103 protein-coding genes and 7 pseudogenes (1 of these 110 cut by a window edge) are annotated in these 114,562 nt (G+C 70.9%); 57 read left to right on the top strand and 53 right to left on the bottom strand.

The features are described from left to right. Positions 1-314: the 3' portion of a GNAT family N-acetyltransferase gene (locus ABVB68_RS24520; protein WP_353603268.1), read on the top strand. Its footprint begins 193 nt before the window's first position; only the last 314 of its 507 coding nucleotides appear in the window; its start codon lies off the left edge, out of view; it ends in the stop codon at positions 312-314. 128 nt (positions 315-442) lie between these two features. Here ABVB68_RS24520 and ABVB68_RS24515 read toward each other — a convergent pair whose 3' ends face one another. Continuing rightward, positions 443-1,378 carry a LysR family transcriptional regulator gene (locus ABVB68_RS24515; RefSeq protein WP_353603267.1) on the bottom strand — a complete coding sequence of 312 codons (936 nt, stop codon included), beginning with the start codon at positions 1,376-1,378 and terminating at the stop codon, positions 443-445. Positions 1,379-1,525: 147 nt separating this feature from the next. On the opposite strand from ABVB68_RS24515, the gene ABVB68_RS24510 reads away from it, so the two are divergent. Next, entirely contained in the window at positions 1,526-2,794 is a 1,269-nt protein-coding gene (locus tag ABVB68_RS24510; RefSeq protein ID WP_353603266.1) for an MFS transporter, read from the top strand. A 43-nt stretch (positions 2,795-2,837) separates the two neighbouring features. Here the strand turns inward: ABVB68_RS24510 and ABVB68_RS24505 are convergent, their stop codons facing one another. Both ABVB68_RS24505 and ABVB68_RS24500 read right to left on the bottom strand, forming a co-directional pair. Next, a complete protein-coding gene (locus tag ABVB68_RS24505) occupies positions 2,838-3,371 on the bottom strand; it encodes a GNAT family N-acetyltransferase (RefSeq protein ID WP_353603265.1) in 534 nt (177 codons plus the stop codon). A 417-nt stretch (positions 3,372-3,788) separates the two neighbouring features. Continuing rightward, a complete protein-coding gene (locus tag ABVB68_RS24500) occupies positions 3,789-6,422 on the bottom strand; it encodes a PA14 domain-containing protein (RefSeq protein WP_503006226.1) in 2,634 nt (877 codons plus the stop codon). Between the two features lie 148 nt (positions 6,423-6,570). Here ABVB68_RS24500 and ABVB68_RS24495 point away from each other — a divergent pair, with 148 nt between their 5' ends. The 9 genes from ABVB68_RS24495 to ABVB68_RS24455 all read left to right on the top strand — a co-directional run bounded on the left by ABVB68_RS24495 (position 6,571) and on the right by ABVB68_RS24455 (position 17,112). Beyond that, positions 6,571-7,629, top strand: coding sequence for a LacI family DNA-binding transcriptional regulator (locus ABVB68_RS24495; protein WP_353603264.1), 1,059 nt, complete (start codon positions 6,571-6,573; stop codon positions 7,627-7,629). A gap of 135 nt (positions 7,630-7,764) precedes the next feature. Beyond that, positions 7,765-8,856 (top strand): ABC transporter substrate-binding protein, encoded by a 1,092-nt coding sequence (locus ABVB68_RS24490; RefSeq protein WP_353603263.1) that lies wholly within the window; start codon positions 7,765-7,767, stop codon positions 8,854-8,856. An 81-nt stretch (positions 8,857-8,937) separates the two neighbouring features. Then, positions 8,938-10,500, top strand: a complete 1,563-nt coding sequence (locus tag ABVB68_RS24485; protein ID WP_503006225.1) for a sugar ABC transporter ATP-binding protein — start codon at positions 8,938-8,940, stop codon at positions 10,498-10,500. Continuing rightward, a complete protein-coding gene (locus ABVB68_RS24480; protein WP_353603261.1) occupies positions 10,497-11,462 on the top strand; it encodes an ABC transporter permease in 966 nt (321 codons plus the stop codon). Before ABVB68_RS24485 ends, ABVB68_RS24480 begins: the two co-directional genes overlap by 4 nt. A 20-nt stretch (positions 11,463-11,482) precedes the next feature. After that, entirely contained in the window at positions 11,483-12,484 is a 1,002-nt protein-coding gene (locus tag ABVB68_RS24475; RefSeq protein WP_353603260.1) for an ABC transporter permease, read from the top strand. 368 nt (positions 12,485-12,852) lie between these two features. Next, entirely contained in the window at positions 12,853-13,008 is a 156-nt protein-coding gene (locus ABVB68_RS24470) for a hypothetical protein (protein ID WP_353603259.1), read from the top strand. Positions 13,009-13,321: 313 nt separating this feature from the next. After that, positions 13,322-14,545, top strand: coding sequence for an MFS transporter (locus ABVB68_RS24465; protein WP_353603258.1), 1,224 nt, complete (start codon positions 13,322-13,324; stop codon positions 14,543-14,545). Positions 14,546-14,900: 355 nt separating this feature from the next. Beyond that, a complete protein-coding gene (locus tag ABVB68_RS24460; protein ID WP_353603257.1) occupies positions 14,901-16,136 on the top strand; it encodes an epoxide hydrolase family protein in 1,236 nt (411 codons plus the stop codon). A 148-nt stretch (positions 16,137-16,284) separates the two neighbouring features. Further along, complete coding sequence (locus tag ABVB68_RS24455) at positions 16,285-17,112, top strand: maleylpyruvate isomerase family mycothiol-dependent enzyme (protein WP_353603256.1); 828 nt, start codon at positions 16,285-16,287, stop codon at positions 17,110-17,112. Positions 17,113-17,160: 48 nt separating this feature from the next. On the opposite strand, the gene ABVB68_RS24450 is transcribed toward ABVB68_RS24455, so the two are convergent. Genes ABVB68_RS24450 through ABVB68_RS24440 form a run of 3 tightly spaced genes read right to left on the bottom strand, consistent with a single transcriptional unit; the run spans position 17,161 to position 19,248 of the window. Beyond that, entirely contained in the window at positions 17,161-18,069 is a 909-nt protein-coding gene (locus ABVB68_RS24450) for a glycosyltransferase family 2 protein (protein ID WP_353603255.1), read from the bottom strand. Continuing rightward, positions 18,066-19,004, bottom strand: coding sequence for a glycosyltransferase family 2 protein (locus tag ABVB68_RS24445; protein WP_353603254.1), 939 nt, complete (start codon positions 19,002-19,004; stop codon positions 18,066-18,068). Before ABVB68_RS24445 ends, ABVB68_RS24450 begins: the two co-directional genes overlap by 4 nt. Next, the gene (locus ABVB68_RS24440) at positions 18,994-19,248 is read right to left on the bottom strand and encodes a hypothetical protein (RefSeq protein ID WP_353603253.1); all 255 of its coding nucleotides are present in this window, start codon (positions 19,246-19,248) and stop codon (positions 18,994-18,996) included. The genes ABVB68_RS24445 and ABVB68_RS24440 overlap by 11 nt, the downstream gene beginning before the upstream one ends. A gap of 310 nt (positions 19,249-19,558) precedes the next feature. Here ABVB68_RS24440 and ABVB68_RS24435 point away from each other — a divergent pair, with 310 nt between their 5' ends. Then, positions 19,559-20,452 carry a polysaccharide pyruvyl transferase family protein gene (locus ABVB68_RS24435; protein ID WP_353603252.1) on the top strand — a complete coding sequence of 298 codons (894 nt, stop codon included), beginning with the start codon at positions 19,559-19,561 and terminating at the stop codon, positions 20,450-20,452. Between the two features lie 142 nt (positions 20,453-20,594). Here ABVB68_RS24435 and ABVB68_RS24430 read toward each other — a convergent pair whose 3' ends face one another. The 14 genes from ABVB68_RS24430 to ABVB68_RS24365 all read right to left on the bottom strand — a co-directional run bounded on the left by ABVB68_RS24430 (position 20,595) and on the right by ABVB68_RS24365 (position 40,727). Then, positions 20,595-21,914 (bottom strand): DUF2254 domain-containing protein, encoded by a 1,320-nt coding sequence (locus ABVB68_RS24430; protein ID WP_353603251.1) that lies wholly within the window; start codon positions 21,912-21,914, stop codon positions 20,595-20,597. Positions 21,915-22,045: 131 nt separating this feature from the next. Continuing rightward, positions 22,046-23,131, bottom strand: coding sequence for a glycosyltransferase family 4 protein (locus tag ABVB68_RS24425; RefSeq protein ID WP_353603250.1), 1,086 nt, complete (start codon positions 23,129-23,131; stop codon positions 22,046-22,048). Next, positions 23,128-25,335, bottom strand: coding sequence for an amylo-alpha-1,6-glucosidase (locus tag ABVB68_RS24420; RefSeq protein ID WP_353603249.1), 2,208 nt, complete (start codon positions 25,333-25,335; stop codon positions 23,128-23,130). The genes ABVB68_RS24425 and ABVB68_RS24420 overlap by 4 nt, the downstream gene beginning before the upstream one ends. Positions 25,336-25,344: 9 nt before the next feature. Continuing rightward, on the bottom strand, positions 25,345-25,722 hold the full coding sequence (locus tag ABVB68_RS24415; protein WP_353603248.1) for a DUF2267 domain-containing protein: 378 nt from the start codon (positions 25,720-25,722) through the stop codon (positions 25,345-25,347). Between the two features lie 118 nt (positions 25,723-25,840). Beyond that, positions 25,841-27,331 (bottom strand): glycosyltransferase, encoded by a 1,491-nt coding sequence (locus ABVB68_RS24410; RefSeq protein ID WP_353603247.1) that lies wholly within the window; start codon positions 27,329-27,331, stop codon positions 25,841-25,843. A 592-nt stretch (positions 27,332-27,923) separates the two neighbouring features. After that, positions 27,924-30,653, bottom strand: coding sequence for an acyl-CoA reductase (locus ABVB68_RS24405; RefSeq protein WP_353603246.1), 2,730 nt, complete (start codon positions 30,651-30,653; stop codon positions 27,924-27,926). Then, positions 30,650-31,816, bottom strand: a complete 1,167-nt coding sequence (locus tag ABVB68_RS24400) for a LuxE/PaaK family acyltransferase (RefSeq protein ID WP_353603245.1) — start codon at positions 31,814-31,816, stop codon at positions 30,650-30,652. Before ABVB68_RS24400 ends, ABVB68_RS24405 begins: the two co-directional genes overlap by 4 nt. After that, a complete protein-coding gene (locus ABVB68_RS24395; protein ID WP_353603244.1) occupies positions 31,813-33,348 on the bottom strand; it encodes a GNAT family N-acetyltransferase in 1,536 nt (511 codons plus the stop codon). The genes ABVB68_RS24400 and ABVB68_RS24395 overlap by 4 nt, the downstream gene beginning before the upstream one ends. 5 nt (positions 33,349-33,353) lie before the next feature. After that, on the bottom strand, positions 33,354-34,661 hold the full coding sequence (locus ABVB68_RS24390; RefSeq protein ID WP_353603243.1) for an MFS transporter: 1,308 nt from the start codon (positions 34,659-34,661) through the stop codon (positions 33,354-33,356). After that, entirely contained in the window at positions 34,658-35,920 is a 1,263-nt protein-coding gene (locus ABVB68_RS24385) for a phenylacetate--CoA ligase family protein (protein ID WP_353603279.1), read from the bottom strand. Before ABVB68_RS24385 ends, ABVB68_RS24390 begins: the two co-directional genes overlap by 4 nt. Positions 35,921-36,448: 528 nt before the next feature. Then, a complete protein-coding gene (locus ABVB68_RS24380) occupies positions 36,449-37,513 on the bottom strand; it encodes a carboxylate-amine ligase (RefSeq protein ID WP_503006224.1) in 1,065 nt (354 codons plus the stop codon). 259 nt (positions 37,514-37,772) lie between these two features. After that, positions 37,773-38,501 carry an SDR family oxidoreductase gene (locus ABVB68_RS24375; protein ID WP_353603242.1) on the bottom strand — a complete coding sequence of 243 codons (729 nt, stop codon included), beginning with the start codon at positions 38,499-38,501 and terminating at the stop codon, positions 37,773-37,775. 59 nt (positions 38,502-38,560) lie between these two features. After that, a complete protein-coding gene (locus ABVB68_RS24370) occupies positions 38,561-39,268 on the bottom strand; it encodes a nitroreductase (protein ID WP_353603241.1) in 708 nt (235 codons plus the stop codon). A 553-nt stretch (positions 39,269-39,821) separates the two neighbouring features. Next, positions 39,822-40,727, bottom strand: coding sequence for an oxidoreductase (locus ABVB68_RS24365; protein WP_353603240.1), 906 nt, complete (start codon positions 40,725-40,727; stop codon positions 39,822-39,824). 665 nt (positions 40,728-41,392) lie between these two features. Between ABVB68_RS24365 and ABVB68_RS24360 the strand changes: the two genes are divergently transcribed. Next, on the top strand, positions 41,393-42,745 hold the full coding sequence (locus tag ABVB68_RS24360) for an APC family permease (RefSeq protein WP_353603239.1): 1,353 nt from the start codon (positions 41,393-41,395) through the stop codon (positions 42,743-42,745). 499 nt (positions 42,746-43,244) lie between these two features. After that, the gene (locus tag ABVB68_RS24355) at positions 43,245-43,841 is read left to right on the top strand and encodes a DinB family protein (protein ID WP_353603238.1); all 597 of its coding nucleotides are present in this window, start codon (positions 43,245-43,247) and stop codon (positions 43,839-43,841) included. A 267-nt stretch (positions 43,842-44,108) separates the two neighbouring features. Here the strand turns inward: ABVB68_RS24355 and ABVB68_RS24350 are convergent, their stop codons facing one another. From ABVB68_RS24350 to ABVB68_RS24330, 5 genes are all read right to left on the bottom strand, one after another. Continuing rightward, on the bottom strand, positions 44,109-45,119 hold the full coding sequence (locus ABVB68_RS24350; RefSeq protein WP_353603237.1) for a hypothetical protein: 1,011 nt from the start codon (positions 45,117-45,119) through the stop codon (positions 44,109-44,111). A gap of 400 nt (positions 45,120-45,519) precedes the next feature. Next, positions 45,520-46,707, bottom strand: coding sequence for a flotillin family protein (locus tag ABVB68_RS24345; protein WP_353603236.1), 1,188 nt, complete (start codon positions 46,705-46,707; stop codon positions 45,520-45,522). Between the two features lie 11 nt (positions 46,708-46,718). Then, on the bottom strand, positions 46,719-46,970 hold the full coding sequence (locus ABVB68_RS24340) for an NfeD C-terminal domain-containing protein (protein ID WP_353603235.1): 252 nt from the start codon (positions 46,968-46,970) through the stop codon (positions 46,719-46,721). Between the two features lie 262 nt (positions 46,971-47,232). Further along, positions 47,233-47,928, bottom strand: a complete 696-nt coding sequence (locus ABVB68_RS24335) for a glycerophosphodiester phosphodiesterase (RefSeq protein ID WP_353603234.1) — start codon at positions 47,926-47,928, stop codon at positions 47,233-47,235. A 591-nt stretch (positions 47,929-48,519) separates the two neighbouring features. Continuing rightward, positions 48,520-48,693, bottom strand: a complete 174-nt coding sequence (locus ABVB68_RS24330; RefSeq protein WP_353603233.1) for a CsbD family protein — start codon at positions 48,691-48,693, stop codon at positions 48,520-48,522. A 59-nt stretch (positions 48,694-48,752) separates the two neighbouring features. On the opposite strand from ABVB68_RS24330, the gene ABVB68_RS24325 reads away from it, so the two are divergent. Beyond that, complete coding sequence (locus tag ABVB68_RS24325; RefSeq protein WP_353603232.1) at positions 48,753-49,379, top strand: hypothetical protein; 627 nt, start codon at positions 48,753-48,755, stop codon at positions 49,377-49,379. 93 nt (positions 49,380-49,472) lie between these two features. Here the strand turns inward: ABVB68_RS24325 and ABVB68_RS24320 are convergent, their stop codons facing one another. From ABVB68_RS24320 to ABVB68_RS24310, 3 genes are all read right to left on the bottom strand, one after another. Continuing rightward, positions 49,473-49,832: a hypothetical protein gene (locus ABVB68_RS24320; protein ID WP_353603231.1), complete on the bottom strand. Its 360-nt coding sequence runs from the start codon at positions 49,830-49,832 to the stop codon at positions 49,473-49,475. Positions 49,833-50,250: 418 nt separating this feature from the next. Continuing rightward, positions 50,251-50,652, bottom strand: a complete 402-nt coding sequence (locus tag ABVB68_RS24315; RefSeq protein ID WP_353603230.1) for a hypothetical protein — start codon at positions 50,650-50,652, stop codon at positions 50,251-50,253. A 161-nt stretch (positions 50,653-50,813) separates the two neighbouring features. Further along, entirely contained in the window at positions 50,814-51,794 is a 981-nt protein-coding gene (locus ABVB68_RS24310) for an AraC-like ligand-binding domain-containing protein (RefSeq protein WP_353603229.1), read from the bottom strand. Between the two features lie 413 nt (positions 51,795-52,207). Between ABVB68_RS24310 and ABVB68_RS24305 the strand changes: the two genes are divergently transcribed. Together ABVB68_RS24305 and ABVB68_RS24300 are read left to right on the top strand one after the other, a co-directional pair. Then, entirely contained in the window at positions 52,208-52,741 is a 534-nt protein-coding gene (locus ABVB68_RS24305) for a 2'-5' RNA ligase family protein (protein ID WP_353603228.1), read from the top strand. Positions 52,742-53,249: 508 nt separating this feature from the next. After that, a complete protein-coding gene (locus ABVB68_RS24300; RefSeq protein WP_353603227.1) occupies positions 53,250-54,698 on the top strand; it encodes a hydrolase in 1,449 nt (482 codons plus the stop codon). 333 nt (positions 54,699-55,031) lie between these two features. On the opposite strand, the gene ABVB68_RS24295 is transcribed toward ABVB68_RS24300, so the two are convergent. Continuing rightward, positions 55,032-55,259: a hypothetical protein gene (locus tag ABVB68_RS24295; RefSeq protein WP_353603226.1), complete on the bottom strand. Its 228-nt coding sequence runs from the start codon at positions 55,257-55,259 to the stop codon at positions 55,032-55,034. 220 nt (positions 55,260-55,479) lie between these two features. Next, positions 55,480-55,893 (bottom strand): hypothetical protein, encoded by a 414-nt coding sequence (locus tag ABVB68_RS24290; RefSeq protein WP_353603225.1) that lies wholly within the window; start codon positions 55,891-55,893, stop codon positions 55,480-55,482. A gap of 98 nt (positions 55,894-55,991) precedes the next feature. On the opposite strand from ABVB68_RS24290, the gene ABVB68_RS24285 reads away from it, so the two are divergent. The 3 genes from ABVB68_RS24285 (at position 55,992) to ABVB68_RS24275 (ending at position 57,024) form a co-directional block, all read left to right on the top strand. After that, positions 55,992-56,174: a hypothetical protein gene (locus ABVB68_RS24285; RefSeq protein WP_353603224.1), complete on the top strand. Its 183-nt coding sequence runs from the start codon at positions 55,992-55,994 to the stop codon at positions 56,172-56,174. Between the two features lie 127 nt (positions 56,175-56,301). Further along, entirely contained in the window at positions 56,302-56,619 is a 318-nt protein-coding gene (locus tag ABVB68_RS24280; RefSeq protein WP_353603223.1) for a DUF2795 domain-containing protein, read from the top strand. A 15-nt stretch (positions 56,620-56,634) separates the two neighbouring features. Further along, on the top strand, positions 56,635-57,024 hold the full coding sequence (locus ABVB68_RS24275) for a TraR/DksA family transcriptional regulator (RefSeq protein ID WP_353603222.1): 390 nt from the start codon (positions 56,635-56,637) through the stop codon (positions 57,022-57,024). A gap of 193 nt (positions 57,025-57,217) precedes the next feature. Here ABVB68_RS24275 and ABVB68_RS24270 read toward each other — a convergent pair whose 3' ends face one another. After that, a complete protein-coding gene (locus ABVB68_RS24270; protein ID WP_353603221.1) occupies positions 57,218-58,051 on the bottom strand; it encodes a PIG-L family deacetylase in 834 nt (277 codons plus the stop codon). 818 nt (positions 58,052-58,869) lie between these two features. Here ABVB68_RS24270 and ABVB68_RS24265 point away from each other — a divergent pair. Together ABVB68_RS24265 and ABVB68_RS24260 are read left to right on the top strand one after the other, a co-directional pair. Continuing rightward, positions 58,870-60,198 (top strand): phosphatase PAP2 family protein, encoded by a 1,329-nt coding sequence (locus tag ABVB68_RS24265; RefSeq protein ID WP_353603220.1) that lies wholly within the window; start codon positions 58,870-58,872, stop codon positions 60,196-60,198. A gap of 259 nt (positions 60,199-60,457) precedes the next feature. Further along, complete coding sequence (locus ABVB68_RS24260; RefSeq protein WP_353603219.1) at positions 60,458-60,727, top strand: hypothetical protein; 270 nt, start codon at positions 60,458-60,460, stop codon at positions 60,725-60,727. A 95-nt stretch (positions 60,728-60,822) separates the two neighbouring features. On the opposite strand, the gene ABVB68_RS24255 is transcribed toward ABVB68_RS24260, so the two are convergent. Together ABVB68_RS24255 and ABVB68_RS24250 are read right to left on the bottom strand one after the other, a co-directional pair. Beyond that, the gene (locus ABVB68_RS24255; RefSeq protein WP_353603277.1) at positions 60,823-61,212 is read right to left on the bottom strand and encodes a DUF5988 family protein; all 390 of its coding nucleotides are present in this window, start codon (positions 61,210-61,212) and stop codon (positions 60,823-60,825) included. Positions 61,213-61,605: 393 nt separating this feature from the next. Further along, positions 61,606-62,013 (bottom strand): hypothetical protein, encoded by a 408-nt coding sequence (locus tag ABVB68_RS24250; protein ID WP_353603218.1) that lies wholly within the window; start codon positions 62,011-62,013, stop codon positions 61,606-61,608. Positions 62,014-63,198: 1,185 nt separating this feature from the next. Here ABVB68_RS24250 and ABVB68_RS24245 point away from each other — a divergent pair. The 4 genes from ABVB68_RS24245 (at position 63,199) to ABVB68_RS24230 (ending at position 67,461) form a co-directional block, all read left to right on the top strand. Further along, positions 63,199-64,044: an ATP-binding protein gene (locus tag ABVB68_RS24245; RefSeq protein ID WP_353603276.1), complete on the top strand. Its 846-nt coding sequence runs from the start codon at positions 63,199-63,201 to the stop codon at positions 64,042-64,044. Positions 64,045-64,650: 606 nt separating this feature from the next. Further along, positions 64,651-65,397, top strand: coding sequence for an IPT/TIG domain-containing protein (locus tag ABVB68_RS24240; RefSeq protein ID WP_353603217.1), 747 nt, complete (start codon positions 64,651-64,653; stop codon positions 65,395-65,397). Between the two features lie 302 nt (positions 65,398-65,699). Then, positions 65,700-66,716 (top strand): IPT/TIG domain-containing protein, encoded by a 1,017-nt coding sequence (locus tag ABVB68_RS24235; protein WP_353603216.1) that lies wholly within the window; start codon positions 65,700-65,702, stop codon positions 66,714-66,716. Between the two features lie 211 nt (positions 66,717-66,927). Then, on the top strand, positions 66,928-67,461 hold the full coding sequence (locus ABVB68_RS24230) for an Ig-like domain repeat protein (RefSeq protein ID WP_353603215.1): 534 nt from the start codon (positions 66,928-66,930) through the stop codon (positions 67,459-67,461). A gap of 563 nt (positions 67,462-68,024) precedes the next feature. Here the strand turns inward: ABVB68_RS24230 and ABVB68_RS24225 are convergent. Then, positions 68,025-68,615, bottom strand: a complete 591-nt coding sequence (locus ABVB68_RS24225) for a TetR/AcrR family transcriptional regulator (protein WP_353603214.1) — start codon at positions 68,613-68,615, stop codon at positions 68,025-68,027. Positions 68,616-68,714: 99 nt separating this feature from the next. Between ABVB68_RS24225 and ABVB68_RS24220 the strand changes: the two genes are divergently transcribed. From ABVB68_RS24220 to ABVB68_RS24210, 3 genes are all read left to right on the top strand, one after another. Next, on the top strand, positions 68,715-69,629 hold the full coding sequence (locus tag ABVB68_RS24220; RefSeq protein ID WP_353603213.1) for an alpha/beta hydrolase family protein: 915 nt from the start codon (positions 68,715-68,717) through the stop codon (positions 69,627-69,629). 201 nt (positions 69,630-69,830) lie between these two features. Next, a complete protein-coding gene (locus ABVB68_RS24215) occupies positions 69,831-71,183 on the top strand; it encodes a DUF2255 family protein (RefSeq protein WP_353603212.1) in 1,353 nt (450 codons plus the stop codon). Between the two features lie 83 nt (positions 71,184-71,266). Continuing rightward, complete coding sequence (locus ABVB68_RS24210) at positions 71,267-72,037, top strand: transposase (RefSeq protein WP_353603211.1); 771 nt, start codon at positions 71,267-71,269, stop codon at positions 72,035-72,037. Positions 72,038-72,058: 21 nt separating this feature from the next. Here ABVB68_RS24210 and ABVB68_RS24205 read toward each other — a convergent pair whose 3' ends face one another. Then, complete coding sequence (locus ABVB68_RS24205) at positions 72,059-72,451, bottom strand: nuclear transport factor 2 family protein (RefSeq protein ID WP_353603210.1); 393 nt, start codon at positions 72,449-72,451, stop codon at positions 72,059-72,061. Between the two features lie 350 nt (positions 72,452-72,801). Between ABVB68_RS24205 and ABVB68_RS24200 the strand changes: the two genes are divergently transcribed. From ABVB68_RS24200 to ABVB68_RS24180, 5 genes and pseudogenes are all read left to right on the top strand, one after another. Beyond that, positions 72,802-73,113 (top strand): DUF6199 family natural product biosynthesis protein, encoded by a 312-nt coding sequence (locus tag ABVB68_RS24200; RefSeq protein WP_353603209.1) that lies wholly within the window; start codon positions 72,802-72,804, stop codon positions 73,111-73,113. A gap of 171 nt (positions 73,114-73,284) precedes the next feature. Next, positions 73,285-73,635 (top strand): zinc ribbon domain-containing protein, encoded by a 351-nt coding sequence (locus ABVB68_RS24195; protein ID WP_353603208.1) that lies wholly within the window; start codon positions 73,285-73,287, stop codon positions 73,633-73,635. A 63-nt stretch (positions 73,636-73,698) separates the two neighbouring features. After that, positions 73,699-73,992, top strand: coding sequence for a hypothetical protein (locus ABVB68_RS24190; protein WP_353603207.1), 294 nt, complete (start codon positions 73,699-73,701; stop codon positions 73,990-73,992). Positions 73,993-74,092: 100 nt separating this feature from the next. Next, entirely contained in the window at positions 74,093-74,260 is a 168-nt protein-coding gene (locus ABVB68_RS24185; protein WP_190201688.1) for a hypothetical protein, read from the top strand. A 325-nt stretch (positions 74,261-74,585) separates the two neighbouring features. Then, positions 74,586-74,946 (top strand): annotated as a pseudogene (locus ABVB68_RS24180) (hypothetical protein); the annotation flags it as partial. 243 nt (positions 74,947-75,189) lie between these two features. Here ABVB68_RS24180 and ABVB68_RS24175 read toward each other — a convergent pair. From ABVB68_RS24175 to ABVB68_RS24165, 3 genes and pseudogenes are all read right to left on the bottom strand, one after another. Further along, a complete protein-coding gene (locus ABVB68_RS24175; RefSeq protein ID WP_353603206.1) occupies positions 75,190-75,966 on the bottom strand; it encodes a hypothetical protein in 777 nt (258 codons plus the stop codon). 176 nt (positions 75,967-76,142) lie between these two features. Continuing rightward, positions 76,143-76,583, bottom strand: a complete 441-nt coding sequence (locus ABVB68_RS24170) for an ALF repeat-containing protein (protein ID WP_353603205.1) — start codon at positions 76,581-76,583, stop codon at positions 76,143-76,145. Positions 76,584-76,774: 191 nt separating this feature from the next. Further along, positions 76,775-77,107 (bottom strand): annotated as a pseudogene (locus ABVB68_RS24165) (saccharopine dehydrogenase NADP-binding domain-containing protein); the annotation flags it as partial. Between ABVB68_RS24165 and ABVB68_RS24160 the strand changes: the two are divergent. The 11 genes from ABVB68_RS24160 to ABVB68_RS24110 all read left to right on the top strand — a co-directional run bounded on the left by ABVB68_RS24160 (position 77,078) and on the right by ABVB68_RS24110 (position 88,433). Then, a complete protein-coding gene (locus ABVB68_RS24160) occupies positions 77,078-77,212 on the top strand; it encodes a hypothetical protein (protein ID WP_353603204.1) in 135 nt (44 codons plus the stop codon). The pseudogene ABVB68_RS24165 and the gene ABVB68_RS24160 sit on opposite strands and share 30 nt — an antisense overlap. A 667-nt stretch (positions 77,213-77,879) precedes the next feature. Next, the gene (locus ABVB68_RS24155; RefSeq protein ID WP_353603203.1) at positions 77,880-78,425 is read left to right on the top strand and encodes an ATP-binding protein; all 546 of its coding nucleotides are present in this window, start codon (positions 77,880-77,882) and stop codon (positions 78,423-78,425) included. Positions 78,426-78,631: 206 nt separating this feature from the next. Then, positions 78,632-79,807, top strand: coding sequence for a helix-turn-helix domain-containing protein (locus ABVB68_RS24150; RefSeq protein WP_353603202.1), 1,176 nt, complete (start codon positions 78,632-78,634; stop codon positions 79,805-79,807). After that, entirely contained in the window at positions 79,791-80,210 is a 420-nt protein-coding gene (locus ABVB68_RS36995) for a DUF397 domain-containing protein (RefSeq protein WP_503006222.1), read from the top strand. The genes ABVB68_RS24150 and ABVB68_RS36995 overlap by 17 nt, the downstream gene beginning before the upstream one ends. 244 nt (positions 80,211-80,454) lie before the next feature. Continuing rightward, positions 80,455-81,798: an FAD-dependent oxidoreductase gene (locus ABVB68_RS24140; protein WP_353603201.1), complete on the top strand. Its 1,344-nt coding sequence runs from the start codon at positions 80,455-80,457 to the stop codon at positions 81,796-81,798. A 286-nt stretch (positions 81,799-82,084) separates the two neighbouring features. Then, the gene (locus tag ABVB68_RS24135) at positions 82,085-84,865 is read left to right on the top strand and encodes an AfsR/SARP family transcriptional regulator (protein WP_353603200.1); all 2,781 of its coding nucleotides are present in this window, start codon (positions 82,085-82,087) and stop codon (positions 84,863-84,865) included. A 142-nt stretch (positions 84,866-85,007) separates the two neighbouring features. Further along, positions 85,008-85,352: an STAS domain-containing protein gene (locus ABVB68_RS24130; RefSeq protein WP_353603199.1), complete on the top strand. Its 345-nt coding sequence runs from the start codon at positions 85,008-85,010 to the stop codon at positions 85,350-85,352. Further along, on the top strand, positions 85,349-86,302 hold the full coding sequence (locus ABVB68_RS24125; protein WP_353603198.1) for an anti-sigma factor RsbA family regulatory protein: 954 nt from the start codon (positions 85,349-85,351) through the stop codon (positions 86,300-86,302). The genes ABVB68_RS24130 and ABVB68_RS24125 overlap by 4 nt, the downstream gene beginning before the upstream one ends. A 544-nt stretch (positions 86,303-86,846) precedes the next feature. Continuing rightward, entirely contained in the window at positions 86,847-87,290 is a 444-nt protein-coding gene (mscL, locus tag ABVB68_RS24120) for a large conductance mechanosensitive channel protein MscL (protein WP_353603197.1), read from the top strand. A gap of 488 nt (positions 87,291-87,778) precedes the next feature. After that, a complete protein-coding gene (locus tag ABVB68_RS24115; RefSeq protein ID WP_353603196.1) occupies positions 87,779-87,904 on the top strand; it encodes a hypothetical protein in 126 nt (41 codons plus the stop codon). A gap of 130 nt (positions 87,905-88,034) precedes the next feature. Next, positions 88,035-88,433: a site-specific integrase gene (locus ABVB68_RS24110; protein WP_353603195.1), complete on the top strand. Its 399-nt coding sequence runs from the start codon at positions 88,035-88,037 to the stop codon at positions 88,431-88,433. Between the two features lie 332 nt (positions 88,434-88,765). On the opposite strand, the gene ABVB68_RS24105 is transcribed toward ABVB68_RS24110, so the two are convergent. The 3 genes from ABVB68_RS24105 to ABVB68_RS24095 form a co-directional block, all read right to left on the bottom strand. After that, complete coding sequence (locus tag ABVB68_RS24105) at positions 88,766-89,791, bottom strand: alpha/beta hydrolase family protein (RefSeq protein ID WP_353603194.1); 1,026 nt, start codon at positions 89,789-89,791, stop codon at positions 88,766-88,768. Between the two features lie 284 nt (positions 89,792-90,075). Continuing rightward, complete coding sequence (locus ABVB68_RS24100; protein WP_319753895.1) at positions 90,076-90,414, bottom strand: winged helix-turn-helix domain-containing protein; 339 nt, start codon at positions 90,412-90,414, stop codon at positions 90,076-90,078. Next, the gene (locus ABVB68_RS24095) at positions 90,411-91,157 is read right to left on the bottom strand and encodes a hypothetical protein (RefSeq protein WP_353603193.1); all 747 of its coding nucleotides are present in this window, start codon (positions 91,155-91,157) and stop codon (positions 90,411-90,413) included. Before ABVB68_RS24095 ends, ABVB68_RS24100 begins: the two co-directional genes overlap by 4 nt. Before the next feature lie 983 nt (positions 91,158-92,140). Here ABVB68_RS24095 and ABVB68_RS24090 point away from each other — a divergent pair. Further along, complete coding sequence (locus tag ABVB68_RS24090; RefSeq protein ID WP_353603192.1) at positions 92,141-92,683, top strand: DUF5709 domain-containing protein; 543 nt, start codon at positions 92,141-92,143, stop codon at positions 92,681-92,683. A gap of 7 nt (positions 92,684-92,690) precedes the next feature. Here the strand turns inward: ABVB68_RS24090 and ABVB68_RS24085 are convergent. Continuing rightward, a pseudogene (locus ABVB68_RS24085) lies at positions 92,691-92,958 on the bottom strand (oxidoreductase dimerization domain-containing protein); the annotation flags it as partial. Here ABVB68_RS24085 and ABVB68_RS24080 point away from each other — a divergent pair. Then, entirely contained in the window at positions 92,920-93,135 is a 216-nt protein-coding gene (locus ABVB68_RS24080) for a hypothetical protein (protein ID WP_353603283.1), read from the top strand. The pseudogene ABVB68_RS24085 and the gene ABVB68_RS24080 sit on opposite strands and share 39 nt — an antisense overlap. A gap of 8 nt (positions 93,136-93,143) precedes the next feature. Here ABVB68_RS24080 and ABVB68_RS24075 read toward each other — a convergent pair whose 3' ends face one another. From ABVB68_RS24075 to ABVB68_RS24060, 4 genes are all read right to left on the bottom strand, one after another. Further along, positions 93,144-94,397, bottom strand: a complete 1,254-nt coding sequence (locus tag ABVB68_RS24075; protein WP_353603191.1) for an RNA polymerase sigma factor — start codon at positions 94,395-94,397, stop codon at positions 93,144-93,146. A 10-nt stretch (positions 94,398-94,407) separates the two neighbouring features. Further along, positions 94,408-94,809, bottom strand: a complete 402-nt coding sequence (locus ABVB68_RS24070) for a YciI family protein (RefSeq protein WP_353603190.1) — start codon at positions 94,807-94,809, stop codon at positions 94,408-94,410. A 168-nt stretch (positions 94,810-94,977) separates the two neighbouring features. After that, positions 94,978-95,475 (bottom strand): transposase family protein, encoded by a 498-nt coding sequence (locus ABVB68_RS24065; protein ID WP_353603189.1) that lies wholly within the window; start codon positions 95,473-95,475, stop codon positions 94,978-94,980. A 196-nt stretch (positions 95,476-95,671) separates the two neighbouring features. Next, complete coding sequence (locus tag ABVB68_RS24060) at positions 95,672-96,067, bottom strand: VOC family protein (protein WP_353603188.1); 396 nt, start codon at positions 96,065-96,067, stop codon at positions 95,672-95,674. A gap of 105 nt (positions 96,068-96,172) precedes the next feature. Here ABVB68_RS24060 and ABVB68_RS24055 point away from each other — a divergent pair, with 105 nt between their 5' ends. After that, on the top strand, positions 96,173-96,943 hold the full coding sequence (locus ABVB68_RS24055; RefSeq protein WP_353603187.1) for a TetR/AcrR family transcriptional regulator: 771 nt from the start codon (positions 96,173-96,175) through the stop codon (positions 96,941-96,943). A 400-nt stretch (positions 96,944-97,343) separates the two neighbouring features. Here the strand turns inward: ABVB68_RS24055 and ABVB68_RS24050 are convergent, their stop codons facing one another. Beyond that, complete coding sequence (locus ABVB68_RS24050) at positions 97,344-97,769, bottom strand: DUF2690 domain-containing protein (RefSeq protein WP_353603186.1); 426 nt, start codon at positions 97,767-97,769, stop codon at positions 97,344-97,346. Positions 97,770-98,273: 504 nt separating this feature from the next. Here ABVB68_RS24050 and ABVB68_RS24045 point away from each other — a divergent pair. The 4 genes and pseudogenes from ABVB68_RS24045 to ABVB68_RS24030 form a co-directional block, all read left to right on the top strand. Next, positions 98,274-98,574 (top strand): annotated as a pseudogene (locus ABVB68_RS24045) (SigE family RNA polymerase sigma factor); the annotation flags it as partial. A 322-nt stretch (positions 98,575-98,896) separates the two neighbouring features. Then, complete coding sequence (locus tag ABVB68_RS24040; protein ID WP_353603185.1) at positions 98,897-99,466, top strand: GNAT family N-acetyltransferase; 570 nt, start codon at positions 98,897-98,899, stop codon at positions 99,464-99,466. Positions 99,467-99,590: 124 nt separating this feature from the next. Next, positions 99,591-101,019: pseudogene (locus ABVB68_RS24035) on the top strand (IS1182 family transposase). 189 nt (positions 101,020-101,208) lie between these two features. Further along, positions 101,209-101,799: a dihydrofolate reductase family protein gene (locus ABVB68_RS24030; protein ID WP_353603184.1), complete on the top strand. Its 591-nt coding sequence runs from the start codon at positions 101,209-101,211 to the stop codon at positions 101,797-101,799. 94 nt (positions 101,800-101,893) lie between these two features. Here the strand turns inward: ABVB68_RS24030 and ABVB68_RS24025 are convergent, their stop codons facing one another. After that, on the bottom strand, positions 101,894-102,154 hold the full coding sequence (locus ABVB68_RS24025) for a hypothetical protein (RefSeq protein ID WP_353603282.1): 261 nt from the start codon (positions 102,152-102,154) through the stop codon (positions 101,894-101,896). 417 nt (positions 102,155-102,571) lie between these two features. On the opposite strand from ABVB68_RS24025, the gene ABVB68_RS24015 reads away from it, so the two are divergent. The 3 genes and pseudogenes from ABVB68_RS24015 to ABVB68_RS24005 all read left to right on the top strand — a co-directional run. After that, positions 102,572-102,925, top strand: coding sequence for an effector-associated constant component EACC1 (locus ABVB68_RS24015; protein WP_353603183.1), 354 nt, complete (start codon positions 102,572-102,574; stop codon positions 102,923-102,925). Continuing rightward, entirely contained in the window at positions 102,922-104,235 is a 1,314-nt protein-coding gene (locus tag ABVB68_RS24010) for a caspase family protein (RefSeq protein ID WP_353603182.1), read from the top strand. Before ABVB68_RS24015 ends, ABVB68_RS24010 begins: the two co-directional genes overlap by 4 nt. Before the next feature lie 38 nt (positions 104,236-104,273). Then, positions 104,274-104,408 (top strand): annotated as a pseudogene (locus tag ABVB68_RS24005) (IS5/IS1182 family transposase); the annotation flags it as partial. A gap of 576 nt (positions 104,409-104,984) precedes the next feature. Here the strand turns inward: ABVB68_RS24005 and pdxR are convergent. Continuing rightward, a complete protein-coding gene (gene pdxR, locus ABVB68_RS24000) occupies positions 104,985-106,496 on the bottom strand; it encodes a MocR-like pyridoxine biosynthesis transcription factor PdxR (protein ID WP_503006228.1) in 1,512 nt (503 codons plus the stop codon). A gap of 188 nt (positions 106,497-106,684) precedes the next feature. On the opposite strand from pdxR, the gene ABVB68_RS23995 reads away from it, so the two are divergent. Then, complete coding sequence (locus ABVB68_RS23995) at positions 106,685-107,629, top strand: EamA family transporter (RefSeq protein ID WP_353603180.1); 945 nt, start codon at positions 106,685-106,687, stop codon at positions 107,627-107,629. Between the two features lie 941 nt (positions 107,630-108,570). Here the strand turns inward: ABVB68_RS23995 and ABVB68_RS23990 are convergent. Next, entirely contained in the window at positions 108,571-110,028 is a 1,458-nt protein-coding gene (locus ABVB68_RS23990) for an aldehyde dehydrogenase family protein (RefSeq protein ID WP_353603179.1), read from the bottom strand. 102 nt (positions 110,029-110,130) lie between these two features. Between ABVB68_RS23990 and ABVB68_RS23985 the strand changes: the two genes are divergently transcribed. Beyond that, positions 110,131-110,955: a helix-turn-helix transcriptional regulator gene (locus ABVB68_RS23985; protein WP_353603178.1), complete on the top strand. Its 825-nt coding sequence runs from the start codon at positions 110,131-110,133 to the stop codon at positions 110,953-110,955. 269 nt (positions 110,956-111,224) lie between these two features. Here ABVB68_RS23985 and ABVB68_RS23980 read toward each other — a convergent pair whose 3' ends face one another. The 3 genes and pseudogenes from ABVB68_RS23980 to ABVB68_RS23970 all read right to left on the bottom strand — a co-directional run. Next, positions 111,225-112,211 carry an alpha/beta fold hydrolase gene (locus tag ABVB68_RS23980; protein WP_353603177.1) on the bottom strand — a complete coding sequence of 329 codons (987 nt, stop codon included), beginning with the start codon at positions 112,209-112,211 and terminating at the stop codon, positions 111,225-111,227. 203 nt (positions 112,212-112,414) lie between these two features. Beyond that, on the bottom strand, positions 112,415-113,128 hold the full coding sequence (locus tag ABVB68_RS23975) for a TylF/MycF/NovP-related O-methyltransferase (protein ID WP_353603176.1): 714 nt from the start codon (positions 113,126-113,128) through the stop codon (positions 112,415-112,417). A 76-nt stretch (positions 113,129-113,204) separates the two neighbouring features. Continuing rightward, a pseudogene (locus ABVB68_RS23970) lies at positions 113,205-113,645 on the bottom strand (MFS transporter); the annotation flags it as partial. Positions 113,646-114,562: the final 917 nt, after the last annotated feature.

The raw sequence follows: 114,562 nt of genomic DNA, 5'->3' as shown, positions 1-114,562 counted from the left end.
GGTGGAACTGGGTCGTCCAGCTCCGGGCGGACAAAAGCCTGGCCGGGACGGTACAGGCGACGATCACCGCAGGGGACCGCGGTCACACGGCCGACGTCGCCTGGGTGATCGGAACCCGGTGGCAGGGACGGGGGATCGCCACGGAGGCGGCACGAGGACTGGTCGTCCGGCTGCAGGCGCAAGGCGTGCGGGCGATCCGTGCCCATATCCATCCGGCTCATCACGCATCCGCCGCAGTCGCCGCGGCGGCCGGCCTGGCTCCCACCGCTCACTGGCACGAAGGCGAGATCAGGTGGGAGCTCCTGACGCTGTGACGCGCGGGGCGGGCTGTGACCGGTCGGGGAGCGGTGGCCTTCCGCACCGGTGTGCCGGTGGCCGGGGCCAGCCCCCCAGGCACCGCCCGTCGATCCGGTCACGCTGATCGCGGACACAGCGGCGGCGTTCAGCGCGGAAGCACCCAGTCCGGCGTCCAGGTCCCGGCGGCGTCGTGGCCGGGCACGGTGCCGGCGAGGTGGCTGCGAAGGGTGGCCAGGGCCGGGTGGGGGTTGCCGCGGTGCCAGAGGAGCGAGTGCGGGTAGACGGGTGTCGGGTCCGTCACCGGGATGCGGCGCAGCCCGTGGCCGGCGGGCCAGACGAGACGGGTGTGCGCGCCCATGAAGGTGGCGAGGGCCGGGGTGTCGGCGACGGTGTCGAGGAGCGCGTCGGAGCCGAAGTTGGGGCCCGTCGCCTCGATGGTGACGCCGAACTCGGCGACCAGGTCGTCGTAGTAGGAAGCCCACTCGGTACCGGGGACGATGCCCGGCATCCAGATCCGGTGTCCGGCGAGCTGGGCGACGGTCACCGACCGGGCGCCCGCCAGGGCGTGGGCGGGGCCGGTGAGGAGCTGGAGCGGCTCGTCGAGCACCCGCACGGCCTCGACGTCCTCGGGAAGAGGCCGGCCGGGCACGCCGACGGCGCGGAACGATGCGTCGATCTCACCGGACCGGATGGCGGCGACGGCCGTCTCGATGTCGAACAGCATGACCACGTCGAGGTCGATCTCGGGGTGCGCGCGGTGGAAGGCGCGCATCAGGCCCGAAGCGGCGCCGCGCGAGGCGATGATGTCGACGCGCAGCGGTCGGCGCCCGGTGCGCACGGAAGAGACCGCGCGCTCGCCGACGCGCAGCAGTTCGCGCGCGTGGGGCAGGAACGCCTGCCCGTCGATGGTGAGCTCGGCGCCGCGCGGAGTGCGGGTGAACAGCCGCACACCGAGGTCGCGCTCCAGCGCGGCGATGCGCTTGGAGACGGCCTGCTGGGTGACCGCCAGCTCGGCGGCGGCCTCCCGGAACTGCCCCGCGTCGGCGGCGGCGACGAAGGTCCGGACGGTGTCGAGGTCCATGCCGACACCCTACGGCCACAACCTCTGGTTGTGGCCCAGGGTCCCGCGGTTGTTTGACCCACGGGTACGGCACTCGCTTTGATGGTGCTCGCTCTGTGTCGGTGGTCGCGGATCGGTTGTACGCGTGAGAGGCGAGGGGTATCGGGAATGGGGAGTACGCACCGGCCGGGACGTCTGCTCGGACATCGGCTGGGGCGGCGGTTCGGGTGGCTCTGGGGCGCGTACGGGACCAGCGCGCTCGGCACGTGGCTCGCCTTCGGCGCGTTCCCGCTGATCGCCATCCGGGTCCTGCACGCCGGACCGGCCGAGGTCGCCGCGCTCTCCTCGGCGGGGGCCGCGGTGGGCGCGGCCGTGGCGGTGCCGCTCGGCCCGTGGACGGAGTTCCGCCGCAAGCGGCCCGTGCTGATCGCGATGGACCTGGTGCGGTTCGCGGCGCTGCTGACGATCCCCGCCGCGTTCGTGCTCGGCGTGCTCACCTTCCTTCAGCTGCTGCTGGTCTCGGTGGTCGTCGCGGCGGCCGACATCACCTTCCGCGCCGCCTCCGGCGCGTACCTGAAGACACTGCTTCCGGCCGGGGACCTGCTCGTCGCCAACGCCCGGTTCGAGTCCACGGCCTGGACGACCACGATCATCGGACCACCGCTGGGCGGCGCGGCGATCGGGCTGCTCGGTCCGGTGGCGACGGTGGTGGCCGACGCGGTCAGCTACCTGCTCTCGGCCCTGGGCATCCGCGCGATCGGCGGACCCGAGCCGCGGCCCGCGCGCCGGGAGACCGCGCGCGTGCGGGCCGGGGACCTGCTCGACGGGTGGCGGTACATCCTCGCCGACGTCACGCTGCGGCCGCTGTTCTTCCACACCGCCTTGTTCAACGGCCTGGTGATGGCCGCCGAGCCGCTGCTGGCCGTCCTGATGCTCGGCCGACTCGGGTTCGCACCGTGGCAGTACGGGCTCGCCTTCGCCGCGCCCTCGGTCGGCGGGCTGCTCGGTTCGCGGCTGGCCCGGCCACTCGCCACCCGGTTCGGGCAGCATCAGGTCCTGATCGCGGCCGGGACACTGCGCGCGCTCTGGCCCGTCGGCCTGGCCTTCCTCGGGCCGGGCACCGGAGGGCTGCTGACGGTGATGGGCGTCGAGCTCGGGCTCATCTTCTGCTGCGGGGTCTTCAACCCCGTGTACGCCACCTACCGCCTGGAACGCACCGCGACCGACCGGGTCGCCCGCACGCTGTCCGCCTGGACGGTGACGACCAAGGCGTCGGCCGCGCTGCTGACGGCTGCCTGGGGCCTTCTGGGCGTCCTGCTCGGCCCACGTACGGCTATCGGCCTGGCCGGCGTGCTCGTACTGGCCACCCCTCTGCTGCTTCCCCGCCGCGCGGCACCCCTTCCCTCCGAGCCGAGGCCGGCACCGAGCCACGGCTGACGGTCCACGACAGCGAACGGATCGGTTCACACACCCGCGACGGCTACGCCTCGTACTCCGTGAGATCGATCCCGTACACCCGCAGGTCGTATCCCCGGCTCGGGTCCTGCGTCGTGCCCGTCGCCCGCATGCCGAGTTTGTCCAGCACGTTCGCCGAGGCGGTGTCGCCGGTGCGGCAGGCGGCGACGACCCGGTCCAGGCCACGGTCCTGGAGGGCGAACTCGAGCGTTGCCTGGGCCGCCTCCGACGCGTAACCCTGCCCCCAGAACTGGCGCCCGAGACGCCACCCGATCGCCACCCCGTCCGCGATCGCGGGCGGTGAGTCCGCCCGGTACAGGCCCACGGCCCCGGCCAGCTCCCCGGATCCGAGGAGTTCGACGGCGAAGATCCCGAAGCCCTCCTCGTCCCACTCCTCCTCCCAGTCCTCGATGTCCTGGGCGGTCTCCTCCAACGAGCGCGGCGCGCCGTCGCCGATCCACCGCATCACATCGGGATCGGCGTGGATGTCGGACAGGGGGATCAGGTCGTCGTCCAGCCAGCGGCGCAGGAGAAGACGGGGGGTATGGATTTCGGTCATGGCCCCATCCTGCCTGCTGTGGTGCCGGGCCCGCACACTGCGTCCGGGTCGCCACCGGATCGCCGGTGACACCGCGGACACGCCACGGGTCAGGAGCCCCGGTCCCACCGCCGGCTTCGGGCTGCCCCCGGTCCCACCGCCGGCTTCGGGCTGCCCCGGAACATGGCCTGCCCCAATCCCACCGCCGGCTTCGGGCTGCCCCGGAATGCCCCGCACGCGTTTCGTCTGCCGGTGCGGGCTCGCAGCGATGCCGCCCCGGTGGGGATGGGTGTCCGATCCCCGGTCGGCGCCGATGACCGCGCCCGGACGGGAGCCGCAGGGCCGGCCCCGCGCTTCGGCGGTGCTCCGGTACCGGGTTGCGTGGCCTGCCCGTCCCCTTGGAGGGCAGGCCACGCGTCGGACGAGCCGGCTCCCGGCTCAGCTGGAGGTGCAGGTGAGCGTGCCGTTCTCGGCGCCCCTGATGAGGGCCTGATGGGCGGCGCGCAGGCGTTCGGCGTCGGGCTTGAGGACCTTGCGGTCGTAGGTCATCAGCCCGTTCAACTCACCTTCCACGTCGGTGATCTGCGTGTACACGGCGCCGTTGGAGCCGTCGCAGGCCGCCAGTCGACCGACCTCCTTCAGCCGGTCGAGGTAGACGTCGGTGTAGGTGTCCGGGGTGACGCCCACATAGGTCATCTGGACGGGGAAGGCGTGTCCGGGCACGCCCAGGCCGAGACCGCCGTACTCGCCGCTGACCAGCGCCCGTCTGCCGTCCGGCCGGGGGAGCTGCGGGCTCGGATAGCCGTGGGCGTCGGCGATGTCGCCGTTGCCGCCGTCCACCGCACCGCAGCAGTTGAGGCCGCTCATGTTGTTCACCAGCCGGGTCGGGTCCAGCGACTTGGCGTAGTCGGCGATCCGCGCCTGGTCGTACTGGCCCCAGCCCTCGTTGAAGGTCACCCACATGATCACCGAGGGATGGCTGTCGTGCTGGAGGACCATCTCCTTCAGCTCGTGCTCGTACTCGGTGCGGGCGGCGGCCGAGGGGGTGACGGTGTTCATGGCCGGCATGTCCTGCCAGACCAGCAGACCCAGCCGGTCCGCCCAGTAGTACCAGCGATCCGGCTCCACCTTGATGTGCTTGCGCACCGAGTTGTATCCCAGCTGCTTGTGCACGCGCAGGTCGTAGGCGAGGGCCTCGTCGGTCGGGGCCGTGTACAGGCCGTCGGGCCAGAATCCCTGGTCCAGGGTGGCCATCATGAAGACCGGTTTGCCGTTGAGCAGCGTGCGCTGCCTGCCGTCGACCGTCTTCACCTCGATGGACCGCATGCCGAAGTAGCTGCCGACGCGGTCGGCCCCCGCGCCCCTGCCCACCGTCACCTCGAGCCGGTACAGGTGGGGGTCGTCCGGCGTCCAGGCGTGCGGACGGGGCACCGGCACCGTCAGGCTGCTGCCGGAGGTGCCGTGGGCCCGGCCCACCACACGGCGACCGTCGTACGCGACGGCCGTGACCGGCAGGCCGTCACGCACCCCGCGCACGGTGACGTTCACCCGGTGGCCCGGCAGGTCGGGGGTCGTGCTGACGTCCTCGGCGTGGTCGCGGGCGACCGGCTCCATCCACACCGTCTGCCAGATGCCGGAGCTGGGGGTGTACCAGATACCGCTCGGGTCGAGCCGCTGCTTGCCGACGGGCGGGTTCTCGCCCCCGGGGGCGTCGGTCGGGTCGTGGACGCCGACGATCAGCTCCTGCGGCCCGGACTTCTTCAGCGCGTCGGTGACGTCCAGACTGAACCGGTCGTAACCGCCCTTGTGTTCGCCCACCTTGCGGCCGTTGACGTACACCACGGCCTGCCAGTCCACCGCGTCGAAGTTGAGCTGCAGACGACGCGGGCCGTGCACCTTCCAGTCGGCGGGGACGGTGAAGGTGCGCCGGTACCACATGCGGTCCTCGTGCCGCTCGATGCCGGACAGCTGGGACTCCACCGGATAGGGCACGAGGATCTTCTCGGGCAGATTCCGCCCCGTCGGCGGCTGCTCCCCGGCCGTGGCCGCGGCGAACTGCCAGCTGCCGTTGAGGTTGCGCCACTGTCCGCGGGTCAACTGCGGGCGCGGGTACTCGGGGTGGGCGTTGCCGGGGCCGACCTGGTCCGCCCACGAAGTGCGCAACTGGTACGCCGAGTTGTTGGCGCCGGTGGTCCAGAAGCCGGTCACGGCCGTGCCGTCGGCCTCCGTGAGACCGCCCGTGCCGTCGTAGCGGAGGTCGGCGTAGCCGCCGTGGCCGCCGACGACCGGCTCCTTGAGCGGGACGACGAGCCGGTGCGGGTCGGTGGCGTCGAGGTGGCTGGTGCCACGCGGCCACGCCGACCCGCCGACATCGATGTCAAGGTGGTCGTCGAAGCCGGCCGGCGGTACGGCGAGGGGCTCGGCGAAGGTGAGCGTGAGGGTCTTGCCGTCGGGCTGGATGGCCGCGTCCACCGGGCCGTTGTAGGAGAAGCCGTCGGGGAGGGTGAAGGCGGACTGGGGGACGGCCTGCTTGGTGCCGCCCGGCGGAGTCCACCGCACGTGCAGGTTGGAGCCGCCGAAGTGCTCGAAGTACTCCACCTTGAAGTCGTACGCCCGGCCGGCTTCGAGGGCGACCGGGGCGGACGTCTGCTCCCGGTCCCAGTCGTCGATCCAGTGGTCGATGACGAGACGGCCGTCGACCCAGAGCCGGAAGCCGTTGTCACCGATGACCGAGAAGGTGTGGGCGCCGGTGACGGTGGGTGTGATCCGGCCGGTCCAGCGCACGCTGACGTCGTCCTGCCGGCCGGTTCGGGCCTTCAGACGCGGTTCCAGATCGGCGAAGTCGAGCGAGGGGTCGAAGGTGGTCGCCTTGAGATCGCCGAAGTCGAAGGCTCCCGGGGCGGACTGGGTGTAGTACTCAGCCTTGAGGCCGTGGGCCGCCGCCGGCGGGGCCGCCGTGGCGGGCGCGGCGCCCGGTCCCAACGCGCCGGCCGCGACGAGCGCCACGGCGGTGAACGCCGAGGCCAGCCAGCGGCTCGCGCGTCGTCCGCGGCGAGGGGGTGGTCGATGCACGAGTACCTCCGGAAACGGAGTTGCGGGTGCGGGCTCTGCCCGTGCTTCCGATCCTCTTGTATAACGTTGGAAACAAGGGCAGTTGGCATGACAGCACGCCTCCTGCGCTCTGTCCAGGTGTCCGGCACGAGGCGCGGGAGGACTGCAGATGCGGGTGAGCCTGAAGGACGTGGCGGAGAGGGCGGGCGTGTCGGTGAAGACCGTCTCCAACGTGGTCAACGACTATCCGCACGTCACACCGGCCATGCGGGCCCGGGTGCAGCGGGCCATCGACGAGCTCGGCTACCGTCCCAACCTCACCGCCCGGCACCTGCGCAAGGGCCGCACCGGCATCATCGGCCTGGCCGTGCCCGAGCTCGGCAACTCCTACTTCGCGGAACTGGCCGGCGCCGTCATCGACGCCGCCGCCCAGCACGAGTTCACCGTCCTGCTCGACCACACCCAGGGCCTGCGCGAGCAGGAGATCCTGGTCTGCCAGGGCTTCCGGGCCAGGGTCATGGACGGGCTGATCCTCAGCCCGCTGGAACTGGAGACCGAGGACCTCGCCGCACGCCGCGACGACGTGCCGCTGGTGCTGCTCGGCGAGCGCCGCTACGACCTGCCCTACGACCACATCGCGATCGACAACATCGCCGCCGCGCGCGCCGCCGTCCGTCATCTGCTCGCCCTCGGCCGGCGGCGTATCGCCTTCCTGGGCGCCCGCCAGGACCGCTCTCACCCGCCTGCCCACCTGCGATTCATCGGCTGGCAGGCGGAGTTGGCGGCGTCCGGGCTGGCGGCCGACGAGCGGCTGGCGGTCACCACGCGGGGCTGGGGTCACGCGGAGGGGGCGCGGGCCATGGCCGAACTGCTCGACACCGGCCGGCAGGTGGACGGCGTCTTCGCCTACAACGACCTGATCGCCCTCGGCGCCATGCGCGTGATGTTCGAGCGTGGTCTGCGGATCCCCGAGGACATCGCCGTGGTCGGCTTCGACGACATCACCGAGTCGCGCTACGGAGCGGTCACGTTGACCACCGTGTCGCCCGACAAGGAGGCCATCGCACGGCTCGCCGTCGAGTCCGTGGTGGGACGGCTCAAAAGCGAGCACAACGACGAGGCGCCCCGCCCCTCACGCGAACTCCGGCCCGGATTCACGCTCGTGGAACGGGAAAGCACCCTGGGACGCCAGGCCCTCCCGGTGACCAGCCCAAACCGCCCTTGGTAAGGCCGGGTTGAGCCGCCGGGCGGTCTCGCGTCGTGCTGCGCGAGGTGTTTACACGCCCCTTCCAACGATGTAAAAAACTTGCTGATCTGGTCACCGCCGCACCGGCCTTCCGCCATCCCGAAGTGGGGCAATCGCATGAAGCCGTACTCCCGCAGCACCACCAGAAATCTCGTCGCCGTCGGGCTGGCCGCAAGCCTGGCGCTGGTCGCCGGCTGCACCAAGTCCGAAACGAGCGGCGCCCCGGACGCCTCGAGCGCCGCGAGCGCCGCGAGCGACGGCGCGGGCCAGCAGGTCGCCGCCGGCAGCGGCGGCAAGACCTGCGCGATCGGCGACTACGGTGCCGACAGGGCCGACCTGAAGAACGCGGTCGTCGGCTTCTCCCAGTCGGAGAAGGAGGCCAACCCCTTCCGCATCGCGGAGACCGCCTCCATCAAGGCGGAGGCGGCCAAGCGCGGCGTCAAACTGCTCACCGCCAACGCCCAGTCGCAGTTCTCGAAGCAGATCAGCGACGTCCAGGACCTCATCGCCCGGGGCGCCGACCTGCTCGTCATCGCCCCCCTGAACTCCGACGGCTGGGAGCCCGTGCTGCGGTCCGCCCGGGCCAAGAAGATCCCGATCGTCACCATCGACCGGCAGATCAACGCCACCGCGTGCAAGGACTACGTGAGCTTCATCGGCTCCGACTTCGTCCAGCAGGGACAGCGGGCCGCCGATCAGCTCATCCGGGCGACCGGCGGTACCGGCGAGATCGCCATCCTGCTCGGCGCGGCCGGCAACAACGTGACCACCCAGCGGACCAAGGGATTCGAGGACCGCATCAAGGCCAAGGCGCCCGGACTCAAGGTCGTCTTCAAGCAGACGGGCGAGTTCACCCGCGAGAAGGGCCAGTCCGTCACCGAGCAGCTCATCCAGTCCAAGCCCGGCATCAAGGCGATCTACGCCGAGAACGACGAGATGGGCCTCGGCGCCGTCAACGCCCTCAAGGGCGCGGGCAAGAAGCCCGGCGACATCAAGATCGTGACGATCGACGGCACCCGCAACGCCGTGCAGGGCATCGTCGACGGCTGGATCAGCGCCGTCATCGAGTCCAACCCCCGCTTCGGTCCGCTCGCCTTCTCGACCCTCGACTCCTTCACCCAGGGCAAGCCCGTGGACGAGGACATCGTCATCAAGGACAGCCAGTACTCCGGGGCCAACGCCCGGACGGACCTCGGCAAGGCCTACTGACACCCGTCGCCCACCGCTGCCGGCGCACCACGCCTCGGGAGCACCACGCCTCCGGAGCACCACCGGACCGGGCACGACGCCATGAACCCATGGAGAGCAGCCGTGACCGCACCCCCCGACGAAGTCCTCGCCGTACGCGGCCTGACCAAGCGTTTCCCCGGAGTGCTGGCCCTGGACGGGGTGACGTTCGGGCTCCGGGCCGGCGAGACGCACGCGCTCGTCGGCGAGAACGGCGCCGGCAAGTCCACCCTGATCAAGGTCCTCACCGGGGTGTACCGCCCCGACGAGGGCGAACTGCGCTACCAGGGCGAGCCGGCCGCCTTTCCCACCCCCCTCGCCGCACAGCACGCCGGCATCTCCACGATCTACCAGGAGGTCAACCTCATCCCCCTGATGAGTGTGGCCCGCAACCTCTTCCTGGGCCGCGAACCGCGCACCCGGCTCGGCCTGATCGACTTCTCCCGGATGCACCGGGAGGCCGAGCTGGCCATGGCCGAGTACGGCGTGCACGTCGACGTACGCCGTCCGCTGCGGGAACTCGGCGTCGGCGCGCAGCAGATGGTCGCCCTCGCCCGGGCGGTCTCTGTCGACGCCCGCGTGGTCGTCATGGACGAACCGACCTCCTCCCTCGAACCACGCGAGGTGGACACCCTCTTCGGCGTCATCCGGCGGCTGCGCGACCAGGGCATCGCCGTCCTGTACGTCAGCCACCGGCTGGACGAGCTGTACGCCGTCTGCGACACCGTCACGGTGCTGCGCGACGGCCGCCTGGTGCACACCGGCCCGCTCGCCGACACCGGCCGCCTCCAGCTCGTCTCCCTCATGCTGGGCCGGGAGACCGGCGAGGTCAGGGCCGAAGGAGTGACCAAATTCGCCGGAACGCACGATGCGGGTGCCGAGCCGGTGCTGCGTGCCGCCAACCTGACCAGACGCCACCAACTGCACGACGTCTCCCTGGACATCCGCCCCGGCGAGGTCGTCGGCCTCGGTGGGCTGCTGGGCTCCGGGCGTTCCGAGACGGCCAAGGCCATCGCCGGGGCCCTCCCGCTCGGCGCGGGCAGGGTGACCGTCGCCGGGCAGCCCGTCCGCACCGGCTCGACACCCGCCGCGATCCGGGCCGGGATCAGCCTGCTGCCCGAGGACCGCAAGGCCGAGGGAATCCTGCCGGGCCTGTCCGTGCGGGAGAACATCGCCCTGGCCGCGCTGCCCCGCATGTCCCGCTGCGGACTGGTCTCCGAGGCCCGCATCGACGCCGTCGTCGACACCTTCGTGAAACGGCTGCACATCAAGGCCGCGGGCCCCCACCAGAAGGTCGGCGAACTCTCCGGCGGCAACCAGCAGAAGGTGCTGCTGGCACGCTGGCTGGCCATGCACCCCAAGGTGCTGCTCCTCGACGAACCCACCCGCGGCATCGACGTAGGCGCCAAGGCCGAGGTGCAGAGACTCATCGACGAACTCGCCGAGGACGGCCTCGGCGTCCTGCTGATCTCCTCCGACGTGGAGGAACTCATCGAAGGGTCCGACCGCGTGGTGGTGCTCAGGGACGGCGCCGTCGTCGGCGAACTGACCGGCGACGACGTACGGGAGGACCGGCTGATGCGGGCCATCGCCGAAGCGGCCGCCGAGGAGGTGCCCCCGGCATGACCGATCTCACCCTGACCAAGCGGGACTTCGCCGACCGCGGCGCCCTGGTGGCCTGGCTGCAGACGTACGGCGTCTATCTGGGCCTCGTGGTCCTGCTGCTCTTCAACGTCCTGTTCACCGACCACTTCGTCTCCGGCGAGAACTTCCGCACCCAGGCAGTGCAGGTCTCCCCGGTCCTCGTCGTCGCCCTGGGCATGGCCCTGGCCATCGGCACCGAAGGCATCGACCTGTCGGTCGGCGCCGTGATGGCCCTGTCCACCTCCCTCGTCTCCCTCTACCTCGGCTACGGGCCCTGGCTCGCGCTCCTCGCCGCCATGGCCGGGGGAGCCGTCGTGGGCCTCGCCAACGGCTCGCTCATCGCGTTCGTCGGCGTCCAGCCCATCGTCGCCACCCTCGCGCTGATGGTCGGCGGACGCGGGGTCGCCCTGGTGATGCTGCCCCAGCTGAAGGACGTACGCGACCCGGCCATGGGCTCCCTGGGATCCGGTGATCTCGTCGGCGTCCCGTACCTGGCGCTCGTCGCCGCCGGCCTGGCCGTCGTCACCGGCTTCGTCGTGCGCCGCACCACCTTCGGCCGCCGGCTGCTCGCCATCGGCGACAGCCGCCCCGCCGCACAACTTGCCGGGCTGCCGGTCCGGCGGACCCTGATCGTCGTCTACATGTGCTCCGGTGTCCTAGCGGCGATCGCCGGCTTCCTGGCCACCGCCCGGCTGCAGGCCAGCGACCCGAGTTCGCTCGGCAACCTCATGGAGCTGTCCGCCATCACGGCCGTGGTGGTCGGCGGCACCCCGCTGACCGGCGGGCGGGTGCGGATCGGCGGCACGGTGGCCGGAGCCGTCCTCATCCAGCTGCTCACCGCCACCCTCATCAAGCACGATCTGCCGTCCTCGTGGACGCAGATCGCCCAGGCAGTGGTGATCGTGCTCGCGGTGTACGCGGCACGGGAAAGGGCCGGCCGGTGACCCGTACGGAAGAGCACACCATGACCAGCCCGCAGGCCGCACCGGCCGGCAACACCGACACCACCCGCAGAGGCGACCGGCTCACCGCTCTGGCGCAGCGGCACGGCGCCCTGGTGGCCCTGGTGGCCCTCGCAGTCGTCGCCTCCTTCTCCTTCGGTTCCTTCGCCACCGCCGACAACCTCGGCAACATCGCGGTCTCCTCCGCGTTCCTCGCCGCTGTCGCCCTCGGCATGACCTTCGTCATCGTCTCCGGCGGCATCGACCTGTCGGTGGGCTCCGTCTTCGCCCTGGGCGGCGTCCTCGCCGCCTGGGGATCGCAGTACGGCACAGCGGTCGCCCTGCTGCTGCCCCTCTCGGTCTGCGGGGCCATCGGCCTGGTCAACGGCCTGCTCGTGGCCCGCACCGGCCTCGCGCCGTTCATCGTCACCCTCGCCTCGATGCTCGCCGCCCGCGGCATCCTGCTGGCCGTCACCGACGAGGGCGCCGACACGTACCTCGTCGGCAAGGACTCCTTCCTCGCCACCCTCGGCCAGGCCCAACTCCTCGGCGTGGCGGTTCCCGTGTGGATCACAGCCGTTCTCTACGCCGTGGGCGCCGTCCTGCTGCGGCGCACCCCCTTCGGCCAGCAGGTGTACGCCGTCGGCGGCAACGAACAGGCGGCCGCGCTCATGGGCGCCCCTGTCGCCCGCACGAAGATCGGCGTCTACACCCTGTCCGGCCTCCTCGCCGGTCTCGCGGCTGCCCTCAACGCCGCCTACCTCGGCTCCGGTGTCACCATCCTCGGCTACGGCCTGGAACTCGACGCCATCGCCGCCGTCGTCATCGGCGGCACCCTCCTCACGGGCGGCCTCGGCTACGTCAGCGGCTCACTCGTCGGCGTGCTGCTGCTGAAGGTGATCCAGAACGTCATCAACCAGATCGGCTCCCTCGACTCCGCCTATCAGCAGGTCGTCAGCGGGGCGTTCCTGGTACTGGTCGTCGTCGCCCAGACCTGGCTGGCCAGGAGGCGGCGGGTGGCATGAGGCCGCGACGCCGACCGCGGGGCGCGAGGGAGCGGCGCGCGGTCGGTGCCCCCGGAACACTCCTCAAGCCACCAGGCCCCGCCGTCGCGGACCGCTTTGGCGTCGACGAACAGGGGCGCGGACCGCGGCCCCGCGACCCACTCCGCGACGGCCCCCGCGACGCGCACCCGGCCCGGGAGCGGCGCCGGAACGGACCGGCAGGGACGGGTGCCGCGGCCGGTCCGCCGGACCGGCCACGGCCCCTCGGGTGCGAAGTGCCGTGAAGGAGCCCGGTGTTGACGGCTTGTGTAGGGTGGGGACGGAACGCATCACCGCCTGCTCCGGACCTGACCGGGGCGGCCGAGCGGGGGAAGAAAGGTGCGTGCCCGATGACGGTCGGGCTCCTCTCCACGATTGCCGCTGTGCTCTACGGCGGCACCGTATCGGTCCTCGCGTTCACCGCGACCTTTGCCCGCCGCGGCACCCTGCGCCGCGAAGCGCGCAGCACGCTTGCCGTCCTGCTGCGGGGGAGGGCCGCGGAGTGATCCCGGGCAGGGCCGCCCGAGGGCGGGACAGCGTCGGCCGGCGCGGGTGAGTGCGTCAGGCGGGCGAGGCGGCCGGCCCGTCGGTGAGGAGGCGGCCGACCTCGGCGGAGCACTCTTGCCGCGGGCGGGGGCCCGCGCACCTCCCGCACGGTCGACGCCGTGGCGAGCGACCGCGGACGTCGGCGACCGTGGCCTGCACATGGCCGGTGCCGTGGGCCGGGGAACGCCGGCCCGCGGGCGGGACCGGGCCACCTGCTACAATGGACGCGTCGGCCTTCGGCGCCCCAACTGGTGCGCTCCGGAGGCTTTTTTCATGCCTTCTGACACCTCCCGCCCCATCACGCCGCCCACCATCAGCTACTACGGCCTGCTCCGCGACCGCGAGTTCGCCGGGTTGTACGCCGGTTTCACCCTGACCGTCGCCGCGAGCACCTTGTCGGGCTTCGCTCTCGGCACCCTGGTCGATCACCAGACGCGCTCCCCGTTCCTGACGGCCGTGAGCATGTACGGCGCCACGTTCACGACGGTACTCGGTGCCCTGACCCTGATGTCGGTCGCGGACGGCAACCGTCCTCGCCGGACTCTCGTCACGCTCCAGTGCGTCTCGCTGCTGGGCGTCGCCGCACAGGCGGTTCCCGGGCTGCCGTTGGCCGCCCGGTTCGGTCTGCTCCTGGTGCTGGGGTTCTTCCAGTCCCTGGGGACCGGAACCCGTATGGGACTGCTCGCCGAGGTGGTGCCGGCGTCCGCGTACGCCCCGGCACGTTCGCTGATGAACATCACGTCGGGTGGCATGGCGATCATCGGCTATGCCGTCGGGGCCGTACTACTGCGGTACCTGAGCCCGCAGGGGGTCTTCGCCGTCGCGACGGTGCTGACCGGAGTCGCGCTGGTCGTCGTGGCGGCGACCGTCAGGGAGCACTCGATCCGTCTGACCCGTCGTCCCGGACTGCGCCAGACCTGGACAGCCAACGTCGCGCTCTTCTCACACCCGGGCCGGCGCGCTCTGCTGCTCAACCTCTGGGTGCCCAACGGTCTGATCGTCGGCTGCGAGGCCCTGTTCATCTCCTACGCCCCGGATCACGCCGGTGCCCTCCTGGCGGCCGGATCGGCGGGCATGCTCCTCGGCGACCTGACCGTCGGGCGACTGCTCACCGCCGGCCGGCGACGTCGTTGCGCGTACGCCCTGCGACTGTCGCTCGCCGCCCCGTACCTGCTGTTCGCCCTGCATCCGCCGCTTGTGGTGGCGTCAGTCGCCGTGTTCGTCGCCAGTGCCGGTTTCGCCGCCACCCTGCCGCTGCAGGAGCAGCTTCTCGCGCTGACGCCCGACGCGGTTCGGGGCCAGGTCCAGGGCGTCGAGTCCGCCGGTCGAATGACCTGGCAGGGCCTCGGGGCCGCGATCGCCGGCGGTGTCGCCCAGTACGTCACCCCGGCCGCCACCATCACCGCGGTGGCCGCAACCTCCCTTGCCGTCACCATCGTCTCCCGGCCGTTCGTGGTCCGCGCGCATGCGGTCGGCGACGGGACGACCGGCGCGTGAGCCGTACCGAGTGGGAAGCCGCGTGGCCATTGCGACGAGCGACCACCCGGGCGACGCCCCACGAGGCGGATGTGGAAACGTCCTGACGTCGAAGCAGTCGAGTGGCCGCGCCGGCGCCAAGGCGGTCGAGTCGCGGCGGAAAGGAGGGCATCGGTCGCCTGGCCGCCCTGGCCGCCCTGGCCGCCCTGGCCGCCCTGGCCGCCCTGGCTGCCCTGGCCGCCCGGCTCGACCCGCACCACCGGCAGGCACTCGCCGCGTCAACGCCCGCACCCCTCGCAATTGCGCGGTGTCGTCGGTCCGACCACCCGACGGGCCGACGACACCGCTTCCCCGACCCGGTAAGGAACCACGCGCCATGAGCACCCCGCACGCCTTCCCCCTGGAGCCCACCCCGATCCATGTGCCCGACAAGGTCCTCGACGACCTGCGCGCCCGCCTCATGTCGACCCGGCCGCCGCTGGACGAGGGGAACGAGGACTGGTCCTACGGCGTCCCGGACAGCTGTCTCCGTGAGCTGGTCGCCTACTGGCGGGACGGCTACGACTGGCGCCGGGCGGAGGCCGCCATCAACGTCCACGAGCACTACCAGGTGAGCGTCGCCGGTGTCCCGGTGCACTTCATGCGCAAGCCCGGCCGCGGCCCCCGCCCGATCCCCCTGATCCTCACCCACGGCTGGCCGTGGACGTTCTGGCACTGGTCGAAGGTGATCGACCCGCTCGCCGACCCGGCCGCGTTCGGCGGAGACCCCGCCGACGCGTTCGACGTCATCGTGCCGTCCCTGCCCGGCTTCGGCTTCCCCGGACCCCTCACCGGCTTTCCGGACGTCAACTTCTGGAAGGTCGCCGACCTCTGGCACACCCTGATGACCGACACCCTGGGGTACGAGAAGTACGCCGCCGGGGGCTGCGACATCGGCGGGATCGTCTCCAGCCAGCTCGGCCACAAGTACGCCGACGAGCTGTACGGCATCCACATCGGCTCCGGGCTGCCGCTCGACTTCTTCACCGGCCCCCGGGCCTGGGACCTCGCCCGGAACCGGCCCCTCACCGACGACCAGCCCGCCGACGTCCGCGCCCGCATCGTCGAGCTGGACCACCGCTCGGCCTCCCACCTCGCCGTGCACATACTCGACGGCGCCACCCTGGCCCACGGGCTGAGCGACTCGCCCGCCGGACTGCTCGCCTGGCTGCTGGAGCGGTGGAACGCCTGGAGCGACAACGGCGGCGACGTCGAGTCCGTCTTCACCAGGGACGACCTGCTCACCCACGCCACGATCTACTGGGTGAACAACTCCATCGCCACGTCGATGCGTTACTACGCCAACGCCAACCGCTACCCCTGGACCCCCTCCCACGACCGCACCCCGGTCGTGCAGGCCCCGGTCGGTCTCACGTTCGTCACGTACGAGAACCCGCCCGGCATCCACACCGCCCACGAGCGCGTCCGGGCGTTCGAGACCGGCCCGCAAGCCGCCTGGTTCAACCACGTCAACGTCAACGCCCATGACCGGGGAGGCCACTTCATCCCCTGGGAGAACCCCGCCGCCTGGGTGAGCGACCTGCGCCGCACCTTCCGCGGCCGCAGGCCCTGAACGACGGGGGCCGGGCGGGTGCCGCGGTGCGGGCGGGCCGACCATGACGTCGCGGTCGGGCGCGGGGCTTGCCGTGCGCCCCCTGATCTGGTTGGGTACCCCGCGCCACCGGCATCCGGAGCCTGGCGGCGGGAGGAGCGCAGGCAGCGTGCACGAGACGGCGGAACAGGTCGGCGCGGAGCCGTTGCCCGAAGGGCTCGGACGGGCGATACGGGAAACGGCCGAGGACATCGCCGCGCTGCTGCGGAGCGCCTCCGGCACAGCCCTGCCCGTCCCGGGGTCGGAGTGGACCGTCGGCGAGGTGGCCGCCCATCTGGCCCTGGCCAACGAACTGATGGCCGACCTCGCCGCCGGGCGGGAGCGTCCCTACGGGGACGGCACGCCCCAGAGCCTGGCCGCCGCCAACGCCCGGTCGCTCACCACCTTCGCCGAACGCCGTGCCGAGCCCTTGGCGGCCGTCATCACCGGCCAGGCCGAGGCGTTCCTCGACGCCGTGACCCGCACCGGGTCCGACGGACCTGTACCGGCCACTCCACTGGGCCCCATGCGCCGGCCGGTCCTCGCGTCCTACCTGCTCACGCACATGCTGGGCCATGGCTACGACCTCGCCCGTGCGCTGCGGCGACCGCACATGATCGACGCCGCGCGGGTCGGACTGTGCATGCCTTTCATGCTGTCGGTCATGCCTCGCGTCGCCGACACCGAGGCGACCGCCGGTCTGACGGTCCGCTACCGGATCCGGCTGCGCGGGGGCGGCGTCTTCGGCGTGTCCGTGGCCGACGGCGCCGTGCGGGTGGACCCGGGCGTGCCCGCGCACCGTACGGACTGCACGATCCTCATCGAGCCGACCGCGTTCCTGCTGATCGCACTCGGCCGGCGCGACCCCTGGCGCGCCATCGCCCAGGGGCAGGTGCTCGCCTGGGGCCGCAAGCCGTGGCTGGCTCCCCGCTTCCCCGCCCTGTTCACCGCGCCCTGAGCCCTGTGGACCGGTCGTCGCGGGCCGGCCGGGTCACCATCGGGGCGCTCAGCCGACGTACCGCCGGGCGGTCGAGTCCCGGCGGGCGCGTTCCAGCGCGGCGAGCCGGCGTTCCAGGTCCGGCGGTACCGGGTCGCGCTGGCGCAGCACCCAGGGCAGGCCGGCGGCGGCGTGGGCGAACGCGCGGGCGGAGGCGGCGTCCCGGGGCACGGTCCGCATCAGATGGCCGGTGCGTCGCAGCGCCGGCAGCAGGGGGCGGCGCAGCCAGGTGAACCACAGGGTGTTGCGGATGCCGAGGACGCGTCGGGCGGTGCTGTCGCGCAGCGGGGAGGCCTGGTGGTGGATGGTGAGGTCCTCGGCGTAGGCGAGCCACCAGCCCTGCCGCAGCAGGTCGCAGGCGAGGAGCTCCTCCTCGCCGCCGAGCCACAGACCCGCGTGGAAGCCGCCGCCGGAGCGGAAGGCCTCGGTGCGCAGCACGGTGGCGGCGGCGAGGAAGGAGCCGAGGGCGGGTCCGGGGAGCCAGTCCGGGCCGGGCAGCGGGGACTCGCGCAGTTCGCGGACGACGGGGTCCTCCGTGCCGTCCGGTTCCACCACGATGCGCGCGGTGACGCCGGCGAGCCGGGGCCGGGCGTCGAGCAGGTCGGAGGCGCGGCGCAGGCTGCCCGGCTCCCACCAGGAGTCGTCGTCGCAGAACGCGATGTACGGGGTGGTCACGTGCCGGACGGCGAGGTTGCGGCCGACGGCCCCCAGGTTGCGGCCCGGGTGCAGCAGCGTCACCTCGGGGAAGTCGCGGGCCACCGCCTGAGCCGTGCCGTCGGTCGAGGCGTTGTCGGTGACGATCACCCGGGGGCGTTCGGGCAGCCGGCGCAACAGGCCCAGCGTGCGCAACAGCTCGTCGTGGCGGTTGCGGGTGATCACGACGACGGTCGTACGCGCGTCGGGGGCGGTCCGGGTCATCCTTCGAGCCCGCCGTCCGGGCGTGCCGCCGCCTGCCGGTCGAGCAGGCGGGCGGCGTGCTCGACGTGCCGGGGCAGGGTGCGGCGGCGGGCAAGGGCGGCGGGGAACCGCTGGAGGGTCTCCTTCAGGGCGCGACGGGCGCCGGAGTGGCCGGCCGCGGCCGCCACGGCGAGATCGGTGCCGGCCCGCAGGGCGACGGGCCACGGCCGGCGCAGGCAGGTGGTCAGCACGTGGTTGCGCCGGACCAGGAAGGGGCGTCCGGTGCGGCCGTGGTCCTCGGGGTGGTGGCGGGCGCACAGTGCGGGCTCGTAGGTGACGCCCCAGCCCCGGGCGGCCAGGTCGTAGGCGAGCAGGGTCTCCTCACCACCGAAGAAGAGGAGCGGATGGAAGCCGCCGACGTCCAGGAAGGCGTCCCGGCGGACCACGGCGGCGCAGCCGAGGAAGCCGAGCACCGGACGGCCGGGCAGGTCGGGCTCGGGGGGCAGCGGCGAGGCGGCGAGCACGGCGTTGAGCGGATCCTCGGCCGCCTCCCCGCCCACCAGGGTGCGGGCGGCGAGCAGCCCGAGCCGCGGATGGGCGTCGAACAGGTCGGCGGCCCGGCGCAGGCTGCCCGGCTCCCACCAGGAGTCGTCGTCGGTGAACGCGACGTAAGGGGTACGGGCGTGGCGGACGGCCAGATTCCGGCCGAGGGCACCGGTGTTCGCGGCCGGCCGCAGCAGGCGGCTGAGCGCCGGGTGGCCGTGCACGGCCCTGCGGGTCGCGTCGTGACGGGAGTTGTCCACGACGACGACCGGCGGCCGCTCGGGCAGCGCGGCCAGCGCGTCAAGGGTACGCAGCAGGCTGGGGGCCCGGTCGCGGGTGATGACGGCGACGGTGATCCGCGGGTCGGCGGCGACGGCGCCGAGGGGCGGGTCGGCGACGGGCTCAGCGGACATGCGCCACCTCCCGTCCGTCCCGCCGGGGTGGGCGGCCGGCCGGCCGGCAGCGGGCGTGCGGCACCGGACTCGGCTGGGCCTGCCGCCGGGCGCGGGCCACGTCTTCGCGGCGGCCGCGGGCGAGGCCGTCGGCGCGGTCGGCCCCGACGGCCGCGACCAGTTGCCGCCGGCACCGACCGGAGCCGGGGAAACCGGCGCCGGTCACGAGCGTGCGCGGCCAGGGAAAGGGTGTCTCACCGTTCATGGGTGGCTCTTTCCTTCGTCCACGTCGTCGCGGCCTCCGGGAGTGCCCCTGCCGGGCTTCGGCGCGCACCGTGACTCCGGGACCGCCATCGTCGGCCCGGTGGGGGAAGTGCTCGGGGAAACAGAACGGATACGGGTCCCGCCGGTACGCGGGACCGCCCTGTCCGGCCGCCACTGGCTGGACGGCGCCGGACCAGCCGAGTGCCCGGGGCCGGCCGGAACTCACACGCTGGATTCTTATTCTCCGGAACTTCGGGTACTCGCGCGACTCCGGCGGCCGCACAGCGCGTGGAGAGGGCTGGAGCGAGGCCATGTACGAAGACACGACCGCTGTCATGCTGCGCCTTCTGCGCGGGCCCGACGGGGACCCCGCGCGGGTCCTGGTGACCGGCTGGTTCAGCTTCCAGGACGGAGAGGCGACAGCGGGCGACGTACTCGCCGAGCGGCACGCGTCCGACGCCCTGACCGCGGCGGGCATCCGGCACGACACGGCGTGGAGCCGCGGGTTCCGCCCCGGCGCACTGTCCCTGGAGACGGTGCGGCCGGAGGCGTACGACACCCTGCTCTTCGTGTGCGGGCCGGTGCACGGCCCCCAGGTCGCCGCTCTGCACGCCAGATTCGGGGCCTGCCGGCGACTGGCGGCGGGCGTCTCGGTCGTCGATCCGGCAGACCCCGCGGCCACCGGCTTCCACGAGATCGTCGCCCGCGACGGCACCCCGGCACCGGCACGGCACGACCTCGCGGCCACGGCCACGATCGGCCCGCTGCCGCCCGTGGCCGGAGTGGTCCTCACCCACGGGCAGGGCGAGTACGGCGCCCGCCGCCGGCACGAGGAGGTCAACACGCGCATCACGGCCTGGCTGGCCGGCAAGGACTGCGCGCGCGTGCAGGCCGACACCCGCCTGGCGGTGGACGACTGGCGGCTGTGCACGACAGCCGAGCAGTTCCTGGCCCTGCTCCGCCGGTTCGACCTCGTCGTGACCACGCGCCTGCACGGTCTGGTACTGGCCCTGCGCACCGGTACCCCGGTCATCGCGGTGGACCCCGTCGCGGGCGGCGCCAAGGTCAGCGCCCAGGCCCGTGCGGTGCACTGGCCGGCGCTGGTGGACGCGGGCGAACTGAGCGAGCAGCTGCTCGACCGCTGGTGGCGGTGGGCGCTGTCCGAGCCGGGCCGCACCGCCGCTGCACGCCACGCGACGCGCTGACCCTCGTGCGGGCCGGACGGGTGCTCACCCCCGCTGTGCGGCAGGGCGTCCGTCGGCACGCAGGTCCGCGGGAGGCGGTGGAGACGCCACCGGAGACCAGGCTTCCGGGGACACGACGACACGTCGTCCCCGTCCGGCACGGTCAGCGGGCGACGTCGCTGCCGGAGCCGATCCCCTGGTAGTCGGCGGTAAGGGCCGTGTCGATGTCCTCCTCGTCGTCGTAGGCTCGGCGGACTCCCGCCTCCAGCAGGCGCAGCTGCCGGTCCAGCGGCGGTTGACGTTCGGGCGGTGCCAGCCGCTTGAGGTCGTCGATCAGAGCGCGCACGCGCCGGGTCACCTGCGGGGTGGAGCAGCCGGCGAGCCGGATCTCGTCCAGCGCCAGGCGGACGAATCCTGCCCAGGTGAGGCTGCGGGTGATCACCCGGACCGTGCCGTCCTCGTCGCGGTGACGGCCCGAGGGGAAGGGGCGGCAGGCGAGCTGGCGCAGGCAGTCGTGCAGCCGGTCGATCGACTGGACGGCGGTGGTGGGGTCGTTGAAGGGTACGGCGATGCTGCGCTCGGTGATGTCGACCAGTTTGCGGATGCCGTAGGCGCAGTCGTCCTCGTGGGTGCGTTCGTCGCCGAGGTCGACCGCGCGCCGGAGGGCGGCCTGATCGAGCCGGCCGATGTCGCCGCGCACGCGGAAGAGCGGACCGTCGCCGTGCACGAAGTCACCCATCATCGGGACGGCCTCCAGCACACAGTCGGCGCGAGCGGCCAGCTGCACCAGCCGGACGAGATCGAAGCGGACGAGGATCCCCGGGTCGCCGGTGTTCAACACCTCGTGCCCGGCGTCCCGTTCCGCCGTCGGCGGCTTCTCGGTGTCCGGCCCGGGCGGCTCCCGCGGCTCGACCGGGTACAGGCGGTCGATCTCACGATGGGTGTGGTCGCCGACCAGGTCGATGATGCCGGCCGCACGCAGCGAGCGGCTGGAGTGGTGGACGTACATGATGAGGCCGACGATGCTGGCCAGCACGAGTACGTACGCCGTCAGCACGGTCAGGCCCGGTACCCGGTCGGGGCTCACGTCGACGTTGCGCATCGCCACGATGGCGAAGGCGAAGGTGGCCGTGAACAGTCCCATGGCCCACTGGCTGACGCGGTCGTGCAGCAGGGCGCCCACGATGCGCGGCGAGAACTGCCCCATGGCCAGCTGCACGGCCACGGTGGTGATCGTGAGCACGAGGGGGATCAGGGTGGTCATCGTGGCGGCGACCGCGCTGAGGATCGTCTGCGCGTTCGAAGAGGTGCCCAGCAGGCCCGTGTTCAACAGGCGGTAGCCGGTGGCGCGGTCGATCGCCAGGGTGCCCAGGCACAGGCCCACACCCCCGACGAGACACAACACCGGGATGACCCACATGCGCGAGCCCAGGTACGCGGACGGCCCTCGTCCGTGCCCGACGGCCTGGTACGGGTCCGGCATGCCGACTCCTTCACGAGATCGGTGACCACGGCCTCGGCGACGTGGACACACGGTTCGATCCCCAGCCGACCCACGGGGTGGGACCGGGGGCGGGGCCGACCGTGACGTGGAGTGCCGGGCCCGGACCGCGCCTAGCGCAGCAGGGAGATCACGCGGCCGGCCGGTTCGCCGCGCGGGTGCCCCCGGCACAGCTGCTGGTAGACGGCGGCGTAGGCGGCCGCCATCTGATCGGTGTCGAAGTGACGGCGGACCCGCCCTCGGCAGGCGCGGGGATCCAGCCGGTCCACCGAGCCGATCGCCCGCGCCAGTTCGGCGGGATGATCACAGATGAAGCCGGTGACGCCCTCCTCGACGATCTCGGGCACCGATCCACGGCGGAGTGCGACGACCGGCGTGCCGCAGGCCATCGCCTCGATCATCACCATCCCGAAGGGTTCCTCCCACTGGATCGGAAACAGCAGGCAGCGGGCGCTCGCCAGGAGGTCCAGCTTGGTGCGCCGGTCGGCCTCCCCGACCCAGCGCACGTCATCGCCCGTCCGGGGCCGGAGTTCCGCCTCGATGTAGGGCTGCTCGGCGGGGTCGTTGCAGCAGCCGGCGACGGTGATCGGCAGCCCCGCCTCCCGGGCCGCGTCGATGGCCAGATGGACACCCTTGTCCGCGGCGATCCGGCCGAGGAACAGCGCGTGGTCCCCCTTCCGGTCACCGTACGGATAGCGGGCGGTGCGCAGCGCATTGTGCACGTGCCCGGACCAGGGGATGTCCGGGGCCTGTGCCTGCTGCGCGCGTGAGATCGCCACCATGTGCACGGTGTCACCGAGCGCCCGGTAGTAGCGGCCCGTCTCCCCGGTCACGGGGCCGTGCGCGGTGATGACGGTCGGCGCCCGGCGCTGCCCCGCCTGGAGCGGACCCACCATGCTGTGGTCGTGGATCACATCGGGATCGAGGGAACGCAGCACGCGCGCCGCACGCGCGGCGTGCAGGACCTCGGGGCCGGAGTTCCCCAGCCTCTGCGAACCCGCGGGACTGTCGTCGGTGGCGATGAAGCGGCCCTTGGTCCCGTTACGGCCCACTCCGATGACGGTCACCCGATGCCCCAGTTCGACCAGGCCGTCGACCAGCTCGGCACACATCGCCTCGATCCCGCCGTAGGCCACGGGCGGCAGGGCGAACCAGGGTGTGGCGATCATGGTGATGTCGAGTGGTGGCTTCGGTCTCATGGGTTCCGCCCTCCGGGTGGTCCCGGGTTCGCAGACGTGCCCGGGCCGGGGTGCCGGTCGTGGTGGTTGGGCGCGGGAGAAGGCGGACGGCGAGGCTGGTGCACGACCTCCACGTCGTCGGGCAGCCCGGTGATGCGGGTCGACTCGCCGTCCACGTCCACTTCCACGCGTCCACCGGCCAGCGGGATGTTGTGGATGGACAGGTGTCCGTAGCGGGCGGGCCACGCCGGCGCCACCCATACCTGGCCATGCGACATCCACGGATCGATGCGCAGCAGCGCTCGCAGCAACTGGACCGGAGTGGCGGCGGCCCAGGCCTGCGGGGAGCAGGAGGTGGGATACGGCACCGGCGCCTCGTAGTCGTCGCGATCGAAGCCGCAGAACAGCTCGGGCAGCCGGCCGCCGAAGGTCTCGGCGGCGTCGAGGATGCCGGTGGCCACCCGCTGGGCCTGCTCGACGAACCCGTACCGCATCAGCCCGGTGGCCAGGATCGCGTTGTCGTGCGGCCACACCGACCCGTTGTGGTAACTCATCGGGTTGTACGCACCCATCGTCGTGGCCAGGGTGCGCACCCCCCAGCCGGTGAACATCTCGGGGGACAGCAGCCGTTCGGCCACCTGCTCGGCCTTGTCGCGGTCCGCGATCCCCGTCCACAGGCAGTGGCCCATGTTGGAGGCCAGCGCGTTGATGGGGCGCTTGTCGCGGTCGAGACCGACGGCGTACCAGCCCCGCTCGGGCAGCCAGAACCTCTCGTTGAAGGCTTCCTTCAGTGCGACAGCCCGACCGCACCAGTGCTCGACGGCCTTGAGGTCACCGGCCTCGTGAGCGAAGTGCGACCGGACGACGTAGGCCGCGTAGACGTAGCTCTGCACCTCGCACAGGGCGATCGGCGCCTCGGCGAGCCTGCCGTCGGCGAAGTTGACCCCGTCGTAGGAGTCCTTCCAGCCCTGGTTCAGCAGACCGTTGGCGGTCATCCGCTGGTATTCGACGAACCCGTCACCGTCTCGGTCGCCGTACTTCTCGACCCACTCCAGCGCCCGGTCGGCGTGCGGCAGCAGGGCCTCGACGGCCTCGGGGGCGATGCCCCAGCGGCTCAGCTCACCGAGCACGATGACGAACAACGGTGTGGCGTCGGCAGTCCCGTAGTACACGCTGCCGCCGCCGCGGGCCAGCGGGAAGTCCAGGCCGAAGCGCGTCTCGTGCAGTATGCGTCCCGGCTGTTCCTCGGTGGCGGGGTCGACCTTCCGGCCCTGAGCCCGCGCCAGCGTCTGCAGGGTCCCCAGGGCCAGGGTCTGGTCCAGGGACAGAGCCATGTAGGAGGACAGCAGGGAGTCCCGGCCGAACAGGGCCATGAACCAGGGTGCGCCGGCGGCCACCGCCGTGTCCTCCGGGTGGGCCGGATCGAAGATGCGCAGCGCGCCCAGATCCTCCAGGCTGCGCCGCAGCGTCCGGTGCAGTTCCGGGTCCTCGATGTCCGTGATACGCGGAGTGTTCTCGCGCCAGGCACGCAGGCGGCGCGCCGGCGCGGACTCGGCCGGCTCCACACCCACCGGAAAGGCACCGCTGGCGTGCTCCTGGCCGACGCTGGGCCGCACCAGCAGCGTGGTGCACCACTGGCCGTGGGCCGGCACCTCGACCCGGAAGTCGAGGCCGTCCGGGCGGGCGCGGGCGCCCTCGCTCTCCACCCGTACGCCGCGCCATGCCGAACCGGAGCGGAGGTCGAATTCCAGGACCGAACCGTCCGGCCTGGCCGTCACCTCGCCCTGCGGGCTCACTCGGCTCTCCTTGACAGCGAAGACGTCGGCGAAGTCGGCGCCGATGTCCAGGGAGACCGCCACGGTCATCCCCCGTGGGCTCAGGTTGCGCACCTTGAGGTCCTCGCGCATCCCCTCACCCACATAGCGTGTGCGCTCCACCAGCACTTCGCTCTGCGAGCCGTGGGGCGGCACGCGGGCCAAAAACGTCGTGCGGTAGGGGTCGGGGGACAGGACGGTCAGATGGTGCGGGCGGACGCCGTCCACCCGCACCCGCCAGTCGGAGATGACCCGCATGTCCCGGAAGAACAGACCCTGCGGGACCTCGGCCTCCATGTCACCGGAGGCGCTCGACACGCAGAACGTCGGCCCCTCGACCAGGGTGACGGTGGCTGGGGTGAGTACGGCCGGTTCGTTCTCCTCGACGATCTCGCCGACCTCGTCGGTCATGTCGCCTCCCTAGCCGCCGGCGTCGACGAGCTCGCCGAACTGCGTGGGCAGCTGGGCCAGCACATGACGGAACTCGCCGTCGCTGACCGCGTCGTGCAGGGTGCTCAGTACCGCGCGCACTCCCTCGCGGGCCTCGTCCGGGCTCAGGCCGGAACGCCTGCTCACCCGGTCGACGAACTCCTCCAGCCCGAAACCCTCCGCCTCCGGTGTCGGGGAGATGAGGGGTGTCTGCAGCGGTTTGGGCAGCTCCGAGGCGAGATCGTCCGCCTCGCCCCTGGTGAGCCGCTCGGCCAGGGTTTCCAACGTCGCACGGGTCAGGCTCTCCGCCTTGTCCCGGGGGACGTGGGAGCGCCGGGACACCGTGTCGATGAAGGTCTCGTAATCCATGAGCTGTCTCCTGGTGTTCTTGTCGCCCGGTCCCGAAGGGGGTGAACGGCTCTCGTGCCGGGAGGGGGCCCCGCGGCACCGGACCCGGCGGGGAACGCCCGTGTGCGGCCCGGCCGGGTCACACGCGGGCCACGTTCCGGTAGAGCGAGGTCTGCTGCAGCAGTTGACGGTCGTCCAGGAAGTTCTCCCGGACCCGGCGCCGGGCACCGGCCCCCAGCGCACCCGCGAGGCAGTGATCACCCACCAGACTGCTGGTCTGCGCGGCGAAGGACACGCTGTCGCGGGGATCGTCGAGCAGAATGCCGTCGACTCCGTGCTCGATCTGGTCACGGATGCCACCGACGGCGCTGGCGACGACCGGGCGTCCCTTCCACATGGCCTCCGTGACGGTGAGGCCGAATCCCTCCGCCAGGCTCTTCTGTGTCACCACCGCCGCCGAGCACTGCAGGGCGTTGACGATCACCGCGTTCTCCTCCGTGTCGGCCATCGGCAGGCAGGCCAGGTGCGCCCGGGTGCGCACCCGATCCGGCAGCCGGTGCCACAGCGCCGCGCATTCCGCGAAGACCCGCCCGCCCTCGGGATCGTCGGTGACACCGGTGACGTCCGGGCCCACCAGGGCCAGGTGGGCCCCGTCCAGGCTGCCGCCGGCCTCGGCGAACGACGTCAGCACGCCGGCCATGTCCTTCAGCGGGTCCCAGCGGGAGACCTGCACGATGAGGGGCGCGTCGGCGGGTGGCGGCGAGGCGCTGTACAGGCAGGTCGGATCCCGCCGTACCCGGCCCACCGAACCGTCGCCGCGCCGGTAGATCGCCGGCCCGTCCCGGTCCGCGGGCGCGCGCAGACCGATCCGGCTCAGGATGGCCGCGGCCGCCGAGGGGGCCAGGGGCCGGTTCTTGGCCGACAGGGGATCGATCGACGGCCGGATCACGGCGACCGGCCGCCCGGCGAGCCAGCCGGGAACGTACTGCTCCCGGGAGAACACGTAGGCGTCCGCCGTCTCCAGCCAGGGCCGCAGAAACGCCCATGCCCGGTCGGTGTACAGATTGGGGTCGTCCGTGCCGACATGGCACCGCCAGACCACCCGCGCCCCGGCCCGCCGCAGGTGGGCGACGAGGCCGGCGGCCTGCGGATCGTGGAGGGTGACCACGTCTCCCGGCCGTACCGCGCCCAGCAGGGCGCGTGCATTGGCCTCGCAGACCGCCGCGTAATGCTCGGCTCCGGCCCGGTCGAGTGGTGGGCCGGAGGCGTCGGCCCCGTGCAGGAAGTGGTGCAACTGCTTGGTCAGGGCGAAGAACGCGGGATCTCCCCGCATGGTGAACCAACGGGCGTCGAGCCCCGCACCGCGGGAGTATCGCTGCAGCCGGTGCAGCATCTCGGCCACACCGCCACCGTTCATCGTCGAGTTCACGTCGATGATCCGGCGGCCGGCGAGCGCTTCCCTCACGTTGTGGAAGGCGGTGTCCAGCTCGCCGGCCCGGGCGGCCCCGACCGTGCCGCCGAGCAGGATCGGATCGGCGCCGGTGACGTGGGCTTCCGGGAGTGCGGGTGGCGCGGCATTCGGTCCCTGGGGGTGGACGGTCAGCGGTTGTGGGGTGCCGATGTATGCCATGGTGCCTCCGCCAGCACGTCGGCTGGAGCGTACGGGATCTCTGCCCGCTGTCCAGGTTCCGGTCACGGGCAGTGCGCTGCCTGCCCCCGGCGGTACGAAAGCCGTGGAACCCGTTAGACCCGTCAGCGCAAGGGGCGACGGGGCTCGGCAGAGGCGGTGGTCTGCGCCGGCGGACCGCGTCTGTCACACCGGGGCGTCCCGGACACGGCTCGGGGGAAGAGCGGATCCACGCCCTACGGTGCGGCCGGCGAGGCCCCGGTTGCCGGGTGCACGGGCCTCTGCGGCGCCGGCCCCCGGGGCGCGCCCCGCGCCGATCCGGATCGCGCTGCCGACGCTGAGGCCGGGCGCCGGCGTCGCTCAGAACAGGTTCGGTGGTGTGCGCCCCGATCAACGGCATCAGCCCGGCGAAGACCGAGGGCCGAACCTCTTGAAGGCGGTCACCCACGGGCAGGGGTTATCGAGCCATGCCCGCTCGGTCCTCGAGGCGACCCGGAAGGGCCTGTGTCCGGCAGGGAGGGGCAGGGTCCGCGGGCGGAACCGTGCGGCACCCCCGGGCCCTGGGATGGCCCAGCGGTGCCGCTCCGTGTCCCGGCTAGCGCAGGTCCATGACCGTGCGCAGTTTGCCGCTGGTCGGAGTGCGCTCGAACGCATCCCTGCGTACCGTTCGAACGGCGAGGGACAGCAGGCCCTCGGCCTCGGCCGCCGCCAGCTCCGCCACTTCGGTGACGAGTGCCGTCCGCGCCGTGTCCGGGTCGGGCGCGTACTCCTCGTCGAGCCGGACGGTCAGCGACTCCCGGCCGGCGCCGGGTGCGATCACCATCTGCACCTCCGCGTGATAGGCGAGCCGTTCCCGCAACGCCCCGACCACCCGCCGGTAGTTCACGAAGTAGGTGCCGACGCGCACGACGTCGCCGTAGCGGCCCAGCAGTTCCAGGCGGGGGACGTGACTGCCGCACGCGCACGGGCCCTCCACCGTCCGCCCCAGGTCACCGATCTCGTAACGCTCGAGACGCTGGCCGGCCCGGGCCCGGGAGGAGAACACCAGCCGTCCCGGTTCGCCCGGTGGCACCGGCCGGTCCTCGCGCGGATCGAGTACCTCCAGGGTGTGCAGGTCGGTCAGCACATGGTGCACGGAACCGCCGGAGGAGGCGCACTGGTAGCCGAGGGGCCCGAGGTCGGTACTGCCGTAGGCCGCCGAACGGATCACCTCCACTCCGAACTCCTCGGCCAGGATCCCGCGTTGTTCGGCAGTGAAGTGCTCGCCGCCGTAGAACACCTTTCGCACCCCGCCGTAGGCACGCAGCCGGTCGGCCTCGGCGTGGAACAACTGCCACAGGTAGGACGGCATGCCGAACAGGGTGTCCGCGCGGTGGGTCACCAGCGCCTCGGCGACCACGGCGTGGTCGGGTCCGGCGGCCATCGGGAGCTGGGTGGCGTCGAGCCGCTCCAGAATGGAGAAGAAGCTGATGAAACTGCCGTACATCCCACCGCAGTAGAACAGGTTGGCCGCCCGGTCGCGGGCCGGGTCGAACCCGGCGGCGAGCAGCCCGTCCGCCGCGGCGCGCATCTGGTTGTCGTAGTCGTCACAGGTGAACACCGACAGCGCGGGTGCGCCCGTGGAGCCTCCGCTGCGGAAGTACAGCTGCGCGTGGCGGGGGTCGAGGGTGGCGAGCGCGCGCTGCACGCCCTCCTTGCCCAGCAGCGGTCCGTCCGGCGCGGGAGGCAGCACCGGGGGAGCGGCGAGGTCGTCCAGACAGGCCGTCGTACGGAAGGCCGGGTCCGTCGCACGGACGCTCACCCGGCGGCTGTAGCGCTGCAACGCGTAGACGCCGTCGTGGGGTTCGCCCTCGTAGCTCTCCAGCATGGAGCCGACCGGGGTGACACGGGTGACACCCGCGGCGAACACGGCGCGGGACAGCGCGGCCACGTCGGCGCGGTCGCCGCCGATCGCCGCGGTCTGCAGGTAGCGGCGCATCGGCCGAAGGGTCGCGGTGACCGCGTGCCGGGGCAGCGGCTTCACCCAGATACTGCGGTGCAGCGGCGAGGCGCCGAGCGCGGGACGGGTGTCGGCCAGCACCCTCCAGGAGGCGTCCTCGGCGGCGAACACGCGGGTGAGACCGAGGTGTTGTTCGAGCCGGGCGAGCTGCTGCACGGTGCTGATCTCCGCCCGCTCGGCAGGTCCGGGCGGCGGTGCCGGCCGGGCGTCCGACACCTTCGACAGGTGCTCGGCGAACCGCCCGGCGAAGGCGAAGAGTTCGTCGGGGTCCTCGGTGTCGAGATAGACCACCTGGGGGCTGGAGCACGCCTGTTGTTCCAGACGGCACACGTCCTCGGCGAGCGCGTGCAGCACGGCCGCGTCCGACGCGGCCCGCCGGGTCAGATAGGCGAAGGAGATCCGGTGGCCCCACTCGACCACCCGGCAGCCGGCCGGCGCCAGTTCGGCCGCCGCGCGCACCGCCTCCTCGCCGCCCCACACGGCGATCGCGTCCGCGGCCCGGCACAGCGGCTGCAGCCACTCCCGGCGCGAGGAGGCGAACGGCAGGACGATGACACGCTCGGCGATCAGCCCGGAGGGGTCGGCCGCACCGAGGGCGGCGAGCAGCCCGACCGCGAGAGCGGCGTCGGAGCGGGGGGACTGCGGGGCATGGGAGCGGGCGGTCCGCGGGGCATCGGGGCGGGTGGTCTGCGGGGCATCGGGGCCGGCGGTCGGCGAGGTGCCGGAGGCGCCCGGCCGTGTGGTGCCGGAACCGGCCGTCCGCGAGGCGTCGGGGTGCCCCGCCGGCACGGTGTCGGAGCCGGCCGGTCCCGGGCGGTCGGAGCCGCCGCCGGTCAGCGGGGTGCCGGAGTCCGGGCTGCTGGTCTTCAGGACGTTGAGGTTGCCGGCGAGCAGGCCCTCGACGACGCTCAGCGGTGCCACGGCGGCGGCGTTGCCCGGTGCGATGTGCACCAGCAGGCCGACCGGTGCCCAGGCCTCGTACACCGTCGCGCGGGCGTCCGGCCGGGTCAGCCGCTCCGGACGCGGCCCGCCCAGCTCCCGGCGCAGCTTGCGCTCCAGCGCCTCCCGGGAGAGCGCGGCGGCCAGCTCGGCCAGGACCGGCGCGGCGTCGGCGGCGGGCAGGTGCCCGGCCAGGCGGCCGTACAGGGCGGAGGCGGGATCGGACAGGTCGCGGCCGACGGCTGCGCAGGCGCCGAGGACCACGTCCGTGGGCAGCGGGCGCGCCAGCACCCGGCCGGCCAGCTCCGCCAGCCCGGCGAGCCGGCGGCCCGCCTCGGCGTCCTCGATGAACTCGCCCTGCCACAGGTGCGGTACGGAGGTGGTCACGACATTCCCTTCATCAGTTCGGCGGCGGCGACCGCGCAGCTGCGGTTGCGGCTCACCCCGGCACGGCCGTGCACGGTGAACCAGTCGGTGGACAGCGGGCAGGGGCACTCCTCGCCCGGGTGCAGCGAGGCGAGGTCGCCCATCACGACGCTGTGCGCCGGTACGGACGTGATGTACGGGCTGACCAGGTGCAGGAAGCCCGGCTCGCCGTACGGCAGGGCGCGCAGCGTGCCGGTGTCACGGACGGCCGCGCGCGACCACACCGGGACGTGCAGGCGGTGGTGGGCGCACTCGACGTACGGGACGCAGTGCTCGACCGAGCCGAAGGTGTCGCGGACGCGGTCCCCCGGAACACCCAGGCGGTCGGTGACCTCGGCGTAGAAGGCGTCCTTGCCGATCTGCCGGTCGGCGTGCCCCTTCCAGCCGCCGCCCAGCACCACCAGCGATCCCTCGGGCAGCCGCAGCGGTGGCAGGCCCATCGCCCGCATCCGCTCCAGGGTGAAGTACAGGAAGGCGGGGAAACCGAGGATGCGGACGGGGATGTCCTCCTGCGCGTACCGCTGGAGCGCCGCGATACAGCCGTGCACGTCGAACTCGTGGCCGGTGCCGGTGTGCCGCAGCGCGTGCGCGGTGTGCCGGGCCGGGGCGAAGTCGCACAGGTAGTTGTCCGTGAACGACGTGCCCAGGCGCAGGGACGGCGCGGGCTCGTAGCTGTACAGCAGGTAGTTCACCGGGCTGCCGGGGGTGATCCAGCCGTAGTGGTCGAAGATCCGGGCGACCATGCGCTGCGCCGAGCGGATCGTCCACTCGTCGAAGAACATCTGCGACTTCTGGCCCGTGGTGCCGGAGGAGGTCAGATGGAGGAAGACCTCGTCGCGGGGGACCGAGAGCACCTCGTGCCGCTTGAAGAAGGCGGCGGGTATCAGCGGGGCGCGCACACCATCGCCGACGCTCGGCGCGGGGGACTCGGGCGGGTCCTGGAGCAGGTCCGCGTAGAACGGGGAGCGGGCCGCGTGCCAGGCGTTGGTCTCCGCCATCGCCGCGGCGAACAGGCCGTCCGTGTCGCCGCCTCGGGCATAGGGCTCGGCGAGGTCGCACAGCCGCTGCACATGGCCGAGCGCCGCCGGGTCCGGAACCGTGACGGGAGCGAGATGGGGTTTCATCGGGACACCTCGGGAAGGGGCAGGTAGGTGGCGGTCCAGGCGCTCAGGTAGGCACCGAGGTACGGCTGGAGCAACGGGCTGACGGCCGCCGAGCGGAAGTCGATCTGACGGCTGGTGCGCGAGAGCACCACGTAGTCGTGGAAACGGTCACGGCCTAGGTCCTCGGCCCGGGGACGGCCGGGTGCGCCGCCCCGGTCATGGCCGGGGGTCCGGCCCCGGGGACTGCCGGGTTCGTCGCACTGGTTCGGGTCGAGGTCCCCGCCCGGGAGACGGCCGGGTTCGCCGCACTGGTCACGGTCGAGGTCCCCGCCCGGAGGACGGCCGGGTGCGCCGCCCCGGTCATGGCAGGGGGCCCGGCCCCGGGGACTGCCGGGTTCGCCGCACTGGTCACGGTCGAGGTCCCCGACCGGGTCGTGGCCGGTTTCGGGCACGCGCCGCATCGCCGGGTAGAGCGCGCTCGGCACGAAGCCCGAGTCGAGGAAGACCCGCAGGGCCTCGGCGTCGGCCAGTGGCAGCAGCGCCTCGACGTAGTCCGCGCCGGCCCGGGTGACCGTGGCGATCAGCGTCTCCAGGGCCCCCGCGACCGCGGCCGGACACGGATGGACGGCGACGAGCGCGCAGCTTCCCGCCACCGGGTCGAGATCGGCGTACGCCTCGAAGCGTCCGTCGCCGGCGACCAGCACCGCGTTGGGCGTGTGCAGCGGGAAGAAGCGAGCGTCGGCCCGGGGGAACAGCTCCAGGAAGCGGCGGCGTACGAAGGCCGGGGCCGCGATCAGTTCGATCTGACCGCCGGCCCGGTCCGCCCCGACGGGGACGTCGGCCCGGTCCGCCCCGTCGGCCCCGACGGCCCGGTCCGCCCCGTCGGCCTCGACGGCGACGTCGGCCCCGCCCGCCCCGACGTCAGTGTGCACCTGGCGGTCCGGGAGCAGGCAGGGCGCGTCCGGCGCGTCGGTGTGGTCGACGCCGGAGTAGTCGATGCCGACACCCCGGCCGGCGGCGGACAGCAGTGCCGACAGCCGTTCGGGTACGTGCGCCACGGGTGCCCGGTGTGCCAGCACGCCGTCGGCGTAGCGGGCGAACAGGGCGAGGGTCTCGCACCCGTCGACCTCCACGGCGTTCGGCAGCAGGCCGAGCGGCCGGAAGCCATTGCGCACGACGACGTGCTGAGGGCCTTCGGTGACCACCCGTACGGTGGCGTACACCGAGTCGAGGCGGCCGGTGGCGAACGCCTCGTCGCAGACCGCGCCGGTCAGCCGGGAGGCCAGCCCGCCGCCGCGGTGGCCGGGGTGCACGGCGAGCCCGACGAGTTTGCCGATGCGGCTGCCCGGTTCGGTCAGCACGACGGCGGAGCCGACCAGCACGCCGCCGGTGCGTGCGGTGAGCCAGTGCGCGGTGCCGTCGGTGATCAGCCGTCGCATGACCGCCGGGTCGCTGCCCAGCGGCACCGGGTAGCCGTGCCCGTACACCTCGAAGTACAACTGCCGCAGTTCCGCGATGTCCTGGACGCGAGCGGGGTGCAGGACGGCGCTCACCGCGCTCACCGCGCTCGCCCCGCCGGTGCCGGGGGCCGCGCCGGCGTCGCGGGCGGCCGTGGGACGGCGCCGTCGGCCCGGCCGCCGAACCACCACAGCGCCAGCGCGACCGGTACGAGGCCCGCCCCCTGGGCCACGCACAGCGCGCGGGCCGGCAGGTGGTCGCCCAGGACGCCGAAGACGAGCGAGGAGACGGGGAAGGCGGCCCCCAGCACGGCCTGCATGACGGCGAAGAAACCCGGCTTGTCGACGGTGGGCACCAGCCGCTGGAACAGCGCGACGAACCGCACGCCGATCACCCCGACACACCAGCCGGCGACGGCCATCGAGCCGAGGGCCGTCGCCTGCCCGGCGTGCACGCCGGGCCCGGCGAGAGCCGCGGCCATCACCGCGAGGCAGCCGCTGCCGACGGCGATCGGACGGCCGGGCAGCCGTCCTGCGGTGAACGACCCGACGAGTGCGCCCGCACCGAGAGCCGCCTCCAGCGAGGCGACGGTGGAGCCGTCGGCGTGCAGCACCTGCCGGGTGTACAGGGGCATCACGACGTAGACGGCGGTGGTGAAGAGGTTGGCGGCGGCGAAGCAGAGGAGCACGCGCCGGACGACCGGGAGCCCGGACAGCACCTGCCGCAACGTCCGAGGCGCCGGTGCCACCGCTGCTTCCCCTGCCGTGCCCTCCACCGGCCCGGGGGCGGGTGCGGGGTGCGGGAAGCGGGCGGAGACGACCAGCAGGGCGGCGGCGAGGTACGCGGCACCGCCGGCGGCGACGACGCCGCTGACGGCGCCCGCGTCGACCACGAGCGGTCCGAGCAGGCCCCCGCAGAGTCCGGCGACGGACTGGGTGGACAACTCGAAACCGGTGGCCGACTCGATGTCGACGTCGTCGACGAGTTCGGGGACCGACGTGGTCAGGCACGGGTCGAACACGGCCTGACAGGCGGCCAGGACGAGCCCCACCGCGTAGGCGGCGGCGACGGGAAGCACCCCGGCGTACGCGGCACAGGCCGCCGTGGCGGCCACCGCGCCGGCCACGGCGGCCGCACCCGCCAGCACGGTGCGGTGCGGGTACCGGGCGACGACGCGGGCGACCACGGGCGCGAGCGCCACCGCCGGCAGGGTACTCACCGTGAGGAACAGGCCCGATGCGAGACCGCGGTGCGCGCCGCCCGCGAAGCCGACGAGCCACCAGACCACGCCGACCTGGAACATCCGGCTCGCCGCCTGGGTGAGGAGCTGGCCGGCCCAGACCCGGCCGAAGGACGGATTGCGCAGGACGAGGGGGAGACGCCGGGTGCGCGCGGATGCCGCGCTCACGCGTGCGGCCGTTCGTCGACGACACGGACGAGCTTGCCCGAGCGGCGGTTGACCGTCAGATCCTGGTGACGTACCCACTCGACGGCGAGAGGGCCGACATGACCGGCGGTGATCGCGTCGGCGTAGAACGGCCGCTGGGTCAGGACGCCCTGTACGACGGACTCCTCCAGGGCGCGGTGATCCTCGCCCGGTGCGGCGACGGCGAGCCGCAGCACGAGGCTGTCCCGGCCGTCCCGGCGCCGTACGACGAGCTGCACGCCGCTCACGGTGCTGGAGACGTCGGCGCCCGCGACGACTTCGTGGACGTCCTCGGTGTACAGGGAGACGGGGCCGACCCGCACGCCCTCCTCGGCGCGCCCGAGGATGCGGAAGACCCCGGCGTCCCGGTCCACCCACTCGGCCCGGTCGCCCGCCGGATAGCGCAGTACCGGCATCAGCCGCCTGCGCAGGTCGGTGACGACCAGCCGCCCGGGCGCACCGTTGTCGACGACGGGATCGTCACTGTCGTCGTCGAGGATCTCGACCACCGTGTAGGGGGTGAACGCACGGTGCACGCGCGGGTCACCCCCGGGCACCGCCTCGCCGAGCAGCCCGGCATCCACGCTGGCATACCCCAGCGAACGCGGCTCGGCGTTAGGGAACGCCGAGGCGAGCAGCGGGAGTTGGTCACCGAACAGGCACTCGCCGCCGAAGAACAGCAGTTCCACGTCGGGTAGCGTCCGGCCGGCCCGGGTGAGGCGCTCGGCGAGGGAGCACAGCGTGGTCGGTGTCCCGGCCACGGCCTGGACCCGGAACTCCTCCAGGGTGGCGGCGGCGGACTCCCAGGGGGTCGCACCGCCGATGGGCAGGCGGACGTTGGCCACGGGGGAGCGGTGCAGCGAGTCGAGGACGAAGCTGAAGCTGGCGTACAGGTCACCGGCGTAGAACAGGTCCGCCACCCGGTGGCCGGGCCGCAGCCCGGCACCGACGAGTCCGGCGCCGAACGCGGAGGTGAACTCCCGCCATTCCGTGCGCGTGTAGTAGGAGAACTTCGGCGCCCCCGTCGTGCCGCCGCTGCGGAACACGACCGCCTCTTCCAGAGGAGCGGTCAACAGCCGGTTGTCCCGCGGTGAATTGGCCCGCCAGAAATCGGCCTGGGGCACGACCGGGAGATCGGTGAGGCGATCCACGTGTTCGGGAAGGCGGGCGTACAGCTCACGATAGAAAGGCGAGCGGTGACGAACGAAGCGTATGAGCTCCGTAAATGATTGAACGGGCATCAATTCCTGCTCGAAGGCGTGGACCGTCGGCATGGGAAACGGGCCGACGGAGGCGACGGAACCGGTCCGACGTGCGTGAACCGGGTCGCCGAGGATGTGATGAAGTGGCGCGCCCACGGTGAGCGGGGCGTGCAGGGCATCAGCGTATCTCACTATTCAGGACGGGGATTGCGCCAACTTCACCTGTAGGCAAGGACATTACCGCAGCGAGCCCGGGCGGACGTGTGACGATCCCTCGCGGTTCCTTCGAAACAGGAGACGGCCATCACATTGAACGGGTCATCCATAAACGCGTGTTGAACGCGGCTAAAGGCCGCCTTATGGGAAGGCGGCTGAAACCGAATTTCGGTTGCCCGGTCAACTATCGCTGTGCGTGAAGTGGTCGCGCACTCTCTCGCCGCCCGGGGCGAACAGGTCGGCGGCCGGTCGCCACACCACTCCGGAGGAGGGCATCCGCCGACCGGCGTTCGTCGCCCTTCGCTCACTCGCGGTGGCGCCGCATGGCCGGCCGGGCATGCGCCGCCGGTTTCAGAGGACCAGATGGTCGACGACGTCGTGCAGGCTGGCGCGGCTGCGGTAGGCGGCGCGCTGATGGTCCGCGCCGCTGCCGCCGGCGCGCAGGCGTGACCATCCGGCGCGCACCAGGTCGAGGTCACCGTGCTGTTCCAACGCGGGGCGGATCCACGCGATGAGGCGCTCGACCTGCGGGGCCACGGGAGTGAGGCGGCTGCCGGGCAGCTCGGTGCCTGCCCCGTTCAGGCCGTCACGGGCGGCACGCCAGCAGGCCGCGCGCAGGATCTCCGGCCGCGGACGCGGTGCCGGCTCGCCTGCGTCGACGGCCTTGAGTGCAGTGGCGACCATGGCCCTCACGAGCGTCGCGAGCAGGAGCGTCTCGTCGGCGGCGGTGGCTGCGTCGGCCGTCCGGATCTCGAGTGTCGGCAGATGACTGGAGGGCCTGATGTCCCAGTACAGGCCGCCTCGGTCCATGACGGCGCCTGTTTCGATGACGGCGGCGACGAGATCCTCGAAGTGGCCGGGGGACTCGAAATAGGGTGGGGGACCGGCCACCGGCCAGCGCGCCAGGGTCATGGTGCGCCAACTGGCGTAGCCGGTGTCCCGTCCCGCCCAGTAAGGCGAGTTGGCCGACAGGGCGATGAGCACCGGGAGCCAGATCCGCAGGTGGTTGCTGACGCCGAGTGCCCTCGCCAGGTCGGGTACGCCCACGTGCACGTGGCAGGCGCAGACGGTCTGCTCGTCGTCCAGCGCCCGGAAGGTCGCGAGGCTGCGGGCGTACCGTGACCCCTGTGAGATGGCAGGGCGAGCCGGCTGGCCGAGAACGGGAGTCCCGCTGGACATGATGCGCAGGCCGTGCCGCCCGGCCGCGGCGGCGACGACGGCCCGCATCGACCGGATCTGCTCGCCGAGGTCCGTCATGACGGTGTGCGGATCGCTCCGGGCCTCGACCTGATAACAGGTCAGCTCGGGGCCGACGCGGTCACCCAGTCCCAGGGAAGAGGCCTGCGCCACCACCTTCTGCGCCTGCGGGCTCACCTCGCGGGTCAGTGGATCGACCAGAAGGTACTCCTCCTCCACCCCTACGGTCAGCAGCTCCGTCGCGGCAGCCCGGCGCGCACTTCGCCGGCTGCACCGGCTCTTCCGGATCGCTGTTCATGTGACCATGCTGTCACGGAACGTAGCGTGCATGGAGCGCCAGATGGAGACAGAGACGACTGCCGAGCCGAAGTGAGGAACGCCCGGATGTGCGAGACGACCAAGGTGCTGGTCGCCGGACGCGGCGAGCGGCCAGAGCCATGCTCTGCACGGCCCGCGTGCCCGGGAGGGCTCGAGCGAGTCAGGAGAGCCAGTCGGTGTAGCGGGTGGTGGCGAGGTGGGCGTCTGTGTCGGTGAGGACGTCGCCCTTGACGACGGCGAACATGCCGGCCGTGGGGTCGGTCACGACGGTGCGGCTGTCGCCCTTGTGGGACAGGGTGATGCGGCCCAGTTCGTCCAGGGGGAAGACCTCGGGGCCGGCGATGTTGCGGACGCCGTTCAACGGAGCCCCCGCGGCGACCTCCGCGACTGCTGAGGCCACGTCCTTGGAGGCGATCGGCTGGATCGGCGTGGCGGGCAGCCGGACGGTGTCGGTGTCGGCGGTCCAGGACATGACGGCGTCCATGAACTCCATGAACTGCGTCGCCCGGACGATCGAGTAGGGGATCGGACCCGCCGCGAGAATCCTCTCCTGGAGCGTCTTGGCCCGGTAGTAGTCCAGTTCCGGAACTTGGTCCGTGCCGACGATCGAGAGGATGACGAAGTGGCCGACGCCGCCCTTGCGGGCCGCGGCCAGAAGGTTGTCCATCGAGGTCTGGAAGAAGGCCGGAGAGGCCTCGTCGAAGGTCGGCGAGTTCGTCAGGTTGACGACGACGTCGGCTCCCGCCACCGCCTCGTCCAGTCCCTGGCCACTGACGACGTCGACTCCGCTGGACTTCGAGTGCGGTACCGCCTCGTGCCCGGCGGCGTTCAGATCCTTGACGACCTGCGATCCGATCAAGCCGGTACCACCGATGACTGCGATCTTCATGACGTGCCTTTCATTCGTGTTTCATGCGCAATATGGCATATGGGCGGCTCATGGGTGTGTCAAGGAACGGCGCGCCGGTCGGCCCGGCCCGGGTGCTGTCGGCCACCGTCGACGAACGTGACCGTCTCGCCGAACGGTGCCCGGCCCGTACGGGTGTCACCAGCCGTGACGTCCTCGAATCCGATCGACATGCCGCAGAAGAGGATCAGCTCGTCCGGGGGTGACAGGACCTCCGCGACGGTTCTGTGAAACTTCGCCCACGCCATCTGTGTGCAGCTGTGCAGTCCCTCGGCGCGCAGCAGCAGCATGACGGTCTGCAGATACATGCCGACGTCGGACCACTGGGGCCGCCCCAGGTCGCGGTCGATGTAGCAGAACAGTGCGGCGGCCGCGCCGAAGCAGTCCCAGTTCGCGGAAGCGGCGCGCTGGCGAGCCTCTGTGTCCTCGGGCGTGATACCCAGCGCCCCGTAGCGCTGCGCACCGAAAGCGGACCGGCGCTCACGGTAGGGGGACTTCAGTGTGGGCGGGTACATCTCGTACTCAGGCTCGTCCCAGGAGTCACCCGCGGCCAAGCGCTCGCCGGCGCGCTTCTTGATCTCGGCCAACGGCGCACCGGCCACCACATAGGTGTGCCACGGCTGAAGGTTCGAACCGGACGGCGCCCAGGCCGCGGCGTGCAGCACTCGCTCCAGCGTCCTCCGCGGCACGGTTCGGTCGGTGAATCGACGCACCGCTCGTCGGCTCGTCACCGCCTCATAGACGTCCATGATCACCGGCCTCCACTGGGCGACGGGTCCGTCCCGACTCCTCCAATAGTATCGTTCGCTACGGTATCGAATGCAACCGTTTCGGGAATCCTCAGCTGCTGGCTTCCCGTCGGGGCCACCGTTCTTTGGAGACCCCGTGGTCGCGAAGTGGCGCCCGGCACCGCCGCCGGCTGCGGATCCTTGTCTCCGAGAGGCCGACGGATGCGCCCGAAACGACGGCGTGGACGTGCCGTGATCGACGCTGTCCCCTCACTGGCGAATCTGGGCCAAGCCGGAATCACCCAGACCCGGCGCATCGGACAGGCACGTCTCACTGCCCTCCGTCGCGCCGATCGCGACAGGCAGGGGCGAGGTCGGGGGGAGGTCTTGGATGCGGTCGCCGAACGATTCGTTCGAGGCGATGACGACCCTGCTGCCTTCCTCGCGCCTGGCCGACACCTGGAGCACGCGGGGCCGTGGTGATGCGGTTGCGTGCACCCGAGTTCGTTGATGCAGGGGTGCGAACGGCGATCCGGCTACGGTACGAAGTCCACCGAGCATCCCGGGCGGAGGCTCAGGCGGTGTCCTCGTCCGGTTTGTCGAGGAGGGCCAGCTCCTCCTTCGTCAGGCGCAGGAGTCCGGCGGCGATGTTCTCTGCGAGGTGCGCCCGGTTCGTGGTACCGGGAATGGCCAGCACGTGTGGACCGCGGTGGAGGGTCCAGGCGAGCCGTACCTGGGCCGGCGTCGCGTTGTGGGCGCGGGCGACGGAGCGGACGCGCGCGTCGTACTCCGGGCCTGCGGCCGCCTCGCGCCGCAGGCCCGAGACCGCGAAGAACGGCACGAAGGCGATGCCCTGCTCCCGGCACAGGTCCACCAGCCCGTTCTCGTCAGCGCGGCGCCGGTCCAGTCCGTAGGAGTTCTGCACACAGACCACGGGCGTGATCGCCTGCGCCTCGGCCACGTGCCGGGGCACGACACCTGACAGCCCGAGATGCCGGATCAGGCCGGCCTCACGCAACTCGGCGAGCGCGCCGAAGTGTTCGGCGACCGAGGCCGTGCCGGGGCCGTTGACGCGCAGGTTCACCACGTCCAGGCAGTCCCGGCCGAGCTGCCGCAGGTTCTCCTCGACCTGGCCACGCAGCTGGTCGGGGCGCGCCATGGGGAGCCACTGACCGGAGGGATCGCGCGCCGGGCCGACCTTGGTCACCACGACCACATCGCCGTGCCAGGAGGAGAGGGCTCGGTTGACGAGCTCGTTCGCGGACCGCAGGGGCGAGAAGTAGAAGGCGGCTGTGTCGATGTGGTTGACGCCCTGCTCGAATGCGCTGTGCAGCAGGCCGACGGCGACATCGCGGTCGATCGGCGTGCCGTCGGAGTTCCCCAGCATGCCGTTGCCCGTCAGCCGCATCGCGCCGTAGCCGACGCGATTCACCTCCAGGTCTCCGAGCTTCCAGGTCCCCGCTGCCGCCGCTGTGCTCATCCTGCTCCTTCGTCTGCCGGTTCGTCAGGTCCTGGAGTATGGGGCCCCCACGGTGCGCTGCGACAGGTCGACGAGCTGGGCGAAACATCACACCCTCATCGGGAACCAACCATCGCCGCCCGGCCGTTGGAACGTGAGGCGGGTCCTCCTACTGACGCTGCCGGGCGTCACGGGTTGCACCACGGTGTCGGCGATATCCGGGACACGCAGCCGGCGGCCCGGCCTGTTCACGGTCGATCCGGGCGGAGCGACGATGGGTCGGATCACGCTCGCATGTGGTCCGGCGGTCACGCCGTCTGACGGGGTTCGCGCCCCAAACCGCGGAGCAACGCGGCCATCGATCGGTCGCAGGCATTGGCGCGGTGACGACCGCTGGGGCGTTGCGGCGCTCCGAATCCCACCGACGCCGGCTGCGCAGCGCACTCGGTCTCTCGCCGTTCACGGAGTACCGCGGCCTCATCGGCCCGTGCCCGATCCCACCGACGCCGGCTGCGCAGCGCACTCGGTCTCTCGCCGTCCACGGAGTACCGCACCCTCATCGGCCCGTGCCCCGGGCCGTCCCCTGGACCACCGGTGGCAGGACACCCTGGCCGCAGGGGTAGCCCGCCCGCGCGTACCGCACGCCGATTCAGTCTGCGGACGGGGCGCGGGGGTAAGGGGGAACGGTGACCACCTCCTCCGCGTCGGCGACCGGCGCCACGTCCCAGAGCGGGACCCCCACGCTCAAGAAGGCCCTGACGACCCCCCTGCTCTACTTCTTCATCCTCGGCGACGTGCTGGGCGCCGGCGTCTATGTCCTCGTGGGCCAGGTCGCCGCGAAGTCGGGCGGCGCCGTGTGGGTGCCCCTCCTCCTCGCCCTGCTGCTGTCGCTCCTCACGGCCGCCTCGTACGCCGAGCTCGCCACCAAGTACCCGCGTGCCGGTGGCGCGTCCCATTACGCCACCCTCGCCTACGGACCTTTCACCGGCTTCCTCGCCGGATTCTGCATGCTCGCGGCGGGCATCGTGTCCGTCGCCGCACTGGCGCGGGGTTTCGCCGGTGACTATCTGAGCAGCTTCGTCAGCCTGCCCGTCGTTCTCGTGGCCGCCGTCTTCCTGTGCGCCCTGGCTCTCCTCAACGCACGCGGCATCAGCGAGTCCACCCGCGCCAACGTGGCCGCCACGGCCGTCGAAGTGGGCGGTCTGCTCCTCGTCGTCGGTCTCGGAGCGTGGTTGCTCCTGCGCGGCGACGGCGACCCCGGCAGGCTCGTCCATCTCGGCACGGCCGAGACGGGGGCCGCCTCCGGGGTTCTGGGCGGTACGGTTCTCGCGTACTACTCCTTCGTCGGCTTCGAGACGTCCGTCAACGTGGCCGAGGAAACCCGTGACCCGCGTCGCTCGTATCCCCGCGCCCTCTTCGGAGCCCTGGTGACGGCGGGGGCCGTCTACGTCCTCGTCGGGATCGTCGCCTCGGCCGCCGTGCCCACGAGGACACTGGCCCACTCCAGCGGTCCGCTGCTCGAAGTGGTGAAGGAGGCCGGCGGGGTGCCGCCGAAGCTGTTCAGCGCCATCGCCCTCGTCGCCGTGGCCAACGGGGCGCTGCTCACCGGCATCATGAGTTCCCGGCTGGCCTACGGCATGGCGCGGGACGGCCTCCTTCCCCGCGTGCTGACCCGCGTGCTTCCCGGGCGCCGTACCCCCTGGGCGTCGATCGCGGTCACGACCGCCCTGTCCTTCCTGCTGGCGCTCACAGGAGACGTGGCGACCCTCGCCTCCACGCTCGTGCTGCTGCTCCTCGTGGTGTTCTTCCTCGTCAACACCGCCGTCCTCGTCCAGCGGCGTGACCACCCGGGCCGGCCCCACTTCCGGACCCCCACCCCCCTCCCGGTCCTGGGCGCGGCATCCTGTGTCATGCTCGCCACGCGGGTCGAGGGCGAGGTGTGGACCCGCGGGCTCATCGTCATCGCCGTCGGCGTGGCCCTGGGCGCCGTCGCCGCGGCACACCGGCGCCGGCACGAGCGGAGCGTCACCCGAGCGTGAAGGCGACTCGGCGGGATGCGGGTCCGGGCGGCGGGCACATCTCCGCAGGACACCCGGAGTCCAGTCGCCGAGCCGCCGAAGTTCGGTCACACGGACGCCGGTTGCAAGGAGCACCGGCGGTCGAATCACCGCGGGGCCGACCGGTGACCGGAAACGGGTTGTCGCCGCTCACGTGCGTGCCGCGCCCACTGGCGGCCGTGGCCTCCTTGACCCGATGTTCCGGCACCGACGGAGCTACCGGGCGCACGGCGCTGCGCCGGCCGAGAAGCCGTTGCTCACCGAGGCCGAGGCGGACAAGGCGGTGGACGCCTGTCAGGAGAACGACAACCGGGCCGGCGCCCAACGTTCCGCCCCACTCACGGCAAGGGCGGAAGGCGGCGCGGTCCTCCATGGACCAGGCCTACTTCACGCAGACCCCGGCCCTCAAGAACGACGTCGGGGACAACCTCGCTCCGTTCGTCCACGTCGACTGTCAGTGCCGGGTGGAAGACTGCCCGGCATGAGAGAACCGAACCCGAAAGCGGACCTTCTCCGGTATTTGCAAGAGGCGCGTGACGCCCTGGTGTGGAAGCTCGACGGGCTCTCGGAGTACGACATCCGACGTCCGCTGACTCCCACGGGAACGAACCTGCTGGGGCTGGTCAAGCATGTCGCCGGCGTGGAGCTGGGGTACTTCGGCGACACGTTCGGGCGGCGCTTCTTCGACGCGGAGCCGCCGTCCTGGTGGTACACCGAGGAGCCAGAGCCCAACTCCGACATGTGGGCCACCGCAGACGAATCACGGGAACAGATCGTCGGGCTGTATCGCCAGGTCTGGGAGCACTCCAACAGCACGATCGCGACGCTGCCGCTTGACGCGATCGGTCACGTGCCGTGGTGGCCGGAGGAACGTCGCGACGTGACGCTGCACCACGTCCTGGTGCGCGTGATCTCCGATACTCAGCGGCACGCCGGTCACGCCGACATCGTGCGAGAACTCATCGACGGGTCCGTCGGATATCTGCAAGGCAAGGACAGCATGCCGTCGGAGGACCAGGCATGGTGGGAGAGCCACCGGAGCCGACTGGAGCGCGTGGCGCGGGAGGCCGACGGCTGATCCCGCAGCTGTCGACCCCCTTGGCCGCGCGCCCGGCCGTGCGGGCGCCGTTCAACCGGCTGCGGTCCGCCCGGTCAGGGATTTGGTGGAGCACGGGGCACGTTCGGGAGGACGCCGGCCGCAGATCCGAACGCGTACAGGGGCGTCGGGTCCGCGTGTGCCGGGCCAACGGCCGTGGTTCCCGGGCGCACGGCGTCCTCCGAGGCGACCCACCCCCTGTGCACGGGGGCAGGGGGGAGGGCCGCTCGGTGGGTCACCCCCGCGTGATCAGGACTCGTCCTGCGGGACCTGATCGAGGCCGCTGAGGTCGCTCTTGCCGAGCTCCGCGTCGCTCATCGCCGGGTCGCCGAAGAAGAAGCCCTGCGCGAGGTCCTTCAGGTCCAGCTTCGTGGCGCCCGCCGGGACGGTGGGCTTGGTGCCGTGGCCCATCCGCAGCGTCAGGCCCAGCCTCTTCACCTTGGGGTTGTCCGCCAGCTTGGCGAGGTCCAGGTCCACCCTGGACAGCTCGCCGTTCTTGAGCGTGAAGTCCGCCTTCATCTTGGTGTCGGGGACCTCCTTGAGGTCCTTGCCGGTCGGCAGCTCCATGCCCGGCGGCAGGTCCTTCGCCAGCGGGCGGACCTCACCCAGCAACTCGGTGAGCAGCGTGCGGAAGGGCGCCGTGGCGATGATGTGCTCGGTGCCGTCCCCGCCGCCGGCCGTCCTGAAGCGCACCTCGCGGACTATCACGCCACGCAGGGCCTTCACGAGCTTCTTCTGCGTCGTGGAGTCGAGGGACGGGCCGGGCGCGGGGCGCTTCCCGGCGCCCCGGCCGTCGGCGGCGGCCTCCCCCATCTCCTTGGTGCTGAACTTCACCCACTTGCCCGCAAGGACGTCCTTGAGCGCCCCGGCCTGCGGGGGCAGGTCCTCGGCGGTCGGCACGGGACTGCCCGTCAGCTTGGTCAACGCGTCGCGGTCGGTGCGCAGGTAGGTGTAGTCGCCGATGACCCGGTACTCGACGACGTCACTGTCCGGACCGCTGATCTTGAGGGCCGTACCGACGAGGTCCTTCTCGCCGGACTCGGCGATCGGCTTCTTCGACTCCACGGTGACCTTGATCTTCGCCCCGCTGAGCATCTCGGCGGCCTCGTCCGGCATCTGCTCGCCGGGCTTCGACTTGCCGTCCAGCGCCTTCAAGGACGCGGGGTCGGTGTCCAGGTCGATCTCGAAGGAAAGGGTCTTGTTCTCGCCGAGCTTCTCGAAGGCCTTGTCGAGCTTCTTGCCGGCGGAGAGTTGCTCCACCGTCCCACAGGCGGCGCAACCCGCGAGGACGACACCGGTGACGGCAACGGTGGTAAGGGTCTTGTGTATGGCGCTGATGATGGTCTCCTTGTAAGCCGATCACACCGTGATCGATCAGGAGACTCACAGCTTGCCCACATGGTTGCCCCAGCCGGAGAAGTGACGCCCGCGGGGGACCGGCCCCAGTAGCGGGCGCCCCGCGTGTTCCTGCGGAAGCGCAGCCGATGCGTCGGGCACCCATGGCTGGAAGCGCCTCCGGTCCGCCAGGTCCCTGGGCCGGACCAGCCGCCGACCGGCTGTCCCGCTCCGGCCGCAGCGCCCCCGGGGAGCACGCACTCGGCGGGGGCGCTCGGGCCGCGCCGTCCGGGCGCGGCCCACGGCGGTCTGCGGGTGCCGGCGGCTAGTGGTCCACGCCGACGGGGCCGTCGTCCGACCTCCGGTCCTGGCCCGGGCGCAGCTGGACGAGGCCGTTCCCCTTGCCGTCCTCCGGGCGGTGGTCCCCGGAGTTCTGGACGCTCAGGTTCTGCCGGACGGAGTCGAGGATCGTCAGCCCCTGGGACACCAGGCCCGCGGCGATCTCGCCGAGCCCGTCCGCGCCGTTCAGGACGTTGACGTTCGCGCCGGACAGACCGCCGGCAGCCTCCTTCACGATCTGCGGAAGCTGGTCGATGATCATCCGGTCGAGCGCGACCCGGTCGTAGGACGCCGCGGCCTCCGCCTGGATCTTCATGCGCTGGGCCTCGGCGGCCGCGAGGACCCTGACCCGCTCGGCCTCGGCCTCGGCGGGCTTGACGACCTCGGCCACCAGCTGCTGCTGGCGCAACTTGGCCTGGCGCTGGGCCAGCTCCGTCTGGGCGGCGAGCACCTCCTGCTGGGCGTGGGCCTGGGCCAGCGGACCGGCCTGCGAGGCCTGCGCCTGGGCACGGTCCACCTCGGCGGAGTACTCGGCCTTGACGACGGCGGTCTGCCGGGCGTACTCGGCCTGCTTGCGGGCCGCCTCCTGCTGCGCCTCGGCCGCGGCCTGTGTGGCCTGGGCCTGGGCGATCTGCGCCTGCCGCTGGATGGCCGCCTTGTGCGGTGCCGACATCGCGTCGATGTAGCCGGTGTCGCCGTCGTCGATCGACTGGATCTGCAGCGAGTCGACGATCAGGCCGATCTTCGCCATCTCCGTCTTCGAGGTGTCCAGCACCTCGGCGGCGAGCTTCTGCCGCTCGGTGACGATCTCCTCGACCGTCATCGAGCCGATGATGGCCCGCAGGTGGCCGGCGAAGATCCGGCCGGTGAGCACCGACATCTGCTCCTGGTCGGAGAGGAACCGCTGACCGGCGTTGATGATGCTCTCGTGGTCGTTGCCGACCTTGAAGGCGATGACCGCACGGACGTGCAGCGAGATGCCCTGCCTGGTCACACAGGTCTCGGTCACCTCGGACTCGCACATCGACAGCGTGAGGAACCGAACCTTGCGGAAGACCGGCAGCACGAACTTGCCGTGCCCCGTCACCACTCGGAACGGGGCGCCCCCCAGTCCTCGCCGGCCCCCCGAGATCAACATCGCCTCGTCGGGAGCGGGAACGCGGTATCCGAACATGCTCGTACTCCTCAGCCTGCGCCGACGGCGTCGCCGTCGAGCGCGTCCAATGGATCCACCCACTCGATGACGCCGACCTCCCGGCATCCCCGTGATTCGATCACGAGGACCATGGCGCCTACGGGCAGGGGGTCGTCGGACCACGCCAGGAAGGTCTCGGAGCCGCCCCTGACCCGGACCAGGACCTCACCGGGACCGGCGGCCCCGCGCGTCCCTATGAGCACCCTGCCCATGCAGCCGACCACGGCGTCGTCCTGCGGCATCACCGGCTCTGTCCTCCTCGTCCTGACCTCAGAGTTCCGACGATAGACCCAGCACCGCCGAGACCCAACGGGAAGGACGGAAGCGCCCTGACGAACGGCAGCGGGCGGGGACTGCGAAGGTCCCGGTGACGACTGCGACGGTGCTGGACGCCGTCGGGCAGTACTCACAGCAAACCGCGCTGTTCGGCGCCGCGCCCCCCACTCCTGGCCCAGGCCCGGGTGCGCGCGACGGTCCTGGGCCCGACCTGCTGGGGGAGTGCGGTCAGGCCGTGGCCTCGACGAGCCGCTTCATGCCGGGCTGGTCGGTCACGCAGCCCACCAGCCCGAGCGTCCGCGCCAGCGTCAGGTCGCGCTCGTCGTTGACGGTCCAGGCCATCACGTCGATGCCGGCGCCGCCGCACTTCTCCACGATGGCCCGGTTCAGCTGGCGCAGTTCCACGCTGACCAGGGTGGAACCGACCTCCTGAGCGCGGCCCACGAAGGTGTCCCGGTGTGCGCTGGAGCCTGCCACGAGCACGGTGCGGGCCTGCGGCAGCAGGCTGCGGATCTCGAGCAGCGCCACGTCGTGGAACGACAGCACGGAGACACGGTCCAGCAGGTCGCGGTCGGTGAGCACCCTGGCCAGCGACCGGGCGGCGGCCACGTCCTTGATCTCCGCCTGGATCGGCAGCGTCGGCCCGACGGCGTCCAGCACCTCCCCGAACGTGGGGATGCGCTCACCCAGGCCGGCGTCGAGCTTCTTGAGCTGCCGCAACTCCTGGGCGGCGATCGGACCGGAGCCGTCCGTGGTGCGGTCGAGGGTCTCGTCGTGCATGACGACCAGTTCGCCGTCCTTGCTCAGGTGCAGGTCCAGTTCGATGCCGTCCAGCCCCTCCTTCTCGGCCCGCAGGAAGGAGCGCAGGGTGTTCTCCGGCTCGGCGGCCATGACACCGCGGTGGCCGATGGTGAAGAAAGACACTCGGTTGCCGTCCTTGGCTGTGGTGGTCCGGGCAGCCGCACGAGCGCCGTACCGCCGCCGGGCGGCGGGCGACCACCCGTCGGAGCGCCCTAGCCTAGTGGGCCCGACCAGCCGCGCCCGGCCCGCCTGGACCGCGCCCTCCCATGCGGCGCCTTCCCATGCGGCGCCCCTATGGCGTCCCCGGCCGCCGGAAGGTTCACTCTCCGCACGCGCACCGTCAGCACGTCTGACGCCACTGATGCCGCTCGCCGCGTCCACGGGTGCCGCTCGCCCTCTCCCCGGACCACTGCGACACAGGGCTCGACCCCGACTGTGACGATGCCGGGCATGTGCGCGATCTGCACCCCCAGCCCGCTAACGGCCGACCGCACGCTCGACCTGTCTCGCCAGCGGTCAACACCATTCGCGACACCGGACCACGACTGCCGCAGGAGCCTCGATGCGGCGACGGTGCCTGTCTGCTGCGCTCGATACCCCGGCGGCAGCGGGCGAGAGCCGGAAGGCCGGATCCGCGACGGCTTCGACAGCGGGAAGGGCCTTCGCCCCCTTCCGCGGGGGCGAAGGCCCAGTACTCATGAGCGCCGCCAGAGGTCAGCGCTTGAACATGTCCTTGATCTTCTCCTTGGCCTGGCGTGCGTCACCCTTGGACTTCTCCGCCTGGCCCTTGGCGACCATCGGGTCATCGAGGGCGGCTCGTCCCGTAGCCCTCTTGAGCTTCCCCTTGGCCTGCTCGACCTTGGCCTTGGCCTTCTCACCAGCCGACATGGCAGACACGCCTCCTGTCATACGCACCTATCCGTCCCGATTACCAGGATAAGTCCCATATGCTCGGGATCGCCCCGCGCAAACAGAGGGATACGGAAGTGGCACAGCGCGGTCGCGCCCAGCACGCAGTTCGGGTGCCGAGAGTCGACGCCCCCCGGCTGACCGGGCAGCCGGCCGATCACCGGCCCGGGCGCCGCCTGAAGGCACAGCAGGTCCAGGAGGCACGCCTCCAGTGCCTCGCTCGCAACGCCGGCACGACGTTCTCCCATGCCAAGGGGTTGTGGGCCGAATCGGCCCCGTTCGCGAGCCAACCCGGAACGCACGGCGGGCCATATGCCGCGATCAAGGACGACGCAGCGCGCTCAGTCACCGCAATCACGTGCCTGTGGGACGTAGTTGGCCACGCTGAGCGTCAGCGACAGCACCCGCGCCTGCGCAACACCGATCTCCGTGTGGCGGCCGGCTGCGTCGTCACGTCAGCCGGCGCGCGCCCGGAGCTCGGTGCTGCCGTCCGGCTGCCGGTGCCGTACCTCGACGCCGCGGAGACGCGCACCGTCGAGGAGCGGGAGGCCCGGCTGCGCGCACTGCGCCGCCGGACCTCGGGCGACACGTCGGCGCGGCAGTTGCGGGCGTTCGGCGTCGCCCCGTCGACGTCCAGGTCACCGACGAGGCCCTCGTATCCATGAGTTGAGACCGCGGACATCTCACTCGACAGTCCGAGGGCCTCGCCCCTCACGTGCCGCCGCCTGCCGCCCGTTCGGTGGCCGCTCGGAGGCAGCTCAGTAGGAGTAGATCGACGTCGCCTTGATCCGCCTGTAGGCGCCCCACGTCGTGCACAGAGTGGTGCTGGACTTGTTGTACTGGGTGCCGTGTGCCGCGATCCGCCAGCCCGGGTACGCGATGAAGCCGCCGCCCTTCTTGTACAGGCCGCCGTTGCCGCCCATCGTGTAGCCCTCCAGCAGGTAGTGGTATCCCGCTGCGGACCGCAGGTACACGCACCCGTCGGCGTGCTGGTAGGTGCCGTAGAACGTCCCCGTCCGGGATGCGGCCGCCGCCGGCGTGGCCGCTGCCGGCACCGCGGCGCCGACCGCGAGGCCCAGTGCGCACGCGGCCAGGGCAACCTTCTTCGTCTTTGCCATGCTTCCTGCTTTCTTCGGTGCTCGGAGCCGATCAGTGCTCCGTCGTTCCGATGGATGGAGTCCGGCTTGAAACTCTTCCCGGTCTCCGCGGGAATGTCCTTGGCGCTCAGCGCCCTGATGTTGGCTCATGACGCCCTGTCGCCCCGCACACGGACAGAGGCGTGATCCGGCGGCCGGAGATGCGTCCAGCCGGCACGGGGCGCAGATGCCGCGCTCGGACCACGCGGCGGTGGACCGGGGGCGCGGCGTGGTCGTCCATGGGCCGGCCGCAGGGCGGGCGTGCGGGCGGAGCCCGGTCGCCGGCGGCGGCGCGCGGGGTGTGTTCGCTCTGCCAGAGCGGGACCGAGCCCGTACCGCGACGAAAAGAGGGGCGCCCCTCTTCGCGGGGGCGCCCCTCAGAGCTCGGCGGCGGCGCCGATCAGCAGGCGTCGATGTAGCGGATGCCCTTCCAGTTGCCGTGGGGGTCGCCGTAGGGGGCGCCCGGAGTCGTGTAAACGAGCTTCTTGTGGGCGTCGTACATCCTGGCTTTGGTGCCTTTCGACTGGTTGTTGTACCAGGAACCGCCGGTCCTGGCCGAGATCGGCTGCAAATAGCAGTCCGTGAACTTGAAGACGAGGTTCGAGTAGTTCGCACCCGCGTAACCGCAGAAGTAGTACTTCGGGCAGCTGGCCGGCGCCGCCGTGATGCGGGCGCCCGAACCCTGCTGCCCGGCGGCCGAGGTGGTGGCCTGAGCCGTGCCGGCGGCCATGCTCATGGCGAGCAGGGCGCCCGCCACGAGGGCGGTGCGCCGGGTCCGTGTGCGGCTGATTGTGTGCCCCATCGGTTTCTCCCCTTGCAGAGGTTCATCCGGTGCGCTCCTGATGTGTCACCGGGCTCACCAATTCTCGGTGCGTGCACCACGCACCGCGTTAGCGAGAAGTGCCAGATCGTTAGCGCGGAGCGCCAGGAACAGGAGATCTCCGGAGGAGGGCGTGAGGGAGATTAAGTTCGCGCGGTCTTGTACGCGACTGGGTCCTGCAGGGCTTGTTGCCGATAGTCGACAGGTGCAACACCGTAGGCAGAGCGGAAGGCGCGAGTGAAATCAGCAGGGCGGAGATAGCCCCAGCGGGCGGCGATGGCCCTGATGGGCACGTGACGTTGCGCCGGATCGCCCAGGTCGCGGCGGCAGCCTTCCAGACGCTGCTCGCGTATCGAAGCGCGGACGCTCGCGCCGTGCGCTTGGAAGAGCCGGTGCAGTGAGCGGACGGAGAGATGATGGGCCGCCGCTATGTCGTCCACGCTGAGCGTGGGGTCGCCGAGATGATGCCGGATGAACGAGGTGACGCGGGTGTACAGGGCTCGTTGCCGGCTGTCGGCCGGAACCTCGTCTTCGCGCTCCAGATGGTGGGCGAGAACGGCAGCGGCCAGGTCGAGACCGATCGTGCCGAGCCGAGGCATGTCCGCGGGTGTGTAGTGCGTGTGGTCGTCCGTCACACGGACCAAGTAGTCGACAAGCAACTGGCCGATCCCTCTGTCGCCGGGCAGCCGGCGGGCGACCAGTCGGTCGGCATGCCGAGCACTCAGCGGTAGCAGGGCGAACGGGAACTGCATGAGCAGTGCTGTGCCGATGGCGTACGACTCGAATGGCCGGGAACTGCCGAAGAGAACCAGCTCCCCCGGCCGGACGAGAGTACTGTGCCCGTTCTGCTCGATGAAATGAGGGCCGGAGCGCGGAGCAACGACATGTAAACACTCCGGGTCGGAAACGCGGATCAACTTCGGCGTCCGCGATGTGGTTATCGGAGAGTAAGCCATCGACGAAACCTGCACCGGCCCCAACGACATCTCGTCGAACCAGCCGCAGAACACGTCGCTGTCCACAGCACGGAACGATTTCGGCATCAGCGACCGCTGGGTCACCTCTGTCCAGGCGTCCAGTGCCTCTTGCCCGGTGAAGTTCTCGCTGTCGAAAACCCGTTCCATGGTCCCTCCCTCCGGGTTCGATAACCGATGTGCACCGGCTTACCAGTCGACGTCTCGCATCGGCAGGGCGCAATCAGGCAACGTCCTGAATCACCCCTTCTTCTGACTTCCGGACAGGCTGCGGACAAGGGCTGCAACGAGAACCCGGCGGGCACGCTGAACTCCATGGCCCCTGGGGACTACGCCTACGTCGTCTACCTGGCCGACGCCCCCTCGGATCGTTGGTCGGCCTGGCGGCGTGGACCGAGACAAGGCCGATACCGGCACCCGCAGTCCCGGAAGCGTCGGCGTCCTGGCCCGGTCGATTGATCCGGTCCCCCCGGTAGGGAGCATGCGGGTGTCCTGATGTGCTCTGCCGAGATCCCATACGCGTGGTGATCAAACCGCCGGGGGGCGACCGGTAGGCTGCGGTGGTGCGCACGGTCGAACTCCTCTTGGACGAGGCGGCGGATCTAGTGGTCCGAGAGGCCTGGCGGCGGCTTGCGGACGTGGGGCTGCCCAGTCAGGCGCGACACCGCTCACCGACCAACAGCCCGCACCTCACCCTGGCCGCCTGCCCGGAGTTGACCGCCCCGATTCGCTGGGAGCTCGCCGAGGTTGCCGCCGCGTTGCCGCTGCCGGTGCGGTTCACCGGTGTGGTTCGTTTCGAGCGGCCGACGTCGGTGCTGGCCTGGGCGCTGGACCTCGACTCCGCGCTGGCCGACTTGCACCGCCGGGTGTGGGAGGCGGTGGTCTCGGACAGCCCACCCGAGACCCTGAACCCGTTCCACGAACCCGGGCGCTGGAGTCCACACGTCACCCTCGGCCGTACCCGGCGGGCTGGTGCCTTCGCCGGCCGGCGGGTTCCCGAACTGCTGCCGGCGCCGCCGCTGGCGGTCCGGCTCATCACGCTGCGCAGTTACGACACCGAGACGGGCGCCTTGGAGGTGCTGGAGCCTCGCCCCTGAGAGGCGCCCCCGCCGCAGACCGGTCAGCGCGCCCCGAAGTGGCAGCCCGCGCGGCCTGGTTGGTGGGTGGACGCGCGAGGACCGGTTCTCCGTCCGGGCGCCGCCGGACCGCCGCCGGGTTCCGCTTGCTGCGTCACATGAGGCGGTAACCGCTCTCCAGGAGGATCTCGGCGATCACCCAGGGGCCCCGTGGACCGCCGGCCCGAACAGCCCCGGCAGCCCGGAGTCGGCGCTGCCACGCGCCGGCTTCGCCCAGTCCCCCCACAACTCGCAATCTACGTCGGCGACGTGTTGATCGGCTACGGAGCCTTTGCGACGCGACGCACTCGGCATCTGCCCGATGTGACGCGGCCAGCGGGAACCGCATATTGCCGGGAGTTTCTGTTCACCCGCCCTTCAGGCCATGTACCTTTCAACCAATCAACACGTGTAGAACCCTCAACCAGGTTCTACGCGCGCAGACTTGGCCCCCGCACCGCCTCTCCCCACCCTCATGGAGGTTCGCCGGATGCTCGGATCCAGGAGATCCCCCCGCAGACTCACCACCGCCCTCGCCGGATTCGGGCTGCTCCTCACCGGAGCCGCCGTCCAGGTCGGCAGCGGCACCGCCGCCCACGCGGCGACCACACACCGCGTCCTGTTCGACAACGCCCATGCCGAGACGGCCGGCAACGCCGACTGGATCATCTCCACCAGCCAGCCCGACCCGCTCGGCCAGGACTCCTCCCCGTCCGCCGAGACCGACTGGACCGGCGCCCTGTCCTCCTGGGGCGTGGCGCTGCAGAAGACCGGTGGCTACAGCCTGAAAACGCTGCCGTCGGGCTCCAGCCTCAGCTACGGCGGCTCGTCCTCGACCGACCTGTCGAACTTCGACACGCTGGTCCTGCCGGAGCCCAACACGCTGTTCACGAGTGCCGAGAAGACGGCGATCATGAACTTCGTGAAGAACGGCGGCGGTCTGTTCATGATCTCCGACCACACCGGATCCGACCGCAACAACGACGGAGCCGACGCGGTCAAGATCCTCAACGATCTGATGACGAACAACAGCGTCGACTCCACCGACCCGTTCGGCTTCTCGATCGACTCGCTGAACATCACCTCCGGCTACCCGGCCGCGATCAGCGACGGCACCGACCCGGTACTGCACGGCTCCTTCGGCGCCGTCACCAAGAGCCTGATCGCGAACGGCACCACGGCCACCCTCAAGCCGTCGGACAATTCCAGCGTCAAGGGCCTCGTGTACCGCTCGGGCTACTCCGGCAACACCGGCGCCTTCTTCCTCACGAGCACCTTCGGCAGCGGCCGGATCGCCTTCTGGGGCGACAGCTCGCCGATCGACGACGGCACCGGCCAGTCCGGCAACACCCTGTACGACGGCTGGAACGACTCCGGCGCCACCAACGCACCCCTCGCCCTCAACGCCACCGCATGGCTGGCCGGCACGGGTACCGGCAGCGGCGGGGGAGGCGGCGGCACCGGCACCTGCACGGCCGCCCAGCTCCTGGGCAACAACGGCTTCGAGTCCGGCAACTCCACCTGGAGCGCCACGAGCGGTGTCGTCACCAGCTCCAGCGCCGAGTCGCCCCGCTCTGGCTCGTACTACGCCTGGCTCGACGGCAACGGCACCGCCACGACCGACACCCTCTCCCAGTCGGTGACCATCCCGTCCGGCTGCTCCGCGAGGCTCAGCTTCTTCCTGCACGTCGACACGGCCGAGACCTCGACCAGCACGGCTTACGACACGCTCAAGGTGCAGGTCCTGAACGGTTCGGGCACGGTCCTCGGCACCCTGGCGTCGTACTCGAACCTCAACGCCGCCTCCGGCTACACCCAGCGCAGCTTCGACCTCAGCGGCTACGCCGGGCAGACCGTCACCCTGAAGTTCACCGGCACCGAGGGCTCGAAGTACCAGACGTCGTTCGTCGTGGACGACACCGCGCTCGACGTGAGCTGAACCGGCCGGGGGCGGTCCGGGCGGGCCGCCCCCCTTCCGTCACGGCGCGGGAACAGTCCACTCCGGAGTGTTCCGGCAGGAGACGCGCCCCCGGGGCGCCATCCTGCGCAGGTCGTGCGGCCCGGGAGGTGGCCGGTCGGCGTGACCGACCCACCCGGCCGCGGGCTCACCTCGTTGTCCGACCAGCGCACCGGCGGCACCGGCTCGCCCCGGGAGGCGACGAGGTGCACGCCGGGCGGGGCACACGGTCAGGACAGGTGCATCGCCCGGCTGCGGGACGGAGGACGCCTCCCACCACAGGGAGGCGTCGTACACATCCCGCAGCCGGGCGTCTCAGCGCGGTCCCGGGTCGGGCTCGGCCACCGCGTCCGCGGCCGGTGCGCCCGGGGCGAGGTCAGGTCGCTGCCTGATGCGGCGCCTGACGCTGCGCGCCGCGGCCAGCGTGAGTGCTGCCGCCAGGCTCGCCACGTATTCGGCGGCAGCTGCGCCGAGGATGTTCACCGGCCGGCCGCCGGCAGAGGAGCGGACGGGCTTGCCGCAGCACGGTGGCACAGTCCTCACCGTTTGAGCTTGCGGCGCACCCGGACGCCGAACGTGTCCGGATCGTCGGCGCCGCTCCGTGCCGCGGCCTGGGCCCATGTCATGCGCTGCGTACTGTAGGCCATGGCCACGGCTCTCTCCGCGGGTGCCAGATCCGTGAGCACGGCAAGAACGCGGGAATCTTCCACCTCGCCGTGCAACGGGCCGTCCTCCGGGCGCCGGTCATCGGTGACCACATCCCTCAGTGACACTCCCGACGCGACAGGGTCCTCCAGCAGCCGAACCGTGCGGCCGCCGGTTTTTCGCTCCCACAGCGGCTGCAGGCAGCGATGTGACGCCGCGGGCGGCGGGCGACATCGTGTTCCCGTTGGGTATGGCGGTGGAGCAGCTCCATGATCTCGGCATCTCCGCTCAGGTGCCGGCCAAGAGCCTCGACCCAGTCACCCAGCAGAGCCATCTCTACGGCCGCGCGCCACGCCTGCGGCCGGCCGAGATGGAGCCAGGCCCGAGAAAACTCGTCCACGGCTGCCGTGTCACCCTCGATGCAGGCGTTACGTGCCACCAGCGCGGCCATGACTGCCTCACGGGTCGTGAATGCCTCTGCTCCGCCGAGCTGTCGGGCGAGTGTGTGCAACACGGCGGCGACGAAGTTCACGGGGTTTTTCCGGGGTCGGACATGGCCGGCGTCCGGCAGGGGTACTCACCGCCCAAAGGAAACCCGGACATCAGTGAAGGAACGTGCGGAATCCTGCCATGACTGTTGCCGAGGAGAACCGCCCGAAGACGGATGCCACCGACGATGTGCTCATGGAGTCGGCGCAGGACTGGGGCCCGGAATCCTCGGACGGCCGTCGTGACACCGGGTCGTCGGGCCGCACGCTGCGTGAGGCGATGGACGAGGCCGGGGTCGACAGGGACGACTTCGAAGACAGGTAGGGGGCGCCTTCGAAGACCATTGACGAGGAGCCGAAGACCACTGACGAGGAGTCGATGACGACTGACGCGAGGAGCCGAAGACTGCTGAGGCGGAGAGTCGAAGACCGGTAACACAAGGAGGTTTCCCATGGCACATACCAGCGTTCCGGAAGTGCTGGACGCCATCAAGGACGTCGACTTCCCGGCAGGCAAGGACGAACTGGTCGCGGCCGCCCGTTCGGCGGGTGCCTCGGAAGAGGTCGTGAAGGCGCTGCGGGGCATCCCGCCCGAAGAGTACGGCAGCCGCGAGGAGGTGGCCCGGTCGGTCCGCGTGGACCCGGATTCGGATCTGGACCACAACGCCACGCAGCGCGCCGAGCAGGCCCGCGACGGCGGCAAGCCCGGGCTCTCCCAGCACCTGCGGGAAGAGCCCAGGACGCCGATTCAAGAGGAACTCGATCGCTGATCTCCTGGACTGGCTGTGACTGAGCCCCACGGCGGTACCCCCGCCTCCCCGGACGAACGTGACACGCTGCGCAGGCTGCTGGCCGCCGAACGTGTCGGCACGGTCGGACAGATCGCCGCACTGAGCCGTGAATACGAGGGGATCGTCGAGGCCAACGCGCTGGTGGCGGTCGACGACGAGCACGACCCGGAGGGGTCGAGCACCGCTTTCGAGCGGGCCCACGTCGCCTCCCTGCTGGCGCAGGCCCGCCACCACCTGGACGAACTGGATCAGGCGCTGGAACGGCTGGAGGCGGGCGCATACGGACGGTGTGCGGTGTGCGGCGAGCCGATACCGTGGGAGCGCCTCGAAGTACGCCCGGCGACGACCACCTGCGTCCACTGCGCGGCGGCCGCCCGCGGCTGACCGCGAGTCCAGGTCGCCTCCGCCGCGATCATCTCCGCGCTGGTCACGCTCGACGACACGGGCCACCGGCCGGCCTTCGATGAGAACGCTCGACTTCGCGCCGACGCAACGGTGACCGAGCATCCCACCGCGGAGTCGAGCAGTCTCAGCGCCGAGGCGACTTCACCGGGCTTTCGTCGTGGCCGGTGGGGGGTCAGCGTAGTCCGGAGAAGAGGTCCTGTTCGGGTACGGCCGCGCCAGTGGCGTCCTGGACCCGTACGAAGGTCTCCATGCCCATCAACTCGCCGAACCTCTCCTTGCCCATCTTGAGGAAGAAGATGTTCTCACCTTGGCTGGCGTGTGCGGCGAGCGCGTCGAATTTCTGGTCGGCGAACGCGGTGCCGTCGACCCAGGTGGTGATCTCGTCGTCGGGGAGGCCGATCTCGGCCATGGCGGCGGCCTCGGCGGGGTCCGGTTCGGGCATGTCGGGATGGAACTCGCGCATGATCTCGCCGAACCGCTGCATGGCCGAGCGGGGCATCGTCGTCCAGTACACCTTCGGTGTCAGGTCGGTCATCTTCAGTGCGGCCATCGTGATGCGGTGGGCCTGGATGTGGTCGGGGTGGCCGTAGAAGCCGTTCTCGTCGTAGGTGACGACGACGTCGGGCCGGTAGTGCCGCATGAGGTCCGCGAGGCGGGCTGCGCCTTCCTCGACGGGGGTCTGCCAGAAGGATCCGGGCGTGTTGTTGCTCGGCCAGCCCATCATCCCGGAGTCGGCGTAGTTCAGTGTCTCCAGATCGCTGATCTTCAGGATGTCACAGCTGGCCTGGAGTTCCTGACGGCGCATCAGGGCGACGGCGGCCGGGTCATGCCCGGGATCGCCCGGTTTCGCACCTCCCGGTCCGTCACCACAAGCGCCGTCGGTACACGTCACGAGAACGGTGCGGATGCCTTCCGCCGCGTACCGGGCGAGGACTCCTCCGGTTCCGGTGGCCTCGTCGTCGGGGTGGGCGTGCACTGCCATGAGTGTCAAGGGCCGGTCGGTCATGAAGCAATCCTCCTGCAGGAACAAGTCTTGGTCCGGGTGCGCGGCGCGCGTACCGCGATCCCTGGGGCCGGTTCGGCCGGGCGACGACCTCGTGGTCTGCCTGCTCCCCGCCCGCGCGCCGCCGGTCCCTCGGTCGATGCAACAGCGCCGGGCGGACCGGCTGTTCCCGGCACGCACAAAACACTTGGACACCGCCGGGCGAGGCGGTCTCCTCGCCGGCCGCCCAGGCGGAGTGGTCGAGCCGTCGCCGCAGGCCTTGCCCAGCCGGCCCCTGGAGGTCCTCGACACGAAAAGGCGCAGCCCGCCCATCCTGTCGTCGGGGGACGGCGGAGGCGCCCATGCATGGCAGGACCGCAAGGCACCTGGGAGCGGCGCATCCCGGTCGGGGAGCCACTCCACGACGCGGGTGTCGTGCCCGTGAGAGCTTTCCGGCGGTTCGCCAGTGGGCCGGACGCCCCGGACGTAAGCAGGTTGTCCGCCCTCTCAACCGACCCCGGCGCAACCGGCACGACCAGGATGGCCACCTTCCCCTCACCGGGCCGCATCCGTGGCGCCCGGCGCAGGGCCTCCACCCGAGCGGGCATCGAGACGCGTACGCCGGGTCTCGCCCCGGCCGATCGTGGCGCCTCCTCACCGGAGGCTGCATGCGCCCTGACCACCCCGATAGCATGTTCGAACCAACGGGGTTCGCCCCTCCACTCCAACCAGGAACCATGTCATGAAGCACGAAAAGTGGCCCGGTTGCCCCACATGACAAATCGGCCAGTCAGTTGATACCTAGAGCATCGCGGAAGTTTTCGCGAACCAACGGAAGAACGATGCCCGAGGCCTGGCGTGAGCCACGCGCGAAACTGTGGGCCGCGGCTGGAGTGGCGACACTCGGCTTCCTCATCGTGCTGGAGATCGTCGCGCGTCGCTCCGCCGGCATACCGGGGCCGTTGACCGAACAGGCGAAAGAGACGGTATACGCCCCCAAGCCGGGGCCGCCGTACGCCGGTCTGGCCTTGATGATGGTGGTGCTCACCTGGCGGCAACGGTTCATCGCGGCTGGTTTCGCGATCGGCATCGACGTCGTCTTCGTACTGGTGCGATGGGCGATGCACGCCCAGGTGACCGACGGCCGTTTCTTCGGTAACGGCGCGTTGTGGGTGATGCTGGGCTATGCGGTCATCGCCGTCACGCGCCGCAGCGGCCGGGAACGCGTTCTGCTGCTGAAGGGCGTCGGGCTGGGCCTGCTGCTGGTGACCGGCCGCAAGACGGGCGACATCTGGCTGCTCATCACCTCGAAGACCCGCCCGGCCGTGCTCGACCAATACGTGGCAACCGCCGATCACGCGCTGGGCAGCCCCTCGTGGCTGGTGGGCCGGATCGTGGAGGCCACCGACCCGGTCGGCACTCATGTCCTCGGTCTGGTCTACGCCCAGCTGGCGGTCGCCGCGGTCGTCGTGGCGCTGTACCAGCTGCGCAACGTGGGGGCGGAAGGCCGCTTCCCGTCCCATCATCTGGTGCGCACCTTTTTGGTGATCGGGCTCCTGGGGCCGGGCATCTACATGCTCTTCCCGGTGGTCGGGCCGGTCTTCGCCTACGGCCCGGGAGCGTCCGGCACCGGCGGCGTGCAGTGGGCGGTTGCCAACCTGTGGCCGCACACACCGCCGCACATCGGTGCCCCGCACCCGATGCCCTACGACGAGATCACCCCCCGCAACTGCATGCCCAGCCTGCACACGGCATGGGCCACCGCGATCTTCATCCATACTCGCAAGGGTCCACGGATCCTGCGGTACGCCGGCACGTTCTGGCTGATCGCCACGCTCGGCGCGACACTGGGCTTCGGCTACCACTACGGCGCGGACCTCATCGCCGGCGTGGTGTTCTCGCTCACGATCGAGGCGGCTCTGCGGTCGCTCGACCGCGGCTGGGATCGCTCAGGGATCCAGTTCGTCGCTTACGGGGCAACGGTCTTCGCCGCACTCTTGGCCTCCTATCGCTATCTGCCGATGGAGATGGCCGCACACCCCTGGGTGTGCGGACCACTGCTCCTCCTGGCGATGGCCTCGGTCATCCACGGTTACGTACGGATCACCGGACTCTGGGAACCCAAGGCAGCACCGGCGCGACGATCGGAAGCGCAGCCCGAACTGGTCTGAGAAGTCCCAGCACGTGTCACCGGGGCGGCCCACCGCCTGCGCACCGAGAGAATGCGGATGATGCGCCTGTTACCGGATCCCGCCTCCCCGTGCATGAGGTGCTGCCCGATGACGGGCGGGTCGTGACCGAACTCTCCGGCGAGCCGTACCTGCGGGACGTACAGCGTGGACTGCTGCCCCACCTCAGTGCCTCGGGCGTCCTTCTGCTCGTCCTGCCGGTGGATCGCGTCTCGGCCGTCTTGCGCTGCCGGCGACGGCGATGGAAGCCGCCTTCTACGGCATCGGCGTCCTGGTGGCCGACGGCGAGAGCGTGGACCTGCTGCCGGAACCCCGGCCGTACACTCCGCGCCGCCATACCCCCGCGGCGTGGTGCTTCACCGAGGAGTTCCACCACCGCATCGGCTGGTCACGGCTCACCGCGATCCGAGCCCGCCCCCCGGCGTGCCGTGGAGGGGGCCTGCGGGCCGACGGGGGCCTGCGCCCACCGCGGCAACTGCGGGGGCCGGACGGCACAGTCCGATTCCGGTGACGACGGCGGCGTCCCGTGCCCGTGCGCCGCCTTACCAGGCACCTGCACGAGCCAGTGAGTCGATCACGACTACTCCCCTCGGGCCAGGTGGTGCGTTATTCGGCCACGTAGGTGCGACGGCACCAGCGGTAGACGGGCAACTGCTGCCCTTCATGGACGGAGAACAGCCCCGAAAACTCGAAGTGTTCGTAGGCGTTGCCGCACAGGAGCTTCACTTTGGGCTCGGACTCCAAGGACGCGACTTCCCATACGGCAGGGATCTCTGCCCAGTCGGGGCCTCCGGAAAGAATCACCCGACAGGAATTCGGCACTTCCTGCTTCAGCGTCCCTTGACTGCGGCGGGCTGGCCGCCCTTCGCTTTTCCGCTTCCGTTCTTCAGGTCCTGCAGTGCGCGGTGTCCGGTCATCACCGGTGTGCGGGGAAGCAGGCCGCTCAGAAGCGAGCAGAAGGGGGAAAAACGAGGGAAGGAAGCATCGGGATGCCATGAGGAAGAATCGGCTCAGAGAATGGAAGAAGGCAGAAACCGGCATGACGACCTGCCAGACGTGAGGTGTGTGATGGCTCTTCGCCGCAAAGGGGCCGGCGAAAACAGCCGGGCAACGCGGTCACAGAGAAAGGCGCAGGACAGATGGCGGACGCCGGCTCCACCGCTGTCATCGGTCCCGGCGTCTGGACACGGCACCGGATGCCTCCGCGGAACGGGGAATCTGCGTGCTGCCGGCCCGGGCAGGGCACTCGCGGCACTGACGGCGAGTGCCCTGCCCTCCTGCCGCGCGCCGGGCCGGGGGAGGGGGCCCGACGGGCGGCTGGTCCCGGCTCACTCCGGGACGGGCGGGGCAAGCGGGCGTTGTCGCGGAAGCCACCTGCCCGTGTACCGGTCAGGTCGCGTTGGCCAGCGCCTGGGTGATCGCCGAGGCAGTCGCCTGCTCGGCGCCCAGAGCCGCGCTCGCCGCTCCGAGCAGGTTGTACACGAGGGCGGTGGCGTTGGTCGCGTTGGCCGTGAGGACATTGGCCCCCACCACCTGTGGCTGCCCCTGGCAGTCACCGATCGCGGCCGCGAGGTAGGTCGCGGTGGCCACGTCGTGGCTGCGGGCGCCGGCGGGATCGCTGGCCTGGTCGGCCGCGATGGCGGCGTTGTTCGACGTCTGGGCGGCCTGCAGGTCGCTGACACAGGCTGAGGCGGCCGCGGCGGCGGGGGCCGCCATGGCCAAAGGAGCGATGCCCACCACAGCGCCCCCCGCCATGGTGGCGGTGACGGCGGCGGCGGCGAGACGAGAACGGAACATGTTGGCACTCCCTTGAAGGAGATGGCTGGTTCACTCATTGGCTGCGACGCCGGTGAGAGCGGTCGCCGTCGATGCCGGGGAGTGGCTGCATAGGGAGAGAACTCGACCTGATCGCCGCATAGACCGCGTGTCGGGAGTGACGACCGGAACGGGTAGCAGTCACGTCCCCGGAAAGGAATGGGCAACCCGCCGGTTCGTAATCCAGTAATCGGACACAGATGCCTGGCACCTCAAGAGGCCGGCGCACGCATCACCCGAAGGGAGTAAGACATTCGGCTTCTATCGCATCAAATCGGTCGGAAATGTAGACTGCCCCACCCGCTGCCGCCGTTGCCGCGGGCGGAGGCGGAACCCAACTTTGCGTTGCGGCCGACTTCCCGGAAGAAGTGCAGGGCGGGCAGGCCGCGCCGGTAAGCATGCGCGGCCGGCTGACGGTGCGTGGCGGTGTGTCGGGGACGCGCCGGCCAAGCGGCGCCTGCATGCCGGACAGGCACCGCTTCCGACGGTGTACCTGCGGCTGCGCAGCAGTGGACGCGCCGGCGCAACGAGCCGAAGAGGGCCGAACTCGGCGCCGGCCCTCATGTCGTGATCGGTGGCGTGGGTGAGCCCGGGCCGTCCGGCCTGATCGACGCCGTGGCCGGAAAGTGCCGCATCGGGCGGCGCCGCTATATGACACACATTGCGGGTGCGAAAAAATTTCCCGAGTGTAGTCGGACGTAAATCCGTGGAAGCCACACGGGTGCACGTACTACGAAAGCGAGAACATTAATCCGTCTGGGCATCATGCGCTTCATGGGTGAACCAATGGTTTCATCACATCAGATTAGGCCATCCGGGTGCTCACCTTCGGGCAAGTGTTGCCGCCATATGCCAATTGGGTGGACGATGATTGCATCCAATGGTGGGCCCCATCCTCTCCAGCGGAGTGGTCGGCCGCCTTCAACGCGCCGGCTTCGTGCCGGCCGCTGCACGGCGGCCTGCCACAATGGGCACCGCGCGAGAGGTATTGGATCCGTCAGCCGACGCCGGCCAGCGTCGGCTGACGTGTAACTTCCGCACCCGTGAGACGAAACGGGCCGCCGAGACAGGAAATCCTGAACGTTGTCTCCCCTGCACGTTCAGTGGGTGTTTCCACTCTTTCGTAGCAGATACGGCAGACCCGAGGGGAACGGCGCTACGCCTTCGATGCCGGGCGCACGATGTGGAACTCCGAAGACGTGTTCCCAGCGGCCGGCCCGTCCACGCCTTGCCGGCGCTGGAAGGAACATCAGGCTGTTCTCGAAGCACATGCACGTTCCTCTTGACCTGGCGAGCGGTGGGTGCCCCCACACAACCACGGCGCCGGCGGCCTCAGGTTCTGTGCACCTCTCGCCGCGGCCTGCATTCTCACAGGATCAGGAGCCACAAGACATGTCGACCACACGTGCGTGCTCGCGAGTCGTTCTCTCCCCTCCGGACATCGAGCGATGGCCCCACTCACCGGCGGTCCGGGCGATGGCCCCCGCCTGGTGCCGATCGCCTGTCCTCACCCTCCATCTCCCCGCACTCGACCGCGCCGTCCCCATCTGCCGGTATCTGACCCGCTCCTGGCTTGAGCAGCAGCATTTGACGGACCAAGACGTCCGTCATACGGCCCTGCTCGTCACCACGGAACTTGCGACGAACGCCATCGTCCACACCGACGGCACCGATATCTCCGTCGGCCTGACAAAGCACCGGACCCACCTGCGGATCCGGGTACGCGACCAAGGACGGGTCTCCACACGGAAGCACTGGCACAACGCCTCAGGTTTCGGCCGCGGTCTCGGAATCGTCGCCGGCTGCACCCGAGCGCTCGGCACACAGGTGGCCGACGACGGATCCCGCACGATCTGGGCCACCGTCTCCCTCACCCAAAGTGCACGACGGTGCCAGACGGAAAGGCCCGTACGTACCACACCCGCTGCCGCTCCGGCTGACGGCACTTCGTGGGCTATCGCGGAAGTGGGTCGGGGATCCAGTGCCATCCCCCGGCGTGACCCCTGTCGGTGAAGTGACTCGTAGCCCCATCGCAGGTACCCCCGCCAACACCCCACGCCGCTCTCTCCGTCAGATGCGCGGTTCGCTCCACAGAGCGAGCGCAGGCGCGCTCAACGCCGAACGCAGGCCCCGACCGTCCCCCTTGGCGCCCATGGCACGGGCAAAGCCCTGGTCCCCGCATCATGATGGCCTTCCTCGACGGGGGTGGGCTCGCCAGCCGGTACGAGCCCGCGCTGCCGGCCGGCTTGTCGTGTCGCCCAGGAGATGCCGTCGGCCGGCCTGTCGTGTCGCCCGGGACAAGCGGGCGGCGTGCGCCGGTGGTAGGCAGGCGCCCGCCGGGGCGCGTTCCATCAGCGGATTGCCGTGGTTGGAGCCTTGTCAGAAACACCTGCCTGTGGGCTACTTGAAGCAGCGAACCGGTGGGCCGCCCATCCCAAGACCGGGGATCACATAAAGGGCGGTGCTTGCCGGTTTTTGCTTTATGCCCTCACGACGGCACTCCGTTGGCAAGAGGCAGGGCGCCTCCGCCCTTCCGTGCGGGCCTGCGCCAAGTCGGCCCGGCTTCCCCGGTTTTCGCTGCTTCGTCTGTCCCATTTTCTGTCAGCGAGGAGTCTTGCCATGACCATTTCACCGAACCAGGGATCCACCGGCGGCGGCACGCTGGTGACGATCACCGGTACCAACCTGTCCGGCACCACCGCCGTCACCTTCGGCACCAAGCCGGCCACTAACGTCACCAACGTCTCTCCGACCCAGGTAACGGCCGTGTCGCCGTCGGGCACAGGCACCGTAGGCGTGACGGTGAAGACCCCGGGCGGCACCAGCAACCCGGTTCCCTTCTTCTACGTCGGAGCCCCCTTCAAGAGCTCGCTCGGGCAGTCCTCGGGCCCCCTGGCCGGCGGCAACACGGTCACGATCAACGGCACGGGGCTGGCGACGGCCACCAGCGTGTCCTTCGGTACCCACAGCGCCACACCGACGGTCGTCTCCGACAACCAGCTCACCGTCGCTGTGCCGACCGGTACTGCGGCGGGCCCCGTCGGAGTTCAGGTGACCACTGCGGGCGGGACGAACAACGGCCTGTCCTACACCTACATCGACGTTCCCACCGTGACCACTGTCGCGCCGACCTCCGGTCCGACGTCCGGTGGTACAGGTGTGACCATCACCGGCACCAACCTCGACAGCACCGAGTCGGTCACCTTCGGCGGCACCGTGGCACCGTTCTCCGTGATCAACTCCACCACGCTCTCGGCGGTGACCCCACCCGGAACCGCCGGCGCGGTCGACGTGGTGGTGACCAACCCGGCCGGATCCGACACCGCCGCCGCCGCGTTCACCTACGTCGCGGCTCCCGGAATCTGACCCTCACCCAGGCTGCCGCCCCGATCGTCAGCGGGCGGCAGCCTGCCCCGCGCGGTCATCGCCTGGCCGTCCGCGGGCAATCACCTCCATGCGGCCACCGCCTGGCCGTCCGCGCGGTCAACCACCTCCACGCGGTCACCGCCTCGGGGGCGGTGGTCCTCGACCCTTCCCCGTCCGACCACCATGCCTCCGGTGGGCGAACGGCCGCCATCGGCCCGTACCCCCGGAAGCGGCCACCTCCCAGCCCGCCACCGGCATCCGCCTCGCCCAGGCTTCGCCCCGGCCGCCCTAGGAGCATCCCCATGCCGCCCACGATCAGTGCCATCGCCCCGCCACAAGGGCCCACCACCGGAGGCACCACCATCACCCTCACCGGCACCGGGATGACGGGGTCCACCGCCGTACGGTTCGGCAGCACCAACGCCACCTCCTTCGTCGTCAACTCGGCCACCCAGATCACGGCGGTCAGCCCGGCCCACGCCGTAGGGGCGGTAGCGGTGACCGTCACCAATCCGACCGGCGACAGCAACTCGGTGACCTTCACATACGTCGCAGCCCAGGTGCCGGTGGTCACGGGTGTGGCGCCCACCAGCGGTCCAACATCGGGCGGCACCACTGTCACCCTTACGGGAACCGGATTCACCGGAGCCACGGCGGTCACCTTCGCCGGAGTCCCGGCAACATCGTTCACGCTCAACTCAGCCACCCAGATCACCGCCGTAACGCCGGCCGGAGCCGTCGGCGCCGCTGTGGTGACCGTCACCACACCGGGGGGCAGCAGTGCCCCGAACGCCTTCTTCTTCTACGCCGCGCCACCCGTCCTCAACAGCGCCGCCCCCACCCAGGGCCCGGCGGCCGGTGGCACGGTGGTCACACTGACCGGGAGCAATCTGCTCAACGCCGGCGCCGTCGCCTTCGGCTCCACCAACGCCATCTCTTTCACCGTGGTGTCGGCGACGCAGATCCAGGCCACCGCCCCACCGGGAACGGGCAGTCCACCGATCACCGTGACCACCCCCGGCGGCACCAGCAACCCCGTCGTCTTCAGCTACGTCGCCGCACCCACCCTGACGGCACTGGTCCCCAGCAGCGGCCCCACGTCCCCAGGCACCGTAGCCACCCTCAGCGGCACCAACCTGGCCACCACCGCAACCGTCACCATCGGCACCACAGCCGTGCCGTTCACCGTCGTGTCGAACACACAGATCACGGCAACCGTCCCCGCAGGACCTCCAGGTCCGGTCACCGTGACCGTCACCACCGCCGGCGGTACCAGCCCCGGTCTGACCTACACACGGGTTGCCGCGCCCGGCATCTGACACACGACGACGGGAAGGAGCCACCACACATGCCCCGCAGCCCCCGCACCACCCCCCGTTCGGCTACGCCTACGACAACCGATTCAGGCCGCTGACCCAACCGGGTAGCTCGTGCGCGCCGCCTCCCCACCACACCACGAAGGCCGCCTTAGCGTGAGTCCCCACGGCGCCCGCGCCCGCGGGCCCGGCGACACAACAAGGAGCCGAACCGGTGCGCATCACGCCACGCAAAGGGCGACTCGTCGTCGTCACAGCCCTGGCTGCCTTACTAGGTCTCGCCTCACCCGCCTGGGCCGCACCGTCCAACACCACGCTGACGGCCACGCCGCAATCCACCGCGGTGGGAGCTCCGGTGCAACTGCAGGCGACCGTCAACTGTCCTGCCGACCCCACCGACGGCCTCGGGGTGACGTTCTTCGACGACCACACCCTGCTCGGCACCGTACCCGCCAACGCCACCGGCCAGGCCGGCTTCACCACCACCTTCACCACCACAGGCACACACACCATCACCGCCGCCTACAACGGCAACACCGAATGCGACGCTTCCTCCGCCACCACCGGCGTCCAAGTCACCGCCGCCCCGACACCGCCCGCTGCAACACCAGGCCTGTGCCTCCTCGCATGCAATGGTCTGATCACCTTCACCGGCGTCAACGGCGACCTCACCAACAACATCGGCATGCCCGCCCTCGTCAAAGCCCTCAAGCAGCCCCCGCTCCAGGACCGGGGCCCCGCAGCGTAGTCACATGACCTCCGCCTCCCGATCAACCGAACGTAGGCGGAATCCTCGCCACCGGCGAGGCGTTGGGCCGTCGATGCGCTCGTGTCGCCGCTGATGCGGTTGCGGACTTCCTGGTCGGCCCCTCCCGGTCCAAGCCGAGGAAAGCCGTGATCTTCCCCGGGCGACTGACGGGCCTTCCCCGATCCGCCGGTCCTCTCCCGCGCCCTCGGACCACCGTTCGTCATCCGGGAGAGCTTCGCGGACCTCGCTGAACAGCGCCGGCGTCAACGACTCCAGATCAGGCTGCCTCTGCGCACCAGGCACCGCAGCCTTCGCAGGTCGCGTCGCGCACGATCTATGAGTCGATGCACGGATGGACTGGGCGGCCTCCGGCCGAGCTCGGGCGGCACGTCGACCGTGACCGATCTCCGCGACTCAGCCCGCAGTCCCTGCGGGCCGCCGCTCCAGCGGCCACGACCGACGCCGTCGTGGCCGGCCTGGGCCGCGGAGGTGTTGCGCCGCTTGTCGGCCGTCGGCCGATCGGACGGGAAAACCCGCGTGGGGGGCGAGGCGGGTCTTCGTCGTCAGGCCGCCACGGGACCGTCCGGGGGCATGATCGTCCGGCAGCCGGCAAGGAGTCGGGCGACCATGGCCCGCGCGTGCTCACGGTCGTATCCCGGGCCCAGGATGCACAGGTTGCCGACCGCTCGCATCAGTGTGTACGCGGTGACGTCCGGGTCGAGCTCGCCCCGGGCCGTCGCGGCGTCGAGGAGCGAGGCGCAGGCCGGGACCAGTGTGTCGAGCATCAAGGAGTGCAGGCTCTGCAGGCTGGGGTCCTCGGACTGGAGTGCCGCCCCCAGTCCGTGCTTCGTGACGAGGAACTCCACGAACGCGTCCATCCATCGCGACAGGGCCTCGCCCGGCCTCGGCGACCCGGCGAGATCGGCGGCGAGTCGCGCGCACTCGTCCACCTGGTGCCGGTAGACGGCTACGACCAACTCCGCCCGGGTGGGGAAGTGGCGGTACACGGTGCCCAGGCCCACGCCGGCCCGGCCGGCGATGTCGCGGATGGGCGCCTGGACCCCTTGCTCGACGAACACCTGCGCCGCGGCCGCGAGCAGGGACTGGCGAGTGCGCTCGGCGCCCGCCGCTCTGGAGCCGGCCGATCGGGACAAGATCTCACCTCTAGTTCGCGGAACATTGTTCCGCTAATGTTGGCGGAACGTCGTTCCGCCAAGTATGCGGCACGTGCCTTTCTCACAGGAAGTCTGCACATGTTCACTCCTGGGCAATCCTGGACGAAGACCGTCGCGATCAAGCCCATCACCGTTCCCACCGGTGACCGGGCGGTGCCCTTGCAGGTCAAGGTGACCGCACCGGCCGAGGGCCGCGGCCTTCCGGTCATCGTGTTCTCCCACGGCAACGCGTGGTCGATGGACGGCTACGGGCCGCTGGTTGACCGTTGGGCCGCCGCCGGCTTCGTCGTCGTGCAGCCGACCCACCTGGACTCGCGCCGTAACGCCATAGGGTTCGACGATCCGCGCTTCGGCACCATCTGGCGCGTGCGCATCGACGACCTCCACGCGGTGCTGGACCACCTCGACGCCATCCTGGCCGAGGCGGGCGACCTGATCGACCGCGCCGACCGGACGAGCGTCGCCCTCGTCGGACACTCCTGGGGAGCCCAGACCGTCGGCACCCTGCTGGGCGCCCGCGTGTTCGACGCCCAGGGCACCGCGGGCGAGGACTTCTCCCACGGCGGAGCGAAGGCGGGCGTGCTCATCGCGGCGACCGGCACGGGCGACTCGCTCACGCCGTTCGCCGTCGGCCACTTGCCCTTCATGAGGCCGGACTACTCCACCATGACCACGCCGGCGCTCGTCGTCGCGGGCGACAAGGACCAGTCGAAGATGTCCACGCGGGGACCGGACTGGTTCCTCGACGCCTTCCACCTCAGCCCCGCCCCCAAGCGCCTCCTCGTCGTCCCCGGCGGAGAGCACACCCTGGGCGGCATCGCCGGGGAGGCCGTGAGCGAGACCACCGACACGGACGCCGACCGGGTCGCCCTCGTCGCCGACGCTGTCACCGCGTACCTCCTCGACGCCCTCGACCGCGACCCCGATGCGTGGTCCCGCTTCCGTGCCGACACCGAAGCCGTCGAGAAGGCGTCCTTCCAGCACAAGGACTGACCCGGCCCAGTGCTGCCCCCTCCCGGCCCGTCGCGCGCCGCACGGCGGCGGCGGGCCGAGAGGCCTCTCGCACACCGCGCCGGTAATGCACCGAAGCCCGGCGGCCAAAGCCGGAAGTCCACGATGAGCCACGCCCTGGTCAGCCGCTGCTCCCGTCCTCCGGAGCAGCGCCCCTCAGGATTCGCAGCCCCTGGAGATGCCATGACCGACCACATCGCCATCCCCGCCCGCGCGGGCGACGACCTGTCCGGACCGCTCGTCTCGGTCGCTCCGGTCGCCTTCCCCTCCCGCGACCGCCCGGTGGAACTGCAGGTACGACTGACCGCGCCGATGACGGACCGGGCGCTGCCCATCGTCGTCCTGTCGCACGGGCACGGTCCGTCCCAGTACGTCTCGTCGCTCTACGGCTACGCCCCGCTCGCCAACTATCTCGCGGCCAGCGGGTTCGCGGTCCTTCAGCCGACCCACCTGGACTCGGCCACCCTCGGCCTGCGGCACGCCGACAGCCCCGAAGCCCCCTTGTACTGGCGCTCCCGCGCACGCGACGTGTCGTCGGTGCTGGACCACCTGGGTGTTCTCGACAAGGTCGTCCCGGACGTGGCGGCCCGCATGGACACCGGCAGGATCGCCGTCGTCGGCCATTCGATGGGCGGCCACACGGCGAGCATGGTACTGGGCGCCCAGCCGCGCGACCCCGCCACGGGGCACAGGGTGAACGCGAGGGACGAGCGAGTGAGCGCCGGAGTGGTGATGGCCGCGCCGGGACGCGGAGGTGACGCCCTCCATCCCCGTGCCGCCCGTCACTATCCCGTCCTCAACGACACCGACTTCACCACCATGGCACCTCCGACCCTGGTCGTGGCAGGGGACCAGGACCACGCCCACCACCTGAACGTCGTCGGGGCCGCGTGGCAGACCGACGCCTTTCACCTGTCGCCCGGGCTCAAGTTCCTTCTCGACGTCCACGGCGGTGAGCACAGCCTCGGAGGGATATCCGGCTACGACTCCGCGGAGACGACGGACGAGAACCTCACTCGCGCACTCCTGGTCCTGGAGACCACCGCAGCGTTCCTGCGCACCCAACTGGGCGTCGACGACCGGGCGTGGAGCGTGGCGACGGCACGGCTGGCCCGCGAACACGCCGCCTTGGCAACGGTCCACGAGAGGCGGAAGGACATTCCTCGATGGACGGACGCACAGTTGCGCCGCGTCCAGCAGGGCGATGACTTCCACGTCGCGCCGGATCGGGACGCCGACCGGACGCCCGGCCGGTTCATCTGGGTGTGGGCGGTGGCCCTCGGCGGCGACGTCTACGTCAGGTCGGCGACGCGGAACTCGCGATGGGTCCACTCCGCCGTGACGTATGGGCGCGGCGCGGTCGCCGTCGCGGACAGGGAACTGCGGGTGGAGTTCTCGCCGGTCGACGACGAGGCGGCGAAGGACCGGGCCGACGAGGCGTTCCGCGTCAAGTACTCCAAGGATCCGTACTTCTCCGAGGACCTGCTCAAGAACTCGCGACACCAGATCGTCCGCATCCGTCCGCTCGGCCCCTGACGGGCCCGCACGGTCGTGCGACGTCCTGCGTACGACGGTAAGGGCTGTCCCGTAACGGCTGATCTTGGCGGCATGATCTTGTCGTGCCTGGTCTGATCACGGCGTCGGAGCCGTCCTGGATAGTCCCTTTCGCCGGGCTGAGCCCGCGGCAGTTCGGCAAGCTGGTCACCACTCTGCGGCGCGAAGGCGCGGACTCGGCCTGCAAGGGCCGACCGTGGAGCCTGCCGCTGCATGATCGGGTCTTGCTGGTCACCGCGTATTGGCGCACGAACCTGACGCGGCGGCAGCTCGGCCCGCTGTTCGGTGTATCCAAGTCGGCTGCCGCGCGGATCATTGGGCATCTCGGACCGTTACTCGCCCTGCGGCAGCGCAAGCGGTTCCGCAAGGAGGCCGTGCTGATCGTGGACGGCACCCTGGTCCCCACCCGTGATCACACTGTCGCCGAGCAGTCGAAGAACTATCGGTACTCGACCAACCACCAGGTCGTCATCGACGCCGACACCCGGCTCGTCGTCACGGTCGGCCGGCCCCTGCCCGGCAACCGGAACGGCTGCAAGGCATGGGAACTGTCCGGAGCCAAAGCCGCTGTCGGAAAGGCCGTTGTCATCGCCGACGGTGGATGCCGGGGCACGGGCCTGGTCATCCCGCACCGCCGGGAGCGCGGTGAGGACGAACTTCCCGCCTGGAAGGAGGAGCACAACGCTTCCCACCCTGAAGTCCGGGCCCGTGTCGAGCACGTCTTCGCCCGTATGAAGACCTGGAAGATCCTTCGCGACTGCCGTCTGAAGGGCGATGGTGTCCACCATGCCATGCTCGGCATCGCCCGCGTGCACAATGTGATCCTCACCGGCTAGGACCAGACGGGATGTGCCTGGTCAGCCGGGCTTTGTCATCCCGCCCAAGGGAGTCCGGCGTGGCGACAGCTTGCGGTGGCTGATCCGCCAGCCGTCAGCGGTGCGCACGACGGTGTCGTCGTAGGAGACGGAACCGCAGGAGCCGTCCGCCTTGATACCCAGCCCCTTGGAACGGACCTGCACCCGGCCGTCCGCCAACGCCGTGACGACGACGTTGGTGACGTGATGGGCGACAGGGTTGGCCCCTCCCAGCGCCCATGCCGCTTCTCGGATGGCCGCCACCCCGGACAGCGGCTCCTGGCCGAACTCGGTGAGGTCGTAGACCACATCGGCGGTGAACAACTCCTCTAACCGGTCAAGGCTTCCGTCGTCAACAAGATGACCATGCAGCGACACCAGTTCGGTGATGGCCAAGCGATCTTCCAGAGCGAGCGACACACGCGTCCTCTCTGACCCGGCGTGGAAAGCACCAGGCCAAGCATCGATCCGACGTCAGCACGGCACCACACTGCTCAACGAGTTGGAACGCATCCGACAAGAGCAGGGCCGTGCACGTCGTGATCGTCTCTTACCGACGGTCAGCCTGCCACCGACTTGTCCACCTGTGCTCTATCACCGTCAGCCGAAGCACGGCCTACGGGACAGCCCTTACTCAGGACACCTGGATGCCACCGTCGCGGGAGAGGACGACTCCGGTAATGCGGGAGGCGCGGTCGCCGAGCAGCCGGACGGCGGCCTGGGCGACCTCCACACGGGGCTTGAATGTGACCGGTCGTTTGCTGAAGTGGCGTCAGGGCATCCGGTTTTTCATGGATCACAGTGCGATAGTGCGTACCGCCTCGGAAAGCGGTGGCTCCAGCCCTGTTCTGATCTTGTTCCTGTGCCTGTTCCTGGTCATGGGTCTGGTGCAGGTCATCCGGCCTCAGTTGCTGTGGCGGCTGAACAGTCGTATGCAGCGGGGCTGGGTGAAAAATCCTGAGGGGACCGAGCCCACCGGCAAGGGGTACGTCATGCAGCGGGTGACAGGGGTCGTCTTCCTGGCAGTCGCTACTTGGATGCTGATCCAGCAGATCTGACCCAGGGCCAGGCACGCCGGTGGGATCCGGGCTGGGTATCCCGTGAAGCCGGCAAGAAGGAGCAGGCGACCACGTGCACGGAGGGCACGTATGCGACAGCGGCCCGATCCTCGTGTCCCGGCACGGTGGACGAGGCCGGGAAACCGGTGGGGCCCGCGACTGTACTGGCCCGTGCTCGCCATCACTATCGGCCTGCTGGTGTGGCGCGTGCTGGGCAAGGACAGCCTGAGCCGCATCGTGACAGCGGCCGTCCTGGTCCTGGTGTGGTCCTGCCTACTGACAGCCAATTGGTCCGCACATCGCAAGCAAGGCAAGGGGAGAGTCATGACGCAGAAGAGTGAGAACGACCACGGCAACCGGTTCTGCAAGGCCTGTGGCACGCCCGCCGAGGACGGGAAACTGTGCAACCATTGCGGCGCCGTCCTGGACCTCCCGGATGGTGCAGGGCTGGTCGAAGACCAAGGTGCGGCGGTGCGACGCGACTTCGAGGACCGCACCACCGGACAGCAAGAGCAAAGTTGAGCGGAACAGCAAAAGGCGAACCCCGGTCTGCTGAACGGCGTACGCGGGGGTACACGGGCCGGCATGGCATCCAAGACTGATCGCATCATGTCCCTGCGGGCCGTGCGGCAACTGCGCCTGGTCCGCGCTTTCTACGCAGTGGGCGCCCTGGTGTGGGCGACATCGACGGCCTGGACGAGCTGGCAGTCTCCCGGGAGCCGGCAGATGTGGGTGTCCGTCCTCCTTCTGGCCATCTTCACCGGCCTTCTGCTCACGGCCTCCCTGTGGCTCCAGCGCCTTCAAGCCGCGGGCTCGGCCGGTCCCGCGCACCACGCCGCACCACGGCGGGCGGCCGGGTCACGCCACGCGCATGCCTGACCTGCCGGGCCAAGGCCCGGACATCCCGGCTCCGTTCCCGGCGTCTGCAATGGCGATGGCGGGGCATACGGGCTTCATCCCCGAGTGAGAGGAGCTCGTGATGCTTGGCATAGTCGCGGCGGTGCTGTTCTTCTTCGCGTTTCTGATCAACGCCGCTGATATCAGTACCAATGATGCGTTCTCGTCGACGAACGTCATGTTGCTGGGGCTGACGGCTCTGGCTTTGCATGTGGCCGGAGTGGGTGCCGGCTGGGCCCGCAGACGCTGACCCCACCCTGCCTCTCTTCCGGTGACAGGCCGTCACCGGAAGAGAGGCAGACCTATGTGTAGCTCGTGCCGCGTCAGGCAGCGTTTGCCTCGGATGAAGGGTGATCTCCCGGCGGACTCCCCGGACCGTCAGGTTGACGAGATGAAGATCCTTCATCTGTCCGATACGCACCTCGACCGTGCAGGGGCCCCCACGCCGACGGTGCCGACGGCACCGCGGCACTGCGGCGCCTGCTCGCCGACCTGGTCCACCTGAGCGGCCTTGATGCTGTCATCGTTACGGGTGGGCGCAAAGGTGGGCGGCACGCATCGGCCATGCCGGCCTGGTGGCCGAACCGGTGCGCGTGCGCGAGATTGACCATGAGGAGGGCCGGAGCCTGCCGCGGATCATCCTTCGCGGCACCGGCTCGGTGATGACCTGGCGGGCGGCCCCGGAGCATGCCGGTGACGAAGATCGCCAGGGTGTCGTTCACCAGCACGGACCGGGTCCGCGCCGCCCGTGTCGAGCACCTGTACGCCATCGCCGACGGCGAGGTCACACCCGAAGAAGGCAAGCCCGACGCGGTGTTGTGGAGAGATGGGTTCGGGCCCCTCAGCCTGATGCCGCACCCGGGGCGGCAGTGGGCCGACCGCAGTGGCAGGCGCAAGAACCCCGACCGCGAACCCAGCGGGCCACGCGATCCCACAGGCCATCAGGCACAAGATCATCCGACACCCTCAGAACTCTGCCGCCCGCCGGCCCAACCGCCAGGCCCCTGAACCAGAACTCCGTCCGAAATGATCAGCAGGGGAGGCCTTCCCGGTGGGGTGCCTGCGGCCGGCGGTCCGCGCCCACGCGACGAGTCCGTTCTCGCGAGCCGAATGCGGGCGGCAGATTCAGGGAGCCGCGTACATGTGGGAACCGTGGGCAGAGCGCAGGGGCCGGCCCGATCAGTTGGCCGACGTGTTCCGTGTCATCTCGGCCGCCTCGGTGATGGCGCGTTGTCTGAGTTCGCCGAACAACTGCATCGTGACGGCGGTCAGGACGTCGTCCCCGCCAACGGTCCGCCCGTCCACGCGGCGGGTGGACAGGGTGACGAGGGGGTCCTTGAGCAGCGGGGCCGGGGCTGGCTCGCCGGGCACCACCAGACCGACCCTCCCGAACCGCTTGGCCCCGCCCTCGCGGACGACCTTGGCCGCGTCCCGGGCCAGGGCCGTCAGGAACACGCTTGCGATTCCGTCCAGGTCGCGGACCATCGCCGGGACCGCCCTCACCCCCCGGCTCCCCAGCAGTCTTCTCACCCCGGCCTCGAACCGGTGGGCACCGGCCACACCACTCGGTGTACGCACCCCGCGGCGCTCACGCAGAGACACGAGCGCACCGTCGGCGTCGCGCAGCTCGCCCAGCAGGCCGTGGAAGGTCGGGCTGTGCAGGTACCACGCCGATCCCACCTCCACCTCGACGTTCCGGTCGATCGCCGAGATGAGGTCCTTGGGAATCAGTCTCTTCCTGGCCTCCTCGGCCGCCGCGCTTCTCGCGCCGTCGATGATCTCCGTCAGAACGGTCCGCGTCACCGACGCGGCGGCCCACGCGGCCGGCCGGGAGACGTGCAACGAGGTCACGTCCCTGAACACCGCTTTGACGAGCTGAGGCTTGAACGGCAGGCCGGTCACAGCGGAAGCGGTCTGCGTACCGCTGAGCTCGGTGCGTAGGGGTTGTGTGGTCATCGAAGAATGTGCTTTCTGCTATCGGGGGTGTCAGTGGCCCATGCCGCACCAGGCGGCGAGACCACGAAGGTCTGCGGAGCGCGCCGAGCCGGTACAAGGTCTGTCGGGCGGGGCCGCCGGCACACGGTGCAGGCGGCCCCGCCCGGGCGACGCGCTGTGGTGCGGCGCCGTGCCGGTCAGGCGACCTGGTACCTGCCGACTTCCAGGAAGTGGCGCAGTGCTTCCGGTGTGTTGTCGTCGAGGGCGGCGTTGGCTGCCGCGCGCAGGGCCGGGCTGATGGACGGGTCGGCGAGGACGCGGGCGATGGCGACGCGGTCGTCCTCGGCCTGGGCGATGCGGTAGCCGGTCTCCAGCCAGGCGCGCATCGCCTCGGGGTCGTTGGCGTCCAGGAGGGCGTCGGCTTCTCGTGTCACACGCCGGCCGCTGTCCGGGTCGGCGAGAATCCGGGCTATGGCCACCCTCAGGTCGTCGGCGTCCGGCCCGTCCGCGGATGAGGAGATGGCGGGCACCGTGACCGCGGTCGGTGCCGCCGTGGCGGCGAAGGACGGGGTGGCGAGCAGGAGGGCCGGGGCGAGGATGCCCGCGGCGATGCCGGGCGCTACGCGATGCAGTCGCAAGGGGAATGCTCCTTTTCATTCGCTGTGGAGGTGAGTTGAGGACGCCTCAGGGCGTTCTCTCAGTGATGCTGCCACCTGGGTCTGACAGTGGCAGTTGCCCCGCTGCGGTCGCAGGGCAGCGTCGCCGCGGACGTGGCCGGTGTTGCATGGCGGCTCGCCTTCGAGAAGGGCGGCCTTGAGCACGGCTCATCCGCGTCCCGGGCCCGCTCGCCGTAGTGGGCGAAGGTGTCGAGGTTGGCCTCGAGCTCGGCGGCCACGTCCAGGTAGGGGATCTTCGCGCGGAGCGCGGCCTCGATCGCCGGGCCGGTGGTCGAGGCGAAGGGGCCGGCGCAGTTGATGACCGCCGCCGTTCCCGCCAGGGCCCGGTCCAGCGAGGCCGAATCGTCGACCGACGCCACCCGGGCCTCCAACCCGTGCTTGGCGGCCAGCTCTTGCAAGGTCTGCGCGTTGCGCCCTGACAGCACCGTTGGACGTTCGTGGCCAGTGGCGCCCCGTTGCGTGACGACATCCTCGTGCGTACCGATGCCGCGTCGGTGGAGCAGTGCCTCGAAGCCTGCCTGCCCCGCCTGCGTGAACTGGGCTTTTCTTTTCCCGGCGACGGGGATCGAGCAGGCAGCGATGAGCGGTGAGCCGACTGGGCGCGATGGGGGACCACGCTCCGCCGGGACCGCGGACGATCATGGTCCGACTCGCGTGAGCGCGCTGACCCGGTTCTCCTCCTCGCATCGGGCCTTGTGCTGGGCTCGCCCGACAAACCAGCCCGCTGCGCACCGCGACAGCTGAGCAGCATCCGAAGGACCGCATTGGTCTGCGCCTCCCGTCATGCCGATAGATCTTCGTGTGCAGTGCATTCATCGCCGCGGAGCTCGTCTCCTCGGGCCGCCGCGATCGACGGCGCGCCACTCGGTTCGGACGACGGACGCGCTGCCCGCGACCGGACGGATACCGCCGATATACCGCCGCTCTCCCCCGGTCGTGCAGGGTGAAGCTCGGACAAGCCGCGGTGGAGCCGCTGCCTCGGTGATCGGCTGTCGGGAGAGCATCGATGTCTGGAAACGTAAGGAGCGAACGTCCCTCGCCCGGGTTATCGGGTGTCGACCATGACGGGCCCCCGGTCAGCGCGCTCCGCGTCGACGCCGTGCCGGGGGGCCGAAGCGCCGATCGCACCCATTGGCCGCGGATCCCGAGCGGCAGCGGCCCCCACGCCCGCCCACTGCGGCAGAGGGGCGTGTCATGACCTATCTTCATGATCCGCATCACCGTGCGGTACCTCATGAGCAGTCGCACGGTGGGCAGGTGCCTCGGCAGCGGTCGGCCAGGCCGTACCCCCGTGACGACCGCGAGGCGGCGGATTTCCGGATGCGGATCGGCATCCGCGCCGCGGCAGGGACGAGAGGCTTCCACAGCTTCGTGTGCTCCGACTGCAACCTCGGCTTCGGCCGGCACGTGCACCTCCACCTCCGGTCGGCGGCGTCCGAGGTCGGCAAGGCGCGCGCGGCGGTGGGCGAGGCCCTCCTGTCCTGGGGGTGCCCGTCCGCAGTCGTCGACGACAGCCGCTTACTCGTCAGCGAGTTGCTCGCGAACGCGATCAAGTACGCACCCGACACTTGGATCACCCTGGACCTGATGCAGATCGGTGACCGCCTGTTGGTGGAGGTCACCGACGGGTCCGCGGCACAGCCCGTCGTCCACCAGGCGGGTCCCCAGGAGGAGCAGGGCCGAGGGATGTTCCTCGTGCAGGCGATCGCGTCCGCCTGGGGTGCGCGCCGGGACCGCCGTGGCCGTAAGACCACCTGGTGCACCGTCGCCATCGACGGAAGCGGCGGGACGCCGCCTCGATGACGCGCGTGGGCAGGCCGGGGGCGGCGTCGCGGCTCCGTACCGATCGCCGTACCCCGGGCGGCGACCTGCGACGCACACGGCGGAAGACGCGAACGACAAGACGCGAACAGCAGAAGACGAATACACCTCCGAACACCCGGCATCGACCTGAGCCGGCACCGGTGGTCGGGTAGGCCGCAGTTCCTGAGGGAGGACCAGTGAACGGCGTGACCGGAAGCATGGGCCGGAGTTCATCCGCGCTGGAACACAGCCACCTGTACGCGTGGGAGGTGCACCAGGTCTGCGACAGCAGACACCAGCAGGGTCCGTGCGGCACGTGTGCGACGGAGCAGAGCGCACGGGCCTGTATCGAGGCGGCCCTGTCCGCCGGGGCCCGCCCGGGCGTGCATTCCTGGGGGCTGCTCAGCCGCGTTCCGGCGCCGCGGCAGCCCGAGTCGTCCTGGCTGCCTACGCCGATCGCTCGGGCCGCGCTCGGGCCGGACGGGACGGTGGCCTGGCAACCGCCGGCCGGCCGGGGACTGGTACCGGTGAGGGCGCCGGAGGCCGGCCCGACGCAGTCCCGCGGTGAGAACCTGCCCTCCGTACTGGCCCGCTTCGGGGGCATGGTGCGGCGGTACCGGTCGGCGGCCGGACTCGCCCGCCGGGAGGTCGCCGAGCGGTTGCGGTGCGCCGAGGCGGAGGTCGAGCGGGTGGAGAACGCCGAGGGAATGCCCTCCCGCGGCTTCGCCGTCGAGGCCGACCGGCTGCTCGGCGCGGACGGCGCCTTGGCGGCTCTGTGGCCCTCCCTCGTCAAGTCCGCCTATCCGGACTGGTTCTGGCAGGTCATCGAGTTGGAGCAGCAGGCGAGTTTCGTCCAGGAATTCGAGACCGTCGCCATTCCCGGTCTGCTGCAGACCGAGGCCTACGCCCGGGCCGTCTTCACCACCGCCCATCCGGTGGCCCCGGCGCTGCGGATCGAGCAGTACGTGACCGCCCGCCTGGACCGGCAGCGCATTCTTGAGAGACGCGACCCACCGCAGATCATGATCACCCTCGACGAGGCGGTGCTCCGTCGGCGCGTCGGCGGGAGCCGGACCATGAGCGAGCAGCTCGGACACCTGGTGACGCTGGCCGAGCTGCCCAAGGTGCACCTTCAGGTCATCCCGTTCAGCGTGCGCGAGCACCCCGGGGGCATGACCCCGTTCCGCATCATGGGCTTCCGGGAGGGGCCGGACGTCCTCTACGGGGAGTCCTTCATCGGCGGCCAGGTGACCAACGACGCCCATCAACTCCGGCAGCACCAGCTCGCCTTCAACCTCATCCAGGCCAACGCGCTGTCCCCCCAGGACTCGCGCACCCTCATAAGCCGGCTGCGAAAGGAAATCGATGGTGGACCCGACTGAACTGCACTGGCGCAAGAGCAGCTACAGCATGGGAAACGGAGGAAACTGTGTGGAGGTCGCCGATGCCGGACACGCCGTCTATGTCCGGGACAGCAAGAACCCCGACGGCCCGGCATTCGGGTTCGGTCGGGAACCGTGGCATGCATTTCTCACGGCCCTGGGAGACGGCGGGGATCGGGCACTTACCCGCCCGGTGGCACCCCCCACCGCCGGTCGCACCCGAACGGCCGCGCCGCGGCTCCTCCTGAAGTGGCAGGATGCTTCGTCAGGGGCCGCCACCCCGCGTCCGTGCCCCCGCCACGCGCCTGACAGGCACGGGGAAGTCGTTCCCCCGGGCCGCTCGTACGGGCTGGCGGCACAGGTCGGAGTCCGTGAAGTGGCCCATGCCGCACCGCACTTCTAGACTGCCCCGGTGCCGTGAACTGTCGCGGCACCGATTCACCGGGGTTGTGGAGGCTCCGTGAGGCGACCCACGCACGCACGTGGATGTACGGCGCGCCCCCGAGCCGCCGACGCCGGATCCCGGCGCAGGACCCGGCCGCCCTCCGCGCCGCGGCCCGGTGCGTCTTCGTCGCGGCGCCGGGCACGCCAAGGATCGTTTCTCCCACTGGCTGAGGCCGGTGGTTCCCTCGAAGGAAGGTCCGACCATGGGTTCGATCGGCGCACAGGCGGTGGTCATCGGCGGGTCGATGGCAGGACTTGTCGCGGCGCGTGCGCTGGCCGACCGGTTCACCCGGGTGACCGTCGTGGACCGGGACGCATTGCCCGGGGACGCGCGAGACCGGCGAGGCGTGCCGCAGAGTGGCCATGCGCACGCGTTGCTGGTCAGCGGGCAGAGCACGCTCGAAGAGCTGTTTCCCGGTCTCACCGACGACCTCGTCGCGGGCGGGGCGGTGCCCTTCGATCCCGGATCGGACCTGCTCTTCCACCAGATGGGGGGCCATCGGACCCGCTTTGTCACCGGACTGCAGGGAATCAGCCTCAGCCGCGCCTTCCTGGAGCACGCGGTACGGGCCCGCGTGGCCGCGTTGCCCACCGTGGAGGTCCGCGACCTCCTCGCGGTGCGCGGGCTGACCGGGGCCGCCGGCAGGGTGACCGGGGTCGAACTGGACGGGGGCGAGGTCCTCGCCGCGGATCTGGTGGTGGACGCGACGGGACAGAGCGGGACGCGGTCCGACCGGTGGCTGCACGCCCTCGGCTGTTCCACCCCCGAGGTGGCCACCGTCAAGGTGGACGTCGGATACGCCACCCGCCTGCTGCGGCGCGGTGCCGACGACCGGTTGCTCGACGACGTACTGCTCTACCTGACAGCCGGCGTTCCCCCGCACGACAAGCGGGCGGCCGCCGTCTTCCCCGTCGAGGGCGACCGGTGGACGGTCACCCTGGCCGGCTGGCACGGGACCCACGCGCCCGTCGATCCGCAGGGGTTCGCCAAGTTCGCCGCCGAGCTGCCGACCCCCCACGTCGGAGAACTGGTCGCCCGCGCCGAGCCGGTGGGTGAGGAGGACGCGCGACGGTTCACCTATCCGCAGGCCCGGCGGCGTCTCTTCGAGCGGCTGCGGCAGCCTCCCTCGGGCTATGTCGCGATCGGTGACGCCCTGTGCAGTTTCAACCCGGTGTACGGGCAGGGCATGAGCGTCGCCGCCCTGGAAGCGGTGGAACTCGGCCGCTGCCTGGACCGGTTCGGCACCACGTCCTCGAGGATGGCCCGCGCCTACTACCGCGCGGCGGCCAAGGTGATCGCCGGCCCCTGGCAGGTGGCGACGGGCGGCGATTTCATGTACCCGGAGACGGTGGGCCGCCGGCCGCCGGGCACCGACCTGGTGAACCGCTATGTCCGCCAGGTGCTGCTGGCCAGCCACGTCTCGGTGGACGCGCACCGCGTCGTCCTCGACATGCAGCACCTGCTGGCTCCGCCGAGCGCGGCCCTGCGGCCCGCCACGGTCGTCCGCAGCCTGCTGGCCGCCCGCCGGTCGCCGGCCCGCGGGTGACGTCCGCTCTCCGGCCCTGAAGCGCGGCGCACCGGCGCCGCGCTCGGAGCACGGAGGGAGCAGAAGCGAATGGATCCCACCGGTTGCACGCGAGTCGGCAAGTACCTTGCCGCCCGCGGAGATTGCGCCCAGGATGTTCGAACCCCGCGCTCGGCGCTTTCGAGGTACCGCTGGAGGTCATAGGGTGGCTGTCCGTGGCCGGTTCCCCGGCTTCCGCACGTGTCCGGCTCCGGAACCGGCCTGCGTCAGGCCTGCCTTGCACGGGTGACGACTGACGGAGCGTGGCATGCGGTATCAGGTCCTCGGTCCTCTCGGACTGTGGCGCGGCAGCGACGAGATCCCCCTCGCCCCGGCGAAGTGGCGGATGCTGCTGGCGGTGCTGCTGTGTGACGCCAACCAGGTCGTCTCCACCGACCGGCTGGTCGCGGAACTCTGGGGCGCCGACCCTCCGCAGAGCGTGGGCAAGCTTCTGCAGGGCTATGTGTCGCGGGTGCGGCGGGCGCTGGGGGATGAGTCGGGCCGACTGCTGGTGACCCACGCGCAGGGGTACCGGGCCCACGGCTACCGGCTCGTCGTGGCACCGGGCGAGGTCGACGCCCACCGGTTCGTGGAGCTCATCGAGCAGGGCGGGCGGGAGCTCGACGGCGGTGCGCCCGAGACCGCCGCGGAGCGGCTCGAAGAGGCCCTGGCACTGTGGCGCGACGCCCCCTTCGCCGACGTACCGCCGACCCCCGCCCTGGAGGCCGAGGCGATGCGCCTTGCGGGGTACCGCTCGCAGGCGCGGGAGTCGCGCATCGAGGCCCGGCTGAGGCTGGGCCGCCACGAGGCCGTCCTCGACGAACTCGACGCACTGGTGGCCGAGCACCCGCTGCGCGAGGGGCTGCGGGGCCAGCTCATGGTGGCCCTGTGCCGGGCGGGCCGGCAGGCCGACGCGCTGGCCGCCTACCAGGACCTGCGGCACCGGCTGGCCGAGGAACTGGGAATCGAGCCGGGCCCGTCCCTGCAACAGCTGCACCAGCGGATCCTGCGGGCCGACGCGTCGTTGCTGCTCGAGGCCCGGCCGCCCGCCGAACCCGCGAGGGCCGCCGGGCGCAGGCCCGTTGTGGTGCCCAGGGAGCTTCCCCACCTCAGCACCACCTTCGTCGGCCGCGCAGGCGAGAGCTCGGTGCTGCACCGGCTGCTGCAGGACGGCGACGAGGGCCGGGTGGCGATGGCCGTGATCGACGGTGCCGGCGGGGTGGGCAAGTCGGCTCTGGCCATCCACACCGCCCACCAGTTCGCCGAACGCTTCCCGGACGGCCAGTTCTACGTCGACCTGCACGGGGCCACCGCCGGGCTGACGCCCCTCGAACCCGGTGAGGTGCTCGGCCGGTTCCTCGCGACGCTCGGCGTTCCGGAGGTGGCCATTCCCTCCAACACGGAGGAGGCCGCCGCCACGTTCCGCTCGCTGGTGGCCGACCGGCGGCTGCTGGTGGTGCTCGACAACGCGGCCGGCGTCGAGCAGGTCCGGCCGCTGCTCCCCGCCGGTCCCGGCTGCGCGGTGCTGATCACCAGCCGCGAGATCCTGACCTCCCTGGAAGGCGCCACCCACCTCCATCTCGGCGTCATGTTCCACGACCAGGCGACCGCTCTGCTGGAGCGGCTCGTCGGCAAGGATCGGGTGGCTGCGGAACCCGAGGCGACCGACGCGATCGTGCAGATGTGCGGCCGTCTCCCGCTCGCCCTGCGCATCGTCGGCGCACGCATGGCAGCCCGCCCCAGCTGGCCGCTGAGCGCCTTCGTCGAACGGCTGACCGACGCTCAGAACCGCCTCGACGAGATCCGGGTGGGGGATCTGTCGGTGCGCGCCAGCTTCCACGCCAGCTACGACGGCATCTGCCACAGCGAGAACCCCACGGACCGGGCCGCCGCACGCGCCTTCCGCTTCCTCGGGGTGCTGCCCGGTTCGAACATGGGCCTGCAGGCCGCGGCCGCGCTGCTCGGCGTCGACAGCTGGGGGGCCGAGGACGCGCTGGAGCGGCTGGTCGACGCGCATCTGCTGCACAGCCTCGCCCCGGGCCGCTACCAGATGCACGACCTGATCCGCCTCTTCGCACGTGAGCTGGTGTACGCGGAGGAGTCGGCCGCCGAGCGCGAACGGGCCCTCGAACGCGTGCTGCGCTTCTACCTCGCCACGGCCGAGCGGGCGGTGGCCTTCCTCGACGTGCCGCCGCAGCCTCCGCACCGCCCCGCCGAGGACCCGTCCGCCCACGGCACGCTGCCGACGACGCCGATCAGGGACCGCCGCGAGGCCGAGGCGTGGCTGGACGTCGAGCGCGCGAACCTGATGGCCGCCGTCACACACGCCGCCGGCCAGACCGACCCCACGGCCCGGCTCGCGATGCGGCTGGCGCGGTCGCTGCACTGGTACCTCTACCCGCACGCCCGCGCCCGGGAGCTGCACACCCTGGCAGAAGTCGTCGTGTCCACCGCCCGCCGCCTCGGCGACCGGGGGAGCGAGGCGTCGGGGCTGGACCACCTGTCCGCGGTGTACTGGCTGCACCGGCGCTACGACGAGATGCGGCAGTGCCTGGAGTCGGCGCTCACGCTCTGGCGCGAGATCGGCGACCGGGACGGCGAGCTGCGGGCCCTGGCCAACCTCGCGGACGCGCTGGCCGAACGCGAGCTCTACGAGGAGGCCGTCACCGTGCAGCACCGGCACCTCGCCCTGGCACGGGAAGCCGGCGACCTCATGGCCCAGATGACCGGCCTGGGCAATCTCGGACGGGTGTACCTCGGGCTGGGCAGGACCGAGGACGCCCTGTCCTGCCTGCGGGAGAGCCTGCGGCACGCGCGAGAGACCGGCGAGCGGGCCCTGGAGAGCCTCGCCCTCAACGAGATCAGCTTCATCCTCTTCGACGAAGGCAGGATCCAGGAGGCGCAGGAGCACATGAGACGCGCCACCATCCTCGCGGACGGAAACGTCGGCGCGTACGTGCGCTGGCGCGGATACACCTGGAGCGCGTTCTTCCCTGCCTGCCTGACACTGCGGGTCGGGCCACAAGCCACGGAGGAAAGTACAAGGTGACGGTGCATCAACTGCCTTGTGGCTCGGCGGAATCACCCGCCGGGTACTTTGGTCCGGGGCCTTCCGGGAAGCCTCTGCTTCCTCTACGGTCGGGCCCTCGATCCACTCCAAGAGTTCACCCATCCGGAACCTGGTAGGCCTCATGGAAGTCATTGCCCACCCCGACGAGCGAATGCTCCGGATCACACCGACCGCCGATCCTCCCGGCCTGCGCCTGGAGGGGGAGCTCGACGCGACGCGGCACCGGGAGGTCATCGAGGCGCTGTCCCCGCTGGCGGCCCAAGGCGGCGATGTACGGCTCGACCTCGGCGGACTGCGCTTCATCGACCTGGGCGCCCTGCGGCTGCTGACGTGCCTGGTGGAGCGCTGCGGCAACGGGGTCCGGTTCGTCCTGGACAACCTGTCGCCACAGGTGGAAAACCTGATCCAGACAGTCAGTTGGGAGCGTCTGCCCGGACTCGTCCAGGGGCGGAAGGAGATGTCATGACCGCCGAGGCACCCGCGGATCAGCCTGTGAAGGCCGGTCAGGCAGTCCAGCACTACGCTCTTCTGTACGGCGACGAGGAGGAGTTCCTGGCGGGCGCCATACCCCACCTTCGCGAGGGCATCGAGGCCGGCGACCCGACGTTCGCGGTCACCCCCCGGCAGGAGGCCGAGGTGCTGCGCGACTCGCTCGGCCGGGACGCCGCGGCGGTGCAGTTCATCGATCCGTCGGACTTCTACAGCACTCCCGTGCGGGCCATGGCCGGCATGATGGCCGTCGCCAGGACGCTCGGCTCGCGCCCGGCGTGGGTCCTCGCGTCGGCCGACTGGTCGCACTACCCGGACGCGATGGAGTGGGTCCGGTACGACTCGATCTTCAACATGGGCTTCGCCGACGCGGATTTCCGGAGCTACTGCTGCTACGACACCTCGGTGCTGCCCCCCGAGGTCATCTCCCTGGTGCGCCAGACCCATCCCCGCATCCACGAGGGCGCCCGGCTGCGGCAGAACCCGGACTACCGGGACCCCCGGGACTTCGTCGCCGACGTCGACAACCGGCCGCTGCCGCCCTCCGGGCACTCCGCCGCCTCGATGGAGGTCCGTCCGGACGACCTGCACGCGGTACGGGTCTTCGTCGCTGAACAGGCGAAGAACTGCGGAGTGGCGGGAGACGGGCTGTACAACGTCCTCGTCGCCGTCACCGAGGTGGCGACCAACGCCCTCCGTCACGGCCGGGCGCCGGTGTCCCTGCGTGTATGGCCCGACGACGGCCTCGTATGCGAGATCACCGACTCCGGCCACTGGCAGCCCGAGGAGTTCCTCAGCTGGGTGCCACCGGAGTCCGCCCGGAAGTCGGGGTTCGGCATCTGGGGGGTCGGCATGCTCTGCGACACCGTTCAGGTGCGGACCGGGCCCAAGGGCACCGCCGTACGCCTGCGGATCTGCAGGAAGTAGAGGCGCCTGCGGCGGCTCTGTGCGGGCGAAGCGCTCCCACATCGGCGCCCATTCGCTCCAGGCGGCGGAACCACCGCGGCGGCGACCGCCCCGGCGCCCGCCGCTGACCCACACCCTCCCGTGTGCCGGCGACCACCGACCCCGGCCCGCGGACGGCAGTCCCTCACCCGCGGCACGCCCCTGATCCGGAAGGCGCGCCGCAGGCCGGCCGGTCGCCGACCGGCGAGGGTCGGGCCCGTCGGCCGGTGACACCGGATGACGCCTGCCGCCACCGAGGAGTGCGCTCACTTCATGCCGTAGGGGAGACGTCGCTGAGCTGCACCAAGCCGTCATCCCGTGGCCGCGGCATGCCCAGGCGTAGGGGCGTCGGTGCCGGCCCGAGCACACCGGGTGCCGTGGGCACCACCTGCGCAGCGCGGATCACTGTGTCGCGCGGCGGAGCCGGCATGCGTGTGGGGTGGCAGGGCATCCGAGGTGGAGGTGGTGGGCTGGCCGCGCTTTCGGTGCCGCCCGTCGACGTCGAGAGTCTCTGAGGGGTGAGAAGGTGAAGGGCTTCCGCAGCTTCATCCTGCGCGGCAACGTGGTCGACCTGGCCGTCGGCATCGTCATCGGGGCAGCGTTCACCGCCGTGGTGAACGGCTTCGTCAGCGCCTTCCTGACACCCCTCGTCGGGCTGGCCACCGGCGCCGCCGGCGACATGAGCCGCAAGACCTTCACCGTGGGCGCCACCAAGTTCCCCTACGGCGCCTTCATCAACGCGGCGATCAGTTTCCTCCTCCTCGCCAGCGCCCTGTACTTCCTGGTCGTGCTCCCGATCAACAAACTCCACGAACGCCTCGCCCCGCACCATGACGTCCAGGCCCCCAAACGGGACTGCCCCGAATGCCTCAGCCCCGTACCCGCCGAGGCCCGACGCTGCGCATCCTGCACCGTCTCCCTGCCCGCCGTACCCGCTCAGGCCGGGGAGACGACCCAGCGCGCCGGGTGACCCGACCTCCACGGCCCGGCCCGGCTGCCGGGCCCGTCGCGCGCACGTCCGTGGTGACCGTGGTGACCGGCGGCGAGCAGTACGTCACCGCGCAGGCCGCCGCCACGGACGTGCTGGAGATAAGTGGAGTTCCGACGGGTTCCCCGAGCGGTCCTTGGCTGACGCTGTTGCATCTCAGCAGCTAGGTGGCACCTTCTGGTCTCTCACGCGTTCGTGGGGGATTTCTGCTGTAACTGGCAGATTCTGTGAGTGATCCGCGTAATTTGCCGGTCCATGGGAGGTCGTCGGCTGTCGCTGGTACCACCACCTGCCGCCCCGGCGCCGCAACAGCCCCGGGCAGAAGAGGGCCTGGCGGATGTGCTGACGCTGCAGGAGCGAGCATCAGCGATCTCTAGCGAGGCGGACGAGGTGGCGTTCTTCCACGACACCGTGGCCGAGTCACGTGGGCGCGGGACGTGGCTGGGCTCGCGGCGACCACGTTGCGGCAGGTGGTGCAGCCGATCGTCGAGGTCTGCGATTTCTACGACACCGTGCCGTGGCATCTCACCTCGCGGCAGGTCGACTGCTACTTCGCCGGCCCCGGCAAGCGGGCGCACAGGAACGCGAGCGCGTGATCTTCCGCGATCCAGCCCGCGGTGTCTCCGTGGCCTCCACCGTCAACGCACCCCGGCGCATCCCGTCAGACCGGCTCGTGGGTCTGCTGGACAAGGCACCGACCGCGATGGCGAAGGTCGCCGTCTTTCCTTGGTGGCCATCCACGCGCTGGGGCCCCAGGAGATCCGTCATCAGCTCCTGACCGGCCTCGACCGTCCGGCGGGACGCTTGGTCATCCGCCGCCGCTTTGGTGATCACGTCGTCTATCTCGACGAACTGACCATGAAGTTTCTGACCGACTGGCTTCGCGAACGGGCTGAGCGCTGGCCCCGCAGCACCAAGCCGCACCTGATCGTCACGCAGGTCACCGCGGTCGACCCCAACGGCCCTCCGGTGTCCAAGGACGGGCTGCGGTTGATCCTCAGAAAGCTCGGTATCCAGCCCCGGACGCTCCGCATCGACCGGCTGCTCGATGAGGCACACGAAACTGCCGACCCCGTGCACCTGATGCGCGTCTTCGGAATCTCCGACACGACCGCGCTGAAGTAGGTCAGAGCAGCCCACCCACACCGCTTCGGGCCAGAGCCCACCCAAGCCTGATCGGCAGTCCCCGGCCCGACTACCTCCTTGCCCGCCTTTCACCACTCCGCTTCGACCACTCGGCCGCTACGCGTTCTTCCGCCCGCAGGAGGCCGGCCGCAGGCCGCTGCGCGAACCCTCGACCCGCGAGGAAGGCAACGGCAACGGCCAGCGGGTAGAAGGGCCGATCACGCGAGGGAAGAGCTACGCGCGCGGGTGGCCGCCCTTGCGAAGGCCACGGCCGGACAGGGACGGCGTTTCCGGCGGCCCTGGTTGGACCGCGTACCGCGCGGTCCAACGCTTCACCGGATGAACTTCACCTCTGGGAAGGCCGCGCTCGGGCCGTCGAGGAGGTGCCTTATGCGGTGTCGCAGGTGCTGGTCGAAGAAGGCGAGCGGGTAGGCCTGTTGAATCCATACCGCCCGGGCCGGGTCGAGGGTGCCGATCCAGTCCTGGATTTGCTGGTCGGTCATGCCGAGGATCTTGCCCGCTTGCGGGATCAGCGTCGCGTCGTCGCCGTACGAGTTGTGGACGGCGCCGTCGGCCTGGATGTCGAGCCGCCAACCGCGAAGGTGCGTCCAGAACTCGGCGACGTCCGGCATGGCGGCCCGGGTGAACACCGCGGTCATCATCATGAACGGCCGGTCCAGATCGGCGGTGATGGTCGGCTGCATCGGGCCGTCGATGCTGAGCCCGGCGCGCACGCGCCGGTCGGCGAGCATGGTGAGCGCGGTGGCCGTACCGCCCTTCGACCAGCCGAACGCGCCGATGCGCTGCGGGTCGAGGGCGCCGAGCAGGCCCCGGGGCAGTGGTTTGCCGTCGACGTCGGGGTTGCGCCCGGCGGCGAGCTGCTCCACGCAGTCGAGCAGGAACCGGAGGTCCGCGGCGAAGTCCCTTGGGAACATCGGGGGGAAGTCGGCCGGGGTGAGCACCCGGCCGTCGGGAAACTCGGTGAACGTGTCGTAGGTGTGGTCGACGGTGACCACGGCGTAGCCGTGGCTGGCGAGTTCCTGGACCATGATGGTGTGGTCGCCGCGGTGGCTGCCCGCTCCATGCGAGTACACGATGACGGGCAGAGGGTGGCTCGTACGGTGCACGGGCGCGCCCATATGCCCGGCGGTGAGCGGGCCGAGGGTGGGGTCGAGGGGGAAGCCGACGTCCGTCAGGAGCGCCCGCAGCGCGCCGTCGGTCATCCAGGGAGAGCGCGGCAGGTTCTCCGTGTTGCACGCGGGGTACCAGACGCCGGCCATCAGCTCGCGGTGATGCCCGGGACCGGCCGCGGGGTCCGGGCGTGAGGTGTCGATGAGGTGGAGTGGCACTGTGCCCACCGGGTACGGTCCGGTGGGCGCAGGCAGGGTGAGTCGTGCCGGGCCGGAGGCGGTAGGAGCCGCCCATGCGCGGGATGCGGCGCCGAGCGGCACGGTAGCCCCAAGGCCGGTGATGAGCGCTGCCGCGAGTATGCGGCGGCGCGTCATGTCCGTTCGGGTGGTGACCGATGTCGTGGTCACAGGTCTTCCCCAGTCTTTTGGATGGCGTTGGGCATGCTGCACGCGTGCGCCGCGACCAGCGCGAGCCGGTCGCGGCGCACGGAGGAGTTCCCGGGCGATGCCGGCTAGGGCTGTGGGTCTGAGCTGCCCTGTTCGATCTGGTGGATGAGCCGCTTGAGTTGGCTGACTTCGTCCTGGAGGGCCTGGGCGCCGGCGGGGGTGAGGGAGAGCCAGGTGCGGGCGCGTTTGCCCTCGTAGCCCTTCTCGATGTCGATCAGTCCGGCCTTCTCCAGGGTGGCCAGGTGCTGGCTGAGGTTTCCGGCGGTGAGGCCGAGCGTTGTCCGCAGGAAGCCGAACTCGACACGGCGGGCTTGGTGGGCGACGGTGAGAATGCCGAGGCGGACGCGCTGGTGGACAACGTCGTCCAGGCCGTTGACGGGGTGCTGGTCGGTCTGCTCGCTCATGAGCGGGCGCGCTTAGCGGGCAGCTCGGCCAGGCCGAAGCCGAGGGCGCCGAGCAGGAGGAAGACGCCTTGGACGCCGTAGTGGGGCAGGGATGACCAGGGCGAGGTGTAGGGGATCCCGGCCCAGCCGTCGGTGAGCGGCACCAGATCGATGGCCAGGTACACGGCGGTGAGCAGCAGCAGGGCGCGGCTGCGTTCCACCCAGCACAGCACCAGCAGCGGCAGCCCGATGGTTGTGGCGTTCCCGATGAGGCGGTGGAGGAGCATTGCCGCCCTTGAGGCGGGGTCGAGGTGCAGGCCCCAGAGGTCGAGCGGCTGGCCGGGCTTCGGCATCCCGTGGTGGATGGCCCAGAGCGTGGTGGCGGTCACCAGGCCGCCGAGGACGATCCCGGTGAGGATGTACGGCCGGACCGGGGTGCCTACGCCGCGGTTGCGGGAGCGGCGAATGTAGAAGAACGCCGTCGCGGCGTACGCGAGGGCGAGCCCGACGGGCCAGTAGACCGGCGAGCCCTGTGTGACCGCAGTGCATCCGGTGCCTGTCGTGGGGTTGCTGGCGGGGCAGGGAACGGACTCGATCCTGAAAGTGAGACGACTCGCCACGATTGCGCCCAGCGTGAGCACACCGAACAGCAGGAGGGGGAACCAGGCGCCGCGCTGGGCGGCACGGACCCGCCGGGTCAGGTCACCGAGGCCGGCGAGGACTTCATGAGGCGTGCCTTGTGAGGGCACCGATGCGTCTGTCACGCAGTCAGCTTTGCATTACAAACTAGTTATTGCAAGAGACGTCCGTGCAGTCGCTTCGGGTCCTTCTCTGCTGACTCTGGAGGTCGACGGGGGCGCCATGGAGGTGAGCGTGTGGGACAGCAGCACCACTCTGCCCGCGATCGTGGCGATGGATCCCGGCCGCGTCGGGCAGCACGGCTTGGAGATCGTCCTGGCCGTATGCCAGATCTTCTGTGTCCACCGCGAACCGTTGGGCAAGCGCATCACCGTGGCGATCGAGTTGGCCGACGACCCGGCCGGCAGCCCACCTGACCCACAGCCGACCGGACGAACGCTCTCCCAAGGTTGGTCCCGAACCCGTCGGCTGCTCCGCCAGCGCGCGCCAGGTCTCCCTCCGGTTCCCCGCGATTCCGCCTCGAGAATCCGCGAACCCGTCGGCTTGCCGGGCGAGCGACTGGAAGTACGTCGAGGCCGCCGGGTGGGTCCGCGCGGCGGCGCACGTCTACGAGAAGGAGGTCGGCCGCTACCGTACGGACACCGTCTCGCTCTACCGGCTCGGTGACGTCCGCGCGCTGCCGGAGTTGCCCGGCGTCGACTGGGAGGCGGTCCGTGGCCTGCGGAAGGGGACGCCGTCCCCGGTGCGCGCGTACGCCGGGCCCGCCGCGACCCGGGCTGTCGCCGTCCGCGGCTTCGCGCAGGGACCTCGAAGGGACGCGGCACCGCGTTCACGCCGGCCCCGCCCGCGCCGGGGGGCCCGGTCAGCGGGCCGCCCGCCGGGTGCGGTCCTCGCTGCCACTTCCCACGTTCCCCAAGGGCCGGTCACACCGTGTGCTGGTGTGATGACACGTCCGCTGATCGACCCGCCAAGATGAACGGAGGGTGATTCTCCTCTCACTGTCCGGAGTCACATCAGCGCTCCGGCCAAGCGGTTTGGTTGGGACGGCCATACCGGGAAACGCGGATGCCGGCGTTCCTAAGAGCCACTCGATGGAGGGAGGCAACTCGTGGACACCGATCCGATGGCCGACGACGTCTATCAGCCGACCCAGAACGACGTGCGTGAAGAGGACGCCGCACGGCTGGACGACCTGGAGGACGCGCTCGGGGAACCGAACTACGACGAACTCCTCGACGAGGGGTACTCCCCGCCAGAGAAGCCGCTCGGCGTCACCAAGTACGGCACGACCGCGGCCGAGCAGCGGAGGGGCGAGAGCCTCGACCAGCGGTTGGTCCAGGAGGAGCCGGATGTGCGGGAGCCGGAGGGTGACGGGGTGGGCGACCTGCCCGGCGGTGACGGCGAGCTCATCGACCCGGAGGCGGGTGAGGCGCGTGCCGGCCGCCTGATGGCCCCGGACGAGGGCGCACATCCCGACGACGAGAAGGAAGAGATCGCCTACGACGTGGGCATCGACGGGGGAGCGGCCAGTGCCGAGGAGGCCGCCACCCACATCACCGACGACGACTTCTCGCCGCCCGACGACGACCCCATTCCTCCGGACGATCCCCTGCTGTACCCCCGCCCCCGGCATCGGCACTCGCAGAGCTGAGGAGTCGGTCCCGCAGACGGTCGATCTGCCGCAGCTTGTTCGTCGCGTCCAGGGCGGCGATCTTGTACGACTCCGCGAGATCAGGTAGGTGAACACGGCGTCGACGAGGTGGTCGACGGCGCCGCCGGACCCCACCTCCGTTGTCCGATGCCGATGGGCTCGGTGATCCCCGTACCGAAGCAGTGCGCGCCGAGCAGTGTGCAGTCCTCCGGTGACACCAGCAGCTGGAGCATGCCGTGCGAGTCGCCGATGATCTGCCCGCGTGCCGGTCCCCGTTCCGCACGCCTGAGCCCCACGCGTCCACCGGACCGATCGCCGCGCTCTTCGAGCTGCCCCCGCCGCTCGACTCCGACGCGGACGAGGCACGGCGGACCCAGCTCGTCACCCGGTTCGGCACCGTACGCCCGTTCCTGAAGCTCCTGGCGACGCCGGCGCTCACCCAACCTCTCTGACCGGGGGCTCACCTTCCCGCTCGCGCGGCCAGTCGGGCGGCGCGCAGGCTGAGGTGATGCCGCTCCGGAAGGCTGGCGGTGCGGCGGGCGGCGGTGCGGTAGTCGGCGACGGCGGCCTCCCGGTCCCCGGCGAGCTCGTGCAGATGGGCGCGGACCGCGTACAGCCGGTGGTGGCCCGCGAGCGCGGGCGGCGCGTCGGCGAGCAGGGCGAGGCCGGCGGCGGGGCCGTCCACCATGGCGGTGGCGACCGCCCGGTTCAGGGTGATCAGCGGATTGCCGGAGATGCGGGCAAGCACTCCGTACAGGGCGAGGATCTGCGGCCAGTCGGTCTCGGCGGCGGTCGGCGCCTCGTCGTGGACGGCCGCGATCGCGGCCTGCACCTGGTACGGGCCGACCGGGCCGCGCGGCAGGGCGGCGGTGATCAGCGCGACGCCCTCGGCGATCGCGGCTGTGTCCCAGCGGTTGCGGTCCTGCTCGGTGAGCGGGACGAGTTCGCCGTCCGGGCCGGTGCGGGCGGGCCCGCGTGCCTCGGTGAGCAGCATCAGCGCGAGCAGACCGGCCACTTCGGCGTTGTCCGGCAGCAGCGCGTGGACGGCCCGGGTGAGGCGGATCGCCTCCCGGGAGAGTTCGACGCGCCGCAGCTCGGGGCCGGTGCTGCTGGCGTAGCCCTCGTTGAAGATCAGGTAGAGGACGTGCAGCACCGCGTCCAGCCGGGCTGGCCACTCGGCGAGCTCCGGCATCCGGAACGGCACCCCGGAGGCCTTGATCCGCTGCTTGGCCCGGCTGATCCGCTGGCCCATGGTCGCCTCGGGGACGAGGAACGCCGCGGCGATCTCGCCGGTGGTCAGCCCGCCGACCGAGCGGAGGGTGAGCGCGATCGCCGAGGCCGGCGACAGCACGGGGTGGCAGCACAGGAACAGCAGCGCGAGGGTGTCATCGTGGGCACCCTGGTCACCGGCGTCGGCCCCGGGCGCGGACCGCCGGTCGGCGGGGACCTGACCGGCCACCAGCTCCTCGCGTCGACGGCGGGCTTGCTCGCTGCGGACCTGCTCGGTCATCCGGCGGCCGGCGACCCGGACCAGCCAGCCGCGCGGGTTGCGCGGCACACCCTCGGCCGGCCACTGCGTGGCGGCGCACAGCAAGGCCTCCTGGGTAGCGTCCTCGGCTGCGGCGAAGTCCGCCCAGCGGCGGGTGAGCACGCCGACGACCTGCGGCGCGAGCGTGCGCAGCAGGTCGTCGACGGTTGGTTCGAAAGTCGTCATCGGGGAGTGCTCACAGCTCGGTGGGCGGGGCCGCCATGATCTGACGCACCTCGATCGGCATGTTGAGCGGCCGTCCGCCCGGGCCGGGGGCCGCGGAGACCGCGGCGGCGATCTCGATCGCCCGCTGCTCGGTGTCGCAGTCCACGATCCACCAGCCGGCCACCCACTCCTTGGACTCCGGGAACGGGCCCTCGGTGACGACCGGCGCTCCGCCGGTGTGGGAGCGCACGATCCGGGCGGTCTCCGGCATGGCCAGGCCCTGGGCGTCGACCAGCTCACCAGCGGCGGCGAGGCCGGCATTGGTCTGCTTCATGAACTGGATGTGGGCCTGGATCTCCTCGGGCCTCCACTCGTCGAGCTTGGGGAAGTCGGCGTTCTTCTCGCTGAACTGCATCAGCAGCATGTACTTCATGGTTCTGCTCCTCGTTCGTCGTGCCCGCCCCGGGCAGGGGCTGTCACGGGTAGGTAGAAGCACGCCCGAGGGTTTCGACATCCTCGGCGGGAATCCGCGAAAGAACTTACGACTTTGGGAACGATTGATGTCGGGGTGTGGTGGCCTGGCGGGTCGGCTGGAGGGTGATCAGCAGGCCGGCTGTCGGACGGGTACCAGTTCTGTGCTCGTCTTGCGCCGGGTTGCCCGTTGAGCGGATCGGTCGGAGATCAGCCCGGCGATCGCCAGGTGTGTGTCGGCGTAATCCTTGCGCCGCCCGGTGTAGCGCTGGAGCGGGCGCCACTGCTTGTACTCGGCGTTGGTGTGCTCTACGCAGATCCGCTGGGAAGACGGGCGGCGCCGCTGCTCGCGCCAGGCGTGGCGCTCGCCGAGCGGGACATCGTCTTTGGGTTTCTTCGGCGGGGCGCTGACCTGGTCGGTGAACTCGTTGACCAGGCCCCGGTAGCCCTCATCTACCTCCGCTTTCACCGTCGGGTACTGGTGGAACTGCTCGGCGATGCCCTGGGTGCGCACGCAGGTCTGCTCGTGCATCCTGCCCGGGCGCACGACGCCGGAGAAGAGGGTGCGGCCCTGGCCGTCGCTGAAGGCGGTGGTCTTGATGGTGTTCTGTTTCTTCTTGCCGGACACGAACGCCTTCCGGCCGGGGCGCCCGCCTTGGGGCGGCGGACCTGCACCTCAGCGCCATCAAGCCGAAGTGCGCGCGGGAGACGCCGCACAGGGCAGGGTTAGTGCAGGCCGCACGGGCCCAGGTCAGCTTCACAACTCATTCCACCAGTACGGCCCTTCTCGCATCACGAGTCGACCGCCACCTCCACGATCGGCCTCAAGGCCGTAACCGGTTGTCGGGTGTGGCCCAGGCTACGAGCTGGAGGATTACACCGTTCGGGTCGGTGACCTGGAAGAGGCGCTCTCCCCACGGCTCTTCGCGCAGCGGCATGGTGATGGAGACGCCTTCGCTCTGCAGTCGCTCGTATTCAGCCTCCAGGTCGGCCACGGTGAACGCGGTGATCACACCCGCGGCGTGCTGGTTCCTGACGCCCTCGGGTAGGACCTCGATGCCGCGCTGCAGAAAGATCACGTTGATGGCGTCCTCGCGGACCAGTGAGGCAAATCCTTCGGCGGCCATGGCCTCCTGGAAGCCGAAGTGCCTGGTCAGGAATGCGGCGGAGGCGGGGACGTCGTCGACGGTCAGGGAGACGGCGGTGGAAGTGATCTTCATGGCTTCTCCTAGAGTCCGAGACCAATCTCTGTACGCTGTACTCTATACCTCGTACAGAGTAGGTGGGGCAAGGAGCCAGTGCCCTCAGGGGAAAGGATGGAGCGCATGGCTAAAGAACGAAGCGACGCAGACGACCCGGCCCGCACTCTGGAACTGCTGTGGCGGGAGCCCGGACAAGGTGGCTCCCGGCGCGGCCCTAAGCAGGGCTTGACGGTCGACGCGGTCGTCCAGGCCGCCATCGAGCTCGCCGACTCCGGTGGGCTGGACGCCCTGACCATGCGCAGCGTTGCCCAGCGGCTGGGCGTCACGCCGATGACGCTCTACACCTATGTCCCGGGCAAGGCGGAGCTGCTCGACCTCATGCTGGATGCCGCCTATCTGCAGATGCCGCGTACCGATCACACAGCCGCCCCGTGGCACACGAGGGTGGAGGCCGTCGCGCGCGAGAACCGCGACCTCTATAGGCGCCACCACTGGGTGGTGGCCCTGCCCACCACACGCCCGCCGCTCGGTCCCGGGCTCATGGCCAAGTACGAACACGAACTGGCCGCGTTCGACGGCCTCGGGCTCGACGATGTCGAGATGGACGCGGCCCTCACCTTCCTGCTTGGCTTCGTCCAGTCCGTCGCCCGCGCCGACCTCGATACCCAGGCTGCCGCCCGCGACAGCGCCATGTCCGACGAGCAGTGGTGGGCAGCCAACGCGCCCCTTCTGGCCAGGGTTTTCGATCCTGACCGGTTCCCCCTCGCAGCCCGGGTCGGAAGTGCCGCGGGTGCAGCTCACCAGGGCGTGTACAACCCCGAACACGCCTTCAGCTTCGGGCTGCAGCGCATCCTGGACGGCCTCTCCCACCTCATCGTGAGCCGTTCCCGATAGAAACCTCACGTGCCGATCCGGCAGCGTCCGCGTTCACGTCCGCTGGCCGCCGGCCGCGTCGCCACTATCGATCCCAAGCTCGTCAGCGGCCTCCACGGGGACGAGCCCGCAGCAGCCCCGCGACCCGCAGCGCCTCCGCGGCCGCGCCACCGGCCGACCACGGCCGCGCCGCCACCCCGGTGACCGCGCGGTCACCGGCGGTCGGTCTACCGCCGGTTCAGGAACGGGTACTCACCCGGAAGTTGAAGGCTGGCGAAACCGGGCCGCAGACCGGAAGTCCCGATCGTTCTCAAGTTCGTCACGACCAACATGGTCCACGGGCCACCCGGCAATCGGCTACCGACCCCACTGCAGGCACGGAGCCGGCGTCCGCGTCAACCCCTCGGAGGTGCGGTCGTCGTCAGTAGGCGCCTGAGTTGTAGCAAATGCTGACGGAATTGGCGCAGATCTGAGCCACTGCTTTGTAGCCCTTGTCGCTGATCATCCCCGTCCACGTGTGAGGATTGCTCGTCGCCCGCGCATAGCTCGCGGGGCTGCCACTGCTGACCCGCAGGACACCGATCTTGGTCCCCTTCGGCGCGTTCCACATCTCGGTCCAGACGGCGCGGCATTTGCGGCTGTAGTACAGGTAGGCGACCTGACCGTCGTAGTTGAAGACCTTCTGCTTCCACTTGCCGTCACGCACACAGATCGTCTTGTAGGGGTTCTTGTGGTTGCAGCCGGACGCGTAGCAGGACCCCACTCGCGCCTGGACGGACGTGCCGTGCACGACCGTCCTGTCGGTGGAGGCGGCTTGGGCGGCGCCCGTGGGTACTGCGAGCGTCATCAGGATGCCCGCCCCGGCCACGGCTGCTGCTGTGATCTTCCCCTGCACGTGTCGCTCCTTTCAGTCCCCTCGGCTGAGGACCTGGAACAGGATCGCGGGCGAACCGGTGCCGCCCGCCGATGCCGAGATTCGCCCCCGCACGCCGAGATGGCTACCTCCTCGCGCCACATGACGCACATGCGGGACGTCCCTCTTCGTGACCTGCGGAAACGTTGAACACCACGGCGCGTTCGCGGGACGCGGCCGGCCGGAGTTTCTCCACCACCCATGCATGGAGCGGCGTAGCCCGGTGCTGCGCGCGGTGGCCCCAGGAACGAGGACACCGCCGCCCGTCGGCGACGGTGCACAGGCCATGCACCTCGGTGAGTTGACCTGCTGATCGGACGTTCAGAAACAGGCATTCAGCTTGCCGTTTGACCTCGGCGCTTGATGAGGCGGGCGAGAGGGATTCCGTGGGCCAGCAGAGCCACTGCATGAGTGGGTCGGTGACCACGAAGTGGCGGGCGCCGCCTTGTCGGCGACCCGCTCGCCGCCCAGGATCTCCTTCGGACCGCGCTGTTACGCACCTACCACAGGTGGGGTCGCATAGCGGACATTCAGCTTGCCGACGGCTACCTGCGCCGCGCCATGATCAACACTCGCACGAGTGGTGGCGGCCCCGTGAGCTTCAGGAGCTCCCCACCACACAGCTACCGGACGGAGCGTTGAGGACTCCGCCGAACAGCACGCCGACGGCGCGCTGCTGATGGACATCACGCGAGTGCCGGCGCCGCAGGAGCACAGCGTCGTGTTGCTGCGGTACTGGAGGAATGGTCAAGACGTGTGGATCGGCTGCCAGGCTCTTCTTCTCACCCGCCGTGCCGCTGACCACGCTCACCTTCTGTTTTGGCCGTGGTCAATCCGTGTCCGGGGTGCCGGACACTCCAGGAATCCAACGGCGATGAGTTTCGCCGTGGTTGCCAGTCTGTATGGCTAGGAGCGTGGGTCAGTAAACAACTCCTGGAATGCCGCGCCTCGTGGTGGAGTGAGGCTGTCGGGCGCTGCTGTTGAAAAGGCGTGGCTGCCGGGCAGTCGCGATGCGAAAATCAGTCCGCATCTTGAGCCACATCCGCGTCCCGGAGGTCCGCATGGACGTCGCCTCGCTGCTGCCGTTGACCACGGCCCGGTTGTCGCTGCGTCTGTTCACTCCCGGAGACGCCGACGACCTGTACGCCTACCAGAGCCTGCCGAGCGTGGCGCGCTACTTGTACCGGCCGGCGCACACGCGGGAGCGCAGCGAGCAGGTTGCCGCCGAGCGCGCGGCGCAGACGGCCTGGCGCGCCGACGGGGACAAGCTGGCGCTCGCTGTCTGCCGACGCGATGAGCCCGGCGTCCTTGGCGAGGTGAGCCTTGCCCTGGCTAATGCCCGCGCCGCCCAGGCCGAGATCGGCTGGACTCTCGACCCACGTCACCAGGGGCACGGCTACGCGACCGAGGCGGCCGCGGCGCTGGCCGGGTTTGCCTTCGACACGCTGTGCGTGCACCGGCTCTACGCACGGCTGGATGTGGAGAACACCGGGTCTGTGCGGGTCTGTGAGCGCCTCGGGATGCGCCGGGAGGCGCACCTGGTCGAGAACGACCTCGACGGGGATCGCTGGGGCAGCGAGTACATCTACGCGGCGCTGGCCGCAGACATTGGCGGTCAATCAGGCAGTTGAGCCCGACGTCGCCTCCTGTTCGTGATCTTCCATATGGAAGAATCCTGGTATGTCTGGTGGGGATGGCCTTTTCGAGGTGGATCCGGCGGCGGTGGTGGAGCCGCAGACCGCGCCGACGGTGCCGGTGAAGAAGACGTTCCGGGTGTTCGTCCCCGATCAGATGATGTTGCTGCCGCCGTCGCTGGATGACTGGCTGCCCGAGGGCCACCTGGCCCGGTTCGTCGCCGACCTGGTCGACGAGGTGCTCGACCTCGGGCCGATCCTGGCCGACTACACCGAAAAGCGCGGTTACCCGCCCTACGATCCGCGGCTGATGGTGCGGCTGCTGATCTACGGCTATACCACCGGCGTCCGCTCCTCCAGGGCGATCGAGCGCCGCATGGCCGACGACGTCGCGTTCCGGTTCCTGGCCGCCGGCCAGGAACCGGACTTCCGCTCGATCGCCCGGTTCCGCCGCCGCCACCTGGACGCGCTGGCCGGCCTGTTCACCCAGTCCCTGCACCTCGCGGCCAAGCTCGGCATGGTCAAGATAAGACGCATCGCGCTGGACGGCACCAAACTGGAGGCCGCCGCCTCCAGACACAAGGCGATGAGCTACGGCCGCCTGATCGACAAGGAGGAGCGGATAGAGGCCGAGATCGCCCAGCTGGAAGCGAAGGCCCAGGGCCTGCTGGCCGACGCGGAGGCCGCCGACGAAGCCGAGGACCAGACCTTCGGCCCGGACGGCAAGGAGGCGGACCTGCCCGCCGAACTGGACCGGCGTGAGAAGCGCCTGGCCAAGCTGCAGGCAGCCCGCGCGCAGATCGAGGCCGAGGCCGCCGACAAGGCCCGCGCTCACGCCGAGGGCAAGGAACGCCGCCGCCAGGAGCGTGCCGGAGCCAGCGACGAGCAGGCCGTCGCCGACGCGGGCGAGAAGGCCGCCGCCGAGGCGCGGCCCAAGCCCAAGGCCCAGGCCAACTTCACCGACCCCGACTCGCGGATCATGAAGAACAGCGACGGCGCCTACATCCAGGCATACAACGCCCAAGCCGTCGTCGACGCCGAACACCAGGTCATCACCGCAGCCGACGTGACGACCAACCCCTCCGACGCACTGAACTACACCAGCATGCTCGACCAGTCCGCAGCGAACACCGGCGTCCCCCCCCAAGCAGGCGCTGGTCGACGCCGGCTACTACTCCGAGACCAACCTCGAGGCCGCGCGAGAGCGCCAACTCACCTGCGGCACCGACACGTTCATGGCCACAGGCCGCTTGGCCCACGACGAGCCGGTCCCGCCCGCACCACGGGGACGCATCCCCGCCGACGCCACGCTGAAAGAGCGCATGGCCCGCAAGCTGCGGACCAAGCCCGGCAAGGCCGCCTACAGTCGCCGCAAGGCCATCGTCGAACCCGTCTTCGGACAGATCATGACCTGTCAGAACGGCCGCCAACTCCTCCTGCGCGGCGAGGACGGAGCCCGCGGCGAATGGCGACTACTGGCCGCCTGCCACAACCTCCGCAAGATCTTCCGACACTCCGGGGCCTCCGGGCTCGCCGCCCTGGTCGGCTGACCAGCCAGGTACCCCGGCCCACTCCACGGGCCCTGCCAGCCGAGCACCTGCCACACAGCACCCAGCCACAGCCCCACAGGCACCGACAGGACGGCCGTGACCGATCCCATCGGTCACGGCCACCGGGCCGCTTGCTCGTTACTGAGACACGCTCCTGGCAGGCGATCAACCGCCCTCAAGGAGTACATCGTGACCGCTACCTACACCTTCGACGTCTTCACCAGCCTCGACGGCTTCGGAGCCCACAGCCGCAACTGGGGCGGCAACTGGGGCGGCTACTGGGGCAAGCAGGGCCCCGAACTGCTTGACCACCGCCTCACCCTGTACGACCAGGAGCAGCGGATGGTCTTCGGGGCCAACACGTATCGGGCGCACGCGCAGATGCTGGCCTCGAGCACCGAGGCGTCCGAGGCGCGTGACCCATGGGTCACCCGGATGAGGAACCTGCCGGCAACGGTGGTGTCGACCACGCTGGAAGGTCCCCTCGACTGGCCGGACGCCACCGTCGTGAGCGGCGACGCCGTCGATATCGTCGCCCGGCTCAAGGAGGAGTCCGAAGTGCCGTTGCGCTCGCACGGCAGCCTGTCGCTGAACCGGGCGCTGATGGCCGCCGGCCTGGTCGACCGCGTCCAGGTGACGCTCTTCCCTGTGATCACTGGCCAGACCGGACTGGACCCGGTCTTCCAGGGCGGGGCGGACTTCGACCTCGAGCTGATCGAGAGCCGGACGCTCGACGGCCACACCCAAGAGCTCGTCTACCGGCCCATCTTGCACGTCTGAGTCCGTCCATGTGTCCCCCACCCCGTCAAGCGGCCGGACCTGACCCGGAGGCTCCCGCTGACCGATATGCCGATCGGTCTCATGGCCGCCCTGGTCACGCGGCTCGCTGATCACCTCCCGATTCGTCGGGTCGTTCGACGAGGTGACCGTTCTCGGAGGGGGCGCCGGTCCGGACGAGAGCGACGAGGTGGGGTGCGGTCACAGCGGGCCAGCGGGCCAGCGGGCCTGCAGACTCGACAAGCTTGAACACCATCGCCAGAGCAGCGGCCGGCATTCGCATCGCGCCCTCGCGGACGATGTCGTCAATCAAGAAGCCGGTCTCGGTGAAACCGTCGGCATTCACTGCGCTGAGCACAGGCGTACCTTCCCGACCGACGGTGCACGGCGGCCTACCCGATGACCAGAAGTCGATCACTCGGGAAGGTACGCCCTTCGCGTCCAACCCGAGGCCGATCCACAAGTCATGAGCATTGCTCGCGGTACTGGGAGCAGATGTCCAGCGACCAGACGGCCGCCGCCCTCGGCATGGCGCCCGGCACGGTCAAGAGCAATCCGCACCGTACGCTTACCCGGCTCCGTCATGGGTGGGAGCGCCGCCACCCCGGCTCCCGTTGGGCGTCGGCCGTCGGACAGGATGATGTGTGGGATGCACCGCACCTGCGGCGCCAACGGATGTGAGGCATCTGGGGCGTTGGACCGCTGTTGTTGGCACGATGGCCTCATGGAGAAATGCGAGGAAAGTCAAACCCCGTCTGCGGGCTGCACTTTGAGGGTGCAGGTATCGGCCGAGCCGGGTGTGGAGGCAGAGACGCATCTGCTGTCGCTGCGGGATTGGCTGGCTGCGGAAGAAGCGCTGCGCGGCCGGGTGGAGCTGCTGGCCCGGACGCCGCAGCCGGGGCAGATGGGGGCCGCCCTGGACGTGCTGGCGGTGGCACTGGGCTCCGGCGGAGCGGGAGCGGTGCTGGCCCGGTCCGTGTCGACGTGGCTGGTGCAACGTCGTGCGGACGTCACCGTGCACGTCAGCCGCGACGACGGGCGGGAGGTCACCGTGGAGGTCCGCCGCACAACCGATCCGCAGGCGGTGATCGGTGCCCTCGGGCAGCTGCTGGAAGGCGGGCGGGAGTGAGGCAGAGCGCGCCGCGCTTCCCTGACGGTGCCGCTTCCCGGGCGGTCCTCATCGGGTGCAGCGATTTCGCCGACATCGATCTGCCCGCGATTCCGGCCGTGAAGTCCAACCTCACAGACCTGCGCTCCGCTCTCACGGATCAGCCGCACGGCATCCTGCCGCCGGAACACTGCCGGGTGCTGGCCGATCCGGCCGATCACCGCAGCGTCGGTATGGCACTCGCCCAGGCAGCACGCGAAGCCGAGGACCTGCTGCTCGTCTACTACACCGGACACGGCCTGCTGGACGAGGACGGGCTGCTCCACCTCGCCCTGTCCTCGACGGATCCCGGTCACGTCGGCTTCACCGGTGTCCCGGCCGACCTGGTGAAGCGCTACCTCGGCCGGGCCCGGGCACGTCTGCGGGTCCTGGTGCTGGACTGCTGCTTCTCCGGCCGGGCGGTGGCTGCCATGACCGAATCGGGCAGCCTGCTGTCGGCTCAACTCGACGTGAGCGGCACCTACACTCTCACCTCCACCACGGCCACCGCACCCTCCCACGCGCCGCCCGGGCAGCGTCACACCGCCTTCACCGCCGCCCTGCTGGACGCGCTGAACCAGCCGGAACCGCTCACCCTGGACGACATCCACCAGCACATCGACACCGTGCTGCACGGGATGGGGCTGCCGCGGCCGCAGCGGCGCTCCGTCAACGCCGCCGGGGACCTCGCCCTCGTCCGAGGCCCCGTCCAGCCGCACGCAGGGCCGCCGACCGGCAGCGAGGGAGAGATCCGTTTCCGTAAGGCGCCGCCCGACCCGCCGGCCAGGAGCCGCGGTGACCTCATCCAGGCCGTCCTGATGATTGCTGTCCCATGTGCGTTGGCGGTGCTGTTCGGTGGGTGGCGCATGACCTTGATCGGCGCTGCCGCCATCACCCTGTTCCTCGGTCTGGTCCTCCTCACGCTCTTGCTTCGAAGAGATATCCACCACGACCTTGTCGTCAACAGCGACGGGTTGGGCACCGAGCACGGGGCGCATTCAGCTCACGTGCCGTGGAAGGACGTCGAGTGCGTGGGCGTACTGCGCAGGGCGCCGGGGACTCTAGTGGTCCCCAATGTCCTCATCGTGCGCCTGAAAGCCGACGCACCGCACCCACCAGGGTTCCACAAGAAGCTCAACCAACGTCTCCCGGACCGGCGCTACGTCGTCGCGGGAATGCTGGGTACCTACGGCGCCGACCCCATGCGCCTGCGCTCGGCGATCGAACACTTCGCCGGCGGCATCTACCGCACCGACCAACAGCTGCTGGAGATGGACCCACGGCTGCGCTGAGGCGGGGTTCTACGTGGTGAGGTGCCGTTGGCCTCGGTATGGGGCGCGGTAGGTGGAGTTGGATTGTTCCGGAGGGGCTGTAGGAGATCGCGAAGCCGCTGGTCCCGCCGCCGAGGGTGCGGCCGCAGGGCGGCGGAACGCCGGACACCGGCCTGGCAGCCGCCTTCGGTGCTGATGGCGAGCTGGTCGGCGGCCTCGGCGTGTGCGGTCGCGGCGTCGAGGTCGCCGAGAGCGGAAGCGGATTGCAGGCGGAAGAGCCGGCCGAGCACGGCGAAGTTCGGCACTCGTGCCGGGTGGCCACCGCCCCTGGATACTCTCCTTGGTGCTGCTCGCCCGGAACCGGGCCGAGGAAGCCCGGACCCGGCGCGCGAAACTCAGCACCGCCCAGCTCCGGCAACTCGCCGCCCTCGGCCTGGAATGGGCGGCGCCGGCCGTGGATGTGGGGCCTCTCTCGTCCCCGTAGACACCGCCTGGGTCTCGCACGTCGCCTGTCCGGCGCGCCGCGGTGATGTGCTCGGCGATGTTCCGCGTGGTCCCCGGGGCGGTGTCCGGCCCGGCCCACAACTCGGGGACCTCCCAGTGCAGGCCGCGCGCTCCACGTCGGCGACCAACTCGTCCGCGTTGGCGCTCAGTTCGCGCGCGGCCCGGGCCACCAGGCTGTCCGCGCTGACGTCCACAAGATCGACGGTACGCCGGTCACCGGGGCGGGCCAGGCGGGGGCACCGGGGGTGTCCCGGGCAGCGGCGGGGTCAGGCGGCAGCGGGCAGGGCCCGCAGCGCCTCCCCGACGAGGGCGATACCCTCCTCGATCTCGTGCGCGGCGCCCGCCGCGTAGCCGAGGACCAGGCCGGGCGGGCCGGGGGTGAGGCGGTGCCAGGACAGGGGATGGGCCTTCACACCCCGGGTGAGTGCGGCCGCGGCGAGGTCGGTGTCGCGGACGCGGCTGCCGGGCTCGTCGGCGAAGGTGACCATGAGGTGCAGTCCGGCGGCCGCCCCGTGGACGCGGGCGCCGGGCAGGTGTGCCTCGACGGCCCGCAGCATCACGTCCCGGCGCCTGCGGTGGCGGCGCCGGACGTGGCGCAGGTGCCGTTCGAGCTCGCCCGAGTCCATGAGCCGGGCCAGGACCAGTTGGGTGAGGATGCCGTTGCCGAGGTCGGCGTACCGCTTGGCGGTGACCAGGGCGTCGCGCAGGTGCGGCGGGACCAGGAGCCAGCCGACCCGCAGTGCCGGGGCGAGCAGCTTGGAGACGCTGCCCGCGTAGCAGACCCCGTCGGGCAGCAGCGAGCGCAGTGCCGGTACGGGGGGCCGGTCGTAGCGGTGCTCGGCGTCGTAGTCGTCCTCGATCACGACGCCGCCCTCGGCCGCCCAGCGCAGCAACTCGCGCCGGCGTTCCCCGTCGAGGACCACGCCGGTGGGGAACTGGTGCGCCGGGGTCACCAGCACGGCCCTGGCCCCGCAGACCCGCAGCGCGTCGACGTCCAGGCCGCCGGCGTCCACGGGGACGGGGACGGTCGTGTGGCCACCGTACTCCAGCTGCTGGCGCGCGCCGAGCGAGCCGGGGTCCTCGACGGCGACGCGGTCGACGCCGTCGGCACGCAGCAGTTGCCCGAGCAGCCCCAGGGCCTGCGCCACACCGGCGACCACCACGACCTCGTCCGGGTCGGCGCGGATGTCGCGGTTGCGGGCCAGCCAGCCGACGACGGCCCGCCGCAGCGGGAGCGCGCCCTGGGGGCTGCCGTAGCCGAAGTCGGCCGGGGTGACGGCGGCGAGGACGGCGCGTTCGGCGCGCAGCCAGGCGGTCCGGGGAAATGCGGCGAGGTCGGGCACGCCCGGGGAGAGGTCGATCCGGCAGGACAGGCCGCGCAGGGCGTCGACGACGCCGTCGCGGTGGGGGAAGGCGAAGAAGGCGTCCGTAACGGGGGTCGGGGTGCGAGGGTAGGCGGCCCGATGCTCGGCCCCGGGGGGTGGCGGCGATGAGGGGCGGCCGGATGCCGAGGAGGCTGCGGGTGGTGCTGAGGGGGACGCCGGGGGCGCCGGGGCGGCGACGACCACCGTGCCGCCTCTGCCCCGGCCGGCGATCTGGCCTGACTCGGACAGCCGACGGTAGGCCTCGGTGACCACGCCCCGGGTGACGCGGAGCTCCTCGGCGAGCACACGGCTGGCGGGGAGCCGCGTCCCGATCGGCAGCCGGCCGTCGGCGATGGCCGACCGCAGCCGGTCGGCGAGCCAGGCGGTCCGCCCGCCCGGGGGCGCGTCGGCGATGTCGAGCTGGAGGAAGTCGGAGCCGAGGGAGGTGCCGGGCCGGGACGGACGGCCGTCGGCCGCGCCGCCGGCCTCGGAAGCCGCATCGGCCGATCTCACCGGCGTGTCCGTCGCGGCGGTTTTGGACCCCGCAATCGACGACTCTCTGGACCTGTCCATGGCGTCCATTGTGCGGCCAGGGTGGACCCATGGACACCCCTTCCGCATCCTTCGCGCCCCTGGTCCCCGGCATGGTCGGGATGGTGCTGGTCGGCAGCAGCGTCAGCGTGTCGCACGCGCTCGTCGACGCGCCGCTGTTCACCGCCCAGGCCGTGCGCTACGCGGCCGCGACCGCGATCCTGCTGCTCCTCGCCCGGCTCGCCGGTACCCGCCCGGTCCGGCCGCGCGGCCGGGAGTGGCTGTGGCTGGCGGGGCTCGCGGTGACGGGGCTGGTGCTGTTCAACGTGGCCGTGGTGCGCGGGGCCGCGCACGCGGAGCCCGCGGTGATCGCGGTCGCGGTGGCGTCGGTGCCCGTGGTCCTCGGGGCCCTGGGCCCGCTGCTGGAACGGCGCGCTCCGAGCCGACAGGTGTTGCTGGCGGCGCCCGTGGTGGTGGCGGGCGCGGTCCTGGTGGAGGGCACGGGCCGTACGGATGCGGCCGGGGTGGCCTGGGCCGCCCTGGCCCTGGGCTGCGAGGCGGCGTTCACGCTGCTGGCGGTACCGGTGCTCGGCCGACACACGCCGTGGGGGGTGTCGGTGCACGCGTCGTGGCTGGGCGCGGTGCTGTTGGCCGTCCTCGGCGTGACACGCGAAGGCCCCACGGCGGCGGGAGAGTTGACGGGGGCGCAGTGGGCGGCCGTGGGCTACCTGGCGCTGCTGGTCACGGCGGTCGCCTTCGTGCTCTGGTACTCGACCGTACGCACCGTCGGCACCGGCCGCGCCGGCCTCCTCACGGGCATCGCCCCGCTCGCGGCGGCGGCGGTCGGCACGGTGACGGGCACGGGCGTGCCGGGATCCTCGGTGTGGCTGGGGATCGCGGTGGTGGTCGGGGGGCTGATCGGGGGGCTGCGGGGGTCTCGGGTTCACGGCGCAGCCGCCTCCGTGGACGCCGCGCCCCGGACAGCACCCTCGCCCACGTCGACGCGTTCCAGGTAGGCACAGGTCCGACGGCCGACCGGAACTCTCGTGCCACGGTTGCGCGCCGGCGTCCGGCCGTGGAGCAACACATGTCCGAGGTCGGCGACGCCCCCGACAGGCGTCACCGATGGGTGTTCCACCTGTGACTGGCCGAGCGCACGCCGGCGCGGCGGTTCGAGGACCACCGGCTGTCGGACGACGTGCACCACCACCTCGCCGCCCAGGCCCAGATCCGGTCGGCGGACGACCCGGTGGCCGTCGCCGCGACCTTCCCCGGAGGAGCCGCCACCCGCCACTTCGCAACGCACCGGCCGTCCCATCCGCACGTTGCGCGACTGGCCGAAGGGCTTCCGGACGACGATCCGGTCCGCCCCGAGGGGCACCTGCACGTCCCTAGGAAGCACCTGGAACGGATCGTCGTCGGCGACGACGAGGAGCGGCAGCTCCGGCTCGGGGCATGGAGGGGGAACCAGCGCAGCCGGGCCGCGGCACTTTCGCCGGAGCGGAGGCCGGTGTCTTGGGGGAGGAGTCGTTGACGGCGTTGCGGGCGCCGGCGGTGCGTCGTCTGCTGGCGCTGCGCGCCGAGCGGCGGCTGTCGCGCGAGCACGTGCGCCCGGCCGGGGGAGTGCCTGGGCGTGTCGGAGCGAACGGTGTGGCGGTGGCCGGCTGAGGCCTCCAGGTCGCCTCGAGCCGCGCTCCGCCGCGGGCGACACAGCGGTGACCGGTTCGAGATGACCAGGGAGATCCGGGTGCTGCCGGCGTACTGGCACGGCGACGCTTCCGCGGTCCACCGCGAGTTGGTGGCCCGGGCCCGGACCGGTGGCCGTGACGGTCCCTCGGCCAGCGCGACACCAGGACCGTTCGTCGCTCCGGTGATCAGAATCGACGCCATGGTGCAACCTTTCCCTGTGGGGGAAGGCCCGGCGCCCGGGTGGGCACCGGGCCGGGTCATGATCTGATCAGAGAGCGGACTGGGTGTGGTCCTGCTCCACGTACACCTTGAGGGCCTGAAACTCCTCGATCGCTCGCGGGCCGCACAGGTAGCCGTAACCGCTGCCCTTGACGCCGCCCTCCTCGAAGTCCTCGCTGATGGCTCCCCAGGTGTTGATCCACACGGTGCCGGTGCGGATGCGCCGGGCGATCCGGCGGGCCTTCATGGAGTCCGAGCTGAACACCGAGGCGGCCAGACCGTAGATGGTGGCGTTCGCCTTGGTCACGGCGTCGTCCTCGTCGTCGAAGATCTCGAACGTCTGAACCGGACCGAAGACTTCTTCCTGCACGATCCGGACGTCGGTCCGGTCCACCTCGATCAGGCTCGGCCGGTAGAACGCACCGGCGGCCAAGGGGCCGTCGGTGACCACACCGCCGCGCAGCAGTACCGTGCCGTACGAGGTGGCTTCTTCGACGATCGCGTCCACCCGCTGGGCGGACGCCCGGTCGATCACCGGGCCGAGCTGGGCCTTCTCGTCGTCACCCGAGCCGAGCCGCACCTGCGCGAGCGCGCTGGTCAGGCGAGTGCGCACCTGGTCGGCGATGTCCCGGTGAACCAGTACGCGGGAGCCGGTGCAGCAGAACTGGCCGTTCATCAGCACCAGCGACTGCACCACGGTCGGGATCACCATGTCCAGATCGGCGTCGGGAAAGATCACCATCGGCGCCTTGCCGCCCAGTTCCAGACCGAGCCGCTTGAGCGTGGGGGCGGCCGCGGCCGCGATGTGGCGCCCGACCGGCGTACTGCCGGTGTAGTTGATCACGTCGACCTTGTCCGAGGAGACCAGGAACGGGGCTCCGGTGTTGCCGGACTCGGTGAACACGTTGACCACGCCCGCCGGAAGTTCCGGGACCGAGGCCAGGACCTGTGCGAAGAGCTCATTGGTCAGCGCCGTCTGAGCCGGAAGCTTGACCACGACCGTGCAGCCGGCGGCCAGGGCCGGGCCAAGTGCCCGCACGGTCAGCATGACGGGGGAGTTCCAGGGAGAGATGATCCCGACGACACCGAGCGGCTCGGGCACCGAGTGGGTGTACTGGCCGGGTGCCGTCTCGGCGGCGCGCCCGGCGGTCTGGGTGCGTGCGGACGCCGCCGCGTAGCGCAGCCACCCGACCGCACCGCCGACCTCCCACGTGGTCTCGCCCAGCAGCTTGCCGTTCTCCCGGGTCAACATGGCCGCAACCTCGGGCACCCGGGCCTCGAGGGCGTCGGCCAGCCGGCTGAGCGCGGTCGCCCGAAGCGAGGGAGTGCGCGCCCATTCGCTGGTCGCGAACGCGGCGGCGGCGGCGTCCACGGCGATCGAAGCCTCTGCCTCGCCACCGTCGTAGAACGAGCCGACCACTGTGCCGTCGGCGGGGTCGATCGATTCCAGAACCGAGCCGGAGCCGGTCCACTGTCCGTTGATCCAGTGCTGCGCGATGGTGTTCATGACGTCGATCCTGTAATCGCTCCGAGCATGCAGGAAGGCACAGATCTTCGTCGTACCACCAGTACCACCCTGAGACGGCGGAGGGTGAGGGAACATGGGGACATGAACGAACTCGGACAAGTCCTGCGAGCGTGGCGTGAACGCCTGACTCCGGAGGCCGTCGGAATCCCTCACCACTCTCCCCGCCGCGTCCCAGGCCTGCGCCGCGGCGAGTTGGCGATGCTGGCCGGCATCTCCACCGAGTACGTGGAACGCCTGGAACAGGGTCGCTCCCTCACCCCCTCTCCTCAGGTCTGCACGGCTCTCGCCCGCGTGCTTCAACTGTCCGACGGCGAACAGGCACACCTCATGCGCCTGGCCGGCCACGCCGCGGGACCGGACCGGATTCCTCTGCTGATCCCGGCGAACCTGCACCGGCTGATGGAACAACTCGCCGTCAACCCGCTGGCCGTCTACAGCGCTGCCTGGCAATTACTGCACTGGAACCCGCTTTTCGCGGCGACCTTCGGTGACCCGACTTCCACCGACGACGACGGCCGCAACCTCATACTGTCCCAGTTCAGGACGGGGACCGGACGAATGCGGCTTACCAAGGACGAACGGGACGCGTTCGAGGGCTCTCTCGTCTCCGACCTACGTGCATCCACCAGCCGTTACCCGTCGGACCCTTCCCTGGCGGCGCTCGTCAGGAAGCTGCGTCGTCTCCCGCGCTTTCTGTCGTTGTGGGCCCAGCCGACCGTGGGCGACCTCCAGAGTGCGCGCAAGATCGTCGAGCACCCTCTGGTCGGCGAGATCGCCCTCGAGACCAGCGTCCTGACGATCCAGCCCGCGGACCTGCGCCTCGTGGTCTTTCTGCCACGCCCCGACACGGACGCCCGCAGCAAGCTGGACCTGGCGGCCACCGTAGGCCTTCAGCAGTGGGTGTGAGCACCGTCGGCACGGTCTGCCGCGGGAGCCGCCCAGCTCAGAGGTGGTAGGGCGACCTAGCGCTGCCTGGCGGCACTCGGCGCGGGCGCAGCCGCAGTCGGCGCACGATGCCTGTCCCTGACGGAACGACGAGCATGAGCCGAAGCACGGTGGTTCTCACGTAGGCACGCTTGTTGTCGGTGGAGTACGCGCGGTGTGACTGTTCGGCGTCACCGAGCAGACCGCCGTGCGCTACCTCTGCGCGACCCGCCCGCGGTAGCCCGCCTGGTTCAGCCCTGGATGGTGGCGAGCCAGTCGATCAGCAGGCTGTTGACCTCGTCGGGGCGTTCCTGCTGGACCCAGTGGCCGCAGCCGTCCAGGAGGTGGGAGGCGGACAGGGCGGGGAGGGTGATGGGGTAGGCGTCGATGGCATCGGACATCCAGGTGGTGGAGGCGTCCAGGGCGCCGCCGACGAACAAGGCGGGTTGTTTGATGGGGGATCCGCGGTGGGGGGCGAGGTCTTCCCAGTCGCGGTCCATGTTGCGGTAGCGGTTGAGGGCGCCGGTCAGACCCGTGCGCTCGAACTCCCCGGCGTAGACGTCGAGGTCCTCCTCGCTCAACCAGGCCGGGAGCGGGCCGGCGGGGAAACGGTCGCGCATGTGACAGCCCAGGGCGACGAAGTGCGGGTCGGGTTCGCCCTCGGCCGGCATGGTGTCGGCGGACAGGGCCGCGTAGAAGCCTGCGAGCCAGCCCCGGACATCGGGCTCGATCTCCGCCTCGGCGCGGCCGGGCTCCTGGAAGTAGGAGACGTAGAACTCCTGCTCGGGGCCGCCGATCCGGCCGAAGACGTCGGTGGGGCGGGGGCCGCCGGGCGGCGCGTACGGGACGCTCAGCAAGCCGACCGCCCGGAAGACTCCGGGGTGGAGCAGGGCGGAGGCGGCGGCGATGTTGGAGCCCCAGTCGTGGCCGACGACCACCGCGCTTTCCTCGCCGAGGGCGCGCACGACGGCGACGTTGTCCTCCACCAGGTCGAGCATCCGATAGGCGTCGGTCGCGGCGGGCTTGGAGGAGCGGCCGTAGCCGCGTACGTCGATCGCCACCGCCCGGTACCCGGCCGCGGCGAGGGCCGGGAGCTGGCGGCGCCAGGAGTACCAGGACTCGGGGAAGCCGTGCACGAGCAGAACCAGCGGGCCACAGCCCTGCTCGACCAGGTGCAGGCGCCCGGCAGGCGCCTCGACGACGCGGTGGCGGAGTGCGGCGGTCGGCTCGGATCGCATGGGCGACTTCTCCTCGGTTCGCGGGCGGCGCGGGGGTACCCGTCGATCATGCGGCCCGGCGGCCACTCCGCGCGATCAGCGTTGCCGTTCCGGCAAGCTTGCAGGCCAGCGTTGACGCCCCCCCGCGGAGCCGGGGGAGTGGCACGTTCTCCTCGATGGCCTGACGTGGAAGCGTCAACGGATTGCTGCGCCAGTACTTCCTCTCAGTTGTCGCGGCGCCAGTAGGCGCCCAGGCCGTCAATGTCGTGAAGGGGCTCACTCACTCCCTTCGCCGCTCTCCAGTCGTGCACGGCAGCGGCGCACACCGGGATGTGGACGTCGTCGACGATGACGAAGCCGCCGGGCGACACCTTCGGGTAGAGGTGTTCCAGCGTCTGCTCGGCCGATTCGTACAGATCGCTGTCCAGGCGCAGCACCGCCAGTTGTTCGATGGGCGCGTCCGGCAGGCTCTCACCATCCCGGCAGGAACGTGACCTGGTCGTCCAGGAGGCCGTAGCGCGCGAAGTTGCTGCGCACGGTGGGCCAGTGACGGCGATCAGATCGTTGTAGCGGTCGGACGCCAGTTCCCGGTCACCCGCATGCGATGAGGCGGCCGCCGGGGGCATGCCCTGCAAGGAGTCGGCGACCCACACCGAACGGTCCCGCACCCCGTGCGCCATCAGCACCGCCCGCATGAAGATGCACGCGCCGCCCCTCCACACCCCGGTCTCGATGAGGTCCCCGGGCACTCCGTCGGCAAGCACGGTCTCCACACTCTCCTGGAGGTTGTCCAGGCGGCGAAGCCCGATCATGGTGCGGGCAACGCTGGGCCAGTCGATGCCGAGACGGCGGTTGATCTCGTCGTACTGCTCTCCGGGCGCCCATCGGGCGGGCACGGGCGGATCCTCGTAGATCGTGTTGCTGACGGTGCGCTTCATCAAGTCCAGTTAGAGAGAAGTCGGGTTCAGCGATCACCCCACCGGTCAGGGCGATGCTGACGAAGGGCAGATCCCTCAGCACACGGGTCTTCCCGGGCGCACCGCCGCGGGCCGGCGGAGCGACCGGAGGCAGACGCAGCAGGAGCAGGGCGTAGACAGCGCTGGTGGCGAAATTGACCAGGATGAGCAGGACGAAGGCGGGAAGCGTGCCGAGCGCCAGCATGACGCCCCCCAGGGCGCCGCCGGCGGTGAAGCCGATGGATCGGGCCGCCTGCTGCCTGCCGAGCTCCGCAATTCGCTTACTGTGATCTGCCAGCCCCATGACATAGACCTGGAAGACACCGACGCGGGCTTTGTCACAGGCGTCGGCCACCAGGACCACGGGGAGGAACGTCCAGAAGTCGCGAACACCGAGAAGCGCCACGAACGCCACGGCGCTGGTGACGGTGACGCCCACCAGGATCCGTCGAGGCCCGTGACGGTCGGCCAGACGGCCCCAGGGGGACGCCGACCACAAGCGCCAGGAGGCCGCCTGCAGTCGCGCCGACGGCGAACTCGGAGGCGCTCAGCCCACCGAATCTGGTGAGGTAGATGGTCCACACCGTGAACCAGGCTCCGTCCCCGGCGGACGTGACCGCTTGTCCCGCCGACAGGATCCTGAGCGGCGACGTCCAGTGCCGCCGGCGGCTCGCCGCCTCCGGTTCCCGTGTGCGCACCCCTGAGAATCTCCTTGTCGCCCGGTGTCGTGCAGGCCCCGGTCCCGGGAGCCCCGCGAGCAGGTCGTCGAGACTCATCTCGTCCGCTCCGGTGATGCCGGAGCAGTCCCACGGAAGGTCCGCACGGGGCGGACGGTCGCTGTCGTAGAGATAGGTCACGCGAAGTTCTCCCCTGCGGTCGATCGTGATGACGGGATGGTCGCGCAGGAAGTCGCGTACCTGCGGCGTGTCCTGGCGGGGGCCAACACCAGCCGTTTGCCCGCGAAATGGGTGCGCGGCACGACGATCCTCGGACGGAACTTGTCGGTACCGGCGGCATGGCCGCCGAGTAGTCGGCCCCGGCTGGGAGCCCCGCGCGCCCGGCCCTCCTTCTCTGCGTCCGGCAAGCTGTGGCCGGCCCGCGGCCGCCCAACCTCGCTCGCTCTGGCTCCGGGCGAGTTGTCCTGCCTCAGGCTGCCTTCCGGCAGGCCGCCACGCCACCCTGGCCACCACCGGGCAGCCCCCCGACGCCCCGAACGGGGACGTGGCCCTATGGACGGACCACACGCCGCACGTGGGTGCCGAACGGGCGGGCGGGCCACCACCAAGCGAATGTGGACGGCGATCTACTTTTTCGCTCCTTGGGAGCGTGGCTCAACTGAGTTTGTCGACTGCTGCCTTGTACGCGGCAGCCTGCGCAGGAGTGAGGTAATGGGAGACACGGACGAGGACGGTGCCG

Source organism: Streptomyces sp. NPDC096012 (assembly GCF_040426375.1).
In the GTDB taxonomy this organism is placed as follows: Bacteria; Actinomycetota; Actinomycetes; order Streptomycetales; family Streptomycetaceae; genus Streptomyces.
The sequence above is the reverse complement of the archived record's forward strand: the minus strand, read 5'-3'. Positions and strand labels throughout refer to the sequence as shown.

Coding starts and splice junctions, on each gene's coding strand:
- ABVB68_RS24475 (WP_353603260.1), top strand. CDS start 11,483: ATGACCAGCCCGCAGGCCGCACCGGCCGGCAACACCGACACCACCCGC.
- ABVB68_RS23980 (WP_353603177.1), bottom strand. CDS start 112,211: ATGCGATCCGAGCCGACCGCCGCACTCCGCCACCGCGTCGTCGAGGCG.
- ABVB68_RS24220 (WP_353603213.1), top strand. CDS start 68,715: ATGTTCACTCCTGGGCAATCCTGGACGAAGACCGTCGCGATCAAGCCC.
- ABVB68_RS24345 (WP_353603236.1), bottom strand. CDS start 46,707: ATGTTCGGATACCGCGTTCCCGCTCCCGACGAGGCGATGTTGATCTCG.
- ABVB68_RS24465 (WP_353603258.1), top strand. CDS start 13,322: ATGCCTTCTGACACCTCCCGCCCCATCACGCCGCCCACCATCAGCTAC.
- ABVB68_RS24280 (WP_353603223.1), top strand. CDS start 56,302: ATGGCACATACCAGCGTTCCGGAAGTGCTGGACGCCATCAAGGACGTC.
- ABVB68_RS24440 (WP_353603253.1), bottom strand. CDS start 19,248: ATGAACGGTGAGACACCCTTTCCCTGGCCGCGCACGCTCGTGACCGGC.
- ABVB68_RS24215 (WP_353603212.1), top strand. CDS start 69,831: ATGACCGACCACATCGCCATCCCCGCCCGCGCGGGCGACGACCTGTCC.
- ABVB68_RS23995 (WP_353603180.1), top strand. CDS start 106,685: ATGGACACCCCTTCCGCATCCTTCGCGCCCCTGGTCCCCGGCATGGTC.
- ABVB68_RS24125 (WP_353603198.1), top strand. CDS start 85,349: ATGACCGCCGAGGCACCCGCGGATCAGCCTGTGAAGGCCGGTCAGGCA.
- ABVB68_RS23985 (WP_353603178.1), top strand. CDS start 110,131: ATGAACGAACTCGGACAAGTCCTGCGAGCGTGGCGTGAACGCCTGACT.
- ABVB68_RS24460 (WP_353603257.1), top strand. CDS start 14,901: ATGAGCACCCCGCACGCCTTCCCCCTGGAGCCCACCCCGATCCATGTG.
- ABVB68_RS24310 (WP_353603229.1), bottom strand. CDS start 51,794: ATGGAACGGGTTTTCGACAGCGAGAACTTCACCGGGCAAGAGGCACTG.
- ABVB68_RS24385 (WP_353603279.1), bottom strand. CDS start 35,920: ATGCCCGTTCAATCATTTACGGAGCTCATACGCTTCGTTCGTCACCGC.
- ABVB68_RS24515 (WP_353603267.1), bottom strand. CDS start 1,378: ATGGACCTCGACACCGTCCGGACCTTCGTCGCCGCCGCCGACGCGGGG.
- ABVB68_RS24410 (WP_353603247.1), bottom strand. CDS start 27,331: ATGGCATACATCGGCACCCCACAACCGCTGACCGTCCACCCCCAGGGA.
- ABVB68_RS24510 (WP_353603266.1), top strand. CDS start 1,526: ATGGGGAGTACGCACCGGCCGGGACGTCTGCTCGGACATCGGCTGGGG.
- ABVB68_RS24340 (WP_353603235.1), bottom strand. CDS start 46,970: ATGCCGCAGGACGACGCCGTGGTCGGCTGCATGGGCAGGGTGCTCATA.
- ABVB68_RS24415 (WP_353603248.1), bottom strand. CDS start 25,722: ATGGATTACGAGACCTTCATCGACACGGTGTCCCGGCGCTCCCACGTC.
- ABVB68_RS24495 (WP_353603264.1), top strand. CDS start 6,571: ATGCGGGTGAGCCTGAAGGACGTGGCGGAGAGGGCGGGCGTGTCGGTG.
- ABVB68_RS24430 (WP_353603251.1), bottom strand. CDS start 21,914: ATGCCGGACCCGTACCAGGCCGTCGGGCACGGACGAGGGCCGTCCGCG.
- ABVB68_RS24235 (WP_353603216.1), top strand. CDS start 65,700: ATGCCGCCCACGATCAGTGCCATCGCCCCGCCACAAGGGCCCACCACC.
- ABVB68_RS24365 (WP_353603240.1), bottom strand. CDS start 40,727: ATGAGCACAGCGGCGGCAGCGGGGACCTGGAAGCTCGGAGACCTGGAG.
- ABVB68_RS24245 (WP_353603276.1), top strand. CDS start 63,199: ATGCCGGGCGCACGATGTGGAACTCCGAAGACGTGTTCCCAGCGGCCG.
- ABVB68_RS24315 (WP_353603230.1), bottom strand. CDS start 50,652: ATGGGGCACACAATCAGCCGCACACGGACCCGGCGCACCGCCCTCGTG.
- ABVB68_RS24070 (WP_353603190.1), bottom strand. CDS start 94,809: ATGAAGTACATGCTGCTGATGCAGTTCAGCGAGAAGAACGCCGACTTC.
- ABVB68_RS24265 (WP_353603220.1), top strand. CDS start 58,870: ATGCCCGAGGCCTGGCGTGAGCCACGCGCGAAACTGTGGGCCGCGGCT.
- ABVB68_RS24075 (WP_353603191.1), bottom strand. CDS start 94,397: ATGACGACTTTCGAACCAACCGTCGACGACCTGCTGCGCACGCTCGCG.
- ABVB68_RS24285 (WP_353603224.1), top strand. CDS start 55,992: ATGACTGTTGCCGAGGAGAACCGCCCGAAGACGGATGCCACCGACGAT.
- ABVB68_RS24135 (WP_353603200.1), top strand. CDS start 82,085: ATGCGGTATCAGGTCCTCGGTCCTCTCGGACTGTGGCGCGGCAGCGAC.
- ABVB68_RS24050 (WP_353603186.1), bottom strand. CDS start 97,769: ATGACGCTCGCAGTACCCACGGGCGCCGCCCAAGCCGCCTCCACCGAC.
- ABVB68_RS23975 (WP_353603176.1), bottom strand. CDS start 113,128: ATGAAGCGCACCGTCAGCAACACGATCTACGAGGATCCGCCCGTGCCC.
- ABVB68_RS24330 (WP_353603233.1), bottom strand. CDS start 48,693: ATGTCGGCTGGTGAGAAGGCCAAGGCCAAGGTCGAGCAGGCCAAGGGG.
- ABVB68_RS24505 (WP_353603265.1), bottom strand. CDS start 3,371: ATGACCGAAATCCATACCCCCCGTCTTCTCCTGCGCCGCTGGCTGGAC.
- ABVB68_RS24375 (WP_353603242.1), bottom strand. CDS start 38,501: ATGAAGATCGCAGTCATCGGTGGTACCGGCTTGATCGGATCGCAGGTC.
- ABVB68_RS24435 (WP_353603252.1), top strand. CDS start 19,559: ATGTACGAAGACACGACCGCTGTCATGCTGCGCCTTCTGCGCGGGCCC.
- ABVB68_RS36995 (WP_503006222.1), top strand. CDS start 79,791: ATGGTGGACCCGACTGAACTGCACTGGCGCAAGAGCAGCTACAGCATG.
- ABVB68_RS24325 (WP_353603232.1), top strand. CDS start 48,753: ATGCTCGGGATCGCCCCGCGCAAACAGAGGGATACGGAAGTGGCACAG.
- ABVB68_RS24480 (WP_353603261.1), top strand. CDS start 10,497: ATGACCGATCTCACCCTGACCAAGCGGGACTTCGCCGACCGCGGCGCC.
- ABVB68_RS24450 (WP_353603255.1), bottom strand. CDS start 18,069: ATGACCCGGACCGCCCCCGACGCGCGTACGACCGTCGTCGTGATCACC.
- ABVB68_RS24190 (WP_353603207.1), top strand. CDS start 73,699: ATGGCATCCAAGACTGATCGCATCATGTCCCTGCGGGCCGTGCGGCAA.
- ABVB68_RS24370 (WP_353603241.1), bottom strand. CDS start 39,268: ATGGACGTCTATGAGGCGGTGACGAGCCGACGAGCGGTGCGTCGATTC.
- ABVB68_RS24270 (WP_353603221.1), bottom strand. CDS start 58,051: ATGACCGACCGGCCCTTGACACTCATGGCAGTGCACGCCCACCCCGAC.
- ABVB68_RS24425 (WP_353603250.1), bottom strand. CDS start 23,131: ATGAGACCGAAGCCACCACTCGACATCACCATGATCGCCACACCCTGG.
- ABVB68_RS24055 (WP_353603187.1), top strand. CDS start 96,173: ATGGCTAAAGAACGAAGCGACGCAGACGACCCGGCCCGCACTCTGGAA.
- ABVB68_RS24185 (WP_190201688.1), top strand. CDS start 74,093: ATGCTTGGCATAGTCGCGGCGGTGCTGTTCTTCTTCGCGTTTCTGATC.
- ABVB68_RS24100 (WP_319753895.1), bottom strand. CDS start 90,414: ATGAGCGAGCAGACCGACCAGCACCCCGTCAACGGCCTGGACGACGTT.
- ABVB68_RS24260 (WP_353603219.1), top strand. CDS start 60,458: ATGGAAGCCGCCTTCTACGGCATCGGCGTCCTGGTGGCCGACGGCGAG.
- ABVB68_RS24470 (WP_353603259.1), top strand. CDS start 12,853: ATGACGGTCGGGCTCCTCTCCACGATTGCCGCTGTGCTCTACGGCGGC.
- ABVB68_RS24485 (WP_503006225.1), top strand. CDS start 8,938: ATGAACCCATGGAGAGCAGCCGTGACCGCACCCCCCGACGAAGTCCTC.
- ABVB68_RS24130 (WP_353603199.1), top strand. CDS start 85,008: ATGGAAGTCATTGCCCACCCCGACGAGCGAATGCTCCGGATCACACCG.
- ABVB68_RS24175 (WP_353603206.1), bottom strand. CDS start 75,966: ATGACCACACAACCCCTACGCACCGAGCTCAGCGGTACGCAGACCGCT.
- ABVB68_RS24355 (WP_353603238.1), top strand. CDS start 43,245: ATGAGAGAACCGAACCCGAAAGCGGACCTTCTCCGGTATTTGCAAGAG.
- ABVB68_RS24255 (WP_353603277.1), bottom strand. CDS start 61,212: ATGGCATCCCGATGCTTCCTTCCCTCGTTTTTCCCCCTTCTGCTCGCT.
- ABVB68_RS24490 (WP_353603263.1), top strand. CDS start 7,765: ATGAAGCCGTACTCCCGCAGCACCACCAGAAATCTCGTCGCCGTCGGG.
- ABVB68_RS24250 (WP_353603218.1), bottom strand. CDS start 62,013: ATGTTCCGTTCTCGTCTCGCCGCCGCCGCCGTCACCGCCACCATGGCG.
- ABVB68_RS24040 (WP_353603185.1), top strand. CDS start 98,897: ATGGACGTCGCCTCGCTGCTGCCGTTGACCACGGCCCGGTTGTCGCTG.
- ABVB68_RS24445 (WP_353603254.1), bottom strand. CDS start 19,004: ATGTCCGCTGAGCCCGTCGCCGACCCGCCCCTCGGCGCCGTCGCCGCC.
- ABVB68_RS24420 (WP_353603249.1), bottom strand. CDS start 25,335: ATGACCGACGAGGTCGGCGAGATCGTCGAGGAGAACGAACCGGCCGTA.
- ABVB68_RS24240 (WP_353603217.1), top strand. CDS start 64,651: ATGACCATTTCACCGAACCAGGGATCCACCGGCGGCGGCACGCTGGTG.
- ABVB68_RS23990 (WP_353603179.1), bottom strand. CDS start 110,028: ATGAACACCATCGCGCAGCACTGGATCAACGGACAGTGGACCGGCTCC.
- ABVB68_RS24320 (WP_353603231.1), bottom strand. CDS start 49,832: ATGGCAAAGACGAAGAAGGTTGCCCTGGCCGCGTGCGCACTGGGCCTC.
- ABVB68_RS24060 (WP_353603188.1), bottom strand. CDS start 96,067: ATGAAGATCACTTCCACCGCCGTCTCCCTGACCGTCGACGACGTCCCC.
- ABVB68_RS24300 (WP_353603227.1), top strand. CDS start 53,250: ATGCTCGGATCCAGGAGATCCCCCCGCAGACTCACCACCGCCCTCGCC.
- ABVB68_RS24400 (WP_353603245.1), bottom strand. CDS start 31,816: ATGAAACCCCATCTCGCTCCCGTCACGGTTCCGGACCCGGCGGCGCTC.
- ABVB68_RS24140 (WP_353603201.1), top strand. CDS start 80,455: ATGGGTTCGATCGGCGCACAGGCGGTGGTCATCGGCGGGTCGATGGCA.